The organism is Mesorhizobium sp. PUT5, assembly GCF_052216645.1.
GTDB lineage: Bacteria > Pseudomonadota > Alphaproteobacteria > Rhizobiales > Rhizobiaceae > Mesorhizobium.
Genome location: NZ_JBQOSO010000003.1, coordinates 1 through 110,954, shown reverse-complemented (window position 1 = coordinate 110,954; position 110,954 = coordinate 1). Strand labels below are relative to the sequence as shown.

The window sequence follows — 110,954 nt, the reverse complement described above, 5'->3', positions numbered from 1 at the left end:
ATCGAGGCGCACGGCACGCAGAACTACTTCATCAGTTGAGCCGGACGGGGCGCCGCGAACGGCGGCGCCCCGTTCCGTAACCTGCGGGGCGCCACGGCATGCTGTCCTTCGTTCCCGATATCACCACGCTGGCGCAATTCGCCGTCGCAACCCTCATCCTCGCCATCACGCCCGGGCCGGACATGACGCTGTTCGTCGGCCGCGCGCTGGCGGAGGGGCGGTCGGCGGGCTTCGCCTGCATGGCGGGGGCGATGAGCGGAATCGTGCTCCACACCGCGCTGGTGGCGCTCGGCCTTTCGGCGCTGATCGTCGCCTCGCCGCAGGCCTTCATGGTGCTGAAGATGGCGGGCGCGGCCTATCTGGTGTGGCTGGCCTGGCAGGCGATCCGCAACGGTTCGGCCTTCTCGCCGGACACAGCCCAGCGCGCGCCGCGCTCGCTCGTCCAGAACTGGGCGACCGGGCTGGGCATCAACCTGCTCAACCCGAAGATCATCCTGTTCTTCATGACCTTCCTGCCGCAGTTCGTCTCCGCGCACGACCCGCATGCGCCGGGCAAGCTGTTCTTCCTCGGCGTGATGTTCATCGTGCTGTCGCTGCCGCTCACCTCGGCCATGGTGATCGCGGCCGACCGATTCGCGGCGCTTTTGAAGCGCAATCCCAGGGTGACGCGGGTGACGGACTATCTGTTTGCGGGCGTGTTCTCGGCCTTCGCGCTGAAGATCCTGACGGCGCAGGCCAAGTAGGACGCCTGCGGCCGATCCCGAATGCGGCGGGCTCAGGCCTCGCCGTGGCCGGCGATCATCATCGCCTCGAGCGCCAGCCGGTCCACCTTGCGCATGCGCTCCGATTCCGACTTCAACTGGCCGCAGGCGGCGAGGATGTCGCGCCCGCGCGGCGTGCGGATCGGCGAGGCGTAGCCGGCGTTGTTGATGAAGTCGGCGAAGCGCTCGATCGCCTCCCAGTCCGAGCACTGGTAGTTGGTGCCGGGCCAGGGATTGAACGGGATCAGGTTGATCTTGGCCGGAATGCCCTTCAGCAGCTTCACCAGCGCGCGGGCATCGTCAAGCGAATCGTTGACGTCCTTCAGCATCACATATTCGAAGGTGATGCGGCGGGCGTTGGAAAGGCCCGGATATTTGCGGCAGGCCTCCATCAGTTCCTTCAGCGGGAACTTCTTGTTGATCGGCACCAGGAGGTCGCGCAGATCGTCGTTGGTGGCGTGCAGCGAGATGGCCAGCATGACGCCGATCTCCTCGCCGGTGCGGTAGATCTCCGGCACCACGCCGGAGGTGGAGAGCGTGATGCGGCGCTTCGACAGCGCCAGCCCGTCGCCGTCGGAGGCGATCAGCAGCGCCTTCTTCACCGCCTCGAAATTGTAGAGCGGCTCGCCCATGCCCATCATGACGATGTTGGACACCTTGCGGCCTTCGGCGGGCACGATGGCGCCGGCCGGCGTGTCGCGGTCGGGGAAATCGCCCAGCCGATCCCGCGCGGAAAGAAGCTGCGCCAGGATCTCCTCGGCGGTGAGGTTGCGCACCAGCTTCTGCGTGCCGGTGTGGCAGAACGAGCAGGTCAGCGTGCAGCCGACCTGGCTGGAGATGCACAGCGTTCCGCGCCCCTCTTCCGGAATATAGACCGTTTCGATCTCCACCGGGCGCCCGGCGCCGCGCGGCGGAAAGCGGAACAGCCATTTGCGGGTGCCGTCGGACGAGATCTGCTCTTCGACGATCTCGGGCCGGGCGATGGAAAAATGCCGTTCCAGTCCGGCGCGCAGGTCCTTGGAGATGTTGAACATATGCGCGAAGTCGGAGACGCCGCGCACATAGAGCCAGTGCCACAGTTGCTGCACCCGCATCCTGGCCTGTTTTTCCGGCACGAGGCCGGCGGCAACCAGCGCCTGCGCCATCTCCTCGCGGGCAAGGCCGATCAGCGACGGTTTTTCAGGGGCCGGTGCAGGGCGCAGCGCCTCGCGTGCGCCTGCGGCGGTGAGATCGAGAGAAAGGCTCATGGCAGGCCCAATATAGTCGGTTTGCGGCCGATTTCAGCGTCATGCGTGCGGCAAAGCGAGGCGCATAGCACAGGATGGCCCCCGAGTCATGCCATCGGGTCATGCCCCGCGCGGGCCCCGGTCCGCATGGCCTTGCCCGTCCCAAGCCGGCGCCTGCCGGAGCGCGAGCCTCTACTTGCAGCTCGCTATGGACGACAGCGCCGCCGAAATCCCCTTCAGCGAGAAGACATAGCTGGTGGTGTTGCCGCGGCCCGACTTGGCCTGCACCTTCATGTCGGCGCCGCCCTTCATGGCGGCGATCAGCACCGGCTCCTCGGCGGCGTTCTCGACCCAGGCCGACTTGCCGCGCGTGAACATGGTGAAGCTCTTGTCGCCGATGGAGACGGTGACCTTGGAATTCTCCTGGAAACTATAGCCGGCGATGAACTGCGGCTCGTAGGAAACCTGCTGGCCGGGCCGCTGGCTGACGAAGAAGAACATGTCGCCGTGATCGAGCGACGGCGGCTGCTTGTCCGTGGGCACTGTCAGCACATAGCATACCTTGCCGTTTCCCGCCTGGTAGCTGTAGGTGCCCCAGGCATTGTGCTGGCCGATCTTGGTGGCCTGCTGGGCGAGTGCCGGTCCCGCCGCGGCGAGGAGGACCAAGCTTGAAATCGTGGCAATCAGTCCGCGCATCGTTCTTCCTGTATTCCGAATGGGGGCAAAGGCAGGCCGCCCGCGACCCGCCCGTTCGCTTCATTTTGATTTAATCTGGGTTACCAAAGGATGAAGCCTCGCCGCAAAAGGAGACTTCCCTCGGGAAACCGCCGTCGTCTCCGCGGTGGCCGGGCTGCGGCCGCCACGATGTCCCTGCGCGGACTTGGATGACAGGAAAACGGCAAGAGTTTGACTTTTCACGCTCCGTGACGGCCTGTTTCCGGCCGTTACGGGCAGTTTGCGCGGCGAAAGGCGGATGGAAGGATCAGTCGGCCGCAGCCAGCGCCTCGCGCGCGGCGAGCCGGTGCGCAGGGGTGATGTGGGCGCGCACGGCCGCGATCGCAGCCGTCAGCACGGCGATGTCGTCGGTGAAGCCGATGCCGAACAGCACGTCGGGAATGGCGTCGGCCGGCAGGATGAAGTAGCCGAGCGCGGCAAGCAGGATGCCCTTGGCGCGCAACGGCGTGTCCTTGTCCAGCGCGCAATAATAGGCCGCCACCAGGTCCTCCATGAAGGGGATGTGGCGGGCCGCCTTCCTGGCCGTGCGCCAGAATTTCGCGCGCACCTCGCCTTCGTCGCCCGGCCTGCCGCCGAAGCCGCTGAAGTCGAAACCGGATTTTCGCGCCATCGCCTGCTCCTGGTTCGCCCTGCCGTTTCGAAGAATGCCGAAAACCGGCCGCGAACGCACATGTGGGGAAAGCCGGCGCCCCCTGCAAGCCCGGCGGCCTCGCGCCGCCGCCGATGGAGAAGATCAGGCGCCGAAGATCCGGTCGATCTTGCGCGCCAGCTCGAAGTCGAGCGCCGTCAGGCCGCCGGCGTCATGGGTGTTCAGCCGGATCTCGACCGTCCTGTAGACATTGGACCAGTCGGGATGGTGGTCCATCTTCTCCGCCGCCAGCGCCACGCGGCTCATGAAGCCGAAGGCTTCGGAGAAATTGCGGAACTCGAAGGTGCGGGCAATCGCGCTCTTGTCGGCGGCCAGCGTCCAGCCCGCCGCGCCGGCCAGGGCCGTCGTGATCGCCGCGTCGTCCAGCCTGTTCCTTGCCATGGCTTCTACCTCATGAACCGGGCGCTCTCGGCCGCGTCGGCGAAGCGGCCGACCCCTGGCCCCGCCAGCGGCCACGCCTCCTCCACGATATAGGGCCCGCCGCCGACCGAATCACGCGAGGACATCAGCACGAAGCGGCCGACCCGGAACGGCAGGGCGGAGAAGTTTCCGCGCGCCGACAGATATCGCGCCACGTCCAGCGGGCTGGAATTGCGCAGCCGCGCCAGCGTGACATGCGGCATGAACTTGCGCGGGTCGGAGGCCACGCCGAGCCGCTGGCAGATGCGGTCGATCTCCGCCTGCAGCGCATTGAGGTCCGGGGACGGGGACACGCCCGCCCACACCGCATGGGGCTTCTTCTGGCCGAAGGCGCCGACACCCGACAGGGTGAGCATGAAGGAAGGCCGGCGCACCCGGTCGAGCGCGTTGGCGATCTCGTCGGCCACATGGCCTTCGACGTCGCCGATGAAGCGCAGCGTCAGGTGGTAGTTCTCCACGTCGATCCAGCGCGCGCCGGGCAGGCCCCCGCGGAGCAGGGACAGCGACAACGCAGCTTCGCGCGGAATTTCGAGGGCGGTGAAAAGACGCGGCATGGAAAGCCTCCCTTCCTCGAATCGAACCCCTGATGCATAGCGAATCATCGATGGACGGCGGGGGCAAGGGGTATTGTCGGAACCTGCCAACCAAAAGGCGCGAGCGGCCGAAACGGTTCCGGCCGCCGCCGCCGGCCGAGGGGAGAATCGGCGGCGCCGGATAAAATTTTTGTCATGAGGCGGCCAAAAGGCCCCGTGCTGCGGCTTCGCCGCGCGAATCACGAGACGTTGCGGATGGTTACGTCTTGTTCTTGCCGGGGAAAGACATCATATTTCGCGCAGGCATGCTGGAGCCCCGCCAGCGGCGCCTGGACCCATCGAGGGGTCCGACACCCGACGGGGCAGAAGCAACAGAGGAACCTATGTCCGACTTCCGCAACTATCAAACGCGATCCGTGCCCGTCGGGGCCCGCACGGACGCGGCCATCGACGAGGGCCTGCGCGCCTACATGATCCGCGTCTACAACCTGATGGGACTTGGCCTCCTCATAACCGGCCTTGCCGCCATCGCCACGGTCATGTTCGCCACGACCAACAACCCGGCCGCCGCGGTCGCGACGCTGCCGAATGGCGACATGCTGACTTCCTTCGGCTATGCCATCTTCGCCTCGCCGCTGCGCTGGGTGGTGATCCTGGCGCCGCTGGCCGCCGTGTTCTTCCTGTCGTTCCGCGTGCAGTCGATGAGCGTGTCGGCCGCGCAGACGACCTTCTGGGTCTATGCCGGCCTGGTCGGCCTGTCGCTGTCGTCGATCTTCCTGGTCTACACCACGGCATCGATCTCGCAGACATTCTTCGCCACCGCGGCCGCCTTCGGCGCACTGTCGCTCTACGGCTACACCACCAAGCGCGACCTGACCGCCATGGGCTCGTTCCTGATCATGGGCGTGTTCGGCCTGATCATCGCCATGGTCATCAACATCTTCCTGCAGTCCTCGGCGCTGTCCTTCGCCGTGTCGGCGATCGGCGTGCTGGTGTTCGCCGGCCTCACCGCCTACGACACCCAGAAGATCAAGGAGATGTATTTCGAGGGCGACGACCAGCTCGTGGCCGGCCGCAAGTCCATCATGGGCGCGCTGACGCTGTATCTCGACTTCATCAACCTGTTCATGTTCCTGCTGCAGTTCATGGGCGACCGCCGCTGACCGGCAGCATGAGACTGATCTGAACGGGGCGGCCGATCGGCCGCCCTTTTCTTTCGCCGCGACATTTGCTGTAGTCGCACATGCCGTGGTTGCCGGCGGAGGCGGCGCGGAATCGCACGGATCGCCAGATGTTGAACATACGCCAGGCAGAACCGGCCGATCTCGACCGCATCACCGAAATCTACGCCGACGCCGTGGCCCGCGGCACCGCGAGCTACGAGCTGGAGCCGCCGGGCCGCGCCGAGATGGCGGCACGCTTCGCGGCGCTGAGGGAGGAGGGCTTTCCCTATCTCGTGGCCGAAGCCGACGCCAGCGTTGCAGGCTATGCCTATGCGGGCGCCTTCCGCACGCGCCCGGCCTATCGCTTCATCGTCGAGGATTCGGTCTATGTCGCGCCGGAAGCCAGGGGGCGCGGCGTCGGCGAGGCGCTCCTGCGGGCGCTGATCGCAGCGGTGCGCACGCTCGGTTTCCGGCAGATCGTCGCCGTGATCGGCGACGGCGGACCCGGCAGCGCTTCCGTGCGCCTGCACGAAAAGCTAGGCTTTTGCCATTGCGGCCAGCTTTCCGGGTCCGGCTACAAGCACGGCCGCTGGCTGGACACCATTTTCATGCAGCTCGAGCTGAACGGCGGCACGGCCTCGCCGCCCGACCCCGGCTCCCTGCCCGAGCGGCGGTTCAGGGGCGGCTGAGCGGCCGGGCAATCCCCGCCGGTTCGGCTCGCCTATGCCTGCACCAGCCGCAGCTTGCTGTCGAACACGCCGAGCACGCGGCCCAGTTCGTGGCCGCGCTTCAGCACGCGGCCCCCGGTGGCGATGACGGCGAAGGCGCCCTGGCGGCGTGCCATCCTGGGATCCTTGACGATCTGGTAGAGCGGCACCTCGCTGGTGCGGCGGAACACCGAGAAGATGGCGCGATCGCTCAGATGATCGATGGCGTAGTCGCGCCATTCGTTGGCCGCCACCATGCGTCCATAGACCCGCAATATCTCGTCAAGCTCGCGCCGCTCGAAACGCACCGGCATGCCGGCGCGCTCGCGCCGGGCCTCGTGCAGGGGGATCAATATTGCGGATGCCTCCCCATCCTCCGCTCCCCCGCTATGATCGGTCATGCCGCGATCCTCGGAAAAATCTGTTGCCGGTCGAGGTTCGCGCTTTCGTCCGGCAATTGCAAGCCGGATAAGCGGCGCCGTAAAAAGGAGCCCTGTGGCGGGCGGCACCCTCACATTTGAGAACGCCCTGTTGGAATTGGTGATGCGGCGCCACATTGCTGCCGTCTTTTATCCGCGCTCGCGCCCCAATGTCCGACGAACTTAGCCCCGTTGCCTGAGACGGTTCGGTCCGGCACCGGCTCGTAAACCCCAAGCCCCCCGCCCACGGGTCAGCGTCGGATCGAACCAACCTCGGCTCCCATCGGAAGACCGAGTGCGACGATCCCAAAATCCTGAGTGGCCGGTGCCGGGGAAAAGCCGATGCCGGCCTTTTTCTTATGCGGGGCTACTCTACCGCGACGGCTTGTGGATGAAGGCCGCGCCGAGGATGGGACCGGGCAGCCCGTCGCGCCCGACCGCCTGCAGGAGCACGGCGCAGCCGCCTTTCTTCGACACTTCGGTCGCCGGCAGTTCGTATCGCTGCGCCCGGCCGTGCCACATGCCCGCTGTCTGGATGCCGGAGACCGCGTTCCAGTAGGTGAGCTTGCGGCCGTCGTTCTCGCCCTTGGCGATCGCGACCGTCTGCGGCGGGTCGAAATAGACGATCACGACATGCGCGTTCTGCGTGGCCGGGGCGCCGTCCGGCCCGGTGACGGCATCGCCCGTGTCGATCATCACGTCGTCGTCGCCGTCCCGGCTGACGGTCACGTTGACGCGCATGCCGTCGCCGGCCTTGTTCATCGACGCCAGCGCATCGGAAACGGCCTCGCGGTTGGCGCCGTTGACATGGACGCGGCCGTTCAGCACCGCCTGGGGCGTGTAGACGGAGCGGCTGCCGAAGGCGCGCATGTAGTCGTACTGCCGCTCGGTGTTCTCCCTGCGGCCCAGCGTGTCCTGCCAGCCGAGATAGTCCCAGTAGTCGACGTGATAGGCGAGTGCGACGAGGTCGTCGCGGGCGGCCAGTTCGCCGAAAAGCGCGTCGGCGGGCGGACAGGAACTGCAGCCCTGGCTGGTGAACAGCTCCACCACGCCCAGGGGCTTCTTCGCTTCGTCCGCCAGGCACGGACCGGCCAGTACCGATGTGGCCAGCGCCAGCGCCAGCCACGAAAATCTGCAAAGGGTCATGACCGTCCGAATCCCGCCGGTACGCCGGCTTCTTTCCCGGTTTGCTCGAATAATTGGCAGAAGCGGCCGTCAACGTGAAGTCACGTTGCGGTGAAATTTTCGGGCGGGCAAAAGACGAGGCCGCCGGGGACAAAGCCCCGGCGGCCGCAATTTCGGCGAAGCCTGCGGACCTATGCCGCCAGGTCGCGCAGCACGTATTGCAGGATGCCGCCGTTCTTGAAGTAGTCCAGCTCGTCCAGCGTATCGATGCGGCACAGGATCGGCACGCTCTTCACCGTGCCGTCGGCATAGGTGATCCTGGCCGCCATCTTCTGGCGCGGCTTGATGGTCTCCAGCCCGTCGATCTCGACCGTCTCGTCGCCCTTGAGGTTGAGCGTGGCCCAGGAGGTGCCTTCCTCGAAGACGAAGGGGATGACGCCCATGCCGACCAGGTTCGAGCGGTGGATGCGCTCGAAGGACTGGGCGATGACGGCGCGCACGCCGAGCAGGTTGGTGCCCTTGGCCGCCCAGTCGCGTGAGGAGCCGTTGCCGTATTCGACGCCGGCGAAGATGACCAGCGGCACGCCCTCCTTCTTGTACTCCATGGCAGCGTCGTAGATCGACATCTGCTCCTTCGAAGGATAGTGGATCGTGTAGCCGCCCTCCTTGCCGTTCTCGCCCAGCATGTGGTTGCGGATGCGGATATTGGCGAAGGTGCCGCGCATCATCACCTCATGGTTGCCGCGGCGCGTGCCGTACTGGTTGAAGTCGGCGACGGCCACGCCATTGTCGGTAAGATACTTTCCTGCCGGCGAAGCCGCCTTGATCGAGCCGGCCGGCGAGATGTGGTCGGTGGTGATCTTGTCGCCGAACAGGCCGAGCACGCGCGCGCCCTTGATGTCGGAGATCTTGCCCAGGCCCTGGCGCATGCCCGCGAAATAGGGCGGGTTCTGCACATAGGTCGACTTGTCGTCCCACGCATAGGTCTGGCCTCCGGGCGCCTGCACCTTCTGCCAGTTCTCGTCGCCCTTGAAGACGTCGGCATATTTGCGGGCGAACAGCTCGCGGGTGACGTTCTTCTCGATGAACTCCTGGATCTCGGCGGTGGTCGGCCAGATGTCCTTCAGCATCACCGGATTGCCGTCGCGGTCCTCGCCGATCGGCTCCTTGGTGAGGTCCTTGGTCACCGTGCCGGCCAGGGCATGCGCCACCACCAGCGGCGGCGAGGCCAGGTAGTTGGCCTGCACGTCCGGCGAGACGCGGCCCTCGAAGTTGCGGTTGCCCGAAAGCACGGCCGCTCCGATCAGGCCCTTTTCGTTGATGGTCCTGGAGATCGGGCCCGGCAGCGGGCCGGAATTGCCGATGCAGGTGGTGCAGCCGAAGCCGACCAGGTTGAAGCCGATCTGGTCCAGCTCCTTCTGCAGGCCGGATTTCTCCAGATATTCGGCCACGACCTGCGAGCCGGGCGCCAGCGACGTCTTCACCCACGGCTTCTGCTTAAGGCCGAGGCGGTTGGCGTTGCGCGCCAGCAGGCCGGCGCCGATCAGCACCGAGGGGTTGGAGGTGTTGGTGCAGGAGGTGATCGCCGCGATCACCACGTCGCCATGGCCCAGGTCGAAGTCCGCGCCTTCGACGGCGTAGCGCTTGGAAATCTCGGCGGCCTTCTTGTACTCGGTGTCCATCGCCTTGGCGAAGCCGGCCGGAATGTCCTCCAGCGCCTGGCGGCCTTCGGGGCGCTTCGGCCCGGCCATGGACGGCACCACCGCGCCGAGGTCGAGCTCCAGCATGTCGGTGAACACCGGATCGGCCGAGCCGTCGTCGCGCCACATGCCCTGGGCCTTGGAATAGGCCTCGACCAGAGCGATGCGATCCTCGTGGCGGCCGGACATGGTGAGATAGCGCAGCGTTTCGTCGTCGACGGGGAAGAAGCCGCAGGTCGCGCCATATTCCGGCGCCATGTTGCCGATGGTGGCGCGGTCGGCCAGCGTCATGTTGGACAGGCCGGGGCCGAAGAACTCGACGAATTTGCCCACCACGCCCTTCTTGCGCAGCATCTGGGTGACGGTCAGCACCAGGTCGGTGGCGGTGACGCCTTCCTTCAGCTTGCCGGTGAGGCGGAAGCCGATCACCTCGGGCAGAAGCATGGAGACCGGCTGGCCGAGCATGGCGGCCTCGGCCTCGATGCCGCCCACGCCCCAGCCGAGCACGCCCAGGCCGTTGATCATGGTGGTGTGCGAATCGGTGCCGACGCAGGTATCGGGATAGGCGACGGTCTCGCCGCTCTCGCTGTTGGTCCAGACCACCTGGCCGAGATATTCGAGGTTGACCTGATGGCAGATGCCGGTGCCGGGCGGCACCACGCGGAAGTTGCGGAACGCCTGCTGGCCCCATTTCAGGAACTTGTAGCGCTCTTCGTTGCGCTGATATTCCAATTCGACATTGCGGGCAAAGGCGCGCGGGGTTCCGAATTCGTCGACGATGACGGAATGGTCGATGACCAGGTTGACCGGCACCAGCGGGTTGATCTTTTCCGGATCGCCGCCCAGCGAGGCGAGGCCGTCGCGCATGGCGGCGAGGTCCACCACGGCCGGGACGCCGGTGAAATCCTGCATCAGCACGCGGGCCGGGCGGTAGGCGATCTCCACGCCGGCGGTGCCCTTGTCGGTGAGCCAGCCGGCCACGGCCTGGATGCTCTCCTTGGTGACGGAGCGGCCGTCCTCGTTGCGCAGCAGGTTCTCCAGCAGCACCTTCATGGAATAGGGAAGCTGGGAAATGCCGGTCAGGCCGTTCTTTTCGGCCTCGACCAGATCGTAATAGACATAGTCGGAACCGCCTGCGGTCAGAGTGCGGCGGCAATTGAAACTGTCGAGTGATTTGGACACGTTGGACCCCATCTAGTCTGTTGCCTTCTCAAGGGAACGGACTCCGATGGCATGCTCATCACGCGCAAAGGTGCGGGTACGGCCATTTCCGCTGTCCGCTCCCCACGCCCGGCCGCCTTTTCGGCGGCGCGTGCGCTGGTCCGGCGCAATAAAGGTTGCCTTCCCCGACCGCTGGGGTTGGTAACCCGCATATAGAGAAATTTCTGGAATAGTTCTAGAGGCTGTAGGCAACTTGGTGCATGCGCTCCGGCCGTAGCGGGGCGAGCCGGAAAGGTCGGGGAAAAGGGAGTGCGATGCGGCTGATCGCCGAAAATCTCGGGGGCGAGCGCGGCGGCGAGCCGGTGTTCGCAAGCGTCGATTTCGCGCTCGGCGGCGGCGAGGCCATGGTCGTCACCGGCCCCAACGGCTCGGGCAAATCGACGCTGCTGCGGGTGCTGTGCGCGCTGCTGCCGGCCGCGCAGGGCAGGGCGATTTTCGAAGGCGGCGGCGAGGAGTTTCCGACGGTTGCCGCCGCCTGCCACTATCTCGGCCACCAGAACGCAATGAAGGCGGGGCTGACGGCGACGGAAAACCTCGTCTTCTGGCGCAGCTTCCTCGGGCCCGGCGCGCGCGGCCTCGAGGTGGCCGAGGCGCTGGACGAGGTCGGGCTCGGCGATATCGGCCATTTGCCGTTCGGCTATCTGTCCACCGGCCAGCGCCGGCGCGCGGCCATCGCCAGGCTTCTGGTCAGCCATCGTCCCGTCTGGCTGCTCGACGAGCCGACCTCGGGGCTGGACAAGGCCTCCGAGGCGCGGCTGACGGAGCTGATGACGGCCCATCGCGCGGCGGGCGGCATCATCGTGGCGGCGACGCATCTGCCGCTCGGCATCGAGGCGGGGGAACTGAGGATGGGGAAGCCGGCATATGGGTGAAGTGTCCGCCTCCCGGCGCCATGAAACGACCCCCGCCCCTCACCGCTCCCCGCAAGGGGAAAAGGGCAAGGGGCGGACGGCGGGGGACGGCCGATGCTAGCCCTCTACATCCGCGACGTCAGGCTTTCCGTCCGCGCCGGAGGCGGGGCGCTGACCGGCGTCATCTTCTTCCTGGCGGTGATCGCCACCATCCCCTTCGGCGTCGGGCCCGACCTCAACCTGCTTTCGCGCATCGGCCCGGCCATATTGTGGATCGGCGCGCTGCTGTCCTGCCTGCTCGGGCTCGACCGGCTGTTCCAGGCCGACCGCGAGGACGGCTCGCTCGACTTGCTGCTGCTGGCCGGCGACCGCCACATGACGCCGCTGACGGTGCTGACCAAATGCCTGGCGCACTGGACCGGCAGCGTGCTGCCGCTGGTGGTGGCCGCGCCCCTGCTCGGCCTGTTCATGAACATGGAGCCTGCCGGCATCGGCGCAGCCACGCTCACCCTTTTCGTGGGCACGCCGGCCATCACCTTCATCGGCGCGGCGGGCGCGGCCGTGGCGGTGTCGCTGCCGCGCGGCGGCCTGCTGATCTCGGTTCTGGTGCTGCCGCTCACCATTCCGGTGCTGATCTTCGGCGTGTCGGCCTGCTATGGCGCCGTCCACGATCCGGAGCCTTTCCTGCAGCCCTTCCTCATTCTCGCCGCGCTGACGCTGTTTCTTGCCGTGATCGGCCCGGCTGCGGCGGCGCTGGCGCTGCGCCACGGCGGCGACTGACGCGGCTTCGAGAAGAGAAGGGGTGCGGCGTGGCGGCTGATTGCGGAGGCGCCTGCACGGGGTTAAGGAAGGCGATGATCGACGAGGCAAGCACATCAGGCACCGCAACGGGGCGCTGCGCATGAGCCCGCACACGCTCTATGTCGCGGCCGCCTACGCCATCACCGCCGTGGCGCTGGCCGGGCTGATCGGCTGGGTGCTGCTCGACCAGCGCGCACGCGTGAAGGAACTGGCGGAGCTGGAAGCCTCAGGCGTGCGCCGCCGCTCCGACAAGGCCGGAAGACTGGGGGCAGGCAAGCCATGAGCGGAGAGGTTGCCGCTCCGCGCCGTCGCCGCGTGCTGATCCTGCTGCCGCTGATGGTGTTTCTGGGCCTTGCCGGGATATTCCTGGCCCAGCTCATGTCCGGACGGGACCTGTCGGCCGTGCCGTCGGCGCTGATCGGCCAGCCGGCGCCGGCGACCGAACTTCCGCCGGTCGACGGCATGAACCTGCCGGGACTGGATTCGAAGGATTTCGCCGGCCGGGTGACGCTGCTCAACGTCTTTGCGTCATGGTGCGTGCCCTGCCGGCAGGAGCACCCGGTGCTGATGGCGCTGGCGCAGGACAAGCGCTATACGCTGGCCGCCCTGAACTACAAGGACAAGCCCGAGAACGCACGGCGCTTCCTCGGCGACCTCGGCAACCCCTTCCAGGCCGTCGGCGCCGACGAGGCGGGCCGCACGGCGATCGACTGGGGGGTCTACGGCGTGCCGGAAACCTTTCTCATCGGCAAGGACGGCAGGATCGCCTACAAGCATGTCGGGCCGCTGACGCCGGACTCGGTCAGGACCCTGTTGCTGCCGGAAGTGGAGAAGGCGCTGGCCGCGCCGCAGCCGTAGCGGCGGCTCAGCCGTAGATCTGCTTGCGCACCTGGTAGAGCATCTCGGAGCGGCTGGCGCGGATGTCGGCCAGGTCGCGATCGCTCATGTTCTGGATTTCGGCGACGAGCCGGTTGTAGCGGCGGCGCTTGTCGAGGCTGTTGCGGGCGCGCGAGACGAGATTGTCGAACAACATGGCGTTTCCCTTCGAGGTTCGTGGGCCGCGTCATCGGCGCGGCGATTGTTCCTCCCTGGGCGTACGCAGCATGACATAGGAAGTGTGCATTGCAAAATAAATGTGTGCAATGCAGCATTGCGCCCCGCGCATGCCGGGTCCACTCGCCGGGCCTACTTGCCGAGCTTCCCATCGAGCGAGTGGCGCATGATGAGCGGCATCTGGCTGGCCGTGAACAGGATGGTGATGGGGATCGTCGCCCACACCTTGAAGGCCACCCAGAAATCGGTCGAGAAATTGCGCCAGACCACTTCGTTGAGCACGGCCAGGAACAGGAAGAACAGGCCCCAGCGCAGGGTCAGCTTCCTCCAGCCCTCGGCGTCGAGGCGGAAGGCGGAATCGAAGACATAGCCCAGCAGCGACTTGCCGAAGGCGAGCCCGCCGAGCAGCACGACGCCGAACAGCGTGTTGACGATGGTGGGCTTCATCTTGATGAAGACGTCGTCCTGCAGGTAGAGCGTCAGCGCGCCGAAGACCAGCACGACGACGCCCGACACCAGCGGCATGATCGGCAGGCTGCGCACCAGCGCCCACGACACGGCAAGGGCGATGACGGTCGCCGCCATGAACAGGCCGGTGGCGATGAAGATGGGGCCGCCGAAATCCGCCAGGACGGGAAATTTCTGCGCCAGCCACTCGCCGCGCGTGTTGGCGAAGAAGAACACCATCAGCGGCCCGAGTTCGAGCACCAGCTTCAGCGCCGGGTTGATCGCTTCCTTCTTCGCCTTCTGCGGGTCGGAGGGATCACGTTCGATGATGGGTGGTGTCATGCTGGCTCGCTCGGTGGCTCGCTGGGTTTGAAGGGATGCGCGGAACGCCGGCCATGATCGCTACGCCACACCGGCGATCGCCTTGGCGAATTCACCGGCGGAAAACGGCTCCAGGTCGTCCACCTGCTCGCCGACGCCGATGAAATAGACCGGCAGCCGGTGTTTGGCGGCGATCGCCACGAGGATGCCGCCGCGCGCCGTGCCGTCCAGCTTGGTCATCACCAGCCCGTTGACCCCGGCCACGTTGCGGAAGATCTCGACCTGGTTCAGCGCGTTCTGCCCGGTGGTGGCGTCTACGGTCTGCAGCACGGTGTGCGGCGCCTCCGGATCGAGCTTGCCCAGCACGCGCACGATCTTCTCCAGCTCGTCCATCAGCTCGGCCTTGTTCTGCAGCCGGCCGGCGGTGTCGATGATGAGCACGTCGGAGCCGGCCGCCTTCGCCTTTTCGAAGGCGTCGTAGGCGAGGCCGGCGGCATCGGCGCCCAGCTTGGTGGCGACGACCGGCGAGCCGGTGCGCTCGCCCCAGATCTTGAGCTGCTCGATCGCCGCCGCGCGGAAGGTGTCGCCCGCCGCCAGCATCACGGAAAGCCCGCCCGCGGTCAGCTTGGCGGCAAGCTTGCCGATGGTGGTGGTCTTGCCGGTGCCGTTGACGCCGACCACCAGCACGACATGCGGCTTGTGCGAGAGGTCCAGCTCCAGCGGCAGCGCCACCGGCTTCAGCACCTTCTCCACCTCGGCCGCCATCACCTCGCGCACTTCCGCGTCGGAGACGTCCTTGCCGTAGCGGCTGGCGGACAGCGCGTCGGTGACGCGCAGGGCGGTCTCCACGCCGAGATCGGCGCGGATCAGCACGTCCTCCAGGTCCTGCAGCGTGTCCTCGTCCAGCTTGCGCTTGGTGAAGACGCCGGCGATGTTGCCGGAAAGCTCGCGCGAGGAGCGCGACAGGCCCTCGCGCATGCGCTGGAACCAGGAGCGCTTCGGCGCGGCAGGCGCGGGCGCTTCCTTGGGCTCGGCCCTCTGCTCGACCTTTTTCGCCACCGTCACCTTGCCGGCGGCTGGCTTTGGCGCCGGCGCAACCGCCTCTCCCCCCTTGAGGGGGCGATGGTCCGCAGGGCTTGAGGGGGTCATTTCCGCCGCCGCCGGCGCCTCCGCGACGACCGGCGCTTCCGGAGCAAGCGGCGCGTCGGCGACCGTGATCGCTTCAGTCGCGTCAGGCGATCCGGAGACCCCACCCCGGTCGACTGCGTCGGCCGACCCTCCCCTCGAGGGGGAGGGGAAAGGCGGCGCAACCTGCTCCGCTTCCGGCAGCGGTTCGGGAACATCCTGCGGTTCGGTCGGCACTTCCTGCGGCGTGGATGGGGCGGGGACCTCGGCAGGTGCGGGCGCCGGAACCTCCTCCGGTTCGGCCGGGACTTCAGGCGTTGCCGGAACCTCCGGCACGGAGGGAACGGGTTCCGCCGGCTCGGGCTCGGCCGGCGTCGGGGCCGGCGCAGGTTCTTCCGGAAGAGGTTGCGGCGCCGGCGCCAGAGCCAGAGCCTCGGGAGCGATGTCCGTGCCGGTTTCCGGCGCCGGCAGCGGCGCCTTCTGGTCGGGCCGCTCCTCCACCACTTCCTTCCTGCCGAAGGAAAAGACCTTTTTGATGAAGCCGAATGCCATTTTCGTCCGCTCGCCCTCAGGCCGCCTGCGCGGCAAGCGCCGCCGCGATCAGCTTGCCGCCGTCGTGACCGGTGACGGCGGCCGCGACGATGTCGCCGGGCCTGCCGGCATCGATGGCGGCCATGGTGAAACCTTCGGTGCGGGCGATGCCCTCGCGCTCGACCAGCAGGCGCTGGGTGCTCCCCACCAGCGAATCGAGATGGCGGGCATAGGCGGCCTCGCCGGCGGCACGCAGGCGCGCGGCGCGTTCCTTAACCATCTGGCGCTGCACCTGCGGCATGCGCGCGGCGGGCGTGCCCTCGCGCGGGCTGAAGGGGAAGACATGCAGGTGGGTGAGGCCGCATTCCTCGACGATCCGCAACGAATTCTCGAACATCGCGTCCGTCTCGGTCGGGAAGCCGGCGATGATGTCGGCGCCGAAGACGATGTCGGGGCGAAGCCTGCGCACCTCTGCGCAGAAGCGGATGGAATCGCCGCGCAGATGCCGGCGCTTCATGCGCTTGAGGATCATGTCGTCGCCCGATTGCAGCGAAAGATGCAGATGCGGCATCAGCCGCTCCTCTGTGGCGATGGCGTCGAGCAGGTCGTCGTCGGCCTCGATGGAATCGATGGAGGACAGGCGCAGCCGCCGCACCTCCGGCACCTGGCGCAGGATGGTCTTCACCAGCCGCCCGAGCTTCGGCGCGCCGGGCAGGTCGCCACCGTAGCTGGTCATGTCGACGCCCGAGAGCACCACCTCGGCATAGCCGTTTTCGGCCAGCCGCCTGATCTGCTCCACCACCGCGCCCATCGGCACGGAGCGGGAATTGCCGCGCCCGTAGGGGATGATGCAGAAGGTGCAGCGATGGTCGCAGCCATTCTGCACCTGCACGAAGGCGCGCGCCCGGCCCTCGATGGCGTCGACCATGTGGCCGGCCGTCTCGCGCACCGAAAATATGTCGTTGACGCGGGCCTTCTCGAAGTCGTTGACGCCGAAATCCGGCAGCGCGCGGTAATTGTGCGCCTTCAATTTCTCCTCGTTGCCGAGCACGAGGTCGACCTCGTCCATGGCGACGAAATCCTGCGGCGCGGTCTGGGCGGCGCAGCCGGTGACGATGATGCGCGCGCCCGGGTTCTCGCGGCGCGCCTTGCGGATCGACTGCTTGGCCTGCCGCACCGCCTCGCCGGTGACGGCGCAGGTGTTGATGATGATGGCGCCGTCCTTCAGCTCGCCGAGGCCGGCGGCCTCGGCCTCGCGGCGCATCACCTCCGACTCGTAGGTGTTGAGCCGGCAGCCGAAGGTGACGACCTCGATGCCCATCAGGCGAGGCTTTCCGTGTCGCGCGCCCAGGCGCCGGTGGCCGGGTCGAACGTGCCGGAAAACTCCCATTCGGCCGCGCCCGTCAGCACGACGTGGTCGTCGTCGCGCCACTCGACATGCAGCGGGCCACCCGGCGCGGTCAGGTTGACGCTGCGGCCCGTGCGCTTCGTGCGCGCGCCGGCGACCGCCGCCGCGCATGCCGCCGAGCCGCAGGCCCTGGTCAGGCCGGCGCCGCGCTCCCAGGTGCGGATCGTCATGCCGGTCGGCGACGTCACCTGGGCGATGGTGATGTTGGCGCGCTCGGGAAAGATCGGATGGTTTTCGAGCAGCGGCCCGAAGCGCTCCAGCTCGTAGGACCAGACGTCGCGATCCACCCAGAAGATCGCATGGGGGTTGCCCATGGAGACGACCGAGGGCGAATGCAGCACCGGCGCGTCGATGGGTCCGATCTGCAGTTCGATCATGCGCGTGTCGCGGAATTCCTCCGCCAGCGGGATGTCCTGCCAGCCGAAGCGCGGCTTGCCCATGTCGACCGAGATCAGCCCGTCTTCATGCACCTGGGCATTCAGGATGCCGGCCAGGGTTTCGAAGGTGAAGCTGCTGCGGCCGGTTTCCGCGCTGAGCGCCTGCACCACGCAGCGTGTGCCGTTGCCGCAGGCCTGTGCGGGCGTGCCGTCGGAATTCAGGATGGAGATGTAGTAGTCGGTGCCGTGGGTCCTGGCGTCGTGGATCGCCATGATCTGGTCGAAGCGGGTCGCCGGATCGGCGTCGAGCGCGAGGGCCGCCGCCGGCGTCACCCGGTCGGCACGGCCGCGCATGTCGGCAACGATGATCTCGTTGCCGACGCCGTTCATCCGGGCGAAGGGGGCCGCACGCGACGTTTGCATGTCCATGCGGCGCTATATGGCGGAAACGGCCGGAAATTACCAGTGCGACGGCGGCCCGCAACGCGTCACGTCACCGCGAACACGCCCAGCACGATCAGCAGGAACAGGATCAGCACGATGCCGATGAGGATGCGTGCGCCGGTGGCGGCGGCTCCTGCGAGCGCCGGCATGCCGAGCAGGCTCGCCGCGGCGGCGACGATCAGGAGAATGACGATCCACTTGATCATGAAGGCTCCCTCGGGGTGGCGGGGCTGGGACCCGGTAAACGCCTGCCGCCGGGCTGCGGTTCCGCGCCGTCCCGGCCGGCCGCCGCTTCCGGCACGTCCCAGACCTCGCCCGGGCGAAGCGCACGGAACCGCCCGGCCGCGATGCCGGCGGCGCGCAGCGCCTGGCCGAGCCGCAGCGCGGGCTCCTCCAGCGGCTCGTCGGTGAGGCGGAACGTGCCCCAGTGGCAGCCGGCGGCGAAGGCCGCCCGGCACAGCGCCATGCCCGCCACCGCTTCTTCCGGGTTCTGGTGGTGCGGCTCCATGAACCAGCGCGGCTCATAGGCGCCGATGGGCAGGATGGCCAGGCGGAAGCCGCCGTGCCTGGCGGCCAGCAGCCGGTAGTGGAGGCCGCCGTGGAAGCCGGTGTCGCCGCCGAAATAGAGCTTGCCGGCCGCCGTCTCCACCACGAAGCTGCCCCACAGCGCCATGCAGCGGTCGCGCGCGCCGCGCGCCGACCAGTGATGCGCGGGCTCGACATGGACGACCGCTTGCGTGCCCACCTTCTTGCGGCCGCCCCAGTCGTGCGCCGACACGCGCATGTCCGGCACGGCGGCATGGATGACCGCGTCGTTGCCGAGCGGCGTCACCACCAGCGGGTCGTGCTGCTTCTTCAGGAGCGCGAGCGTGGCGAGATCGAGATGATCGTAGTGGTTGTGGCTGAGCAGAACGAGATCGATCGGCGGCAGGTCGGCGAATGCGATGCCGGGGGCGTTGACCCGCCTGGGCCCGGCAAAGGCCAGAGGCGAGACGCGCGGCGACCAGACCGGATCGGTGAGGATGTTGAGCCCCGCCATCTGCACCAGAAGCGAGGAGTGGCCGACCATGGTCAGCCGCAGCCCGCTGCCGTCGACGCGCGGATCGGGCCTTGCCTGCGGGAACGGGCTCGGCGCGGCCGGCGGCCATTTCGGCCGGCGGTTGGCCAGTTTCCACTTCAGCAGGTCGACGAGGCGAGCGGGCGAGAGGCCCTGGGGATTGAAGAAAAGCCTGCCGTCGAAATGATCGCTTGCAGGGCCGTCATAATAGCGGTTGGCGGCTTTCTTCCTGGCGGGCACGTCGGTCTCCGGGCTGCGGCGGCCTCAGGATAGGCGGGACGGAAGCAGGCGCCAAGCACCCGGCGGGATACCGGCAGCGGCAAAAATACAACATTCCCGTCCGAAAACCCTATTTTAACCATATCCGGTTGAAATTCTGCCGTCTTCGCCGATTTGGTGGGGAAACGCGTTTGTGGTACGGCGCCCGTTGCGGGCCCGCGGAGGTTGCAATGACGTTTTCGAGAGCCGGCCTGGCGGCCGTATCCCTGGCTGCCCTGCTGGCAAGCGGCTGTTCCAGCACGCGCTTCTCCAACATGGACTCCGCCCGGCCGGAGCCGCTGCCGGCGGCGCCTTCGGGCACCATCTCGTCGAGCCAGCTTCCGCCGCCTGCCGCCCCCGGCACGGCCGATTCCTCCGCCTTCCCCGCCGCGCCGCAGAACTCGCAGGTCGCGTCGCTGCCGCCGGACGGCAGCGCTCCGGCCGGCGCGGCCGACCTCACCGCCGCAAGCGTCGCCGGCGTGTGGAACGTCAACGTCTCGGGCCAGAGCTGCAAGGTGGCGACGCCGCAGACCAAGTTCGGCCAGGGCTTCCGCGCCGGGCCGCTGCGCTGCCCCGCGCCGATCGACGGCGTGAAGTCGTGGAACGTGGCGGGCAAGCAGCTCACCCTCTACGATCAGGACGGCGGCACGCTGGCCCGGCTCTATTCCTCGGGCGAGGGCAGGTTCGACGGCCAGACCTCCAATGGCCAGCCGATCGCGCTGACGCGCTGAGCAGCCAGGTAGCCGCACCATCATCATGCATCTGCGCGACGGCCTCCAGACCCGTGTCAGCGTCCGCCAGCGTTACGACCATCTGGTGGACAGCGGCGCGATCGAACGCGACCCGGCGCAGGAGCGCATCGCCGACCGCCTCGACCGGCTGATCGACGAGATCTCCGCCAAGCGGCTGGCGCGCAAGTCGAGCGCGCTGGGCTGGCTGCTGGCCCGCAGGCGCGAGACCCGCGCGCCGGTGAAGGGCCTCTACATCCATGGCAGCGTCGGCCGCGGCAAGACCATGCTGATGGACCTGTTCTTCGAGCTGGTCCCGGCGCGCGCCAAGCGCCGCGTCCACTTCAACGATTTCATGGCCGAGGTGCAGGACCGCATCCAGAAGCACCGGCAGGCGCGCAAGGAGGGCACGGTCAAGGAGGACGACCCGATCCCGCCGGTGGCGCGCGCGCTGGCCGAGCAGGCCTGGGTGCTGTGCTTCGACGAATTCACCGTCACCGACATCGCCGACGCCATGATCCTGTCGCGGCTGTTCTCGGCACTGTTCGACGCCGGCGTGGTGCTGGTGGCCACCTCCAACGTGGCGCCGCAAGACCTTTACCGCGACGGGCTCAACCGCCAGCTCTTCCTGCCCTTCATCGGCATATTGGAGCGCCATGCCGATGTGGTCACGCTCGATGCCGAGCGCGACTACCGGCTCGACAGGCTGAACGGCACGCCGGTCTATGTCACGCCCGCCGACGCCACCGCCGACCGGGCGCTCGATGCGGCCTGGGCGGCAGTCACCAGGGGCAGGCCGGAAGCCGCGGCGACGATCACGGTCAAGGGCCGGCAGGTTGCGGTGCCGCGCGCCGCGGGCGATGCGGCGCGCTTCTCGTTTTCGGACCTGTGCGTAAAGCCGCTCGGCGCGCGCGACTTCCTGGCGATCGCCGGCCGCTTCTCCACCGTCTTCATCGACCACGTGCCGGTGCTGGGCGAGGCCCACCGCAACGAGGTCAAGCGCTTCATCCTGCTGATCGACACGCTCTACGACCACCACGCGCGGCTGGTGGTCAGCGCCGCCGCGCCGCCCGCCACGCTCTATGCCGGCGGACGCGGCACCGAGGCGTTCGAGTTCGACCGCACCGTCTCGCGGCTGATGGAGATGCAGAGCCGCGATTGGCTGGAGGCATGGGCCGAACGGCACAAGCCGGAGGCGGAAGCGGCGCCGGCATAGAGCAGGGCGACTTCGTGAACCGTCATCCTGCTCCGTTCGCCTGTGGGGGCACGATCCCTTCGAAAAATCGCCACGCGCTTTCCGCCGTCATGCTTTCGCCGGCCTATGCCAGCCTGGCGTCCAGCGACACCTTGATGGCGCCGAGCGCCTTCGACACCGGGCAGCCGGCCTTGGCCTGCTCGGCCAGTTCCTTGAACTTGGCCTGATCGATGCCCGGCACCTTGCCGGTGAGCTTCAGCGCGCTTTCGGTGATCTCGAAACCGCCGCCGGCCGCCGGCCCGTAGGTGACGACAGCCTCGGCGTTCAATTCGGCCGCGGGCGTGCCGTTCTCGGCCAGGAAGTGCGAAAGCTGCATGGCGAAGCATCCGGCATGGGCGGCCGCGATCAACTCCTCCGGATTGGTGCCGGACTTGCCGCTCTCGTCCTGGAAACGGCCCTTGAAGGAATAGGGCTGCTTGGAAAACGCGCCGCTCTGCGTGTCGAGCGTGCCGCTTCCCTCGGTCAGCGAGCCTTTCCAGACGGCGGTGGCATGGCGATTCATGACGATCTCCCTTCGGCGGTTGGGCCGGCACGGTGCCGGACCTTCGCCCGACTATAGCGCTCATGGCCGCCAACGCCACATGATCGTCGCGCCGGCGACCTCATCCCTTCGTCAGAGAAACAGCGCCCGCTCGCGCTCGACGGCGCGGGTGATGAAGTTCGCCACCGCCTGGACGCGGCGCAGCGGCCGCACCGATTCATGATAGACCAGCCAGTAGGCCCTGCGGATGGGCGCCACGATGTCCACCGGCACCAGTTCCGGCATGGCGCGGCCGACGAAGGTGTGCAGGATGCCGATGCCGGCGCCGGCCCGCACCGCCTCCGCCTGGCCGAGGGCGGAAGAGATGGCGAAGCTGGAGCGCCAGCCGGGACTGAACTCGGCGGCATAGTCCAGCGAGGGGCTGACGATCAGGTCGGGCACGTAGCCGATCAGCGTGTGGGCGCAAAGCTCCGCCGGCGTTTGCGGCAGGCCGCGCGCCTCGGCATAGGCGCGCGAGGCGAACAGGCCGAGCGTGTAGTCCACCAGCTTGCCGGCCACCAGGCGGCCCTCCGTCGGCCGGTCCACGGTGATGGCGATGTCGGCCTCGCGCCGCGACAGGGAGAATGAGCGCGGAACCGGCACGAGCTGGATGGTCAGCTCCCGGTGCTGCGCCGTCAGCGCGCCCAGGCGCTTGGCCAGGAAGGCCACGCCGAAGCCGTCCGGCGCGCCGATGCGGACCGTGCCAGACACCTCGTCGCCCTCGCCCGACACGGCAGCGCGGGCGGCGATCATGTCGGCCTCCATGCGCTCGGCGATCTCCAGGAAGCGCTCGCCCGCCGCCGTCAGCTCGCTGCCGGTGGTCAGCCGCCGGAACAGCTTGGTCCGCATCGCCTCCTCCAGGGCGGCGACGCGGCGCGAAACCGTGGCGTGGTTCAGCTCCAGCCGCCGCGCCGCGCCCAGGATCTGGCCGGCGCGGGCGACCGCCAGAAAGATGCGCACGTCGTCCCAGTTCATGGGCAAGTCCTCGTCAGCCCCGCATCGCCGCCATCTATGCAGAAAAACACATCGCCAGCAACATGGACTCTATTTCATGCACAACGGTTGCGTTCACGCTCGCGTTGCCTTCCGGTCGGCGAAGGCGGACAATGCGGCATCGGATTATCAAGGGAGCAGACCATGGTCGAATACGGTCATTTCATCGGCGGCAAGCACGTCAAGAGCACCTCGGGACGCGACGCCGACGTCTTCCAGCCGCTCGACGGCAGCGTGCGCGCCAAGGTGGCGCTGGGCTCCAAGGCCGATCTCGACGCGGCCGTGGCCAACGCCAAGGCGGCCCAGCCGGAATGGGCCGCCACCAACCCGCAGCGCCGCGCCCGCGTGCTGATGAAGTTCCTCGAACTGGTGGCGCGCGACAACGACGCGCTGGCCGAGCTGCTCGCCCGCGAGCACGGCAAGACCATTCCCGACGCCAAAGGCGACATCCAGCGCGGCGTCGAGGTCGTGGAATTCATGCTGGGCGTGCCGCATCTGATGAAGGGCGAGTACACCGAGGGCGCCGGCCCCGGCATCGACCTCTACTCGATCCGCCAGCCGCTCGGCGTGGTGGCCGGCATCACGCCGTTCAACTTTCCCGCCATGATCCCGATGTGGAAGTTCGCCCCGGCCATCGCCTGCGGCAACGCCTTCATCCTGAAACCCTCCGAGCGCGACCCGGGCGTGCCGATGAAGCTCGCCGAACTGATGATCGAGGCCGGGCTGCCGGCCGGCATCCTCAACGTCGTCAACGGCGACAAGGAGGTGGTCGACGCCATCCTCGACCATCACGACATCTCGGCCGTCGGCTTCGTCGGCTCGTCCTCGATCGCCCAGTACATCTATGCGCGCGGCTGTGCCAACGGCAAGCGCGTGCAGTGCTTCGGCGGCGCCAAGAACCACATGATCATCATGCCCGACGCCGACATGGACCAGGCCGTGGACGCGCTGATCGGCGCCGGCTACGGCGCGGCGGGCGAGCGCTGCATGGCGGTCTCGGTCGCCGTTCCGGTCGGCAAGGCGACCGCCGACGCTCTGGTGGAAAAGCTGATCCCGCGCGTGGAGAGCCTGAAGATCGGCCCCTCGACCGATCCCTCCGCCGATTTCGGCCCGCTGGTGACGAAACAGGCGCTGGAGCGCGTGCGCGGCTATGTCGACCTCGGCATCGAAGAGGGCGCCAAGCTCGTCGTCGACGGCCGCGGCTTCAAGATGCAGGGCTATGAGAACGGTTTCTACATGGGCGGCTGCCTGTTCGACGAGGTGACGCCGGACATGCGCATCTACAAGGAGGAAATCTTCGGCCCGGTGCTGTCGGTGGTGCGCGCGCATGACTTCGAGGAGGCGGTGCGCCTGCCTTCCGACCACGAATACGGCAATGGCGTGGCCATCTTCACCCGCGACGGCGACGCCGCGCGCGAATTCGCCGCCCGCGTCAATGTCGGCATGGTCGGCATCAATGTGCCGATCCCGGTGCCGGTCTCCTACTACACCTTCGGCGGCTGGAAGAAATCCGGCTTCGGCGACCTCAACCAGTACGGGCCCGACGCCGTGCGCTTCTACACCAAGACCAAGACGGTCACCTCGCGCTGGCCGTCCGGCGTCAAGGAAGGCGCCGAATTCGCCATGCCGACGATGAAATAATCTATCCCTTTCCCTGCGCGCCCGCCGGTCCCGGTGGGTGCCGCAGGAGTTCCAGCAGCAAAGGGTGCGGCGAAAGCCGCGCCCTTTGCTTTTGCGCGCCGCGCCGGGCGCCTGCTTGAGCATTGCGATCCCGTCGCCCCCGCCTTTGTTGATTCCGCTCCCCATCGCAGCTAGCGTCCGCGCATGCATTCGGACATCGTCGATCTTCGATCCTTCTATGCCAGCCCGCTCGGCAAGCTGGCGGAGCGTTCGATCGCCATGGCGCTGTCGTCGATCTGGGCCAGCGTGCCCAACGAGCGGCTGGTGGGGCTGGGCTACACACTGCCCTGGCTGGAACGGTTCGGGGCCGACGCGGAGCGGGTCTTCGCCTTCATGCCGGCCACGCAGGGCGCGGTGGTGTGGCCGGCGACCGGACCTGCGGCGACGGCCCTGGTCTTCGACGAGGAACTGCCTCTCGTCGATTCCTCCATCGACCGCATCCTCCTGGTGCATTCGCTCGAGCATGCCGAAAACCCGCGCGAGACGCTGAACGAGATCTGGCGGGTGCTGTCGCCGGCCGGCCGCGTCATCGTCGTGGTGCCGAACCGGCGCGGCGTGTGGGCCCGTTTCGAGAACACGCCCTTCGGCACCGGGCGGCCCTATTCGCGCGCGCAGCTCGCCGAACTGCTGCGCGAGGCCAACTTCACGCCGGCCGCCTGGTCCGACGCGCTGCATTTTCCGCCCACCGACAGCCGCCTGCTCATGCGCTTCCACTCCGTGCTGGAGCGTGCGGGCCGGCGCCTGTGGCCGATCTTCTCGGGCGTCGTGGCGGTGGAGGCGCAGAAGCGGCTCTACCAGGGCATACCGGCCGTGCAGCGTGCCTCGCGCCGCGTCTTCGTGCCGGTGCTGGCGCCGCAGGGCGCGGCCGGGCTGCGCCGCACCACGCGCGCGGAGCCGGAGACGCAAGGGCGATGAACGAGCCACCCGCTGCCGCCGAGATCCAGGCCAGCAGCCTTCGCGACCAGCTTGCCACCATGCGCGAGGCGCTGGCGGGCTCGCCGCTGCGCCGGGTGCTTTTGTGGCTTACGGCCGGCATCTGCGCCGTCGTGGTGGCCACGGCGGCGGGCCAGCTCATGCTCAACCGCTGGAACCAGCCCTTCTACGACGCGCTGCAGCGGCGCGACCTGCCGGAATTCCTGCACCAGCTCGTGGTCTTTTCTGGCATCGCCGGCGGGCTGCTGGCCCTCAACATCGGCCAGCAATGGCTGAACCAGCGCTTCCGGCTGCGCCTGCGCGAGGCGCTGACGCTCGACCTGATCGACCAGTGGATGCAGCCGGGCCGTGCCTTCCGGGTGGCGCATGCGGGCGCCATCGGGGTCAACCCCGACCAGCGCATGCAGCAGGACGCGGCACACCTGTCGGACCTGTGCACCGACCTCGGCGTCGGCCTGCTGCAATCCTTCATCCTGCTGGTGTCCTTCGTCGGGGTGCTGTGGCAGCTCTCCTCGGGCTTCGTGTTCCATGTCGGCGGCCATTCGATCGCCATTCCCGGCTACATGGTGTGGGCGGCGATCCTCTATGCCGGCACCGCCTCCTGGCTGAGCTGGCTGGTGGGGCGGCCGCTGATCGGGCTCAACAGCGAACGCTACGCGCGCGAGGCGGAGCTGCGCTTTTCCATGGTGCGGGTCAACGAGCATGTCGACGCCATCGCCCTCGCCCGCGGCGAGACGGGCGAAAGGCGCCGGCTGGAAGCCGACCTCGGCTCGCTGCTTTCGGCGATGCTGCGCATCTATACCGCCCAGATCAACCTGGCCTGGGTGACCGACACCTATGGCTGGATCACCGTCGTGGCGCCCATCCTGGTCGCGTCCCCGGTCTATTTCGCCGGCGACATCTCCTTCGGCGGGCTGATGATGGCGGTCGGCGCCTTCAACCAGGTGCACACGTCGCTGCGCTGGTTCATCGACAATATCGGCTCGATCGCCGACTGGCGCGCCACGCTGATGCGGGTCGCCGATTTCCGCCTGGCGCTGGACGAGGCCGACAGGCTGCACGGCCAGGAGCAGCGCATCGCCTTCGTCGAGAACGCCGACGGGCGCATGACCTTCGACGCGCTGGAGATCGTCTCGCCGGCGGGGTGCACCACGCTGTCCGAGCCGCATGCCGCCATCGCGCCAGGCGAGCACGTGCTGATCACCGGCGATCCCGGCACGGGCAAGACCCTGTTCTTCCGCGCCGTCGCCGGCCTGTGGCCCTGGGGCAGCGGGCGCATCGGCCTGCCTGCCGGCACGGCGCCCGTCTTCGTGCCGCGCACGCCCTATTTCGCGCCGGGCACCCTGCGCGAGGTGCTGGGCGACCCCGACGGCGACGGCAGGAAGCCGGACGACGACGTGCTGAAGGGCGTGCTTGCAGAGGTCGGGCTGGACCATCTTTCCTCCTCGCTCGACCGCAACGCGCGCTGGGAGCACGAACTGAGCGATGACGAGCAGCGCCTGCTGGCCTTCGCCGCCGTGGTGCTTGCCAAGCCGCGCTGGGTGGTCATCGACGAGGCGCTGGACACGTTCGACGGCGCCACCGCCAAGCGCGTGCTGGCGCTGTTGGGCAAGCACCTGCCCGAGGCGGCGGTCGTCAATATCGGGCGCGGCCAGCACAATTACGAGTTCTTCCCGCGCGCCCTGTGCATCGAGAAGGGCACGCCCGGCAAGGCGCTCAGGCCGCCGCGCATCCGCGCCGGCGCCATCGAGCCGCCGCCGCGGGCGCAACGCCGGGCCTGATCCGCCGCCCGCGCAGCCGGCCCGGTTTTTCCGGAGCGTGGTCTTGCCCGAAAAGTCCGCAACCTTTCGGGACCATGCTCTACGAAGCCAGCCGGAGGTCCCTGCCGACCTCTTCCAGATCGTAGGGCGTGGTCTGGTAGACCTGGTTGATCCAGTTGCCGAAGAGCAGATGGGCGTGCGAGCGCCAGCGGTTCAGCGGCTTTCGCGACGGATCGTCGTCGGGATAATAGCCGTGCGGCACCTCGATCGCCGTTCCGGCGGCCACGTCGCGGTCGTATTCCTCCTTGAGCGAGGTGGAATCATATTCGATGTGGTTGAACATATAGAGCCGGTTGCCGGTCGCTTCGGCCAGCAGGCAGGGGCCGGTCACGTCCGATTCCATGAGCAGGTCGAGGCCGGCGTCGCCGGGAATGTCGGCTTTGCGCACCTCCGTCCAGCGCGAGACGGGAATGGCGAAATCGTCGGAAAAGCCGGCGAGATAGGGCGAGGCGGGCGCATTGTTGCGGTGGCGGAACACGCCGAAGGCCTTCTTGTCCAGCGTGTATTTCGGGACCTGGTGGAAATGCCGGGCGGCCGCCATCGCTCCCCAGCAGATGTAGAACGAGGAGTGGACGTTGGTGGCCGTCCAGTCGAGGATGCGCGTCAGCTCCTCCCAGTAGGTCACCTCCTCATACGGCAGCAGTTCGATGGGCGCCCCGGTGACGATGAAGCCGTCGAACCTGCGATCCTTCACCTCCTCCCATGTCTGGTAGAAGGTGATGAGATGCTCTTCCGGCGTGTTCTTGGCCTTGTGGTTGCCGATGCGCACCAGCGTCAGCTCGACCTGCAGCGGCGTGGCGCCGATCAGCCGCGCGAACTGGGTTTCGGTGCGAATCTTGTTCGGCATGAGGTTGAGGAGCCCGATCTGCAGCGGACGGATGTCCTGCCGCCGCGCCGTCCGCTCGTCCATCACGGACACGCCCTCGCGCACCAGCACTTCATGGGCGGGGAGTTGATCGGGGATCTTGATCGGCATGGTACAAGCTCCAAAAACAAAAAGACCGGCGGCGAAATCGCGGCCGGTCCCAACGGGCTCATCTCAATCGGCCTTTTTAGCGACTTCTTTTACGTGGCTGCAAGCCGACCGGCAAATCACCACGAACAGGTCCGTATCTATGCCTGCCGGGTGGCGGCGTCAATGGAAAGTCGCAAACGCCGCGCCCGGACGCCCTCGCCCCTCGACATCGCCGCCCGTGGCCTGTATTTCCCCAGCGGCTCCAGGCTCCAAGCTTCTCGACGGACCCTTCGACATGGAAAACACGACAGACCAGGCACGTCCTCGCCCGCGCGCGGGCATCATGGATATCGAGGCCTATGTGCCCGGCAAGAGCGCGGCGCCCGCCGGCGTCCGGCTCCACAAGCTGTCGTCCAACGAGAACCCGCTCGGCCCCTCGCCCAAGGCGGTCGAGGCCGCGCGCGAGGCGGCCGCGACGCTTGCGCTCTATCCGGACGGCACGGCCATGCGCCTGCGGCAGGCGATCGCCGACGCGCACGGGCTGAACGCGGCCAACATCGTCTGCTTCAACGGCTCGGACGAGGCGCTGGCGCTGCTGTCGCGCATCTATCTGGAGCCGGGCGACGAGGCCATCCACACCGAGCACGGCTTCCTCGCCTATCCGATCTACACGAAGGCGGCGGGCGCGACGCCCGTCGTGGCCAAAGAGCGGGACGAGCGCGTCGATGTCGACGCCATCCTGGCCGCCGTCACCGCGCGCACGAAGCTGGTCTTCCTCGCCAATCCGAACAACCCGACCGGCACCTACATCCCCTTCGAGGAGGTGCGGCGCCTGCATGCCGGCCTGCCGAGGAACGTGCTCCTGGTGCTGGACGCGGCCTATGCCGAATTCGTGCGCCGCAACGACTACGAGGCCGGCGTCGAACTGGTCGCGGCGAACCAGAACGTGGTGATGACCCGCACCTTCTCCAAGGTGCACGGCCTCGGCGGCGCACGCATCGGCTGGTGCTATGCGCCTGCCCATGTGGTGGAAGCGCTGGAGCGCGTGCGCGACCCCTTCAACGTCACGGCGACCGCAATCGAGGCCGGCGTGGCGGCGATGCGCGACCGCGCCCATGTCGAGGCGAGCCTCGCCCACAACGACACCTGGCTGCCCTGGCTGACCGAGGAGCTCGCCGCGCTCGGCCTCAGGGTCACGCCCAGCGTCTGCAATTTCATCCTCATTCACTTTCCGGACGACGGCAGGCATTCGGCGTCTGCGGCCGACGACTATCTCACCGCGCGGGGGTATATCCTGCGGCGCGTTGCAGGCTACGGTTTTCCCAACGCGCTGCGGATGACGGTCGGAACCGAAGAAGCCAATCGCGGCGTGGTCGCCGCACTCACCGAATTCCTGAAAAGCTGAAGAAATGTCCGAACCCATGTTTGAGAAAATCGCGCTGATCGGCATCGGCCTGATCGGCTCGTCGCTGGCGCGCGTCATCCGCCGCGAAACCCTTGCCCGCCATGTCGCCATCGCCACGCGCAGCGCCTCCACGCTGAAGCGCGCCGAGGAGCTGGGCCTGGGCGACAGCTACACGACCGATCTGAAGGAAGCCGTCAAGGACGCCGACCTCGTCGTCGTCTCGGTGCCGGTGGGCGCCTCGGGCGAGGTGGCCAGGGAGATCGCGCCAGCGCTGAAGACGGGCGCCATCCTCACCGATGTCGGCTCCACCAAGGCGTCGGTGATCGCGCAGATGTCGCCGCACGTGCCGCAGGGCGTGCACTTCATCCCCGGCCATCCCCTGGCCGGCACCGAGAAGTCCGGACCCGATTCCGGCTTCGCGGAGCTGTTCGAGAACCGCTGGTGCATCTTCACCCCGCTGGAGGAAACCGACCCGGCGGCGCTGGAGCGGCTCGCCGAATTCTGGCGGCGCTGCGGCGCCAATATCGACACGATGGACCCGGCCCACCACGACATGACGCTGGCGATCGTCTCCCACCTGCCGCACATCATCGCCTACAACATCGTCGGCACGGCCGACGACCTGCAGACGGTGACCAAGTCCGAGGTCATCAAATACTCGGCCTCCGGTTTTCGCGACTTCACGCGCCTGGCGGCGTCCGACCCCACCATGTGGCGCGATGTCTGCCTGCACAACAAGGACGCGATCCTGGAGATGCTGGCGCGCTTCTCGGAAGACCTCGCCTCGCTGCAGCGGGCGATCCGCTGGGGCGACGGCGACAAGCTGTTCGACCTGTTCACCCGCACGCGCGCGGTGCGCCGCTCGATCATCGAGGCCGGCCAGGACATCGACGCGCCCGACTTCGGCCGCCAGGCGGTGGAGCATCCGCAAAAGCCGCGTTGAGGCCGGTCCCGCCCGGTACTGGGCTCGATCCGAAAGATAAAACCCTGCCGGTTCTTGGTTAACCGGCAGGGTTAAACGCCCTTTAACCTTTGCAATTCATTATCCACCCCGAAAACGGGTGAAATCCGGCGCCCGCGCGTGGAGGCCGGCCCCGCAAACCAGGGGTAGAAGCATGCTCAGTCTTGCAAGGAACGTGGCACTTGCCGGCATGGTCGCGGGGCTCGCGTTCCCGGCGCTGGCGGCCGATATGTACGAGCCGCCGGTCGAAATGGCTCCGGCCGCGCCGGTCTATCAAGAAGCCGAGTTCGGCGGCTGGTACATCCGCGGCGACGTCGATTACCACAAGTCCAACTGGCGCGGGGCCGACTACATCACCTACGGCCCGCCGCCCGGCAGCAACAGCTTCAGTTCGGGCAAGCTGCGCGGCGCCTTCTCGCTCGGCGCCGGCGTCGGCTATCAGGTCACCCGGCACTTCCGCACCGACGTGACGGGCGACTACTGGTTCAAGTCGAAATTCGAGGGCCACACCACCGGCACCTGCGGTTCGGGCGAGCCGTGCACGTCCAACGACGCGTCCAACTTCTCCGCCTTCCTGCTGCTGGCCAACGCCTATGCGGATCTCGGCACCTGGCACGGCATCACGCCTTATGTCGGCGCCGGCATCGGCGGGGCGCATGTCAAGTGGGACAAGCTGGTCAACGACGACGGCGACGGCAGCTTCGAACATGACGGCGCCAAGGGCTGGCGCTTCGCCTACGCGCTGATGGCGGGCGCCTCCTATTGCCTGACCGACCGCGCCAAGCTGGACCTCGGCTACCGCTTCAGCCACATCAAGGGCGGGCGCATGTTCGAATACACCAATGGCGGCGGGCCGGGCTTCGACAAGGGCTTCAACAACCACGAGGTGCGCGCCGGCCTGCGCTACCAGTTCGGCAATTCCGACTGCACGCCGGCGCAGGCCGTGGCCTACGAGCCGCCGCCGGAGCCGCTCTACACCAAGTAGGACCTTCGCCACCAAGTAGGACCTTCGCCGGACCGAAAGGGTTCCGGCCCGACATCGAAACCGCCCGCCGATTTCCGGCCGGGCGGTTTTTTCGCTTCGCGCGGGCGGCGCGCCGTTTGCGCCGGCGCGGCCGCTGCCCTACATCGGGGTGGTTTGCCCCTCACAGCCGAAGCGAAAGTCCCCCAATGTCCTCGTCCAAGCCCGTCGACCTCCCCGCCCATCCGCTCACCGCCTGGACCGGGCGGCTCGGCCTGCCCGACTTCACCCGCATCGGCGACGGCGATTTCGGACCGGTCTTCGATGCCGCGCTCGAGGCGCATGAGCGCGAGATCGCCGCGATCGCGGACGATGCGGCGGCGCCGACGATCGAAAACACCCTGGCCGCGCTGGAGCTTTCGGGCGATGCGCTGGACCGGGTCTCCTCCATCTTCTGGTGCCGGGCCGGCGCCCACACCAACGAGGCGATCCAGGCGATGGAGCGCGAGGTGTCGCCGAAGATGTCCCGCCATTTCTCCGCGATCTCGATGAACGAGAAGCTGTTTTCCCGCATCGACGACCTCTACCGGCGGCGCGACGCGCTCGGGCTCGACCCCGAGACGCTGCGCGTGCTGGAAAGGACCTGGAAGCGTTTCGTCCGCTCCGGCGCGAAGCTGGACGCGGCGGGCAAGGAGCGGCTCGCCGCCATCAACGAGGAACTTTCGTCGCTGGGCACGAAATTCGGCCAGAACGTGCTGGCCGACGAAGCGGAATGGGCGCTGTTCCTGGATGCGGCCGATCTTGCCGGCCTGCCGGATTTCCTGAAGAGCGCAATGGCCGAGGCGGCCGAGATGCGCGGCCAGAAGGGTCGCTATGCGGTGACGCTGTCGCGCTCCATCTACGAGCCCTTCGCCACCTTTTCGGAGCGGCGCGACCTGCGCGAGACGGCTTTCCGCGCCTTCACCATGCGCGGCCAGAACGGCGGCGCCCACGACAACGGCGCCGTGGTGCGCGACCTGCTGAAGCTGCGCGCGGAAAAGGCCGGGTTGCTGGGCTACGGCTCCTATGCCGCGCTGAAGCTGGACGACACCATGGCCAAGACGCCGGAGGCGGTGCACGGCCTGCTCGATCCCGTCTGGGCGAAGGCGCTGGAAAAGGCGTCCGCCGACCAGGCCGAGCTGGAGCAACTGGCGGCGCGGGCCGGCAGCAACGACAAGTTCGCCGCCTGGGACTGGCGCTTCTACCAGGAGAAGCTGCGCGCCGAAAAATTCGCCTTCGACGAGGCCGAACTGAAGCCCTATCTCCAGCTCGACCGCGTCATCGAGGCCTGCTTCGACGTGGCCACGCGCCTGTTCGGCATCACGCTGGAGGAGAAGAAGGGCATTGCCGCCTGGCATCCGGACGTGCGCGCCTTCGTGGTGAAGAATGCCGACGGCTCCGAGCGCGGCCTGTTCCTGGCCGATTATTTCGCGCGGCCTTCTAAGCGCTCGGGCGCGTGGATGAGCGCGCTGCGCTCCGGCTACCGCCTGGGCGGGGGCTCGCGGCCGGTCATCTACAACGTTATGAATTTCGCCAAGCCGCCGGCCGGGGAGGCAGCGCTTCTGTCGGTGGACGAGGCCAGGACCCTGTTCCACGAATTCGGCCATGCGCTGCACGGCATGCTCACCGAGGTCACCTGGCCCTCCGTTTCGGGAACCTCGGTCAGCCGCGATTTCGTAGAGCTGCCCTCGCAGCTCTACGAGCATTGGCTGACGGTGCCGCAGGTGCTGGAAAAGCACGCCCTGCACCATGAAAGCGGCCGGCCCATGCCGAAGGCGCTGCTGGACAAGATGCTGGCCGCGCGCAATTTCGACGCCGGCTTTGCCACGGTCGAGTTCACCGCCTCGGCGCTGGTCGACATGGCCTATCATGCCCGGCCGGACGCACCGGACGAACCTCTTCGTTTCGAGGCCGAAACGCTGGGCAGGCTGCATATGCCGGATACGATCGCCATGCGGCACCGCACCCCGCATTTCGGCCACATCTTCGCCGGCGACGGCTATTCCGCCGGCTATTATTCCTACATGTGGTCGGAGGTGCTGGACGCCGACGCCTTCTCCGCCTTCGAGGAGACGAGTGATCCCTTCGACCCGGCGCTGGCCCGGCGGCTGAGGGACAATATCTATGCGGCCGGCGGATCGAGGGACCCGGAAGAGCTCTACAAGGCCTTCCGCGGCAAGATGCCGTCGCCGGAGGCGATGATGGTCAAGCGCGGGCTGGCGTAGGAATCTCTGCCCGCATCTGCATGGCTTCACATCCCCATGGGCGAAAGGCAGGCTGGCTATTTCGCCAGGCTGGCCTGGATCAGCAGGTCGGCGTTGCGGGCCACCGATTGCGCCGGACCGCCGGCGCCGAAGAGCTGGCCGGAAATATAGGCGCCCTCGATCAGCAGTAGCAGCCCGTCGCCCAGCGTGTCGGGGTCGGCCGCTCCCATCCCGGCCGCCATGGCGCGCAGGCGCCGGCGCAGCTCGCGCTTGTTGTCCTCGCTCACCACCCGCGCCGGATGGCCTTCTTGCGGATATTCCACCACCGCGTTGGTCATGCCGCAGCCGCGATAGCCCGGCATCTGGGTGCGCTTGCCCACACGGGTCAGGAAGGCGATGATCTGCGCGCGCGGATCGTCCGGATGGGCGGCGACAGCCTCGTCGAAGCGGCCCCAGAACTCGCGGTCGTAGTGGCGAAGGTAGGACGCCGCCAATTCGTCCTTCGACGGGAAGGACCGGTAGAGGCTGGGCTTGGTCACGCCGGCGCGCCGGACGATCTCGTCCACGCCGATGGCGCGGATACCCTGCCGGTAGAACAGTTCGCGCGCCACGCCGAGGATCTTTTCGGCCGCGCGCGGCCGGGTCGCATCATCATGCGTGATCCTGGCATCAATATTTTTGGCGCTCGGCATTCCGGCACTCGCTTGACAATGTTACCGATCGGTACCTAATAGGCGCACGACAACGTACCGGTCAGTAACATGATAGTCCAATCCCGCCCGTTTGGCCAGCGCTACGCCTTCGTCGTGGTCGCCGTCATCTTCCTTGCGCTGCTTGCGGCGGCCGGCCTGCGGTCCGCGCCCTCGGTGATGATGGTGCCGCTGGAGGAAAGCTTCGGCTGGCGCCGCGACGTCATCTCGCTGGCGGCGGCCATCGGCATCTTCCTCTACGGGCTGGCCGGGCCGTTCGCGGCGGCGCTGATGGAGCGCATCGGTTTGCGGCGCACGCTGCTCGCTGCCCTTGCCCTGATGTCGGGCTCGACGCTGGCCAGCCTCGCCATGACCGCCCCATGGCAATTGATCGCCACCTGGGGCGTCTTGTCCGGCATCGGGTCGGGCGCGGTGGCGACGGTGCTGGGCGCGACGATCGTCAACCGCTGGTTCAAGACCAATCGCGGGCTGGTGATGGGACTGATGTCGGCCTCCAGCGCCACCGGCATGCTGATCTTCCTGCCGGTGATGGCCTCGCTGGCCCAGTCCGGCGGCTGGCGCCCGGTGGCCATGGCGGTGGCCGTCGCCATCGCCTTGCTGATACCGCTGGTGTGGCTGCTGGTGCCGGAGCGGCCGGCCTCCATCGGCCAGTTGCGCTACGGGGCCGAACCGGGCGACGTGCCGCCTTCGTCGCCGGCTTCGCAGGGCAATTTCATCGCCCACACGCTGGGCACGCTGCGCCGCGCCGCCGGCACGCGCACCTTCTGGTACCTGTTCGCCACCTTCTTCGTCTGCGGCTTCACCACCAACGGGCTGGTCGGCACGCATCTGATCGCCTTCTGCGGCGACATGGGCATTCCAGAAGTGCAGGCCGCCGGCCTGCTGGCCATGATGGGCGTTTTCGACCTGATCGGCACCACGCTTTCGGGCTGGCTGACCGACCGCTTCGACCCGCGCAAGCTGCTCGGCTTCTACTATGCGGTGCGCGGCCTGTCGCTGATGTACCTGCCCTATTCCGGCTTCTCCGCCACCAGCCTGACCATCTTCGCCGTGCTCTACGGGCTGGACTGGATCGCCACGGTGCCGCCGACGCTGCGGCTGACCAACGAGGCCTTCGGCGACCGCAGCGGGCCGATCGTGTTCGGCTGGATCGTGGCCGGCCATCAGGTGGGCGCCGCGGCGGCGGCCTTCTTCGGCGGCGTGCTGCGCCAGATGCAGGGCGACTATGCCACCGCCTTCCTCATCGCCGGCATGACCGGCATCATCGCGGCCTGCATCTCGCTGCTGATCGACACCAGCCGCCCGGCCCTGGAGCCGGAGGCCCAGGCCGCCTGAGCCATCGGTTTTCAGGCAAGCTCGCCGATCGACGACAGCAGCCTGTCGATCTGCTCTGGCGTGTGCTGCGAAAACACCGCCAGCCGCAGCGTCGGCACGTCCGGCGCGTCGGAATAGCCGGAGGCGGCCGTGACCTTGACGACGATGTCGCGCGCATCGAGTTCCGCCCGCAGCCGGTCGAAATCGACATCGCCGCGCACGGAGACGATCGGAACCGGCGTTTCCACGATGTCGAAGCCCAGCCTGCGCAGGCCGGCGCGCATGTGGCTGACGTTGCGCCGAAGGTCGGCGAACATCTGCGGCGTCGTTTCCAGGATGCGCATGGCCGCGATCGCCGCGGCGGCGGCGGCCGGCGGCGGCGGCGAGGCGCCGCGCAGGATCATGGCGTTGTCGTTGATCTTCTGCGCAAGGGCGGCGCTGCCGGGAACGATGCCCCCAAGCGCCCCCAGCGCCTTGCTGAGCGTGCCGGCCATGTAGTTTCCCGCGCGCTCCAGCCCGGCATGCTGCAGCGAGCCGCGCCCGCTTTCGCCCAGCACGCCGACGCCGTGCGAATCGTCGATGCACAGGATCGCCCCCTCATAGGGCTCCATGGCCTTGCGGTATTCGGCGAGCGGCGCCAGGCCCCCGGTGGACGGGAAGACGCCGTCGCTCACCACCGCCGCCCGCTTGCCCGGCGCGACATGGCGCGCCAGTTCCTCGGCGAGGCTGGCCGGGTCGAGGTGGCGGAAGCGATGGACCGGCTTTTCCAGCGTGGCGATCGCGTCGCGGGCGGCATAGTGGGTGGCGGCGTCGACGACGATCAGGTCGAAATCGTCCTGCAGGCCCTGCAGCATCGCCATCGGGCTGGTGTAGCCCGAGATCATCGTCACCACCTGCTCGGCGTCGAACCAGCGGCAGAGCCGCTCCTGCAGCTCGTCATAGACCCGCATGCGGGCCAGCGTGCCGGAGCCGAGCCCGAATTCGCGCGTGGCCGCGCAGGCGGCCTCGATCACTTCCGGATGGCCGTGCAGGCAGAAGTAGCTGGTGCCGCAGAAATAGTCGACCTCGCGGCCGTCGATCCGCATGCGCGCGCCGAGCGGCGTTTCCATGGAGACAAGTGTCGTCATCTTGAGGTTGCTCCGTCAGCCCTTGGTCGCCGCTGGCCCATATCCGTCCACGCCGGAAGCGCGCCCGCGCGGTGGCAGCGCACCAGATGGCCGCCGCCCTCATCCTGCCATGTGGCCAGCGCCTGCGGCCTTTCGCAGCCCTCGGCGCGATAGGCGCAGCGCTCGCGGAAGAAGCAGCCTTGCGGCAGGTGGATGTTGCTGGGCAGGTCGGCCGCCGCGGGGGCGGCGATCGGCGCTTCGGCGTTCAGCTTCGGCACCGCCCCGATCAGGGTGCGCGTATAGGGATGGCGGGGATGGTCGAGCACCTGCGCGGCCGTTCCAAGCTCGACGATCTGGCCCAGATACATCACCGCCACGCGGTCGGCGATGTGCCGCACCACGGCGACGTTGTGCGAGATGAAGAGATAGGTGAGGCCGAGCCGCTGCTGCAGCTCCATGAGGATGTTGAGCACCTGCGCCTGCACCGACACGTCGAGCGCCGAGGTCGGCTCGTCCAGCACCACCAGCTTGGGATGCAGCGCCAGGGCGCGGGCGATGGCGATGCGCTGGCGCTGGCCGCCGGAGAATTCGTGCGGATAGCGCCCGATCTGCTCGGCCCTGAGCCCCACCTGCCGCATCAGCTCCTCGGCGCGCGCCTTGAGCTTGCGCGTGGAGCGCTCGCCGGCGACATAGAGCGGCTCGGAGATCAGGCGCCAGACCGTCATGCGCGGATCGAGCGAGGATTGCGGGTCCTGGAAGACGACCTGGAAGTTGCGCCGCACGGTGCGCAGCCCGGCCGCGTCGAGCGAGGCGAGATCGACGCCGTCGAAGCTGATGCGCCCGGCGCTCGGCTGTTGCAGCGCCATGACCACCTCGGCCAGCGTCGATTTCCCGCAGCCCGATTCGCCGACGATGCCGAGCGTCTCGCCGGCGCGGATGTCCAGGTCGACGCCGTTGAGGGCGTGGACGACAGCCTTGGGCCGGCCGAGCCAGGAGCGGCCGAGCGGAAAGCCGACCTCGACATTTTCCAGCCGCACCAGCGCCTCGCCGGCGGCCGGGCCGGCCGGTGCGCGAGCCGGCGGGACAGGCGCTTGCGCACCGGCCCGCGGCAGCGCCGCGATCTCTCCGGCAAACCAGCAAGCGGCGCGGTGGCCGCCCGCTCCGGCCTCGACGAAGGGCGGGGTCTCGACGCAGCGCTCCTGCGCGTGCGCGCAACGCCAGCGGAACGCGCAGCCGCTGATGGCGCCCAGAAGCGTCGGCACCGTGCCGGGAATGGCGGCCAGCGGCTGCTTCGGCTCGGCGAGTTCGGGCAGCGAGCGCAGCAGCGCCTGCGTGTAGGGGTGCAGCGGCCCGGCCAGAAGGTCGGCGGTGCGCCCCTCCTCCACCACGCGCCCGGCATACATGACATAGACGCGGTCGCAGAGCTGCCGCACCACCGCCAGGTCGTGGGTGATGAACAGCACCGCAGTGCCGCGCGCCCGCGCCCGCTCGCGGATCAGCGCCAGCACCTGCGCCTGCACGGTCACGTCGAGCGCCGTCGTCGGCTCGTCGCAGATCAGCACGGACGGGTTGCAGGAGAAGGCCATGGCGATCAGCACGCGCTGGCGCATGCCGCCAGACAGCTCGAACGGGTAGTTGCGCATCACCCGCGCGGCGTCGGGAACCTGCATTTCGGCAAGCAGCGCCTGGGCGCGCCTTCGCGCCTCCTCGCGGCCGACCCCTTCGTGCCGGCGGATGACCTCGGTGATCTGCCGGCCGATGCGGATCGTCGGGTTGAGGGCCGACATCGGCTCCTGGAAGATCATCGAGGCTTCCTTGCCGCGCACGTCTTCGAGCGCGCGCTCGCCGATGGCCAGCATGTCGTGGCCGAGCAGGGTCAGCCTGCCGCCGGTGAAGCGCGCCACGCCCTTCGGCAGCAGCCGGATCACGGACATGGCGGTCACCGACTTGCCCGAGCCGGACTCGCCCACCAGCCCGACGATCTCTCCGGGGCGGACATCGAGCGTGACGCCGGAGAGCGCGCGCACGTCGCCGTGAAAGGTCGGGAAGACCAGGCTGAGGTCGTCGATCGAGACGACGCTGCGGTTTTCGGCCTGCATCAGCGTCCCCTCAATCGCGGGTCGAACATGTCGCGCAGGCCGTCGCCGAGCAGGTTGAAGCCCACCGCCGTCACCAGGATCGCGAGGCCGGGGAAGGTCGGATACCACCACTGGTCCAGCAGATAGTCGCGGCCGGTGGCGACCATGGCGCCCCATTCGGCGGTCGGCTGCTGGGCGCCGAGGCCGATGAAGCTCAGCGCGGAAGCCGTCAGGATGGCCAGGCCGATGTCCAGCGTCGCCTGCACGATGATGGGCGCCATGGCGTTGGGCATGATGTGGCGGCGCACGATCTGCACGCGGGGCGCGCCGAAGCTCATGGCCGCCTTCACATAGGGCCGCGAGCGCAGGCTGAGCGCCTGGCCGCGCGCCAGCCGCACGTAGAAGGGAATGCGCACCACGGCGATCGCCAGCATGGCGTTGATGAGGTTGGGGCCGAGCGCCGCCGCCAGCGCCATGGCCATGACGAAGGACGGGAACGAAAGCACCACGTCCATGATGCGCATGATCGCCGTGTTGACGCGGCCGCCCACCAGGCCCGAGAAGGCGCCGATGACGGTGCCGAAGCCCATGGATATGGCCACGATCGCCAGGCCGACGGTGACGGAGGTGCGCGCGCCCCACAGGACGCGCGAGAAGATGTCGCGCCCGACCTCGTCGGTGCCGAAGAAATGCGCGAGGCTCGGCGGCGCCAGGCGGTGGAGCAGGTCGAGCCGGTCCGGATCGTAGGGCGCGATCCAGGGCGCCGTGGCCATGACGAAGGCGACGATCACGATGATGGCCAGGCCCGCCAGGGTGAGCGGGCTGCGGCGGAGCTGGTACCAGAGATGGCTGCCGCCGAAATCGCCCTGCGGCGGCGCCTCTTCGGCCTCGACGCGCCCGAGGCTCATCAGTTGACCTCCCTGATCTGCGGATCGAGCCACATATAGACGAGGTCGACCGCCAGGTTGAGAAGGACATAGGCGGTCGAGGCCACGACGGTGAAGCCCATGATGGCCGGGAAATCCAGCGCGGTGATAGACTGGACGACGTAGTTGCCCATGCCCGGCCAGGCAAAGACCGTTTCGGTGAGCACGGCGCCGTAGAGCAGGTCGCCGAAGGCCAGGCCGATCATGGTCACCGACGGGATCAGCGCATTCCGCAGCGCGTGGCCGAACAGCACCGACCGCCGCGAAAGGCCGCTTGCCCGGGCGGTGCGCACATAGTCCTCCTGCAGCACCTCCAGCATGGCCGACCTTATCTGCCTTGTGACGATGCCGAGATGGACGAAGCCCAGCGTCAACGCCGGAAGGAGCAGATGCTGCAGAGCGCTGCGCAGGGCCGTCCAGTCGAGGGCGAGCAGCGCATCGACCGTGTAGAGCCCGGTGATCGTGGGCGGCGGGGCGATCCCGCTGGCGAGGCGCCCCGAGCCGGGCAGGATGCCGAGGCGGCCGTAGAAGATATAGATGAGCAGCAGGCCGAGCCAGAAGGCGGGCGTGGAGATGCCGGTGACCGAGATGGTGCGCGAGATCTGGTCGATCCACCTGTCCTTGGCGACGGCCGAGACGACGCCCAGCGGAATGCCGGCGGCGACGGCGAAGAGGAGGGCCGCGAGCGCCAGCTCGATGGTCGCCGGGAAGAAGCGCTTGATGTCGTCGATGACCGGCCGCTGGGTGCGGATCGAGATGCCGAAATCGCCCTGGGCGATCTGGCCGATATAGGTGAGATATTGCCTCCACAGCGGCTGGTCGAGGCCGAGCTGGCGGCGCATGTTCTCCACGATCTCGTTCGTGGCCCGGTCGCCCGCCATCATGCGCGCGGGGTCGCCGGGGATCATGTGCGAGATGACGAAGGTGACGACCGTCACCCCGAACACCACGAAAACGAGGAAGATCAGGCGCCGCCTGACGATGCTGACGAAGGACACCTGTCGCTTACCTTGCAACTGCCGCCGCCCGCCGCTGCCGCGGCGAAGCGGGGCTCATGGACGGCGGGACCCCCTCCGTCGCGCCGGGTCACGGCGCTTTCGACATGTCGGCGAAGTTGAAGATCTGCACCAGCATGGGGTTGTAGACGTAGCCCTTCACGTCGTCGCGCATGGCGAACTGGTAGTTGCGCTGGAACAGGAGGATATAGGGCGCCTCCTCCACGACGATCTTCTGCGCTTCCTGGTAGAGCGTCTCGCGCTGTTTCTGGTCGGTTTCGCTCGCCGCCTTGCGGATCAGTTCGTCGACCTTGGGGTTGGAGTAGAACGCCCTGTCGCCCGGCAGGCCCTTCAGGTTGGAGTCGAACCAGAAATTCATGAACATGTAGGGATCGCCGTAGTCGGGCGACCAGTTGCCGGCGGCGATGTCGAAGTCGCCCGTGTTGAGCTTGTCGCGCATCGTCGGATAGGCGAAGTCCTGCAGCTTCACCTTGACGCCGATATCGGCGAGGTTCTGCTGCAGCACCAGGCCGATCTGCTCCCAGGCCGGGTCGGTCTTGGCATAGAGATAGTTCAGCGACAGGTCCGAGACGCCGGCTTCCTTGAGCAGGTCCTTGGCCTTTGCCGGGTCGTAGGAATACTGCATGGCATTGTCGTCATGCCCCCACAGGCCCTTCGGGATGGGTCCGCGCATCTGTTCGGCCTGGCCGAGCATGATGCCGTCGATGATGCCCTTGTAGTCGATGGCGTAGGACAGCGCCTGCCGCACCTTGACGTTGTCGAGCGGCGGCTTCTCGTTGTTCAGATAGAGATAGGTGACATAGAGGCTGGGCTCGTCGACGACCTTGATGCCCTCCTTGCCCTTCAGCGCGTTGAGCTGGTCGATCGGAATGTCCTCGGCGATGTTGACGTCGCCGCGCTCGAGCTGCAGCCGGCGGGCCGAAGCCTCCTTGATGATCTTGATGTCGATTTCCTTGAGCGCCAGCTTGCTGCCGGTCCAGTGCGGATTGGGCTCCATGACAAGGCGCTGGCCCTTTTCCCAGCTCTTCACCTGGTAGGGGCCCGAGCCCATCGTGTGGTCGGCGAGATAGCCCTGCGCCAGGTCGTCGCCGGAGGCCTTGTCCATGACGGCCGGGTTCACGATGCTGCCGCCGCTGGTGGCCAGCGTCGACAGGAAGGGCGCGAACGGCTCCTTCAGCGTGAACTTCACGGTCTTCGGATCGACGACGTCCACCGCCTCGATCGCCTCGAACGAGCCGAACGGCCCCTTGGCGATCTTGATCATGCGGTCGAAGCTGAACTTCACGGCTTCGGCATCGACCGGCTTGCCGTCGGCGAAGGTGTGGCCGTCGCCGAGCGTGAAGGTCCAGGTCTTCATGTCGGGGCTGTTGGTCCAGGAGGTCGCGACTTCCGGGGCGATGTCGGTCGAGCCGCCGTCGAAGCGCACCAGCCGCTCATAGGCCGGATAGCTGGCGGTCCAACTGTTGTTGGTGACGGTGACGGCCGGGTCGATATTGTCCGGATCGCCGGATTTGCCGATCACCAGCACCGCGTCGTCGGCCGCGGCGGCCGGCAACGGAACCGCCATCGCGAAGACGGCCGACATAAGCAGGCCGCCCAATACGGCCGCCCGGTTCCAACGTGTTTCCATTGTCCGTTCCCCGATTTCCGCTTGTGGTTGGCCGCGCGCCCGGCGGCGGCCCCATAGTTTCCCGGGAAGGCAACGCGTGTCAATCCTGCCGGCCCATCGGAAGCGCGCTCGACAAGCGGCTTGCCCCGCGCCGGGGAATCTGATTGATTGCACCCATCCACAGGGGTGCTCCGTATTGCCGGGGCTGAGACCAAGGCGCCAAGCCTTCAAACCCTAGAAGCTGATCTGGGTAATACCAGCGGAGCGAGGCGGGCGATGTTTTCAGGCGCACAGGTTTCCCTTTATCCCATGACCGACGATTTCGTCGGCGTCATCACCGGCGCGCTCGCCGCGCTCGATCCCTATCGCGAGCGGCTGCGCATCGAGACCGACGATATCTCCACGCTGATCGTGGGGCCGCCGGAAGTGCTGTTTCCCGCCTTGCGCGACCTCTTTTCGGCGGCGGCGGCTACCGGCCGGCACTGCGTGCTGTCGGCCGCCATCTCGCGCGGATGCCCCGGCGAGCCGGACGACGAGATCTGCGCCACGCCGCTGCTGGGCGGCCCGCGCGAGCCGCTGGAAACGCGCAAGGACGCGGCCCTGGCCGAGGTGGCGCGCGCGCCCGACAAGGCCACGCCGACCGCCGCGCAGTTCTCGCTCTACGTGATGGGCACCGGCGACCATATGGACGAGATCTATGGCTGCATCGATTTTCTGAAGCGCTCGGGCGTGTTCGGCCGCTCCAAGAATTTCTGCACGAGGCTCGACGGCGACGCCGGCGCCGTCTTCGCCGCGATCGAAGCCGCATTCTGCCGGTTCGGCCCGCCCGAAGGCCATGTCACCATCGACCTGACGGCATCCGCCAACAGCCCGACGCCGCGCTGAAGCGCATTTGCGTCACAGGTTCGACATGTCCAGACCCGTCGTCTTCGCGCGTTCGCTCGCGGCCCTTTCGGCCAGGGCCGGCCCGGCCCTTCTTTCGGTCGGCGCGCTGCTGGTCGCCTGGGAGCTTTACGCCCGCCTGTCGGGCGTCTCGCCCACCACCTTGCCGGCGCCTTCGCGCGTGCTCGTCCAGGCTGTGCAGAACCGGCAGGCGCTGCTGGACAACACCCTGCCCACCCTGCGCGCCACGCTTTTCGGCTTCGCCTGCTCGCTGACGGCGGCCTTCGTCTTCTCGGTGCTGGTGGATTTCTTCCGGCCGCTGCGGCGGGCGCTGTTTCCGGTCTTCATCATCAGCCAGACCCTGCCGCTGGTGGCGATCGCGCCGCTCGTCGTGCTGTGGTTCGGCTTCGGCCTGGCGCCGAAGATCGTGCTGGTGGCGCTCGTCACCTTCTTCCCGATGATGGTGGCGCTGGCGCGCGGCTACGAGGCCACCGATCCCGACATCGAGGCGCTGCTGGCCTCCATGGGGGCCTCGCGGCTCAGCATGTTCATGCTCGGCCGCCTGCCCTCGGCGCTGCCCTTTTTCTTCGCCGGCCTGCGCATCTCCATCACCTATGCCGTGGTGGGGGCGATCTTCGCCGAATATGCCGGCGCCGCGAAGGGGCTCGGCATCTACATCCTCAACGCCAAGAACAATTTCCGCCCCGACCTGGTGCTCGCCGCCGTGCTGGTCAGCGCCACGCTCACGCTTGTCCTGTTCGGCGCGGTGGTGCTGATCGAACGCCTGGCCCTGCCCTGGGAGCGGCTCGGCGAAAGGCGCCGGCCATGAGCGCGCCGCGGCTGGAATTGCGCGGCCTGCGCAAGCGCTTCGACGGCCTGGATGTGCTGGCCGACATCTCGCTTTTCGTGCGCCCGGGCGAGTTTGTCTCGATCCTCGGGCCCTCCGGCGCCGGCAAGTCCACGATCTTCAAGCTGCTGACCGGCGGCCTGCGCGCCGACGGCGGCGACATCCTGTTCGACGGGGCCGCGCTCGCCCCCGGCCGGCGGCCCTTCGCCTTCATGCCGCAGCGCGATGCGCTGATGCCCTGGCGGCGCATCGTCGACAACACCACGCTGGGCCTCGAAGTGCAGGGCGTGCCGCGCAAGGCCGCGCGCCAGCGCGTGGCGCCGCTGTTCGCCGAATTCGGGCTCGACGGGTTCGAGCGCCACTATCCGGCGCAGCTTTCCGGCGGCATGCGCCAGCGAGCCGCGCTGCTGCGCACCGTGGTGCAGCAGCGCGACATGCTGCTGCTGGACGAACCCTTCGGCGCGCTGGACGCGCTGACCCGCGCGGCCATGCAGCGCTGGCTGCTGGGGATATGGGAGCGGCACCGCTGGACGGCGCTGCTGATCACCCATGACGTGCGCGAGGCGGTGTTCCTCTCCGACCGCATCTATGTGCTGAGCGCCCGCCCGGCGCGCGTGCTGGCCGAGATCGCGGTGCCGCTCGGCCATCCCCGCCCCGATTTCGGCACGCCCGAGGCGGCGGCCGTCGAATCCCGCCTGCTCCAGGCCCTCCTCAACCCGCAATCCCAAGACAGGACATGACCATGCTTACCCGCCGCCAGCTTCTGCTTGCCGCCGCCATCGGCGCCGCCTTCTCCGCCCGCGCCGCTTCGGCCGCGGCGCGCCCGGTGAGCATCGCGCTCGACTGGACGCCCAACACCAACCATGTCGGCCTCTTCGTCGCCCAGGCCAAGGGCTTCTACGCCGAGGCCGGCCTTGCCGTGCAGATCCTGCCCTACACCGACAGCTCGGCCTCGACGCTGGTGGCCAACCGGGTCGCCGATTTCGGCATCACCGGCTCCATCGCGCTGTTCACCCAGCGCACGGCCGGCGCCGATCTGGTGGCCACCTATGCCGTGACCCAGACCGAGACCGGGCGGCTGGTGGTCAACGCCGACCGCGCCGACATCACCCGCCCGCGCGACCTCGACGGCCTGACCTATGGCGGCTTCGGCAGCGCCTGGGAAAACGCGCTGATCGGCACGATCATCCGCCATGACGGCGGCAAGGGCGAGTTCAAGACTGTGACGCTCGGCACCTCCGCCTACCAGGCGCTGGCCGATGGCACGGTGGACTTCACGCTGGAGGTCTACACCTGGGAGGGCGTCGCTGCCAAACTGCAAGGCCGGGAGCAGCGCGCCTTCCGCTATGCCGACTACGGCGTGCCGGACGAGCACACCAGCCTCATCGCCTCCAGCGGCGCCTATCTGGAGGGCAATGGCGGCATCGCCTCCGACTTCACGGCCGCCACCCGGCGCGGCTACGCCTATGCGGTCGCCCACCCGGAAGAGGCGGCCGACCTGCTCGTCGCCGCAAACAGCGACGCCCTGACCGACCGCGCGCTGGTGCGCGCGTCGATGCGGGAACTGGTCGACGGGCATTACCTGCAAACCGCCGCCGGCGTCGTCGGCACGATCGACCCTGCCAAGATGCAGGCGATCGGCGATTTCCTGTTCGAGGCGGGCATCCTGCGCGATGCCGGCGGCAACCCGGTCGGGCAGCGGCCGGATTTCTCGCGCTATTACACCAATACCTATATGGGCGGCTGACAGCGGCCGCCTCAGGCGCGCAGCAGGGCCTCCGCCAGCGGCTGGTTGACGCACAGATGCGTGGCCAGCCCGCCGCGGATCGCCGCAAGCGTGGCCTGCGCGCGGTCGGCGCCGCGCACGATCAGCAGGCGCTTGCGGGCGCGGCGCAGCATCTCGATCTCGACCGCGATCAGCCGGTCGTCGGGGGGCATGCGGCAGGCCTTGCCTTCGGCCGTTATGTAGCGGCAGCACATGATGCCGCGCGCGCCGGTGGCCGCGGCCGCGGCCAGGTCGTCTGCCGTGGCCATGCCGGCGGCGACGAGATGGGTGTCGGCCGAAAGGTTGCCGATGGAGGTGACGACCATGTCGAGCTGCGAGAGGCGCTCGAGCTGGGCGCGGATGGTCGGCTCGGACAGGAAGGTCGCGGCCAGCTCGGGATTGGCGACCAGCGCCGGGGCATGCAGCGTGTAGCAGCGCGCCGACAGGCTGTTGGCGATGAGGATGGCGCAGCTTTCGGAGGCCGGCAGATGGCTCGACACCATCGACCCGACCATCTGGCACACCTCCACGCCGTCGACGGCCAGGCGCGGCAACTGCATCGCCATCTCGTGGACGGTGCGGCTCCACTCGACGCCGATCCGGTCGCCCGGCTCGATGATGTCGCAGAAGGCGGTCGCGGCGACGCGCGCCAGTTGGGCGAGTTCGAGCGCCGGGTCGGCGGGCCCGCCCTCGCCGGTGCGCGACACGTAGACATCGGCAAGGTCGAAGCGCTCGCGCAATTCGCGCGCCATGCCCGAGGTGGCGAGCGAGCGCCCGTCCACGCGGATGTTGACGATGCCGCGCTCTCGCGCCTCGCGCAGCATGTTGACGATGGTGGCGCGCGAAACCTTCATGCGCCGGGCGATGTCGCTCTGGGTCAGCCCCTCGCCGTAGTAGAGCAACGCCACATTGGCCAGGAAGGCATCCTTGTCGGCTTGCGTCTTGGCCAGCCCGGAGTGCAGGTTCATGTTCAGGCGTTCACCTTCTTGCCGCCGGACTGCCCGTAGTTCTTGCGGAACCAGTTGTAGCAGCGGTCGATCTCTTCCTGCGACAGCTCTTCCACAGGTCCGCGCAGCATTGCAAGATGCGTGGTGAAGGCGGCTTCCTCCAGATACATGGCGATGTTCGTCGCCTCGGTCGCGGATTTGCCCATGGTGAAGACGCCGTGGGCCTTGACCAGGACCGCCCAGCCGCCTTGTGCCGCCTCGATTATGGCCTGCCCGGTGTCGACCTCGCCCGGCGTGGCATAGCGAGAGCAGGGCACGTCGCGGCCGAGCATGTGGGTGATCGGCGTCAGCACGGCGGGAATGCGCTCGCCGCGCGCCGCGAAGCTGGTGGCATAGGGCGAATGCGTGTGGGCGATGCCGAGCACGTCTTCGCGGTGCCGGTAGATGTAGAGATGGATGCCGGTGTCGACCGAGGGCTTCATCTCGCCCTCGACGATGTTGCCGTCGAGATCGACGACGACCATCGTCTCCGGCGTCAGCTTCGAGAACTTCACGCCCGAAGGCTTGATGACCACCAGCCCGGTCTCGGGATCGCGCCCCGAGACGTTGCCGCCGGAGCCGACGACGAGGCCGGCCCTGGGCAGTTCCAGATTCTGGTCGCAGACTTCCTGCTTGAGCCGTTCCAGCATCACCGCGCCCCCCTGGCCTTGTCGGCGGGAACGCCGTGCGGATAGACGACGATCTTGAGCGACTTTTCCGCCTCGACCAGAAGCCGGAAGGCTTCCGCTGCATCCTCGATGCCGAAGCGGTGCGAGATGGCCTGGTCGGCCTTGATGCGGCCGGCTTCCAGCAGGCGGATGTAGCTGTAGGTGTCGGTGTGGTCGGAACTGTAGCGGGAAGTCACCGTGATCTGGTCGAAATAGGCCTTGTTGCCGTCCTGCACCCAGTCGGCACCGGGCGGCAGCGGCGCGCCGAGATGCAGGCAGCCGCCGACTTCCACGAGGTCCATGGCCTGCTTCCAGGCCGAGGGGAAGGGCGCGATCACGACCACGGTATCGGCAAGGCGGCCGTTGTTGAGGGCGCGCATGGCCTCCACCGCGTCCTGCTTCTTCGGGTTGATGGTATGGGTGGCGCCGAACTCGCGAGCCTTCTCCAGCCGCCAGTCGGAGAAGTCGAGGGCCACGACCTTGCCCGCGCCGAACAGCGGCGCCAGATGGACGAAGCCCTGGCCCATGAAGCCGGCCCCCACCACCGCGACGGTGTCGCCGGGCTGGATGTTGCAGACCTTGAGGCCGGAAAGCACGCAGGACCACGGCTCGATGGTGACGGCGGCTTCCGTCGAGATCGAATCGGGCAGGACATGGGCGTCCATGGCCAGATGCTGGGCGGTGACCCGGTAATATTCGCACACGCCGCCGGGATCGAGCTTCATCTTCGAATAGAACGGGTCGCGCGTGAAGTGGCCGCGCCGCGACCAGTGCGAATTGACGCGCCCGACATGGTGATTGATGAAGAGGCGGTCGCCGCGCTTGAAGTCGGTGACGCCGGCGCCCACCTCGACCACCTCGCCGATCGGCTCGTGGCCGAGCACCTTCGGCTCGGCCTTCTTGTACCAGGCCATGGTCTCGCCGCCGCACAGGCCGCAGGCCAGCGTCTTGAGCAGCAGCTCGCCGGGGCCGATCTCCGGCACCGGCCGGTCCTCAAGGCGGATGTCGTCGAGCGCGTGGTAGACGGCCGCCCTCATGGTGTTTCTCATCAGTCCTTCTCCGAAAGGGATTTCAACTGCTCGTGCAGCGCACGCATGCCGCGCGACAGCATTTCGTAGCGGCGCCAGACCAGGTCGTAGCGGCGGCGGCGGTCCAGGTCCGGCTCGTAGAGCCGCGTGGTCTCCTCGCGCCGCGCCAGCTCGACCGGACCGCCGAGGCCGGTAGCCGCGGCGCCGAAGCATGCCGCGCCCCAGAGCCCCTGGTCGAAGGCGGAATTGGTGACGACCGGACGGCCGACCACGTCGGCGATGATCTGGCACCAGACGTCGCTGCGCGAACCGCCGCCGGTGAGCTGGATAGGCGCATCGGCAAGCCCGCCCTCTGCCTCGCAGCAATGGCGCAGGCTCAGCGCGGTGCCTTCCATCACGGCGCGGGCCAGGTCGGCCTTGGTGGTGGCGGAGGACATGCCGTGGAAGGCTGCCCGCAGATCCGCCGAGACGAAAGGCGCGCGCTCGCCGTTGAGGTAGGGCATGAAGGTCGCGCCGTTCGCCCCCGGCGGCACGGCGCCGGCCAGCGCGCTCAGCTCGGCGACCGCTTCCTTGTCGCCCGTCGTGGACAGGAGCGAGGCGAACCAGTCGAAGGCGGCCGCACCGGTGGTGGGGGCGAAGACGCGGATGATGGCCTCGGAGGTCGGGTGGAGCACGCTGGCGCCGACCGGCATGTCCTGCGGGGCGACGCGGTCGGTGAGGATGTTCACCACCGCCGTCGTGCCCATGATCATCATCGCCTGGCCGGGCCGGTCGAGGCCCATGCCGACGATCATCGCGGCAAGGTCGAGGGTCGCCACCGAGACCGGCAGGCCCTGCGGCAGACCGGTCGCCCGCGCCGCCTCGGCGGTGATTTCGCCGAGCACCTCGCCGGCGCGGCGCGGCGGCACCAGCCGGTGCGCGAGGTCGTCGCAGCCGAGCGCCCGGACGGCCGCGCCATAGGCTCTGGTCGAAAAGTCGGTGAACGGGATGGTGCCGTTGGAGCGGTCCGTCGCCAGCGACCCGGTGAGGCAGAGGCCGATCCAGTCGGCGCAGGTGACGACATGGGCGGTGCGCGCCGCCGCCTCGGGCGCGGCATCGCGCAGCCATCGCCACAGCACCGCCGAGGTGCCGGCCCACAGCGAGGTGTGGCAGCCATGGCCGACCGACGCGGCCGCGCCGCTGGCCACCAGCGCTTCCAGGTCGGCGCTGGCGCGCGTGTCGTTCCACAGCATGGCCGCATGCGCCGGCCTGCCGTCCTTGTCGACCGCCCAGAAGCCGTCGCCCTGGCCGCACAGGCCGAGCGAGCGGAAGCGCCGACCGGCGCAGCGGCCCGTCAGTTCCTTCAGGCAGTCCGCGACGGCGCGCCACACTGCGCCCATGTCCTGTTCGCTGTAACCCGGGGCCGGCCGCGACACCTCGGTGGCGCGCTCCGCGACCGAGACGATCCGGCCGTTCGATTCATAGGCGGCAGCCTTGATGGCCGTCGTGCCCACGTCGACGCCAAGCCAGAGATCAGTCACACACACCTCCTGCGTTGCAAAACACAATTGACTTCATTTTTGACAAATGTAAAGAATTCTATGCCTAAAACGGCTCAAAGAACGATAATCGTCAACCTCGCCCTCGGGCGGGTTGCCGAACGATAATCATTCGTGCGGGGCGCCTGCTGGTTCAGGCCGATCGTGGATGCAACGGGCAACAGGGAGGCCTGACATGACATTTAAAAGCAAACTGGCGGTGGCGCTTGCATGCGCCGGATCCATCCTGGCGTTCTCGGCCCATGCCGAGGAGAAGCTGTCGCTGGAAGGCAAGAAGATCGGCGTGGCCGTCGTCGGCACGCAGCATTTCTGGGACCGCGAGGCCTTCAACGGCGCGACCAAGACGGTCGAGGAACTCGGCGGCACCGTGGTGCCGGTCGACGGCGGCCGCGACAATCAGGTCCATGCCGACAACCACGACATCCTCCTCAACAGCAATGTCGACGCGGTCATCTCGATCCTCGGCGACGATGCGGTCGAGCCGAAGTTCAAGGCGCTGCGCGACAAGGGCATCCCCGTCTTCACGGTCAACCATCCCTCGGTCAACTCCGTCAACAACTCCACCTCCGACAACTATTACATGGGCTCGACCATCGGCCGGCTGATGGCCGACGCGGTCGGCGGCAAGGGCAAGGTCGCGGTCTTCAACGCCTTCGAGGGCGCGCTGCGCATCTGCGGCATCCGCGCCGGCCTGTGGAAATTCGTGATGCAGGACTATCCGGGCATCGAGATCGTCCAGCCGGAGCTGGCCGAGGAATTCGCCAACGCGCCGGAAGACGCGCGCCGCAAGACGCTCGACCTGCTCAGCCAGCACCCCAAGGGCACGCTGGACGCCATCCATGTCGCCTGCTGGGACCAGCCCGCCATCGGCGTGGTGCAGGCGCTGGAGGAAGCCGGCCGCACCGAAATCAAGGTGACGGCGCTCGACGCCGGCCCCGACACGCTGGAAATCATGGCCGAGGAGGGCTCGCCCTTCGTCGCCAACGTCGCCCAGCAGCCGTTCAAGATCGGCAAGACCTCCGCCACCAACGTCGCCCGCTACTTCGCCGGCGAGACCCTGCTGCCGCAGACCTATGTCGACGTCGTTCCGGTCTCGGGCCGGGAAGAGGCCAAGAAGACCTACAAGGACCTTGGCTACGGCTCGCTCGACTAGGCGGCATTCATCGACCTGGGCGCCCGTGACGCCGGCCGGCATCACGGGCGCGCCGGTTCGAATGAGGTAGGACAGGCGCACCATGGCCGAGAACGCATTCAGCCTGCGCGACATCGTCAAGACCTTCCCGGGCGTGCGCGCCCTCGACGGCGCCAGCCTCGACGTGCGGGCCGGCGAGGTGCACGGCCTGGTGGGCGAGAACGGCGCCGGCAAATCCACCGTCATCAAGGTCCTGGCCGGCATCTACCAGCCCGATTCCGGCACGGTCTCGATCGGCGGGCGTGCGCTCGATGCCGTCACGCCGAAGGCGGTGCATGCGGCGGGCGTGCGCTTCATCCACCAGGAACTGCACCTGGTGCCGCATTTCACGGTGGCGGAATCGGTCTTCATGGGCCAGGAGGCCGGCGGCCTGCCGGGGCTGGACCGCAAGGGCATGCGGCGGCGTGCCGAAACGTTCCTGCGCGAGCGGCTGAAGGCCGAGATTCCCGGCAGCCGGCTGATCCGCGACCTCGGCACGGCCGAGCGCAAGCTGGTGCAGATCGCCCGCGCGCTCATCGACGGGCAGGCGCGCGTGGTGGTGTTCGACGAGCCGACCGCGCCGCTGGCCAGCGAGGACACCGACACGGTGCTGCGCGCCATCGAGGCCCTGAAGACGCAGGGCATCGCCATCCTCTACGTGTCCCACTACCTCAACGAGATCACCGACATCTGCGACCGCGCCACCGTGTTCCGGCTGGGCCGCGACGTCGCCGTCTTCGACGAGATCCATGAAGGCAGCGGGCCGGAACTGGTCGCCGCCATGGTGGGGCGCGAGCTTTCCGACCTCTATCCCCCCAGGGAGGGGCGCGGCGCGGCCGGTCCCGGGCTCGACATTTCCGCCCTGTCCGACGGGCGCGGCTTTTCGCCGGTTTCCTTCAAGGTGGGGCGGGGCGAGATCGTCGGCCTCGCCGGCCTGCTCGGCTCGGGTCGCGAGGAGCTGATCGACACGCTCTACGGCCTGCGGCGCGCGCGCCAGGGCGAAGTGCGGCTCGAAGGCCAGCCCGTGCGCATCCGCTCCGCCGCCGACGCGGTCAGGGCGGGCATCGTGCTGGTCCCGCGCGACCGCCGCAACGACGGCCTGGTGCTACCGATGACGGTGGCCGAGAACGTCACGCTCGCCACGCTCGGCGACACGGCGGTGGCGGGCCTCGTGCATGGCGGCCGGCAGCGCCGAAGCGCCGAGGCCCAGATCGGCAATCTCGACATCCGCCCGCCCAATGCCGGCGCGGTGACGCGCTATCTCAGCGGCGGCAACCAGCAGAAGGTGGTGCTCGGCCGCTGGCTGGCGAAGAAGGCGCGCGCCTATCTGTTCGACGAACCGACCGTGGGCGTGGACGTGGGCGCCAAATCCGAGATCTACGCGCTGATCGACGGCCTCGCCCGCGAGGGCGCGCCGGTGCTGGTCTCGTCGGGCGACCCGGCGGAGCTGATCGGCCTGTGCGACCGCATCCTGGTGATGATGCGCGGCCGCATCCTCGCCGAGATCGCCACGGACGGGCTCAGCGTCGATCGCCTCGTGGCCATCACCACCGGCGCGGTGAAGATCGGGGAGGACGGCCATGCGGGTTGAGCCTGTGCGCCGCAATGTCGCTTCGGACGTCATCGGGCTGCTGCCGGTGATCGTGTTCGTCGGCGTGCTGGCCTATATCAGCCTCTACGCGCCGAACTTCCTCACCCGCACCAATCTGGAGCTGGTGCTCGCGCAATCCCTGCCCACGGTGCTGCTGTGCATCGGCCTGTCAGCTGTGGTCATGGCCGGCGGCGACGACGTCGTGTCCGGCGGCATCGACCTGTCGATCCCGGCGACGGCGGTGCTGGCCGGCGGCATCATCGCGCAGATGCTGGGCATGGGCTATCCGCTCCTTCTGTGCGCGGGCGCCGCGCTCGCGGCGGCGCTGGCGGTGGGCGCGATCAACGCGCTGCTGGTCACGCGCGTGCGCATGACCCCGCTTCTGGCCACGCTGACGATGATGGTCGCCGTCATCGGCATCAACAACGTCGTCACGCAAAGCCGGCGCATCAACGTGCGCGATCCGTGGATCATGGACCTCGCCTCCGGCCGCATCCTCGGCGTGCCGACCGGCATCGTCATCGTGCTGGCGGTCGCGCTCGTCTGCTTCCACCTGCTGCATCGCACGAAATGGGGGCTGAACCTGCAGGCGGTCGGCGGCAGCCGCGACGCCGCCGAGGTTTCGGGGCTGAAGGCCGACCGGCTCGTGGCGCAGTCCTTCCTGCTGGCGTCGGTCATGGGCTTCGTGTGCGCCTTCTTCGTGCTGGCGCGCGGCTCCGGCTCCTCGCCGGGGGTGGAGGACAACCTGCTGCTGGAAATGGTGCTGGCCACCTTCCTCGGCGCCGCCTTCTCGCCGCGGCGCGTGGTGACCATGTGGGGCGCGGTCATCGGCGCGCTGTTCGTCACCGCCATCTCGGTCGGCTTCAAGACGATGGGGGTCAACGTCTTCTGGACCGGCCTCATCAAGGGCACGCTCATCGTCGTGGTCGTCACCATGTCCACCGTGCATCAGAGGGTGCGCCGATGAGCATCTCGTCCGCCGCTCCCGGCCTGCCGCTGCGCGCCCTTGTGCTGCGCTTCGGCTTCCTCGTCGTCTTCGCGCTGTTCTTCGCCTTCTTCGCGACCTGGAACCCGGTCTTCGTCCAGGGCCAGAACCTGCTGAACATCGTGCAGAACTCCTCGGTGCTGCTGATCCTGGCGCTCGGCATGACGCTGATCGTCGCCACCGGCGGCATCGACCTTTCCATCGGCATCGCGCTCGACTTCGGCGCGGCGTTCGCGGTGGTGGCGATGAAGGACTTCGGCGCCGGCTGGTTCATGGCCTGCCTGGCCGGCCTCGCCGGCGGCGGCCTGGTGGGGCTGTTCAACGCCGCACTGGTGGTGGGCCTGCGCGTCAGCCCGTTCATGGCCACGCTGTGCACCTTCTTCATCGGCTCGTCGGTGCAGCGCATCTTCACCAATGGCGGCGGGCCGATCTCCTTCCGCCAGATGCCGGAGGGTTTTCGCGCGCTGGCGATGGGCAAGGATCTCGGCATCCCCACCATGGTGCTGATCGCGCTCGCGCTGCTGGCGATCTACTACGTGCTTCTGGAGCGCTCCACGCTGGGCCGCCGCATCCATGCCATCGGCATGCAGCGCTCCGCCGCGGTCGTGGCCGGCATCCGGGTCAACGCCATCTTGGTCTTCTGCTTCGTCGCGGCCGCGGTCACCTGCGCCGCGGCCGGCCTGATCTCGGCCGCCAGCATCCGCATGTTCACCCCGCTTTCGGGCTTTTCCTACCTGATGGACGCCATCGCCGCCGTCTTCATCGGCGCGGCGCTGCATCCGCGCGGCCGGCCCAATATTCCCGGCACCCTGGTGGGCGTGCTCTTCCTCGGCATGGTCCAGAACGGGCTGAACCTGATGGGGCTGGACTTCAACACCAAGGACGCGCTTTCGGGCATCATCCTCGTGCTGGCGCTCACCCTGGCGGTCCTGCAGCGCCGCCTGCAGGGCTGAACGCGAACCGTCTACGCCTCGCCGTTGTCGATGCCTGCCGGCGGGCGGTCCACTGAAAGCGCCGGCAGCGGGCCGGTCCAGCGCTCGATGCGCACGAGCGTGGTGTGCGCGATGTTGCCCTGCGCCATGCCCGAGGTGCCCTTGTCCAGCGTCAGCGCGTTCGGGTTGCCGTGCACCTCGAGCCAGGCGCCGTCGACGAGCTGCGGGTCGTACCAGGCGCCCGTGGGCAGCACCACGCAATCCGGCCGCAGCCCGGCATCGAGCCGCACGCCGGCGAGGCAGGCGCCGCGCGCGTTCCACAGCCGCGCCACGCAGCCCTCCTCCAGCCCGAAGCGCCGGGCCGTGTCCGGGTGCAGATAGGCGGCCTCGCACTGCGCCACCTTGTCGGCGCGCGCTTCGGATCCCCGGTCGTTCTGGGCGTGCAGGCGCGTGTCGGGCTGGTTGGAGACGAGGTGCAATTCGTCGGGCGCGGCATCGAGCAGGCTTTCGGCCGGGGCAAGCCATGCCGGGTGGTGCGGGCAGTCGGGCATGGCGAAGGCCGCGATGCGCGCGCTGGCGAGCGTGATCTTCCCCGATTCCGTGGCCAGCGGGCTGGCCAGCGGGTCGCCGACGAAATCCGCCAGCGCGTTCTTCGGCTCGGCCGCCAGCGGCACGTCGAAGCGGCCTTCGCGGCGGAAGGTCTCGAAATCGGGCAGCGCGAAGCCTTCCCGCTGCGCCACCCCTTGCGAGCGCGCCCACAGATATCGCAGCCAGCCTTCCGCGTCGCGCCCTTCCGTGAAGGCGTCGCGGAAGCCGAGCCGTTGCGCCAGGCCGCGGAAGATGTCGAAATCGTCGCGCGCCTCGCCCATCGGCGCGCGGATCCTCGACATCCACAACAGCACCGGATCGCGGCGGTTGACCATGATGTCCTCGCGCTCGAAGGGCGTGGTCGCCGGCAGCACGATGTCGGCGCGCCGTGCGGTCGCCGTCCAGCTGTGCTCGTTGACGATCACCGTCTCGGGGCGCTTCCAGGCCTCGTCCAGCCGCCTCAGGTCCTGATGGTGGTGGAACGGATTGCCGCCCACCCACCACACCAGCCTGATGTCGGGATAGGTGCGGTTCTGGAGATCGTAGGTATAGGCCCGGCCGGGATGCAGCAGCATGTCGGCGATGCGCGCCACGGGAATGTAGTCTTCCACCTCGTTGCGCCCCTGCGGCAGCGAGGGCCAGTCGACCAGCGGCGCGTCGCGGCCGACCGGCGTGGTGCTGCCGTAGCCGAAGGCGAAGCCGCCGCCCGGCCTGCCGATCTGGCCGATGACGCAGGCCAGCGCCAGCCCGGCCCACAGCGGCTGCTCGCCATGGTCGGCGCGCTGCATGCCCCAGGCCAGCGACACCATGGAGCGCTTTTCGGTCAGCGCCCGCGCAAGTTCCCTGATCGTTGCGGCGTCGATGTCGCAGATCGCCGCCGCCCATTCTGCCGATTTGGGCTGGCCGTCGGCCTGGCCCATCAGATAGGCGCGCAGAGTCTCCCAGCCCGCGGTGCAGCGGGCAAGGAAATCGCGGTCCTCGCGGCCCGCCGCCACGATCTCATGCGCCAGCGCCAGCATCAGCGCCACGTCGGTGCCGGGGCGCACGGGCAGCCATTCGGCGCCCTTCAGGTCGCCGCGGCGCGGCGACACGTTGACCAGGCGCATGCGCCCGGCGGCAAGCTCGTCGAGCCAGGCGCCGACCTCGTGCCGCGAGGTCCCGGACGAGGCCACCTGCGCGGTGCGCGGCGAGATGCCGCCGAAGGCGAGCACCAGTTCGCAATGCTCGCGCACCTGCGAGAAGCTCGTCACCGCGTCCTGGAACTGCCGGTTGGTCAGGCCGAGCAGGTGCGGGAACATCACTTCGGCCGCGGCATGCGAATAGGTGTCGCGCGCGGCGACATAGCCGCCGGCGAGGTTGAGGAAGCGGCGAAGCTGGCTCTGGGCATGGTGGAAGCGGCCGGCGCTCGCCCAGCCATAGGAGCCGGCGAAGATCGCGCCGTTGCCGAATGCGCTGCGCACGCGGTCGAGTTCCGAGGCGGCAAGGTCGAGCACCTCGTCCCAGCCCATCTCGACATAGGCGTCGCCCGAGCGTCCGACGCCGCGGTCGCCCGCCAGCCAGCCCTTGCGCACGGCCGGGCGCAGGATGCGGCTGTGCCGGTCGGTGGCCGCCGACAGCCAGCCGCGCCCGATGCGCGAGGGTTGCGGGTCGCCCTCCAGCGGCGCCAGCACCGCGCCGCCGTCCACCACGCGGTATGCGCCCCAATGTGCCGCCGTATAGGTCATCGCAGCCTCTCAGAGCCGGGGATCGAGGATCACCTTGATCTGCACCTCGCCGTCGGCCGGCTTGCGGTCGAGCGCCTCGGCGAAATCCTCCAGCGGATAGACATGGGTGACGCAGGCGTCGCCGTCGATCAGTCCGCGCGCCATCAGGTCGAGCGCGACCGCGTAGGTGAAGGGCGCGAGATGCCCGCCGAGGATATTCAGTTCCTTGAACTCGCCGAAAACGTTGAGATCGACCTCGGCCTTCTTCTTGTAGACGCCGAAGACGACCAGCGTGCCGCGCTTGCGCACAAGCTCCAGCCCGGCCTGGAACGCCTGCGTCTGGCCCGATGCCTCGAGGAAGACGTCGGCGCCGCGCCCGCCGGTCAGGTCGGCGATGGCGGTGCGCAACTGCGGATCGTCGGGATGGAAGGCGAGGTCCGCGCCCAGCTTGAGGCCGAGCGCGCGCTTTTCGGCGCCGGGATTGACGAGGACGAGCTTGCGCGGCGTCTTCAGCCTGGCGGCCTGCAGCATGCCCATGCCGATCGGCCCGGCGCCGGAGACGACGACGACGTCCTCGAACTGGATGTCGGCGCGCTGCACGCCGTGGATGGCGTTGGCCAGCGGCTCGGCATAGCAGGCGGCCCTGTCCGAAACGGCGTCGGGCACCTTGTGCACCACCGCGTCGGCCGGGTAGATCATGTATTGCGCCCAGCCGCCGTCGCGGGTGGCGCCGATCACCTCCATGCGGTCGGCCAGATGATAGAGGCCGCGCTGGCGGAAGAAGTCGTTGCCGAGCGTGACGTTGAGTTCCGCCACGGCGCGGTCGCCGAGCTTGACCCCGTGCCGCTCGCCGGCGCCCTCGCCAAGCTCGATCACCGTGCCGGTGAATTCATGCCCCGGTGTGAAGGGGAAATTCAGTTGCCACGGGCCGGTGGCGTCCCACATCGCCCGGTCGGCGGCGCAGATGCCGCTGGCGTCGACGCGGACCAGCACTTCGCCGGGGCCGGGCGCCGGCATCTTCATGTCGTCCACCAGACGATGCTGCCTTCCGAAGCCGAAGCAGCGCACAGCCTTCATCATGCTTTCTCCCTGTCGGCCCCCTGTCGGCCCCCCTGCCGGCGGGTTCCGTTTCCACCCTGTCCTACAGCGGCAACCCGCATCGGGTCCAGCATTGCGGATGCACGCTTGTCTTTTACATTTGCCTATTATAGTTACTTTTGTAAAGTGGACGGAGCACGCAATGCGCAATGTGAAAAGCACCGAGGACGTGGCTCTGGGCATCCGCAAGCGGGTGTTCGAGCACACGATCCGCAACAATGGCGGTTATCTTTCCCAGGCCTGTTCCGCGGCCGAGCAGCTTGCCTGGCTCTACCACGAGGAACTCAACCTCGGCGCGCCGACCCTGCCGATGATCCCGAAGCCGTTCGGCGGCGTCCCCTCTGCGTCGAACCCCGACTACCACACCGGGGCGGGCTATAACGGGCCGGCGACGTCCGAGCACGACCGCCTGTTCATCGCGCCTGCCCATTATGCGCTGGTGGCCTATGCCACGCTGGTCGAGGTCGGCCGCATGGCGCCCGAGGGGCTGGAGATGTTCAACCAGGACGGCTCCTCGGTCGAGATGATCGGCGCGGAGCATTCGCCCGGCATGGAGGTGCACAACGGCACGCTCGGCATCGGCCTTTCCACCGCCGCCGGCCTTGCCTATGGCCGCCGCCGCCGGGGCGACACCGGCCGCACCTGGGTGTTCATGTCGGACGGCGAGGTGCAGGAAGGCCAGACCTGGGAGGCCGTGCAGGCCGCCGCCTTCCATCGCATCGACAATCTGTGCGCGATCATGGACGTCAACGACCAGCAGTGCGACGGCGCCATGGACTCCGTCATGGAAGTCGGCGACATCCGCCGCAAGTTCATCGAGTTCGGCGCCCATTGCGTGGAGATCGACGGCCACGACCTAGACGCCATGCGCGCCGCCGTCCAGGAGCCGCACGAGGGCAAGCCGCTGATCATCCTGGCGCGCACCAGCCCGTTCCACGCCATGCCGATCTTGCAGGAGCGCTTCCCGCGCCTGCACTATGTGCGCTTCAAGTCGGAAGAAGAGCGCGCACGCATGAACGTCTCGATCGCCGGCGCCCTCGGCGTCGACCCCGTCGACTACGCCCACTGAAGGAGGCCCGCAGATGGTCGAGATGGTGAACCGCCCCTATGCCGCCGCCTTCGAGAAGTTCGCGGCCGGCAACCCCGATATCCTTTGTCTGTCGGCGGACCTGACCTCGTCCTGCGAGGTCGACGGCTTCCGCGACCGGCACCCGGACCAGTTCCTGTCGATGGGCATGGCCGAGCAGAACATGATGAGCTTTGCGGGCGGTCTGGCGCTGGCCGGGTTCCGGCCGTTCATCCACACGTTCGGCGTCTTCATGTATCGCCGCCCCTACGACCAGCTCATGGCCTCCGTCGCCTATCCGCGCCGCAAGGTGCGGCTGATGGGCTTCCTGCCGGGCATCACCACGCCCGGCGGCATGACGCACCAGTCGATCGAGGACATTGCGGTGATGCGCTCCATCCCCAACATGACCATTCTCGAGACCGGCGACGCCACCGAGGTGGAGAGCATCTGCGAGGCGGCCGACGGCATCGACGGCCCGGTCTGGTGCCGCGTGCTGCGCGGTTCGGTGCCGCGCCTGTTCGACACGCCGATCAAGGTGGGCCAGATGCGCGTGCTTTCCGAAGGCACCGACGTGCTGGTCGTCACCTGCGGCATCACCACCGAGGAGGCGCTGCGCGCGCGCTCGGCGCTGGCCGGTGCCGGCGTCTCGATCCGCCACCTGCATCTGCACACGATCAAGCCGTTCGACCACAAGCAGTTGCTCGACCATATCGGCTCGGTGAAGCACGGCGTCGTCACGCTGGAAAACCACGTCACGGAGGGCGGCGTCGGCTCGCTGGTGGCCGAGACGATGGCCGATGCCGGCGTCGGCAAGCGGCTGGTGCGGCTGGGCCTGAAGGACACCTACGCCCACGGCGGCTCGCGCGCCTACCTGATGCGCTATTACGGGCTCGACGCCATGGCGCTGGTCGGCGGCATCGAGACGCTGATGGGGCAGGGCTTCGGCCTGACCGAGGCCGACCTCGACGCCGCCCGCGTCGATGCCGTCCACAGCCTGGCCAAGGCCGAGGCGCTCTAGGATCAGACCGAGCGGGTGAGGCCGCCGTCGACGCGGATGTTCTGGCCGGTGATGTAGCCGGCACCCTCGGAGGCCAGGAAGGCCGCGGTGGCCGCGACCTCCTCGCTGCGGCCGTAGCGCTTCATCGGCACGCTGTCGCGGCGCTCCTCCACCGCCGGCAGGCTGTCGATCCAGCCGGGAAGCACGTTGTTGATGCGGATGTTGTCCGCCGCATAGGTGTCGGCGAAGATCTTGGTGTAGGCGGCAAGGCCCGCCCTGAACACGGCCGAGGTTGGGAACATCTCCGACGGCTCGAACGCCCAGGCGGTGGAGATGTTGACGATCGCGCCGGAACGCTGCTTCTGCATGACCGGCGTGACCAGCCGCACCGCGCGGATCACATTCATCAGGTAGGTGTCGAGCCCGGCGTGCCACTGCTCGTCGGTGATCTCCACGATCTGCGCGCGCGGGCCGTGGCCGGCGCTGTTGACCAGCACGTCGATGCGCCCCCAGGCCGAGACGGTGCGGTCGACCAGCGTCTTGAGGTCGTCGTTCGACTGGTTGGAGCCGGTGACGCCGATGCCGCCGAGTTGCCCGGCAAGGGCCTCGCCCTTCCCCGAGGAGGACAGGATCGCCACCTTGTAGCCGTCGGCCGCCAGCCTGCGCGCCGCCGCCGCGCCCATGCCGCTGCCGCCGGCCGTCACCATCGCCACTCTTGTCCCGGCCATGTCGTCTTCCTTTCTCGCATATCGTCCGAATCCGGGCGAGTTTGGCACAATGCGGGCCGCGTCTTAAACGGAAATCTGCTGCCGGCCGGAACCCCGCGCCAAGACGGGTCGCAAAAAGCGCATGGCGCATGTAAAATCGGCGTATCCATTTTGTCCCGCCCGCCCGCCGGCGGCCGCCTCAGGATCCGCGATGAACATCGACGACCAGGAACTCAGCCTGATTACGCTCGTGGCCAAGCAGTATTATTACGAGGGCAAGACCCAGGACGAGATCTCGCAGTCGCAGAACCTGTCGCGCACCAAGATCGGCCGCATGCTGCGGCAGGCGCGCGACCTCGGCCTCGTCACCATCCGCATCAATCTCAGCCCGGTCGAGTTCTTCAATCTGGAGCAGGAGCTGAAGTCGCGCTTCGGCATCCGGCGGGCGCTGATCGCCGTCGACCATGAGGACGAGGACCTGCAGCGGGCGGCCGTGGCGCAGCTCGTTTCGGACAATCTCACCGACATCCTCGCCGACGGCATGGCGGTGGCGGTCGGCATGGGCCGCAACCTCGGCGCCGTCACCGCCCATCTCGGCTCGCAAAAGCCGCGCAACTGCACCTTCGTCAGTTCCATCGGCGGCTCGCTGCGCGCCGGCGAGGGGCTGAATTCCGATCACATCGCGCGCCGTTTCGCCGCCGCCTTCAACGGCCGCAGCGAAACCCTCTACGCGCCGGCGCATGTCGACGATCCGAAGCTGCGCGAGCTTCTGCTGAAGGACGAGACGGTCCAGCAGACCTTGAACAGGGCCAGGCGCGCGGATGTCGCGCTGATCGGCATCGGCGACTTCAGCGAGACGAGCTATCTCGTCAAGATGGGCTGGTACACGGCGCTGGAAGTGGCGCGCGCCCGCATGAACGGCACGGTGGCCGACGTTTCCGGCTATGATTTCCTCGACATCGACGGGCGGCCTTCGGCGCCCGAACTGCAGCACCGGGTCATCGGGCTCTCGCACGACGATTTCCGGCGCATCCCCAACGTCATCGCGGTGGCGAGCGAGCGCAACAAGGCGCTTTCGCTGCTGGGCTCGCTGCGCTCCGGCATCATCGGCACGCTGGCGACCAGCGCCGCCAATGTCCGCTCCATCATCGAGATCGACGAGCAGACGAAGGCCGGCGAGGCCGGGCTGAAAAGCCGCGCTTCCTGAGCCGCGGGCAGGCGGAGAACACGTTCGGGATGAACATCTGCGCATAAGGCGCGCGGATGGACTCCCTTTTGCCGCCGCTTTATCCGTGGCCCAACGGATTTCCGGCCCGTCTTCGGCGTGGATGCGGCATTCTCGCTCTTGACCGCAGGATTTTCGCTGCGCAAAAATGCAGACGATGCGCAAATGACTGAGACCCGCGCAAATGTGCCGGGAATCCGCATTCTGCCGGATGACCGGGCCGGTGATCCAAGGGAGGGATGATGAAAAAGGTCATGAACAAGCCCGTCGACTATGTCGATGAGATGCTCGATGGCCTGTGCGCGGCGCATCCGCGCCATTTCAGCCAGCCGCAGAAGCGGGTGATCGTGCGCACCGGCGGGGCGGTGCCCGGAAAGGTGGGCATCGTGACGGGCGGCGGTTCCGGCCACCTGCCGATCTTCACCGGCTATATCGGGCCCGGACTGCTGGACGCGGCGGCCATCGGCGACGTGTTCGCCTCGCCCTCCGCCGAGCAGATGGCGAGCGCCATGCGCCATGCCAATGGCGGGGCGGGCGTGCTCAGGCTCTATGGCAACTATGGCGGCGACGTCATGAACTTCGACATGGCCGGCGAGATGCTGGAGATGGAGGATGTCGTCTCCACCACCGTTGTGCTGGCCGACGACGTCGCCTCGGCGCCGCCGGCCGAAGCCGCCAAGCGGCGCGGGGTGGCCGGCATGGTCTTCGCCTTCAAGGCGGCCGGTGCGCGCGCCGAGGAGCGCGGCGACCTCGCGGAGGTGACGGCGGCGGCCCAGAAGACCGCCGACGCCTGCCGCTCGATCGGCTTCGCGCTGACCCCCTGCATCGTGCCGCAGGCGGGCAAGCCCACCTTCACCCTCGCCGAAGACGAGATGGAGATGGGCATGGGCATCCATGGCGAGCCCGGCATCTGGCGCGACAAGGTCAAGCCGGCCGACGCCATCGCCGACGAGATGCTCGACCGGCTGCTGGAGGACAGCGGCGCCGGCAGGGGCGAGCGGGTTTCCCTGCTGGTCAATTCGCTGGGCGCGACGCCGCTGGAGGAGCTCTATATCGTCTACCGGCGGGTCCATGCCCGGCTCGGCGAGCGCGGCATCGATGTCGTGTCGCCGCTGGTCGGGCGCTATGCCACCTCGATGGAGATGGCCGGCGTCACGCTCACCATGTGCCGGCTGGACAGCGAGATCGAGCGCCTGCTCGGCGCGCCGTGCGACTGCCCGTTCTGGAGGAACTGATGCCGCAGGAACCTGGCCGTGCGGCAAGCGCGGCCCCGGCCGACATCACCGCGAAGGACATCCACGAAGCGCTGGCGCGCGTCGCCGCCGCCATGGAGACGGGCGCGGCCGAGCTGAACGCGGCCGACGGCGCGCTGGGCGACGGCGATCTCGGCATCACCGTCTCGCGCGGCTTCGCCGAGGCGGCCGCGGCCGAGCTGCCGGACGATCTCGGCCTCGCCTTCATGGAATGCGCCAAGGCCATGCAGCGCGTGTCCTCCTCCTCCTACGGCACGCTGCTGGCCACGGCCGCCATGGCGGCGGCCAAGGCGACGAAGGGGCAGGCGCGGCTGGACGCCGTCCAGATACCGGGGCTGATCGAAGCGGCGCTCGCCGCCATGATGGCGCGCGGCAAGGGCTCGCTCGGCGACAAGACCGTATTGGACATATTCGACGCCATGGCCAGGGCCATGCAGGGCGCGCCGGCGGACGCGCTCTACGGGCGCGGCCTCGCCGCCGCCCGGGCGACGCTGGAAGACTTCAAGGGCAAGCCGAACAAGCTCGGCCGCGCGCGCATGTTCGGCGAAGGCAGCATCGGCCTCTACGATCCCGGCCAGCTCGCGCTGGTGCGGATCCTGGAGGCGATGGGCGACTGAACGGCGGCCTCTTCGGCCGCCGAGTGAAGGGATGGAGCGTGTGATGAGCGAAATCGGCTTTCTGGGGCTCGGCATCATGGGCAGCGGCATGGTCCGCAACCTGCTCAAGGCCGGGCACGGCGTGACGGCGTGGAACCGCACGGCGCGCGACCTGCCGGCGGACCTTTCCGGGGCCCGCATCGTCTCCACCATCGCCGAAGCGGCGAAGGGCCGGAAGACCGTCGTCGTCTCGCTGACCGGCCCGGACGCCCAGCGCGACGTGCTCCTGGGCGATGACGGCCTCTTCGCCGTGGCCGAGGCCGGCGCCGCCGTCGTCGACACCACGACCACCGATCCGGTCCTGGCCGCGGAACTGGCCGGCCAGGCGCAGGGGCGCGGCCTGCGCTATCTGGACGCGCCGGTGTTCGGCTCGCGCAACGAGGCCTGGGAAGGCCGGCTCGATTTCGTCTGCGGCGGCGAGCGCGCCACCTTCGATGCGGTGAAACCCGTTCTCGACTGCATGGCGGCCACGGTCCATCATCTCGGCTCCAGCGGCAAGGGCGCGGCGGCCAAGCTGGTCGGCAACCTGCTGGTGGCGGCGCAGATGGTCTCGCTCGGCGAGGCGCTGTGCATGGCCAGGAAGGCCGGGCTCGAGGCGGATACGCTGATGAGCTATCTCGACGTCACGGATTTTTCCTCCGGCCTGATACGCGGCGTCGGCCGGGCCACGCTTTCGGGCGATTTCGAGCCCAACTTCTATCTCAGGCACATGCTCAAGGACGCGCGCCTGATCGGGACCTATGCCCGCGGCCTCGGCGTTGCCGCGCCCGCCTCGGGCATGGCGGCGGAGCTGTACCAGGCCGCGCTCAACAAGGGCTATGGCGAATTGAACGCCTCGGCCCTGCACAAATTGCAGTTCGAGCTTTCCGGAGTCGAGGTGAAATAGGCGCCGGGAAGAGAGCCAGCCCATCCCTCCTCTCCGGCGCGGGGCGGAGGAAGGACGACCAACCCAAGGGAGGAATGAATGTCGCTCAAGTCCAGATATGTCGCGGGCGCTGCAGCCGCCGCCCTGCTGATGGGTGCCTTCGCCGGCGCCCATGCGCAGGACAAGAAATACAACATCGTCACCGTGGTTAAGATCAGCGGTATCCAGTGGTTCAACCGCATGGAGGAAGGCGTCAAGAAATTCGCAGCCGACACCGGCAACAACGCCTACCAGGTCGGCCCCGCCAAGGCCGACGCGCAGTTGCAGGTGCAGCTCATCGAGGACGCGATCGCGCAGAAGGTCGACGCCATCACGGTGGTGCCCTTCGCCCCGGAGGCGCTGGAGCCGGTGCTGAAGAAGGCGATGGACGCAGGCATCAAGGTCGTCTCCCACGAGGCCTCGACCATCCAGAACGTCGACTGGGACATCGAGGCCTTCAAGAACGCGGCCTATGGCGAGCACTTCATGAAGAAGCTGGGCGAGTGCATGGGCGGCAAGGGCGAATATGCGGTCTTCGTCGGCTCGCTGACCTCCAAGTCGCACAACGAATGGGTGGACGCCGCGATCGCCTACCAGAAGGCCAACTTCCCCGACATGAAGATGGTCGGCTCCAAGAACGAGACCAACGACGACCAGCAGCAGGCCTACGCCAAGACCCAGGAACTGCTCAGGGCATTCCCCAACGTGCGCGGCTTCGAAGGCAGCGCCTCCACCGACGTCGCCGGCATCGGGCTGGCGCTGGAGGAACGCGGCATGGGCGCCGACACCTGCGTGGTGGGCACCAGCCTGCCGTCGATCGCGGCCCAGTATCTCGACACCGGTTCCGTCGACATGATCTCGTTCTGGGATCCTTCGCTGGCCGGCTATGCGATGAACAAGGTCGCGGTCATGCTGCTCGACGGCAAGGAGCCGACCGACGGCATGGACCTCGGCATTCCAGGCTACGAGAAGGTCTCCTTCGACGGCAAGGTCATCTACGGCCAGGCCTGGGTCGACGTGACCAAGGACAACGCGAAGGACTATCCCTTCTGACCGCCGGGCCTTGCGGCGCACGGCCGATGCGATACGGTTCTCCTCCGGCGGCCTGCCACCGGAGGAGCCCATTGGGTTGCTGATCGTTCGATGACCGAAACTCCGCTCATCCGGCTCGACGCCGTCTCCAAGTCATTTGCCGGCGTTCAGGCGTTGAGCGGGGTCTCCTTCTCCATCGAGGCCGGCGAGGCGGTGTGCCTGGCGGGCGAGAACGGCAGCGGCAAATCCACGCTCATCAAGATCCTGGCCGGCGTGGAAAAGCCCGACCGCGGCCAGGTGGTTGTGGACGGCGAAAGCTTCGCCGCGCTCGATCCGCGCAATTCCGTGGCGCGGGGCATCCAGGTCATCTTCCAGGACTTCTCGCTGTTTCCGAACCTGACGGTGGCCGAGAACATCGCCTTCAGCGCCGAGCTGACCTCCGGGCACAGGCTGGTGAACCGCAGGCGCGTCCGGGCGCTGGCGCAGGACGTGCTGAAGCGCATCGCGGTGGAGATCCCGCTCGACGCCCGCGTCGAGACGCTCGCCGTGGCCGACAAGCAGCTCGTGGCGATCGCGCGGGCCCTGGCGCTCGACGCGCGCCTGGTCATCATGGACGAGCCGACCACGGCGCTGACCGAAAGGGAGGTGCAGTCGCTGCTCGCCATCATCCGCCGGCTGAAGGCGGCGGGCGTGGCCGTGCTGTTCGTCAGCCACAAGCTGGCCGAGGTGTTCGAGGTCTGCGAGAAGATCGTGGTCATCCGCAACGGCGAGGTGGTGTCGGACAAGCCGGCCTCCGAATTCGACCTCGATTCGCTCGCCTACCACATGACCGGGCGGCATTTCTCCGCAAGCGTCGCCCGCCCCTTCGATCCCGAGGCGCCGGCGCTGCTGGAGGTGGAAGGGCTCGGCCGCGACGGCGCGCTGGACGACATCGGCTTCGCGCTGCGGCCGGGAGAGGTGCTGGGCATCGCCGGCCTGCTCGGCTCGGGCCGCACGGCGCTCGCCAAGGCCCTGTTCGGCCTGTTGCCGGTGGACCGCGGCGAAATCCGGCTGGACGGAGCGGCGGTGGCTCTGGCGAGCCCGCTGGACGCGATCGCCGCCGGCATCGGCTACGTGCCCGAGGACCGGCTGACGGAGGGGTTGTTCCTGTCGCAGTCCATCGCCCGCAACATCGCGATCGGCCGGCTCGACGCCTTTTCCGGGCCGCTCGGCTGGCTCGACCGGGCGGGCCTGGCGGCCGAGGCGGACGACTGGCTGGAGCGGCTCAGCGTCGCCGCGCCGAATGCGGAGGTGCCGGTGAAATCGCTCTCCGGCGGCAACCAGCAGCGCGTGGTGCTGGCGCGCTGGCTGGCCGGCGGCCCGCGCATCCTGGTGCTCAACGGTCCCACTGTCGGCGTGGACATCGGCTCCAAGGCCGACATCCACGACATCATCGCCGACCTTGCGGCGCGCCGGCTCGGCGTCATCGTCATTTCCGACGACCTGCCCGAACTCATCGCCTGCTGCCATCGCATCCTGGTCATGAAGGGCGGCCGGATCGTGGAGGAGATCGCCGGCGGCAGCATCGACGCCGGCGAACTCGCGGCCAGGCTGGCATCCTAGGAGAAAAGGGGCGTCATGAAGATCGACTGGACGCGCAACGAGACGCTGGTCTTCCTGGTGGTGGTGGCCTTCTGCGCGCTGACGACGGCGGTCGATCCGTCGTTCCTGTCGCTGCCCACGCTGTTCGACCTGCTGCGCAATTCCATCGTCACCGGCATCTTCGCCATCGGCGTGCTCCTGGTGCTGATCTCGGGCGGCATCGACGTCTCCTTCACGGCGATCGCCGCATTCGCCATGTATTCCACCACCCTGACCCTGGTGAAGCTCGGCATCGACGTGCCCTGGTACGGCGCCTTCGCGCTCTCCGTCCTGATCGGCACCGGCCTCGGCCTCGTCAATGCCGTCTTCATCGCCGGCTTCCGGCTGCCGACGCTGATCGTCACGCTGGGCACGCTCTCGGCGATCCGCGGCTTCCTGCTCACCTTCGTCGGCAGCCAGCTCATCTCCAACGTGCCGCCGGGCATGCGCGACTTCTCGCGCCTCGTCATGCTGCGCGGCACCACCGGCGAGGGATATTTCTACTCGCTGCCCTGGGCGTTCGCCGCCCTGGTGCTGGTCGTGGCGGGAACCTGGTTCCTGCTCTACAAGACGCTGCTCGGCCGCAAGATCTTCGCCATCGGCGGCTCGGCCGAAAGCGCGCGCCGCATCGGGGTGGGCGTGCGCGGCGTGCAGGTCTTCGTCTATGCCTATGTGGGCGCGCTGTCGGGGCTGGCGGGCATCATCCATGCCTCGCTGGCGCGCGTGGCCAATCCCTTCGACCTGGTCGGGCTGGAGCTTTCGGTGATCGCGGCCGTGGTGCTGGGCGGCGCGCGGCTCACCGGCGGCTACGGCACCATCACCGGCACGCTGCTCGGCGTGGCGCTGATCGTGCTGGTCTCCAACAGCCTGATCCTGCTCGGCATCCCCTCCACATGGCAGAGCGTGGTCATCGGCGCGCTGATCCTGCTCGGCACCGGCCTGCCGGCCTTCCAGGCCAAGCGTGCGGCGATGCGGGCGGGCTGACCGGATATGGACACCGACATGCACAAGCCCGCCGCCCCGCGCCCCGCCAGCCGGCCGCGTCCCCCGCGTTCGCTGCTGTCGTCTCAGATCGGCCAGCTTTCGGCGCTCACCCTGATCATCTTCGTGGTGATGGCGGTGCTCGACCCGTCGCGCTTCCTCACGCTGGGCAATTTCAGCTCGATGGCGTTCCAGTTCCCCGAATTCGCCATCCTGTCGCTGGCCATGATGCTGTCGATGATGACCGGCGGCATCGACCTGTCCATCGTCGGCGTGTCCAACCTGGCGGCCATCGTGGCGGCGCTCATCCTGTCGGCGCTGGCCGGTCCGCAGGCGGCGGGGCTGGCCGCCGGCGGCACCATCGCGCTCGCGGTGGCGGCCGCCCTTCTGGTCGGCGCCGCCTGCGGGCTCTTCAACGGCATCGCCATCGGCATCTTCGGCCTGCCGCCCATTCTGGCCACGCTGGGCTCGGGCCTGGTCTTCACCGGCCTTGCCGTGGCGGTCACCGGCGGCAGCGCGGTGCTCGGCTTTCCCGCCGCATTCGCCTTCCTCGGCAACGGCGCCGTTTTCGGCGTGCCCATGCCGCTCGTCATCTTCGTGGCCATCGCCGCGATCGTGTGGCTGGTGCTGGAACGCACGGCGCTCGGGCTCAGGATCCAGATGCTCGGCACCAACCCGCTCGCCGCCCGCTTCGCCGGCATCGACGACCTTGCCGTGACGCTGCGCACCTATGTGCTGTCGGGCCTGTTCGCCGCCTGCGCCGGGCTGGTCATCATGAGCCGGGCCAATTCGGCCAAGGCCGACTACGGCTCCAGCTACCTGCTCCTGTCCATCCTGATCTGCGTATTGGGGGGCATCAATCCCTATGGCGGCTTCGGCCGCGTCGCCGGCCTGGTGCTGGCGGTGTTGTCGCTGCAGTTCCTGTCCAGCGGGCTCAACATGCTGCAGGTGTCGAACTTCGCCAAGGAGCTGATCTGGGGCGCCCTGCTGCTGCTGGTCATGGTGGCCAACGGCATCCAGTTCCGGCGCAAGAGCCGGTAGGCGGTGCCCGGAAGGCGGGCGCGGAATCCGGCGCCGATGCTGCGGATTTGACTTTTGTCAGCGCTCGTGAACAATGTCGAAAACGAGATTTTCGGCACATGGCGCTCGCGGTTTCCGACCAGCTCATCCACAAGGCGGCCTGGCTATACTACACGCACGGGCTGCGCCAGGACGAAGTGGCCAGGCGGCTCGACATTTCGCGCGCCTCCGTGGCCATGTATCTGCGCAAGGCGCGCGAGACCGGCATCGTCAACATCTCGATCTCGACCCAGCTCTTTTCGCAGGACGTCCTGGCGCGCGAGCTGGAGGACGCGTTCGGGCTGACGGGCGTGTGGGTGGTGCCGCAGCCGGCCGAAGTCGCCGCGCTTGCGGCCAGCGTCTTTCTGGGCCTGGTGCGCCGCGGCGACCGGGTCGGCGTCGCCTGGGGGCGCACCGTCTACGCCATGGCCGACGAGATGGCCTTCGCCGACCTGCAGGACGTCGCCGTGGTGCAGCTCTGCGGCAATCTCGGCGCGCCCTACAGCTACCGGCCGGACCAGTGCACGACGGAGATCGCCCGCCGCCTCAACGCCAAGGGCCTGAATTTCTATGCGCCGCTGGTGCTGACCAGCGAGGGGCTGGCCGAGCAGTTGCGGCGCGAGCCGGTGATCGGCGAGCAGCTTGCCAGCGTCGAGGCCTGCAGCCTGGCGCTGTTTTCCGTCGGCACGGTCGACCAGGAAAGCCACATCGTCACCTGCGGCGCGCTGAGCCCGGCGGAAATGGAAGCGCTGCGCGGAGAGGGCGCGGCCGGCGTCGTCGCCGGGCAGGTCATCGACGGCGGCGGCAGGCTGCTCGACTGCGGCTACAACCGCCGCGTCATCTCCGCCGATCTCGGCTCGATCCGCGGCATTCCCCGGCGCATGGTGGTGGTGCAGGAGGACAGCAAGCTGAAGCCGCTGCAAGCGGCGCTCGCCGGCGGCTTCTGCTCGCATCTGGTGGTGACGTCGGCGATGGCGCGCCGCCTGCTCGGCGAGCATCGCGGCGCAACCCCGTAGAGCCTTTCGGACCCTGCGCTCCTCACACCCTCACTTGGCGTTCGGATTGGGCATCCAGGCCGGCATGGCGACATCGGCATGGGCGAATTGCGGAAGCTTCGCCGACAGCTCCTCCATGTTCTTGATGTCCTTTTCGACGAGGTCCTTCTGGGTGATGAGGGTGGGCGGCACGATGACGCTGTGGCCCGGGTCCTCGCCGGCCAGAAGCTGCGCCAGCGCCCGCACCGACACCTGGCCGACGACGGCCGGGTTGGTGGCGGCGGTGGCGGCCCAGGCGCTGTCGGCCTCGCGCATGGCCGAGATGTCGGCGGTGGAGATGTCGGCCGAATAGATCTTGATGTCCTTGTTCTTGCCGGCCTCGTCGACGGCGATCTTCACGCCCTTGGCGAACTCGTCATAGGGCGCGAACATCACCTTGATGTCGGGATTGGCCGACAGCACCGAGCGCGCCTGGTTGGCGACGGAGTTGGCGATCGGGTTGTCCAGCGTGCCGAACTGGGCGACCTCGTCTATGCCCGGATATTTCTTCTTGAAGTCCAGCCAGGTCTCGTTGCGGCGATCCAGCGGGGCGATGCCGGCGACATAGACATAGCCGGCCTTCCAGCTCTCGCCATTGTCCTCGACCGCCTGCTCCAGCGCCAGCCGGGCGAGGTCGCGGTCCGACTGCTCGATCTGGGGGATCTTGTCGTTCTCGACATTGACGTCGAAGGCCACGACCTTGATGCCGGCATCCACGGCGCGCTGGGCCGCGTCCTTCATCGATTCCGTCAGCCCGTGCTGGATGATGATGCCCTGCACGCCGAGCGCGATGGCCTGGTCGACCATGTCGGACTGGAGGGCCGCGTCCTGCTGGCTGTCGAAGACGCGCAAATCCACGCCGAGCGCCTTCGCCTGCGCCTGCACGCCGGCGAGATAGGCCTGGAAGAAGTCGCCCGTCGAAAGATAGCGCACGAGCGCGATCTTGACGTCGCCCGGCTTGTCGAAGGGGGCGGGCCGGTCCTGCGCGAAGCCGGATGCCGGTGCCAATGCGATGGCGCCCGCAAGTGCGAGCGTCAGCTTGCCGAATGTCCTGCGATCGAAGTTCATTTCTGCTCCTCCACGGTTTTGGCCGATGACGTTGCCGGTCCTATCGCCTGCCCTTGGCCGACAGGGCGAAGGTGAAGACAAGGGCCACGACGAGCACGCCGCCCTTGACGAAATCCTGCGTGTAGTAAGGCGCGTTCATCATCGTCAGGCCCTGCAGCAGCACGCCCACGAACAGCGCGCCCACCGCCGTGCCGAAGCCGTTGGGCTTGGAGGCGCCGAGCACGGCAAAGCCGATCAGCGCCGCGGCCACCGCGTCCAGAAGCAGGTTGTTGCCCGAGGCGATGTCGCCGCGGCCCAGCCGCGCGGCCAGCAGGATGCCGCCGATCGAGGCGAAGACGCCGGAGATCACATAGGCCCAGATCTTGTAGGCCCTGACCGGCGCGCCCGCCAGTTCCGCCGCCCTTTCGTTGGAGCCGACGGCATACATCATGCGGCCGAAGCGGGTGTATTCCAGGAAGAACCAGATCAGCACCGCCAGCACGATCAGAACCACCACCGAGACCGGCACCAGGTTGGGGATGAAGAAGTCGAAGCGGTAGCGGCCGAGCGCCAGGAAGGCGTCGCTGAACTTGCCGGGGGCGACGGAGCCGTCCGGCATGGTCATGCCGGCCGCGATCGAGCGGCCTTCGGTGGGAATGCGCTGCAGGCCCACCAAAAGGAACATCATGCCGAGCGTGGCGAGCAGGTCGGGCACGCGCATGTAGACGATGAGGAAGCCGTTGATGAGGCCCACCGCCACGCCGATGGCCAGGCACGCCAGCACCGCAACGAGGGCGTTCTGGTCCAGCACCACCATGACGTAGGCGGCGGCCATCATGGCGCTGGTGGCGACCGAGCCGATCGACAGGTCGAAGCCGCCGACGACCAGCGTGGCGGTGACGCCGAGCGCCAGCACGCCGGTGATGGCCACCGACTGGAAGATGAAGACCGCGCTCTGCGGCGACACGAAGCCGTCGGCGGCGACGGCGAAATAGACCACGAGGGCGGCGAACAGCACGAGGAACCCGTAGCGGACGGCGAAATTGCGCAGGGCTGCGCCGGGCATGGCTGCCGCTGCCGCACGGTTGCGCTGCCGATCCATCGTCGCCTCCCCCCTTCGCGCGCCTCAGCTCATGCCGGCCTGCGGCGGAACCGCGCCGTGCAGGGCCCGGCCGGCGACCTGGGCCAGCAGCCTGTCCATGTCGATTTCGCCGTTGCGGTGCTCGCCGGCGATGGTGTGCTCCGACATCACCAGGATACGGTCCGCCGTCTCCAGCGCCTCGTCCAGCTCGGTCACGAAAATCAGCGTCGCGCGGCCGGCGGCACTGGCGCGCAGCTTGGCGGCGATGTCGCGGCGGGCGGCGATGTCGACGCCCTGGAACGGCTCGTCCAGCATGAACAGCGCCGCCGGCTGGGTCATCCAGCGCGCCACCATCACCTTCTGCTGGTTGCCGCCCGACAGCGTCGGCATCTCGTCCCTTTCGCTGCGGCACACGATGCCGAGTTCCCGGATCTGGCCGCGCGCCACGGCGCGCTCGGCGCCCCGCCGCGACACGGAAAGGGCCGAGAGGCGCTTCAGGAACGGCAGGCTCATGTTCTCGTAGACGTTGAAGGTGCCGACGATGCCGCTGGCGGCGCGATCCTTGGCGACGAGGAAGACGCCGGCTTCGATGGCCTGGCGCGGCGACTGCGGCGCGTAAGGGCGGCCGCCGAGCCGCATGGCGCCCGCCACCGGCCGGCGCAGGCCGAACAGGGTCTCGGCCAGCGCCGTCTTGCCCGCGCCCACCAGGCCGGTGACGGCCACGATCTCGCCGTCGCCGAGGGCGAGCGAAAGCGGCAGGGCGCCGTCGGCGACGACGAGGCCCTCGGCGCGGAAAAGGGTGGCGCCGCCGTCGCGGGCTTCGACGGCGCCCCCGGCGATCGCCTGCCCCAGCATGGCGTTGACGGCGCCTTCGTAGTCGAGCGGCCGGTCCTCGAAGACGCCGGCGACGGCGCCGTCGCGCAGCGACACGATGCGGTCGGCCAGCCGGCGGATGTCGGACATTCGGTGGGAGATGTAGAGGATGGCGACGCCGCGCGCCTTCAGCCGCTCGATCAGCGCGAACAGCCGCGCCGCCTCGGCGATGGACAGCGACGAGGTCGGCTCGTCCAGGATCAGCACCTTGGGCTCGTGCGCCATGGCGCGGGCGATCGCCACCATCTGCCGGTCGGCCAGCGCAAGGTCGGTGACGGCGGCGTTGAGGTCGATGTCGAGGCCCATGCGCTCGGCCACGGCGCGCGCCTCGCGCTGCATGCGCCTGGGATTGAGCACGATCGGCGCGCCCCTGCCGCTCAGCCGGTCGAGCGTCAGGTTGGTGGCGACATTGAGGGCGGCCACAACCCCGTCGTCGATGTTCTGGTGCACGGTGACGACGCCGGCCCGGATCGCCTCCGCCGGCGACTTCGGCGCATAGGCCGCGTCCGCAAGGATCATGGCGCCGGCATCGTGGGAATGGACACCGCTGACGATCTTCACCAGCGTCGACTTGCCGGCGCCGTTGGCGCCCATCAGCACGGTCACCTCGCCGGCGCGAAGCTCGAGATCGACGCCGCCGAGCACCTGGTTCGGTCCGAAGGATTTCCTCACATCCGCGATGCGGAACACGGCCGGTGCAGCCATTTCATCCTCCCATGAAGCCGACGCTATGGGCAACTCCAGCAATTGTCAACACGATTGACAATTGACAGAGGCGCCTCTAGCCTTCCCGGACAACGACTGTCCGTGCAAGGTGCGCTTCAACGCCGATGGGGAGGCCCAATTGACAGCCGATGCGACCAAGCCCGCGTCCTTCGAGGCCCTGGCCATAGACACGCTGCCGGCCAGGCTCGGCCATCTGGAGGCGCTCGCCGGGCGGGTGGGGCCCAACGCCCTTGCCTGGCAGGTGCGCGAGGTCGGCGACGGCAACCTCAACCTCGTCTTCATCGTGGAGGGGCCGCAAGGGGCGGTGGTGGTCAAGCAGGCGCTGCCCTATGTCAGGCTGGTCGGCGAAAGCTGGCCGCTGCCGCTGAAGCGCTCCTTCTTCGAATATCACGCCCTGACCCGGCAGCAGGCGCGGGCGCCCGGCGCGGTGCCGCAGGTGCTGCATTTCGACGAGGCGCAGGCGCTGATCGTCATGGAATATCTGTCGCCGCACGTCATCCTCAGGAAGGCGCTGATCGACGGCCGCGAATTGCCGCGCGTGGCGCAGGACCTCGGCCTGTTCCTGGCGCGCACCCTGTTCCGCGGCTCGGATCTGGCCATGCCGGCCCGCGCGCGCAAGGCGGACCTGGCGCTGTTCGCCGACAATGTCGAACTGTGCGACATCACCGAGAACCTGGTCTTCACCGATCCCTATTTCGAGGCGGAGCTGAACCGCCACACCCCGCGGCTCTCCCCTCTGGTGGCCGAACTGCGCGCCGACCGCGACCTCAAGGTGGAGGCGCAGCGGCTCAAGCACCTGTTCGCGGCCAATGCCGAGACGCTGCTGCATGGCGACCTGCACACCGGCTCCGTGATGGTGACGGAGCAGGAAACCCGCGTCATCGACCCCGAATTCGCCTTCTACGGGCCGATGGCCTTCGACGTGGGCATGTTGATCGCCAATTTCTGGATGTCCTTCTTCTCGCAGGCCGGGCACGAGGAAAACGGCTCGCGCGATGCGATGCGCGCCTATCTGCTGCGCGTGGCGGCCGGAACCTGGGCGACGTTTTGCGCCGAATTCCGGCGCCTGTGGCGCACGGAGCGCACGGGCATGCTCTATGCCGGGAGCCTGTTCGAGAACCGCGGCGATCCGCTCGGCGCCGAGCAGGCGCTCGACGCCGTGCTGCATTCGCTGTGGCAGGACATGCTGGGCTTTGCCGGCGTTGAGATCCACCGGCGCATCCTCGGCCTTGCCCACAATGCCGATTTCGAAACCATCGGCGACGAGGCGCTGCGGGCCCGCTGCGAGGCGCCGGCGCTGCGCTTCGGCCGCCATCTCGTCGTCAACCGGCATCGCATCCAGGGCATGGAGGAGGTGAACGGCCTCGCCTTGCTGATCGAAAAGGAGACGCGCGCGTGAATGTCGGCGACCGTCACTACCGCACCATCTGGCTCAACGAGGACGAAAGGTCCGTCGACATCATCGACCAGCGCTGGCTGCCGCACGAATTCCGCGTCGTGACGCTGCGCACGGTCGAGGACGTCGCGGTCGCCATAAGCGACATGTGGGTGCGCGGCGCGCCGCTGATCGGCGTCAGCGCCGCCTACGGCATGGCGATCGCCATGGCGGCGGATGCCTCCGACGCGGCGCTCGATGCGACGTGGGATCGGCTTCATGCCACGCGCCCCACCGCCATCAACCTGCGCTGGGCGCTGGACGACATGCGCCGGCTGCTGGCGCCCCTGCCGCCGGAAACGCGCGCGCGGGCCGCCTACGAGCGCGCCGCCGCCATCGCCGACGAGGACGTGGAACTGAACCGCGCCATCGGCGAGAACGGCCTGGCCGTCATCCGCCGCATCGCGGCCGGCAAGAAGCCCGGCGAGCCGGTCAACATCCTCACCCATTGCAACGCCGGCTGGCTGGCCACCGTCGACTACGGCACCGCCACCGCGCCGATCTACCTTGCCGTGGAAGCCGGCATTCCCGTGCATGTCTTCGTCGACGAGACGCGCCCGCGCAACCAGGGCGCCTACCTCACCGCCTGGGAGATGGCGGGGCACGGCGTGCCGCACACGCTGGTGGTGGACAATGCCGGCGGCCACCTGATGCAGCATGGCGACGTCGACATCGTCATCGTCGGCACCGACCGCACCACGGCCAATGGCGATGTCTGCAACAAGATCGGCACCTATCTCAAGGCGCTGGCCGCCAGGGACAACGGCGTGCCCTTCTATGTCGCCCTGCCGTCGCCGACCATCGACTGGACCGTGGCCGACGGGCTGGCGGAAATCCCGATCGAGGAGCGTTCCGGCGACGAGGTGTCGCTGGTGTGGGGGCGCGCGCCCTCGGGCGAGATCGTGCAGGTGCGGGTTTCGCCCGATGCCACGCCGGCCGCCAACCCGGCCTTCGACGTCACCCCGGCGCGGCTGGTCACCGGTCTCATCACCGAGCGCGGCGTCGCCGAGGCGTCGCGGCGGGGGCTGGCGGTGCTGTTTCCCGAGCACGCGCCCGCCTGACGGGAAGGCGGCTGCGGCTCAGCCTTTCCCCTGCCGTCAGGCGCCGGCGTCCAGCGCATGGATGATGCCGCGCAGCTCGGCCAGGCCGCGCAGGCGCCCGATCGCCGGATAGCCGGGGTGCACCTTCTTGGTCAGGTCGTCGAGCATGCGGTGGCCATGGTCGGGGCGGAAGACGATGGTGTCGTGCGGGGCGCGCCGGCGGTCCTCGGCCAGCAGCTCGCGCAGCACCGCCACCATGTTGACGTCGCCCTCGAGATGGGCGGCCTCGTGGAAGCTGCGGCCGTCGCCTTCGCGCCGCGTGGCCCGCAGATGCACGAAGGGAATGCGCGCGGCGAAGCGGCGCGCGATCGCCGGGAGGTCGTTGTCGGCGCGCACGCCCAGGCTGCCGGTGCAGAAGCACATGCCGACCGCGGGCGACGGCACGGCGTCGAACAGGGCGGCGTAGTCGCCGGCCGTGGAGGCCACGCGCGGCAGGCCGAAAAGCGGGCGCGGCGGATCGTCGGGATGCAGCGCAAGCCGCACGCCGCGCGCCTCGGCCGCCGGCGCGACGGCCGCCAGGAACTCGGCCAGATGGCGTTGCACCATGCCCGCATCGATGCCGTCATAGAGTTCGAGGCGGTCGCGGAACTGCGGGATCGTCAGCGGCTCGGTGGTGGAGCCGGGCAGGGCGCTGGCGATGTTGGTGACGAGGGCCGCGACGTCGCCGTCGTCCATCGCCTCGAACGTCGCCCTGGCGCGGGCGCGGTCTTCCTGCGAATAGTCCGCCTCCGCGCCCTTGCGTTCGAGGATGTGCAGATCGAAGGCGGCGAACCTGTCCTGGTCGAAGCGCATGGCGGTCGCGCCGGTGGGCAGCTCGTAGTCGAGGTCGGTGCGGGTCCAGTCCACCACCGGCATGAAGTTGAAGCAGATGATGCGGATGCCGTTTTCGGCGACCGCTTCAAGGCTGGCGATCCAGGCCTCGATGTCGGCCTTCGCCGCCTTGCCCTGCCGCTTCACCGCGTCGGGGACGGGGATGCTTTCCACCACCGACCAGACCAGCGGCGTGCGGCCGGCCGGGGTGTCCTCGATCAGCGCCTTGCGCGCGGCCACCTGTTGCGTCGTCCATGCCTGGCCGATCGGCACTTCGTGCAGGGCCGATACGATGTCCGTCGCCCCGGCCTGCCGCACCGCGTCGAGCGGCACGCCCGCGTTGGGTCCGAACCATCTCCATGCCTGGCGCATCTTTTGTCCTACTCCGCTGGATGCTCCGGAAGCCGTTCGTCTCAGACGAAGCAGTCCGGATAGGTTTCGCGCAATTCCTCGACGTCGGGGATGACGGCGCCGAGGTGGATCTTCATGCCGGCGCAGGCGGCGGCCACGTCATGGGCGGCGATGGCGTCGCGGATGGTCTGGTGCTCGCCGATGACGTGCTGCATGCGCCCCAGCGCCGGCAGCGTCATGCGCCGGGCGCGGTCGATCTGCACCTTGACGGGCCGCAGATAGTCCCAGATGCCGGGATAGCCGGCGATGCCGGCGATCGCCTCGTGGAAGGCCTCGTCCGCCTCGTGGAAGCCGTTGGTGTCCTGGCGCTCGGCCAGGAAGCGCTGGCGGGCCAGGATGTCGTCCAGCCGGCCCACGTCCTGCGCCGTCGCGCATTCGGCCGCCTTCTCCACGGTGGCGCCTTCCAGCGCCTTGCGGATGACCACGGCCTCGGGGATGCGCGAGGTGGGGATCGGCGCCACGAAGGTGCCCGATTGCGGATAGATGTTGACGAGCCCGTCCTCGACGAGGCGGATAAGGGCCTCGCGCACCGGGGTGCGGCTGACCCCGAAGCGCTCCGTCAGCGCCTTCTCGTTCAGCGAGGTGCCGGGCTTGAGCTGCATGGAGACGATCGCCCCGTGCAGGTCGCGGTAGATCGCGTCCGCCGCGGTGGTGCGCACGATGCCCGCCGCCGGAGCCTTGCGGGCCGTCGGACGGGCGCCGGCCGCGCCGTCGCCTTCCAGGGCTCGTCTGGCCCTTGTCGTGCCCATGTGCCGAATTCCTGCATCCAACCCAGTTGACATACTAATATATTATTCCTTACCCTTAGCCAACACCGGATGCGCTCAGTCGACAAAAATATGACGGCGCGCCGGCCTTCCAGCCGGTCGAACCGCTCCGGCCGCGCCTCCATTGTCCCGACCGAAGGACGCCGATCATGCCGCTTCATCCCGACAGGCTGTTTTCGCCCGAACCCACGCGGCGTTCCATCGCCAGGCGGCTTTACGAGGGCGTGCGCGGCCTGCCGATCCTGTCGCCGCACGGCCACACCGACCCGCAATGGTATGCCGGGGACATGCCGTTTCCCGATCCGGCGACGCTGTTCGTGAAGCCCGACCATTATATCTTCCGCATGCTCTATTCCCAGGGCGTCAGGCTGGAAGCGCTCGGCGTGGCGCGGCTCGACGGCGCGCCGGTGGAGACGGACGGGCGCCGCATCTGGCGGCTGTTCGCCGAGAACTACCATCTCTTCCGCGGCACGCCCTCGCGCCTGTGGTTCGAGCATTCGCTGGAGATGGTGTTCGGCATCGACGAGCGGCTCGGCGCCGGCAATGCCGACCGCCTCTACGACCTCATATCGGAACGGCTCGGCGAACCGGACATGCGGCCGCGCGCGCTCTACGAGCGTTTCAACATCGAGGCCATCTCCACCACCGACGCCGCGACCGACCAGCTTGCCGCGCATGACGAGATCCGCGCCTCCGGCTGGCAGGGCAGGGTGCTGCCGACCTACCGGCCCGACGCCGCGGTCGATCCCGAGCGCAAGGGGTTTCGCGCCGAGGTGGACAAGCTGCTCGGCCTTGCCGGCGCGCCCACCACCTTCGCCGGCTATCTGGACGCCCACCGGCAGCGGCGCGCCTATTTCAAGGCGCGCGGCGCCACCGCCACCGACCACGGCCACGCATCCGCGCGCACCGCGAACCTCGCGCCGGCCGAGGCCGAGGCGCTGTTCCGGCGCGTGCTGGAGCCGGACGTCGCGGCGGCGGATGCCGAGCTGTTCCGCGCCCAGATGCTGACCGAGATGGCGCGTATGAGCGTGGAGGACGGGCTGGTCATGCAGATCCATCCCGGCTCGTTCCGCAACCACAATCCGGAGGTCTTCGCCGCGTTCGGCCCCGACATGGGCGCCGACATCCCCGCCCGCACCGACTATGTGCACGACCTCAAGCCGCTGCTCGACGCCTTCGGCAACGATCCGCGGCTCACCCTCATCCTGTTCACGCTGGACGAGACCAGCTACGGGCGCGAGCTCGCGCCGCTGGCCGGCCATTATCCGGCGCTGCGGCTCGGGCCGCCCTGGTGGTTCTTCGACAGCCCGGAGGGCATGCGCCGGTTCCGCGAGCTGACCACGGAGACGGCCGGCTTCTACAACACCGTCGGCTTCAACGACGACACCCGCGCCTTCTGCTCGATTCCGGCCCGCCACGACATGGCCCGCCGCGTCGACTGCGCCTATCTGGCCGAACTGGTCGCCGACCACCGGCTCGACGAGGACGAGGCGCATGAGGTCGCCCACGACCTCGCCTACGGGCTGGCCAAGCGGGCCTACCGGCTGTGAGCGCGCCGCGCCGTCTTTCCAACGCCGTGCTGGGCGGCCTGCCTGCGGCCGTCGCCAGGCCGGCCTACGACCGCGGGCTCGTGCGCCCCGGCATCGTGCATCTCGGCGTCGGCGCCTTCCATCGCGCGCACCAGGCTGTCTATACGGATGACGTTCTGGGCGCCGGCGATCTCGGCTGGGGCATTGTCGGGGCCTCGCTGCGCAGTCCCGACACGCGCGACGCGCTGGCGCCCCAGGACGGGCTGTACACGCTGGCCTCGCGGGACGGCGCGGGCGAGCGCCTGCGCGTGATCGGCAGCGGCGCCGGCCTGCTGGTGGCGCCGGAAGACCCGCAGGCCCTGCTTGCCGCCATGGCCGATCCGCAGGTCAGGATCGTGTCGCTGACGGTGACCGAAAAGGGCTATTGCCATTCGCCGGCAAGCGGCGAGCTGGACGAGGCGCATCCCGACATCGTCCACGATCTCGGCGCGCCGAATGCGCCGCGCAGCGCCGTCGGCTTCATCGTCGAGGCCATCGCCCGCCGGCGCGCGGCCGGGGCGCGGCCCTTCACGCTTCTGTCATGCGACAACCTGCCGGCCAACGGCCGCACGCTGAAGCGGGTCGTCAGCCGTTTCGCGCGGCTGCGCGACGCCGATCTCGGCCGTTTCGTGGCCGACGAGATCGCCTGCCCGTCCACCATGGTCGACCGGATCGTGCCGGCCACCACCGATGCCGACCACACGGCGATCGCCGGGGCGCTGGGCGTGGAAGACGCGTGGCCGGTGGTGACGGAACCCTTCTCGCAATGGGTGGTCGAGGACGATTTCGGCGCCGGCCGCCCCGAATGGGAGCGGTCGGGCGTCACCTTCGTGAAGGATGTCGATCCCTACGAGCTGATGAAGCTGCGGCTTCTCAACGGCAGCCATTCGACGCTGGCCTATCTCGGCTATCTGGCCGGCCACGAGACGGTCGCCGCGGCGATGGCCGCGCCTGGCTTCGCGAAGCTGGTGCGGGATATGATGGACGAGGAGGCCACGCCGACGCTCGCCGGCCTCGAAGGCGTCGATCTCGGCGCCTACAAGGACGATCTCGTTGCCCGCTTCCGCAACCCGGCGCTGCGCCACCGCACCTGGCAGATCGCCATGGACGGCTCGCAGAAGCTGCCGCAGCGGCTGCTCGGAACGATCCGCGACCGGATCGCCTCCGGCGCGCCGTTCGCGCGGCTGGCGCTGGGGGTGGCGGCATGGATCCGCTACGCCTCCGGAACCGACGAGAAGGGCGCGCCGATCGACGTGCGCGACCCGCTCGCCGCCACCATGCGCGAGCGGGCACGGGATGCCGACACCGCGGGCGGCCTCGTAGCCGCCTTCCTGCGCCTGGAACAGGTTTTCGGCACCGACCTTGCGGCGGAGCCCGTCTTCGCCCGAACCGTCGAGACGGCGCTGGCCGGCCTGTTGCGCGACGGCGCCGCCGCGACCGTGGTGCGCGTGGCGGCGTCCTGACCGGTTTTCGGGCGGCAGAAAAGGGTTGTGCTTGAAAACTGGTAGACTAATATATTACAATTGAACTCCCGCCCCCCGAGGGGGAGAGGCGGGACACCACTCCAGGGAGGAGATGACATGCACAAGATCACGCGCAGACAGGCGCTGGGGGGCATGGCCGGCATCGCGGTTCTGCCCGCGTTCGGCGCTTTCGCCCAGTCCGCCAAGCTTCCCACGTCGCCGGTGGCGCTCAACATCGTCGACGTCGCCGGCAATCTGGCGCTGACGCAGAAGGCGATCGAGAACTACAAGCAGGCCAAGCCCGAGTTGGTGTCCAGCATCACCTTCACCAAGGCGCCGGCGCCGGAGCTTCCCGGCAAGATCAAGGCCCAGCAGGACGCCGGCCGCATCGACATCGACATGGTGCTGACCGGCACCGACGCGCTTTCGGCGGGTCTGGAAATGGGGCTGTGGGTCAAGCTGGTGCCCGACTCCACCGGCACGCTGCCCAAGCTGGAAGACGTCTATCTGGAACCGGCGGCGCGCATGCAGTCGCTGGCGCAGGACCACGGCGTCGTCGTCACCTACTACCCTTCCGGGCCGCTGCTGGAATACATGCCCGACAATGTGAAGTCCGTGCCCGGCTCGGCCGAAGATCTGCTGGCCTGGGCCAAGGAGAACCCCAACCGGTTCCTCTACGCCCGCCCGGCCAATTCAGGTCCCGGCCGCACCTTCCTGATGGGCCTGCCCTATCTGCTCGGCGACGCCGACCCCAAGGACCCGGTCAAGGGCTGGGACAAGACCTGGGCCTATCTGAAGGAACTGCACAAATACATCGAATATTACCCGACCGGCACCGGCGCGCTGATGAAGGAGCTCGGCGAGGGCACCCGCGACATGACGGTGACCACCACCGGCTGGGACATCAATCCGCGCGTGCTCGGCGTCGTGCCCAAGGAGGCCAAGGTCGCGCCGCTGAAAGGCTTCCACTGGGTCGCCGACGCCCACTACATGTGCGTACCGAAGGGCGTCAGCGACGAGAAGCTGGCCGTGCTGATGGACCTGATGGCGTTCCTGCTGACGCCGCAGCAGCAGGCCTACACCTATGACGAGGGCTATTTCTATCCCGGCCCCGCCGTGAAGGGCGTGACGCTCGACATGGCGCCGCAGGAAAGCCAGGATGCGATCGCCGAATTCGGCCGCGAGGAATATGCCAAGCTGATCGAGGACAATCCGATCGAGCTGCCGCTGGAGCCCTCGGCCATGGTCACCGCGTTCAGGATCTGGGACGAACAGGTCGCCGCCACGCCGAAGTGACGGCCGCCCGCTGAAGTCTTTTCCCCCGCGCCCCGGCTGCATTGCGGCCGGGGCGCCAGCCAAATGGAGCCCACGACGGATGCTGCTTGCCTCGTCGAAATTCGACGAACTCCGTCTCGATCACATGAGCCGTTCGTTCGGAAACGTGAACGCGCTCCGGGATGTTTCGTTGACCATCCGCAAGGGCGAATTCATCGCGCTGCTGGGGCCTTCCGGCTGCGGCAAGTTGACGGCGCTCAACTGCATCGCCGGCCTGCTGACGACGACCGGCGGCAGCATCTATCTCGACGACCGGCGGCTCGACCAGTTGAAGCCGGAGGATCGCGGCTTCGGCATGGTCTTCCAGAACTATGCGCTGTTCCCGCACATGACGGTGCGGGCCAATATCGGCTTCGGGCTCAAGATGCGCGGCATGGCCAAGGCCGAGGCGGCCCGGCGGGTCGACGAGGCGCTGGGGCTGGTGCGCCTGGAAGGGCAGGGCCACAAGCTGCCGGGGCAATTGTCCGGCGGCCAGCAGCAGCGCGTGGCGATCGCGCGCGCCATCGTCATCGAGCCGCCGCTGGTGCTGATGGACGAGCCGCTTTCCAACCTTGACGCCAAGCTGCGGCTGGAAATGCGCGCCGAGATCCGGCGCATCCACAACCAGCTCGGCGCCACCACGATCTACGTCACCCACGACCAGGACGAGGCGCTGTCGCTGGCCGACCGCATCGTGGTGCTGCGCGACGGCGTCATCCGGCAGGTGGGCACGCCGCGCGACCTTTATGAAAGCCCCGACCATCTCGACGTCGCCGAGTTCATGGGCTACCGCAACCGGCTCGCCGGCAGGCTCGTGCGGCGCGACGGCGCGCGCGGCACCGTCGAGGTGGGCGGCGTTGCCCTGTCCGGCGCCCTGCGCGGCGACATCGCGGATGGCAAGGCCGTCCTGGTGGCGCGGCCCGACGACGTCACCGTGATCGAAAACGGCGCGAATGCGCTGACGGCGACGGTGGAGACGATCGAGTACCGGGGCCGCGAGTTCGTCGGCACGGCGCGGACCGTCGAGGGGCTGGAGGTGGTGTTCCATACGGTCCGGCCGGTGTCGGCCGGAAGCACGGTCTCGCTGTCGGTCGATGCCGCCCGCGCGCTGATCTATGGCGCGTGAGGCCGCAATGGAGACGATCCGGCCCACCACCTCGCTGCGCCAGCGCCTGGCGCTGAAGGGGTTCGACGGCGTCACGCTCTTGGTGCTGCCCGCGGTGCTGTTCGTGCTTGCCGTCTTCATCTATCCCTTCGCCTATGGGCTGCTGCTTTCCTTCGAGCCGAAGGAAGGGGGCATGCTGGCCAACTACAGCCGCTTCTTCTCCGATCCGTTCCTGTACAACACCATCGCCACGACGCTGTGGCTGGCCGTGCCCGTCACCATCATCAGCCTGGTGCTGTCGGTGCCGATCGCGTTGCGCGTGCGCCTCATGACCCGCCAGCGCCTGCTCACCACCATCCTGGTTCTGCCGGTGACGCTGGGCACCGTGCTGGTGGCCGAGGGCCTGCTCAACTATCTGGGGCCGCAGGGCTGGTTCAGCCGCACGCTGATCCTGTTCGGCCTGATCGAGAAGCCGCTGAAGCTCACCAACAATTATTGGGGCGTGTTCGCCTCCCTCATCATCACCGGCTTCCCGTTCACCTTCCTGCTGACGCTGTCCTACGTGACCGGCATCGACCCCGCGCTGGAACACGCGGCCGCCACCCATGGCGCGCGCGCCTGGCAGCGCTTCCGCCACGTGTTCCTGCCGCTGCTGGCGCCGGGCCTGGCCATTGCGGCCGCCCTGTCCTTCGTGCAGGCCTTCGCGGTGTTTCCGTCCGCGGTGCTGCTCGGCGCGCCGGCCGGGCCCACGCGCGTCATCTCGATCGCCGCCTACCAGGCCGCCTTCGAGCAGTACGACTATTCGATGGCCTCGGCCATCGCCATGATCATGGCCGCCGTGCAGATGGTCATCGTGGTGGCGATCCTGATGTTCCGCAACCTGTTCTATCGCGGTTCGACGACCGGAGGGAAAGGCTGAGATGATCCGCGACACCAGCGTCGGCGCCAAGCTGTGGGTCACCGCCGTGTGGGCGGTGGTGGCCTTCTTCGTGCTCAATCTGGCGGCCATGATCGCCACCGTGATCCTGTCCTCCTTCGGCACGCGCTGGCTCGGCACCTGGCTTCCCGCCGGCTTCACCACGCGCTGGTATTTCGCCGCCTGGTCGGAATTCCAGCTCTACGACGTGCTGATCGTCACCTTCCAGATCGCCTTCCTGGTCGTGGCCCTGTCCGGCCTGCTCGGCGTCACCGCCGCCTATGCGCTGGCCCGGCGCGACTTCCCCGGCAAGAAGCTGGTGATGCTTCTGTTCCTGCTGCCGCTGCTGGTGCCGCCCATCACCTTCGGCATTCCGCTGGCCACCGTGCTCTACCAGGCCGGCGTGGGCGGAACCTTCTGGGGCGTGGTGATCGCCAATCTCGTGCCGACCGTGCCCTTCGTCATCCTGGTGATGATCCCCTTCATCGAGCAGATCGACCCCAAGATCGAGGCGGCGGCGCGCGTCTTCGGCGCTGGCACCTTCCGGCTCTTCCTCCATGTGCTGCTGCCCATGCTGGTGCCGGGCATCCTGGCGGCGCTGCTTTTGGTGCTGGTGCGCACGGTGGGCATGTTCGAGCTGACCTTCCTGACCGCCGGGCCGACGAGCCAGACGCTGGTGGTGGCGCTCTATTATTCGGTGTTCGCCTCCGGCGTGCGCGCCGTGCAGTCGATCGACGCCATGGCGGTCATCTACATGATCACCACGCTGGTCTGGCTGCTGATCGCGCTGCGCTTCGTCAATCCCACGCAGATCGTCGCCCGCGCCAAGCAGCAGCCCGCGTCGCCCTGAGCGGCAGGGCGGGGCTGCTTAGCCGTCGGCGGCGGCCTGCGGCGGGCGCCACCAATCGCGAACCAGACGCGCATCCTCGTCGCCGAACAGATGGCCGCCGGCCGCCATGCGCGCCTCGACACGGGCGCCGCGCCGCCGCAGCTGGCGCACCAGCCTGCCGGCGAACGGCCCGTAGGTCTGGTTGACGTCGCCGGAAACGACCAGTATCTCGGCGCCAGAGAGGTCCGGCCGCGGCGCGCGGGCCAGCACCGGCATGCAGCGCAGCAGCGCGGCCCTGAAGATCAGGCCGGGATGCAGCGTCATGGTGGCGTGCACGAGGTTGCCGCCGTTGGAATAGCCCAGGAACAGGGCGGTGCGCAGGTCCGCGCCGCCGGTCTGCTCCAGTTCGCGCAGGAATGCCGCGAAGGCGGCGGCCTCCCGGCTTATGTCCGCCTGGTCGAACCGCGTCGGCGTCAGTTTGCGGAACCAGCGCCGCTCGCCGTCCTGGTCGATGCGCCCGCGCGGCGCGATCACCGGGGCGTGCGGCGCGATCGCCCTGGCCAGCGGCAGCATCGTCGTCTCGTCCGCGCCCGAACCGTGCAGGGCGATGATCGCCGGGCCCCGGCCGACCAGCCGCCGGCAGGCGAATCCGCCGATGGCCATGACCGCGCTGTCGTTGCTGTCGGACATGTTGCCTCCCATGGTGCAATTGTGAATTGCAAGCCACGATTCGATCCTGCAATGGGGAACGAATGCAATTTCGCCCTTATCATCCTCCAAGAAGCTTGGCGGAGCGAAACGACGCTTTTTCCCTCGCCATCTTGCAACACAAGGAAGCGCCGGCTCAAGCGGCAGACATGACGCAGCATAGAGATACACGCATCGACGTCCTGCGGGCGCTGGCCCTGCTGACGATCTTCATCGATCACATTCCCGGGACGGTCTACGAGCGGTTCACCGTCCGCAACTGGGGGTTTGCCGACGCGGCCGAAGTGTTCGTGCTGATCTCGGGGGCGTCCGTCGGCCTGGCCTATGCGCCGAAATTCGCGGCGGGCCAGCGGCTGCTTTCGACGGTGAAGATGTGGAAGCGCGCCGGCGTGCTCTATTGCGCCCATATCATGACCACGGTGGCCACGCTGACCATTTTCTGCGGGGCGGCCGTGCTCACCGGCAACACGCTGTTTCTGGAGCAGAACAACATTCCCGCCCTGATCCAGAACGCGCCGGAGGCGTTCGTCGGCGTGGGGCTGCTGGGCCACCAGCTCGGCTACAACAACATCCTGTCGCTCTATGCGGTGCTGCTGCTGTTTGCCCCGCTCATGCTGTGGTGCCTCGGCCGCAGCCTGCGCTGGACGCTGGCCGGCTCGGCCGCCCTCTGGCTGGCGGCGGGCATCTGGCAGATCGCGCCGCCGAACTACCCCACGCAAGGCTTCTGGTTCCTGAACCCGCTGTCGTGGCAGTTGCTTTTCGTCATCGGCATCGCCGGCATGATGCATGTGCGGGCCGGCGGCAGCCTTCCGTCGAGCCCCCGCCTCGCCTGGCTGGCGGCGATCTATCTGGCCGCCGCCTTCCTGTGGATCCGCTCGCCGCTGTGGGGCCATGTGACCTGGCTCGGCCTGCCGCCGGTGGTCGGCGGCTTCGACAAGACGTTCATGTCGCTGTCGCGGCTGCTGGACGTGCTGGCCATGGGCTATCTGGTCGCCACGGTTCCGGCCGTCTCGCGCCTGCTGCGCGTCGCGCCCGGCAACGGGCTGGCGATCCTCGGCCGGCATTCGCTGCCGGTGTTCGTCGCCGGCACCATTTTCGCCATGCTGGCCCAGGCATTGAAGCTGCAGGGCGGGCCGAGCCGGATGCAGGATTTCCTGCTGGTGGCGACCGGTATCGGCCTGCAGTTCGCCGTCGCCTATTTTTTGGAATGGCTGGCCATGATGAAAAAGCGCCAGCGCGATGTGCCGCACGGTCTCGCCTCGGCCCGCACCGCGTGAGGGTTGGGGCGCACTCCCGCCCGACCCAGCCCCGAAACGCGAAAAAGCCGCGGAATTCCGCGGCCTTTCGGCTCATTGAAGCGACGGACCTTGCGCTGGCGCTTGTGTTATCGACATTGCGGAATTTGCCGCTGCTGGCAGAGAACGACCTCTTTTCAGACATTCGGTGGTCTTTCGAGAGAGCCTAAAACCAGACGTTTGCTTACCAGAACGGGCAGTACGCGTTGATAAAAACTACATTTTTACTACGGCACCAACCAGTCCCTGTCAGGGCGCGCCAGCTGACGCGCATTATTGTAGGCCATATCTAAAGTTAGGCAGGTGGCAGCGCGATAAAAGTCCGAATATCGCTCAACGACCAACGCTAAGTCTGCTCGACTAGGGTCAGTCAGTGCAAGGGGCACTAACAACTGGACCTGCGCTTGGTAGTATTGAGGGATGGCCGTCTTGTAGTTTCTCCGAACCCGCTGCCAAGCAGCGTCCCGCGCTCCACTTACCAAATTCTGCAAGCCGAACGGGCTCATCGATTGGAGTGCCTCAGGAAATCGCTCCACGTTGTCAGCAACGACATGCTCAACATTCATTCGCAATTCCTTGCGTGGGTCGAGCACAAGGACTGACGGGTCCTCAAAATAATGGGCCATGTCGGGTAGAGAGGCAAATCTATTCAGATCCCATTCGCCGCGACGAACCCATTTCGAAAAATGCCAGTACGGGTCGAGGCTGTCGATCTTGTTTCGGCTCAACAACATGTAGATCGGCTCTTGTGTCGGAGTGATCAAGCCCGTGTTCCAGCAGCAGAAATTTTCGTCGGCGCTAACCGCGACCTTCTTCTCTTCGGCGATTCGCGAATACGTATGAAATATGTAGTTACGAAGAATAGGTTTAGCCTGCGGCGAGGCCGTGAACCTGTACTCCCAGTCCTCATTTTCGGCTAAGTTGGACAACGCATCTATGTCGTCGTTAAACTTCGGCATCATTGCGAAGTCGTAGAATTTTTCCGGCAAATCGTAGGGTTGATTCTTTGCCATGTCGTCTCCTTAAATGAAATGGCATAACCATATTTGACTTCTTAAGAGAAGGCCCACTTCGCTTGTAGCATTATGTGGCGGGCTGTCACCTAACGTCCGATTTTCTCAAGTCGCGCCCTAAGCTGCCCGTCCGCAATCCACCCCCTTGCAGACGTTCGGCAACGAGTTGAGGGCGTCTCTCGGCTGACCTCCGCGAAACCTTCGCGACGCTGCGACTTCACGTCCCGTCGAGTCTGCGAACTGGCAACCGCGACCATTTTGGAGGTTTCGGCCGATTGCGATTCCAACCGGCCCCCAAAACGCGAAAAAGCCGCGGAAAACCGCGGCTTTTCGATGCTTGATCTCCCGAAGGAAACTGGAGCGGGTGAAGCGATTCGAACGCTCGACCCCAACCTTGGCAACCCGTCAGGGCGGTTTCCGCTCCAGCAAGTATTAACGCGCAAAACTACGAAAAATCCCTATACGTCAATAACTTACGTTGACACCCCCTTCCGCGTCCATACGCTGGAAACGCCGTGGATTTCCGTTCTGCTGCTTCCCCCCTGCTTCCCCGGCCATGCTGCACCTGCGCGGGGAAGCAGATCTGGCGGATCTCGCGCACCCCCTCCCTAGCCCGGTCGAAGGAAAAGGGAGGCGAGATCCGAAGGAGTTATATGATGCCGAAGTTGACAAAGAGAACCGTTGAAGCCCTGGAGCGCAATCCCAACCGCGACGTGTTCGTTTGGGATGCGGACGTGCGCGGGTTTGGCGTGCGGGTGAAGCCTTCGGGGACGAAGACGTTCATCATTCAGTATCGGAATGTGGAGCGTCGCACGCGCCGGTTCGTGATCGGGCAGTATGGCGGTCTCACGGTCGAGGTCGCGCGCGACCTCGCCAAGAAGAAGCTGGCGTCGGTCATTGACGGTGCCGATCCCTCGCAGGAGCGGCGGTCGGCCCGCAAGGGGATGACGGTTGCGGAAGTCTGCGACTGGTATCTGGAAGAAGCGGAAGCCGGTCGCCTGCTCGGCAGGAACCGGCGCCCTATCAAGGCATCGTCGGTTTCCGGCGATCGTAGTCGCATTGAGCAGCACATCAAGCCGTTGATCGGCACGCGTGTCGTGGCGCATTTGAGGTTGGCCGATATTGAGAGCCTCCAGGCCGACATCGCCGCCGGAAGGTCGGCGCGGGTGCGCCGGGTCGGACGTGGCGGGCAGACCTCGGGCGGGGCCGGCGTCGCGGGCCGTGCAATCAGCACGTTGCGCAGCCTGCTCAATCACGCGCGCAGGCTCGGGATCATCGAGCAGAGCCCGGCGAACGGAGTGCGGGTCATCGCCTCAAACAAGCTGAAGCGGCGTCTCAGCGCCGGCGAAGTCAGGCATCTCGGCAAGATCATGAAGCAGATGGAGCGCGAGGGCGAGCATCCGACAGGGCTTGTGGCCATCCGCGTCATGCTGCTGACTGGCTTCCGGCGCATGGAAGTGCTGTCAATGCGGAAGGAGTGGGTTGAGCCTGACGACAATTGCGTGGCGTTTCCCGATACCAAGTCCGGTGCGCAGATCAGGGCGGTCGGCGATGCTGCGATCATGGAATTGATGAGCCAGGGGCAGCGCAGCGCGTCCCCCTACGTTTTTCCGGCCGATTGGGGCGACGGCCATTTCATCGGCGTCGTGCGCGTGCTTGATCGGGTGTGTGGCCGCGCCGGTCTGGAAAATGTGACGCCTCACGTCATGCGCCACACCTTCGCCAGCATTGCGGCATCGCTCGGGTTTAGCGAGCTCACGATATCGGGGCTACTCGGACATGGACCAAGGGGTGTGACACAACGTTACGTCCACCTCGATGCCGCATTGGTGATCGCTGCCGATCAAGTCTCGGCCGAAATTGCCCGACTGCTTGATGGGGGCGAACTTCATTCCATGAAACACGCGAAGCGTTTGTACTATGCGGAGAATGTCAGAGGACTCGCCGAAAGGTGAGCGGTCACGCTCCTCATTGACCAGGATCAAGGATGGAAATCCAGGCGTCTGTATCCTTACCTTGCAATGACCATAGGAGATGTTTGTGTCAAATACACCTCATACCCTCGAAGAAGAATTCCCCGGTCAGATGGAGCAGATTCACGCGCTGAAGATCTCTGATCCGATCTTTGCGGACCTGTTGCGAGAGCACGATGTGGTGAACGATAAGATTCACCTTGCCGAGACGAATGTCGCTCCGGTCTCGTAGGACCACGAGACGACGCTACGTAAGCAGCGCCTGGCAATCAAGGATCGGATCGCGCTAACTCTCCGCGGCGCCTGATGGCAGCGCAACGGCGGACAGTCTCCCGGCTGGCAGGCTTTGACAGGGAAGTGGCTATAGCTCGGGGCTGGTCAACGAGTTCTGGCATATTGTGAACTACGCTAATGAGGCAAGCCGACAATGACGATATCAGTACCGCGCAAGATCATGCTCGCAACCGACCTTACTCCAGCGGGGGACCGAGCCTTCGACCGCGCTGTCGAACTTGCTTCGGAGTGGAATGCCGAACTCGTTGTCTTGCATGTCGCTGAATCGAATTCTGCACGGCCATGGGGAATGGATCGTCGTATCCGCAATGCCGAGACAGAGATGGAAGCACTTGTGCGCTCTGCCAAACAAACATGTAAAATCGTACGCCACACAGTTATCGGCGACCCAGCGGACCGCACACTTGCGCATGCACATGAATTTGGATGCGATTTCCTGATCACCGGACCGGCGCATGGCAAGATTATAGGCGAGAAGTATCTGGGAAGTACGGCCGCCCGCATAGTGCGTCGGGCGAATGTACCCGTGCTAGCCGTGCGGCGTCGCCCTGAAGGCCCGTATGGCAGCATCGTCGTAGCGGTCGATTTCTCGGGGCCATCAAGGTGTGCTCTTCTTGGCGGACATGCACTGTTTCCCTCCGCGCGCTTGACCGCGTTGCATGCCTACCAGATCAAGCCAAACTGGAGTGGCCCCAACGCTGAGCGCACTCTTGATATTATAGAATCCGAAGAGCGCGAAAGGGCCATAAAGGAAGCTGAGCACCATATGGAGGACCTCATCACCGCAGCCGGGGCGCCTGCTATCGGGTCGACTATCTTGGAAGGTGAACCCGAGGCCGTACTGAGCGACTATGTCGCCAGGAACTGGCCTGATCTGGTTGTTGCCGGCACGCACGGTCGCAGCGAGATCGAGTACGACACCATCGGTAGCGTCGCCGAACGTTTCCTTATGACGCTTCCATGCGATGTTCTTGCCATTCCGACGCGGAAATAGGCAAATGGTGTCTGATCGGTAGGGAACGATCCGTAACAACCTCAATGAACGCCGCTGGTGACGACGCAAGTAAAGATTTTGGCGCTATGCTCCGATCTCGTCACCACGACCTAATGCGACATGACGATGGGGACTGGGCAGTCTGCGAGCAGAGAATGCGTTATTCCTCCCAGGATTGCCTGGCGCAGTCGCGAATGGACGAACGCGCCCATGACCAGCAAATCCACCTGCTGACTGGCGGCAAACTGACGAAGCGGCAGGCCTTCATCATCTCCAGGGCTGTTCGTTAGGACCGCGATGTCCGACCTGATCCCGTAAAGAGCCAAGTACTTCATCAATTCGTCGGCGGACTGGAGCCCCTCGGACCCCTTCATGCCGACAACGGTGGCGATGGCGACGTGATCGGCCTTGCCAAGCAGGTCCAGCCCGTCGCGAATCGCACGCGCTGCTCGCGCGCTTCCGTCCCATGCAATTGCTACCTTTTTGGTAAGCACCCGAGCGGGCACGCGGCTGAGAGACGCGCGCGTGATGTTGACCTGAGCTATGATGCAGGGATTGGGTTTCAGGCGGCCTGCTGATGAGGCGCTGTCTCGGGCTGGCAACGGCGCTTCCATTCCCACGGCAGTAGCTCTGGGAGGCGGGAAGCAGGCAGCTCTGCGATACGGGCCAGGACATCGGCGAGCCAGACCTTGGGGTCCACGTCGTTCAGCCGTGCGGTCATGATGAGGGTAAGCATGACGGCGGCCCGATCAGCGCCTCGGTCGGAACCAGCGAAGAGCCAGGATTTTCTGCCGCAGGCCACGCCGCGTAGCGCTCTTTCCGCCGCATTGTTCGTCATGCAGATCCTCCCGTCGCCGGCATAGCCGGCGAAGTAAACCCAGCGCGACAGCATGTAGTCGATCGGCCCAGCCACCGGCGATGAGCGCGAGAGGCTGGCCCGCTCGGTGCGCAGCCATTCCTCCATCTCGACCAGTAGCGGCCTGCTCTTCTCCTGCCGGACAGCTAGCCGCTCGGCCGCGCTCAGGCCGTTGATCTCCCGCTCGATGACGAACAGGGCATCGATGCGCTTCACAGCTTCCAGGGCCACCGGCGAGACCGGTTTGGCGCCTTTGCCGCGCCGCGCATTGCGAGCCACATCGGCCAGCTCGAAGAACTTTCGACGTGCATGGGCAAAACAGAATGCAGGCGTCGCCGGCATCTGTTTCTTCGTCCGGTCGAACAGCGGATTGAAGCCGTTGTAGCAGTCCGCCTGAAGGATACCGCTGAACTCGGCCAGATGCCTTTGCGGGTGCTCACCACGCCGATCACTGGAGGCGTAGAAGACCGCCGCCGGCGGCGCAGGGCCAGCGAACGGCTGATCGTCGCGCACGTAAACCCATATTCGCCCGGTCGTGCATTGGCCCTTGGCCAGGATCGGGATCGTCGTATCATCGCCGTGAAGCCGCTCGGCCTGGAACACATGCGCCTCGATCAGATCGAAGAGCGGCTTGACGGCGAAGGTGACGTGGCCGACCTGATCGGCCAGCGTCTGGGTCGACAGGTCTATGCCCTCGCATTTGAACCGCGTGCTCTGGCGGTTGAGCGGCATGTGCTGCCCGAACTTATCGAAGACGATCGTTGCTAGAAGGTTCGGGCCGATGAAGCCGCGCGGCGTGGCATGGAATGGAGCGGGAGCTTGGCTGATCGCCTCACAATCGCGACATGTGAACTTTTCTCGTACCGTCTCGATCACCTTGAAGCGGCGCGGGATTTCCTCCAGCGTTTCCGTCACGTCCTCGCCCAGCTTCGACAGCCGCGAGCCACCGCAGCAGGCGCATGCCGACGGCGCTTCGATGACGATCCGTTCGCGCTCGACGTCTTCGGACCACGGCTTGCGCACCAGCCGTTTGCGGGCGAAGGCGCGCACGGACTGTGTTTTGGCCGCAGCCTCTTGCGCCGCAAGTTCGTCCTCGGCGGCCGATGCCACGAGCTCTTCGAACTGCAATTCCAACTGGTCGATCAGCCGCTGTGTGCGTTCACGGCTTGGCCCGTGCTTCTCGCGCTCCAGCTTGCCGATCAGCAATTGCAAATGCGCATTCAGCGCCTCGATGCTCGACAGCCGTGCCTCAGCCTGGAGCCGCGCCGCGCGTTCGGCCAGCAGCGCATCATGGGCGCTGGCAAGGTCCGATGGCAGGGAAAGCGGCGGCAACGTCATGACGACATTGAATCAGATTTCCCAGCAATCTCAATGCCTAAATGCCGTCAAACCCGTGTCGGACGCCAAGTTTCCTGCGGCGCGCGCCAGTCGATTCCGGACAACAAATAAGAAAGCTGCGCCGACGAGATCGCTACCGCGCCACCTTCCGCGGTGGGCCAGATGAACTTTCCTCGTTCCAATTTTTTCGTGAACAGGCAGGCCCCCTGGCCATCGTGCCAAACGACCTTGATCAGATCGCCCCTTTTACCCCTGAAGCAAAACAGATGGCCGCCCAGCGGGTCATGCTTCAGCACCTCCTGCACCCGCAGCGCAAGCGACGGGAACCCGCACCGCATATCCGTATAGCCCGTCGCCAGCCACACCCGAACGCCTGTCGGGATAGGCATCATCGCAGCGTCTCCAGTCCGCGCACGATCCGCAGCAGGACATCGACGTCGACTTCGCGATCAACGATCACGCGCCGGCCGTTCGCGCTCAGCACCTCCATGCGACCGCTACTGACCACCGAATTCGATGGAGCCGGCGCGGGCGCAAGGGTTTCCGGCGCAATCAAAGCCGGCACGAAGCCCTCGATCCGAATGCTGCCAAGCTTGCCGGCCTGCGCCAACTGACGCCAGCGATAGAGCTGGGAACGGGAAACCCCGTGCCGCGCCGTCGTCGCGGAGACCTGGCGACCGTCCCCGGAAAAGGCTTCTTCGAGAAGCCGAAGCTTCGCCTCATCGGTAAAACGGCGACGGCGTCCCGTGTCGACGATCTCCAACCGGCTCACCGGTGTCCGGAAACTGTCCTTATGCCTATCCATAAGGACAAAACGACAGATTCACATCACGCCCTCAAGGCGGCCGCCGTCGGATGCGTACCCTTTTTGGGCACCTTAAACTTTCCGTGTGAGACAATCAGCACCGGGCGGCCGGTATCGAACAGCGCATGTTCGATTGCCGAGCGGCGCGCGCCGGCGTCGTGCGTGCCGGCCGTCTCCAGGATCGTCATGTCATGCAGCCGCGCCAGGGCAATGAAGCGGGCGTATCGGCCTTCGAACGGCGACCGCGCGTATTCGATGTCGACGGGCATACCCAGTTCATCCGCACGCTGCCGGATCGCCTTGGCAACTCGTCCGGACAGGGTCTCGATACGATCTTTTTCCTGCGCGATCCACACAGACGACGAACCGAGCGTCAACGGAAAAGGCTGTAACAAAGCAGGCGCAAACACATAGACTGTCAATCTGGACTGGTTCTCTTGAGCCAGACCGAACGCATAATCCAGCGTCGGGTCATGTGTGTGCTCCTCGTCAGCGGAAACCGCGACCAAAAGGCTTGTCAGCCGATTGCCGTGTGCCATGAATTTCTTGCTCCCTCTCACTACCTTCTCGATACCATGCGCTTCGTGTTTCCAGAAAATTCCCGAGAACCCGGAAGCCACCCACTAGGCTCAGGACTCGTTGATCAGAGCCAGAAGATTACGGCTGCTGCGATACAGATGGCGGACATGAAGGTGTGGGCGCAGCGGTCATAGCGGGTGTGGATGCGGCGCCAGTCCTTGAGCCTGCCGAACATGTTCTCGATCTTGTGGCGACGGCGGTAGAGGACGGTGTCGTGCGGGATCGGCACGTTGCGGTTGGCTCTGGACGGGATGCAGGCGGCGATGCCTCGATCGGCCAGGGCCGTGCGGAACCAGTCGGCGTCGTAGCCCTTGTCGCCGAGCAAGGCTGCGGCTTTCGGGAAAGCATCGATCATCAGCGCCGCGCCTTTGTAGTCGCTCATCTGCCCTTCGCTGAGCAGCATGATGAGCGGTCGACCAAGACCATCGCACACAGCATGCAGCTTGGAGTTCAGGCCGCCCCTGGTTCGCCCGATGCGTCGGGGAACAGCCCCTTTTTAAGCAGGCTTGCGGCCGTTCGATGCGCCTTCAAATGGGTGGCGTCGATCATCAGTTGATCGGGCTTGCCGCCTTTTGCCGCCAATTCGGCAAATATCCGGTTGAAGACGCCGAGCCGGCTCCAGCGGATGAAGCGGTTGTAGATCGTCTTGTGGGGACCGTATTCCCGGGGCGCGTCACGCCACCGCAGCCCGTTCCTGATCACGAAGATGATGCCACTGACGATCCGACGATCATCGACCCTCGGCACACCGTGAGACCGTGGAAAATGTCGCTCGATCCGTCGCATCTGCGCGTCCGACAGCCAGATCAAATCACTCATTGCAGCGCCTCCTCGCGCCACAATGAATCAACTGATCGTCACATCCGCAACCATTTTAATAGGTCCTGAACCTAACCTGCATGCTCCGGGATCTCGTGGTCGGTGGCCGGTTTCGCAGGCGCCGAAGACTGCACGACTGTCGACAATTGGCCGGCAGCTGACCCGGCCGTGGCACGGCGGATCGGATCCGACAGCAACCGCAGGCCATTCAGCACGACAAGGACGGTTCCACCTTCATGGCCGACGACCGCCAGCGGCAGGGGCAGGTTGAAGAACAAGCCGCCGGTGACCAGAACCACCATCGCTCCGATGGCGACGACGAGGTTCTGCCGGATGATGGCGGCCGAGCGGCGGGCCAGCCGGTGTGCGTGGGCAAGCGTTTCCAAGTCTTCCGAAAGCAGGGCCACGTCGGCGGCCTGGAGCGCGACCTCCGAGCCGGCCGCTCCCATGGCGATGCCGACGTCGGCGCGGGCAAGGGCGGCGGCGTCGTTGACGCCATCACCGACGAAGGCGATCTTGCCGCTTGCCGCCAGTTCTCCGACTTCGCGCACCTTGTCATGAGGCAGCATCCCGGCATGGATCTCCTCGGGCTTCAGCCCAAGCTCGGCGCCGATGCGCAGCGCTACAGGCTTACGGTCTCCCGTCATCATGACGATCCTGTGCACGCCACTGTCGCGCAGGGCGGCCAACGCCGCAGCGGAGCTGGCCCTGGCCTCGTCCGCCACGCTGACGGCGCCCAGCACAGTGGCGCCGCGCCCGAGATAAATCACCGTTTGGGCGTTGCCGGCAATCTTTTGCAACTCGGGGCGATCGATACGCGCGCCCATTTCCTCAACCAGATACGAGTTGCCCGCCCACACTGGGCCGAGCGCATCGAATCCTTCTATTCCGACACCTGGTCGCGCGTTCACGTCAACGACATCTGCTATGTTGAGATCACGGGTCGCCACCTCCCTGCGGATCGCGGCGGCGATATGGTGCTCCGAATGCGCTTCGAGGCCGCCGAGCAGCGATAGGAAGCGCTCCTCGTCGCCATCCAGCGCGACCACCTGCGTCACCGCGGCGCGGCCGGTCGTCAGGGTTCCCGTCTTGTCGAACGCAAACGTGTCGACGGCCGCGAGCGTTTCGAGAGCGGCGCCCCCCTTGAACAGCACGCCGCCTCGCGCGGCGGCCGACAGCGCCGACAGGATGGCGGCCGGAACGGATATGACGATGGCGCAGGGGCTGGCCGCGACCAGCAGCGTGGCGGCCTTGTAGAGCGCCTGCTCCCAGTCTCGCCCCAGCCAGTAGAAGGCGGCGAAGGCGAGCATCGCGCCCGCCAGGACCGCAACGGTGTAGCGCTGCCCGAACCAGGAGCTGAACCGCTCGGAGGGAGCCTTTGCGGCCTGCGCCTCGGTCACCAGCAGGATCATGCGCGCAATGGTGCTGTCGCCGACCGTCCTGGTGACCGACACCTCCAGCACGCCGTCGAGATTGACGGTGGCCTCGAACACCTGCTCGCCGGGCTCCTTGGAGACGGGCATGGATTCGCCGGTGATGTTGGCCTCGTCGATGCCGCCGCGCCCGCTCAGGATCACGCCGTCGGTAGGTACCCGTGCGCCGGGGCGCAGCACCACCACATCGCCGACGGCAAGTTCGGCCGCCGGAACCTCCTCGACCCTTCCGTCCGTGCCCTTGCGCAGCGCCGTTTCCGGCCGAAGCGCCATCAGCGCCTCGATCGCGCGGCGCGCGCGCCCCAGAGCCCGATGCTCCAGCGTGGTGGAAATGCTGAAGAGCGTCAAAAGCACGGCGCCCTCGAAAGGCGCGCCGACCACGGCGGCGGCGATCGCCGCGACGACCATCAGCAGGTCGATGTCGAGGATGCGTTCGCGCCAGAGCGCGGCCAGGGCCCGCCATGCGGCCGGCATCCCGCCGGCAAGATAGACGAGTGTCAGGCCCGGCGGGCCGAGGAAAGCCAGCTCCCCGCCGAAAAGCCACCTGCCGGCGATGGCCAGAACCATCCCCAGAACGGTTGCCAGGGACAAGGCCATCGGAAAATCCAACGATACAGATCGCTTCACGTCGTCCTCTCGATCGTTTCGGTCGCGCAGCGGGCGGCCACCGACATCATCTTCGCACATTTGCCGCCTCCAGGCGGATCACACCGTCATCCGCCGATGAAGAACCGGGCTTCGAAACCGTCCTGCCGCCCCTCCCGCGGCGACCGCAGCTCGATCCTGCCGCCGGTGCCGGCGGCGATGGTCTTGGCGATAGCCAAGCCGAGACCGGCGCCATCCGCCTGCGCCTGTCCCCGTTCGAACGGCTCGGACAGGCGGGCAAGCAGATCCGGCGCTACGGCCGGTCCGGCATTGGCGACGCACAGCACGCCGTCCGCCGACAGCGCCACACGCACCGGCTCCTGCCGACAACCGTGCTTCAGCGCGTTCTCGATCAGATTGCGCGCCAGGATCGCGAAGGCATCGGGATCGATCCGCGACAGCATGGGGCCATCGGGCAGCGTCAGTTTGATACGGTCGGTGCCGTCGGCGGTTTCCGCCATTTCGCCCACGAGCATCTTCAGGATGGCGGCGAGGTCGGTCGGCTCGGTTGTCCGAAGCCGCGCCCCTTCGGCTCTCGCCAGTTGCATCAGCTTTTCCGACAGCCTGGAAAGCCGGTGCAAGGCCGCCTCGATTTCGCGGGCGCGGTCGCGCGCGGCCTTGTCCGATGTTTCGATGATCAGCCTTTGCGTTTGCGCAAGCGCCGCCGCGACCGGTGTACGCAGTTCATGCGCGGAATTGGCGGTAAAGCTGCGCTCGGCCTCCAGCGTGCGGCTGAGACGCTCAAGCAAGCGGTTCACTGCCAGCGCATTCGGCTGGATCTCCGAAGGCAGGCCTTCCGCGGAAATGGGTGTCAGATCGCCTGCACCCCGGACCTCGATGTCCGAGCGGAAGCGCCGGAGCGGCCCCATCGACAGGCGCACGACCGCCCATACCCCGATCAGGCTGACAGGAACGAGCAGGCCGAGCGGAAGCGCCAGTCCGAGCAACGTCTGCCATGCCACCGCGCGCCGCCGCGCCAGCGGCTCGGCGACGGAAATGGTGACTGTGCCCTGAAGTGCTGCGTCGGAATAGATGCGGTGGGTGGGAGTATTCGCAAATCCCATGCCGATGAACGGCGGAAAGACCGACAAATCGGCCTTGTGCGAGCGCAGCAGTACCCGACCTTCCGCGTCTCGCACCACATAGGTGAAGTATTCATTGTGCTCGCGCATCGTCGCGACGCTCTGGTCGGGTTCGTCGTCGCTGTCCCGGCCGATGACGTCGCGAACGGCCAGCGGCAGAAGGCGCTGGCCGGTTTCCTCGAGGGCGCTGTCGAAGACCTCGTCCATCTCGTGGCGAAGTTTTTGGGCGGTCACCGCGGCCGTCGCCACCCAGAGCAGGGTCATGCCCAGCCCCAGCCAGAGCGACAGACGCCATTGCAGGCTTCGAGGCGCAATCACCGAGCACCACCCAGCCGATAGCCGATCCCGCGCACCGTATCGATCACCGAATGCCCGAGTTTCTTGCGCAGACGGCTGACATGGACCTCGATCGTGTTGCTCTCCACCTCGGCGCCGAAGGTATAGAGCCGCTCTTCCAGTTGCGTCTTTGAAACCACCTGGCCGGGGCGCTGGACGAAAGCCTCGAACAGCGCCCACTCGCGCGCCGTCAGATCGATGGAGCGGCCATTGCGCATGACGGTCCTGGCGGCGAGGTCGACCTGGAGATCCCCGAGCCTGACGAGCGGGTTGGGGTTGCCACTGTAACGACGTGCCACCGCATTCAGCCGCGCCGACAGCTCGGACAGATCGAAGGGCTTGGTCATGTAGTCATCCGCACCCGCATTGAGCCCATTGATGCGGTCCGAAATCTGATCCAGCGCCGTCAGGATGATGACCGGCGTTACGCTGCCTTTGCGGCGCAGATCGCGCAGGAAGGCGATGCCCTGCCCATCGGGAAGCATGAGGTCGAGAAGGACAAGGTCGTAGGCGGCGCTGTCCAGATGGTCGATCGCTGCGTCGAGGCGGGTGACCCAATCGACCGAATGACTGTCGGCCGCGATGTGATCACGCACCGCTGCGCCGAGGATCGTGTCGTCTTCCACCAGAAGGACTCTCATGAAGGTATCACCGCGCCTGTTCCTGATCTCTGGCCGCCGAACCTGTCAGCCGCCTGACGCAAAAGTCGATTCGGCTTCAGCTACCCGTCAGGAATGGGTGCCAGCATTTCTTCATGTAAACGCTGATGCAGGACAAATGACATGATGAAACATATCGTGGCAGCCTCGCTTTTCCTCATCATGGTTGGAGCCGGTACGGCGATGGCCGACGATGATTGTCACGTGCCGATGGATCAGTGGCAGTCTCGCGAAGCGGTTGAGGCAATGGCCAAAGCGCGCGGCTGGCAGGTGAGCAGGCTCAAGATCGATGACGGCTGTTACCAGATCAGGGGCATCGACGGGGCCGGACAGTCGTTCAAGGCCAAGATCGACCCGGCAACGCTTTCGGTCGTGAAGATGAAGTACAAAGACCGGGACGATGACGAGACCATGCGCGAACGGCGGCGATCTTCCGAATCCGGCGCGAGCGATACTTCCGGCGCAGCCCCGGCGAACAAGCTTTTCGAGACGGGCAAGCTGCCGAAAAGCGTCGTCAAGTAAGGTGACATGACCGGCAGGCCACGCCGGCGTCGGTCCGGCACACCCAACCCTTTCCATCGCAGGAAAAGCCACCATGCCGAGCACCTCCTTCCGCTATTCGAAAACCATGATCATCATTCACTGGCTGACCGCCCTTCTGGTGCTCGGCGCCTGGCTGACGGCAGAGGGCGGCCGCGAAATAGTCGACAACCCGCCCCTGCTGCATTTCACGCTGGGCCTGGCGGTGTTGGCCCTCATTGTGCCCCGCCTGATCCTGCGGCTGGCCGGCGCCGCACCTGAGGCGAATGGCGGGAGCAGCTGGCTCGCAACCGCCGCAAAAACCGGCCACGGCCTGCTTTATCTACTCATGGTCGGCCTGCCGATCACCGGCTGGTACGCTGCATCGCGCATGGGAGTGCCGGTGTCTTTTCTCGGCATCGAGCTTCCGGCGCTCACCGCAGCGGTCCAGGGACGCCCCGGCCTGATCGCCAATCTGCACGAGAATGCCGGCACATTCATCCTGATCCTTGCTGGCTTGCACGCGCTGATGGCTATCTGGCACCAGTTCGTGCTGCGTGACGGAACGCTCCAGCGCATGAGTCTGCGCTGAACAGAGGGGCTTCAGCTCGCCGGTGCGGCCAGCCATAGTCGGCCCGCGGGATACCACGGCGGCGGGAATGGGTCCGGGCAAGGCAGGGCAAAACCGCAGGGAGGCTTTGGTGCACGCGCATCTGCATCCGGAAACCCATCTGGTCGCGCGCATCGGCTGGCTGCGCGCGGCGGTTCTCGGCGCGAATGACGGAATCGTCTCGACTGCCAGCCTGATCGTGGGCGTCGCGGCGGCCTCTGCCTCAACATCCGAAGTGCTCGTTGCCGGCATTGCCGGCCTGGTTGCCGGCGCCATGTCCATGGCCGCCGGCGAATATGTCTCAGTCAGTTCCCAGTCCGACACAGAACAGGCCGACCTCGCACGCGAAAGGCAGGAGCTTGCAAGCCAGCCGGACTTTGAACGCGAGGAGTTAGCGCAGATCTACATGCAGCGCGGCCTTGACCGAGCGCTCGCATTCCAGGTCGCGGATCAACTCATGGCCAAGGATGCGCTCGGCGCGCACGCGCGCGACGAATTTGGCATGTCCGAGGTGACGGCGGCGCGACCGATCCAGGCGGCATTCACCTCGGCAGCTACCTTCGCAGCCGGCGCCGCGATGCCGTTGCTGGCTGCTGTCCTGATGCCGTATTCCATGATTGTCGCCGGTGTATCCGTCGCATCTCTCCTGTTCCTCGCATTGCTCGGCGCAATTGGCGCACGCGCCGGCGGCGCGAAAATTGGCAAGGCCGTGGTGCGCGTGACCTTCTGGGGCGCGATGGCCATGGCGATCACAGCGGGAATCGGCAGCCTGTTCGGCACGGTGGTTTGAGGGAGCGTGCCCCTGAGAGCTCGCCTTATGACCATGTACGGCGCTCACAGATTGTATTGTTCGCGCGCATAATCACCCAAACCTGCGGCGTCGAGCTGGTTCATCGACGCGAGGAAGGTCACCTGGATGACGCCCGGTGCGCGACCGATCTCGATCGCGCCGTTTATCGTGGCTCGATTGCGCACCTCCGGAACCGTCATGCCGAGAAGCTTTGCCGCCCGCGCAAGCCCGTTGTCGATAGCCGCATTCATGTTGGCGGCAGTTCCGATAATCGAGATGGGCGCCAACTCTTCAAGACGATCCATGCCCCACGAATGAGCCAGCCGCTCAGCCCTGGCGCGTTCATCGGCGCTGAACGGACGCGCCAACGGTGGAAGGTCTTCGAGCAGGGGGAACAGGACCGGACCGTCTATGGGAAAGTTCTTTACCACTTCAACCTGCAGGGTGACGCTGCCCGCAACATCCATCGTGTGGCCGGCGATCTCGCCGTCGCCCTGGGCGGCGTGCATGTCGCCCATGTAGACGCCTGCTCCCTTCACCTTGACCGGCGCGATCAGTATGGCGCCCGGCCGTACGGCGTCGATGTCCATGTGGCCGTCGGTCTTGTGTTCGGCGAGTTGTTCGGCGGTCAGGGCGTAGGGGTGCGGGGCGCCGACAAGGAAAGAGCCGAAATCACCGGCATTATGCGAATCCGGCATCGGGCATGACGGTGTCGTGCCGAGTTGCCCGAGGAAGGGGCGCATGCGCACCATGACGCCGGGCATATCCGATGGCGCGAAGGCCAGAATCGGATGCTGCACCGACTCGTCCGGCAAGGCTGCATAATGATGGGCGTTGCGGGCGATGTTCTCCGCCACCTCCTTCGACACGGTCACTCCGACCTGACGTGTCTCGTCGAAGACGACGGTGTAGCCATGAACAATCTCGAACGGCTTGACCGCATTCCCGCACTTGTCGCATCTGACGGCATCCTGGCCTATTCCTTCCAGATGCGTCTCCGGCCAAATCTCGTCGCAGGTCGGACAGCGGGCAGCAACGTAAGGGTCGCCGAGACAGAATCCTTCCGGAGACGAATCGTGGCCGGAGGCGGTGGCGATGGAAGTGACAGTGATGTCGCGGATGCGGATTGCGATACCGTCGCCCGGCTCGGCACCGTCGACATAGACGGGCTGGGTGACCTCGTGGCCGCCGCGCAGGCGCGGTGTGATCATCGGCCCCCAGCAGCCCGGCGCCGTGTTGGCGATGATGGTGCCGCCGTTCTCGACCGGCCCGAGCATCGGTGCATTCGGATCGAGGACACTATTGGTGAAGCCATTTACGATAACGCTGCGTCGAGGTGTTGTGGAAATTGCGGTTTCCTCGTCCATGCCACTCCTCCGAATATGCGTTTCCTTTGGTCTACCCGGCGGTTAGCCTGCCAAGTACAGCCCATGTTAGAATACCATATCAGGATATCATATCGAGCTTCAGTTGAGGGAGGCTACGCTCGGTCAGATAATCGTAGGCGCCGGCATCGATGCCAACTGCAAGCTACCGGAAGTGGCGGACGGAGAGCTTCATATCGTCCCGTGGGCGGAAGCACCCATCCACCCTATTGAATTTCATTCGTCGTGCCGCATCCAAAGCGGCTCACTGTAGGAGGAATATCGCATGAAGGCCTGTCTTTACGCTGCCATGATGTCCGTGGCGACGGTATTTTTCGCAACGGCGACAGCTTCGGCAGACGACGCCGAGGCCGGCAAGAAGGTGTTTGCCGCATGCAGGGCTTGTCACCAGATTGGGGAAAAGGCCAAGAACGGTGTCGGGCCGGAGCTCAATGGCCTGATCGGCCGGCACTCAGGTTCGGTCGAAGGGTATAAGTATTCACCGGCAAACAAGGATTCCGGGATCGTCTGGGACGAGGAGACGTTCCGCGAATATATCAAGAATCCGAAGGCCACCATCCCCGGCACGAAGATGATCTATGCAGGCTTGAAGGACGAGCAAAAAATCTCAGACCTGATCGCCTATCTGAAGCAATTCGATGCGGGCGGAAAGACGCATGATTGACCGCTCCTGACCTTCAACAGGCAAGCTGAAAAGAGATATCGAGCCCGGGGCGGGTCGTGGCTTTTCAGATCTGCACGACCCGTTCCGGGTTTTCTCGTACGGGCGTCGTCCAGCTTTTGGAACGCGACCCGACGAAAGCCGCGCACGATGGCGACACGCCAATGGATTTCTGACGATAAGCTGAAGCAAAAATCGCGAGGCCGTCAGCAAGCGCTCAGGCACCTTCTCCAGATTGAACGCACCGGCGAGCACAAGGCACCACTGGCTCGCGGCTTCGGAGAAGGTACCATCGACATGAAATCCCTTCTTGCAATCCTTGCCATCACGACGGCGCTTACGCTTCCCGGCCTCGCCATGGCCCGGCCCGTCACCCTGACCACGACGCTGAGCAACTACGGCGGCGACGGCGCCTATCTGGCGCTCTATGTCACCGACGCGCAGGGCGCCTATGTCGGAAGCCTGTGGATGGCCGGGGCCAAGTCCAAATATTACGAGCACCTGTCCGGCTGGTATCGCGCCACCGGCGGCAATGTCGCGGAGATCGACGGCATCACCGGCGCCAGCGTCGGGGCGGGCCGCACACTGGAAATCACGCTCGATCTTGCCGACGCGCTGTTCGACGCCGGCTATACGCTGCATGTCGATGCCGCTGTCGAGGATATGCGCGACAGCCCCAACGAAGTGGCCGTGCCGCTGACGGCGGCTGGCGCTGGCACCACGCTGCCCGGCCGGCGCTACATCGCCGATTTCTCCTACGCCATGTAGCCGGAGGCGGCCATGATGCGCGCCCTTCACCGCTGGCCGGGCCTTCTGGCCGCGTTTCTGCTGGTGGTACTCAGCCTGAGCGGAGCGGCCCTGTCGCTGTTTCCTGCCGCCGAGCGGCTGACTTCGCCGCAGGCGGCGGCGATGCTGTCCGTCGCCGATCTGGCGGCACGCATCGAGGCCGCTCACCCGCAAGTAGAGCAGATCCGACGGGCTCCTTCGGGCCGGATCACCGCCTACTGGTTCGAGGATGGTGCGCCGCAGGCGGCGATAGTCGATCCCGCCACCGGCCAAGACATCGCTGCCGCTGACCCCAACCCGTCCCAACGGTGGCTGACCAACCTGCATCGCTCGATGCTTCTCGGTGACGGCGGCCGCCTGGCGATGGCTGTCGGCGCTGCCGCCATGCTGGTATTGACCCTGTCCGGCGCGGGGCTGGTGGCGCGCCGGGCCGGCGGCTGGCGGCGCTGGTTCGCGCCGCTGCGTGGGCCGCTTGCCGGCCGCCTGCATGTCGAGATTGCGCGCGTCGCGGTCGCCGGCCTCCTGTTGTCCTCGGCCACGGCCCTCTGGATGACGGCCTCGACCTTCGATCTTTTGCCCGACAGGCCGACATCGCCAGCCTTCCTCAACGAGGCCAGCGGCCAGACCGGGGCGTCCGTCGCGGTGATCGACAGGCTGAAGAAAACGCCCGTTGCGGAGCTGCGCAGCCTGTCATTCCCCGACCCCGGCGACGCGGTAGACGTCTTCACCCTCAAGACCGATCGCGGCACCGGCTATCTTGATCAGGGCACCGGCGCGGTCTTGGCGTGGAGCGACCTGGGCGTGTGGCAGCGTATCTCGGAAACCATCTACATGCTCCACACCGGACAGGGAGCAGCCACGCTCGGGCTGGTCCTCGGGCTCATGGCGCTTGGCGTGCCGGCCATGGCGGGCACGGGCCTTGTCCTGTGGCTCGCGGGCCGGCGCGGGCGGCCGCGCATCCGCGGCAATGTCGCCGCAGGGCATGCCGAGACGATCATTCTAGTCGGCAGCGAAGGCGGCAGCAGCTGGGGTTTCGCCGCGACCTTGCATGGCGCGCTGACACGTGCGGGCCAGACGGTGCATGCCGCGCCGATGTCGGCCTTTGACCCGGCGCGCTACCGGCAGGCGCGGCGCATCCTGATTCTCGCCGCCACCTATGGTGACGGCGATGCGCCGGCCTCGGCGAGGGCTTTCCTCGACCGGCTGCAGACCCTGCCCACGGCCCCTTCCGCACCGCTGGCGGTGCTTGGCTTCGGCGACCGCGGCTTTGCCGCCTATTGCGCCTTCGCACACGCGGTGGCGGAGACGGCAGCAGCCAAAGGTTGGCACCTGCTCATCCCCTTCGACACGGTAGACCGCCAGTCGCCGCAGGATTTTGCCCGCTGGGGCCGCGCGCTGGGCAGGGCGATGGGCATCGACCTGGTGCTCGAACACCAGTCAGTCCCGCCGGCCGCCCTGTCGCTGACGCTGCTTTCGCGCCGCGATTACGGTGCCGATGTTCAGGCCCCGACGACCATCCTGCGCTTTGCCCTGCCTGAAATTGCGCTTTGGCGGCGGCTGGCCGGCCATGGCTTTGGCCGCTTCCGCGCGGGCGACCTCATCGGCATCGTGCCGGAAGGCTCGGCCGCTCCCCGGTTCTATTCGCTCGCCTCCGGGCTTCGCGACAGCTTCATTGAAATCGTCGTGAAGAAGCACCCCGGCGGCCTGTGCTCGAGCCAGCTTTTCGGACTGGAGCCCGGCGATACCGTCAGCGCCTTCCTGCGCCACAACCTCGGCTTCTACCCTGGGCGCGGCCACACACCGCTGATCCTGATCGGTGCCGGCACAGGAATCGGGCCGCTGGCCGGCTTCGTGCGCGCCAATACGCGGCGGCGCCCGATCCACCTGTTCTTCGGCATGCGCCACCCCACCAGCGACTTCCTCTACGACGCGGAACTGGCAGACTGGCAGCGGCAAGGCCATCTGCGCCATCTTGCCACCGCCTGCTCGCGCGGGCGCATGCCCCGCTACGTGCAAGATGCGTTGCGCGAGGAAGCTGCCGAGATCACGCGCCTGATCACCAGGGGCGCGCGGATCATGGTCTGCGGCGGACGCGACATGGCGGCCGGCGTCTCTGCCGCGCTCACCGATATCCTCGCACCTGCGGGGCTGACGCCGGCCCTGCTCAAGGCTCAGGGACGCTATGTCGAAGATGTCTATTGAAGCGAAGCGCCATGCACTGAACGGCCCCACCATGGGCACGCGCTGGACGGCGCTGTTTTATGCGGCTGAAGCGTTCGATCCTGGGCCGGTCCGTGACGCACTTCAGGCGGCGGTGGACGAGGTGGATGCGCAGATGTCCACCTGGAAGCCCGACAGCGACCTGATGCGTCTCAACGCGGCGCCGCCCGGCGCCTGGGTGGAGGTGCCGAAGCGTTTGATGGAGGTGCTCACCCTTGCGCTCGATATCGGCCGCGCCTCGGGCGGCGCGTTCGACATCGGCATGGGCGATGCAGTGGCAGCCTGGGGCTTCGGCCCAGCAGCGGCCGACCAGCACCTTATCCGCAACGCCCTCGATGCGCCGCGCCGGCCCGCCCACGCGATGCTGGAACTGGATTCGACAAGCGCAAGGGTACGCAAGGCGGCGCCGATCACCCTCGACCTCAACGGCATCGCGAAGGGTTACGGTGTGGATCGGCTGGCCGAGACGCTGCATGACTTTGGCATTTCATCCGGGCTGGTGGGTGTCGACGGCGAGATGCGGGCGTGCGGCCTGCGCTCCGATGGTCAGCCTTGGACCATTGCCATCGAAGCGCCCGACCCTGATCGCCGCGCGCCGCATTCGCTGCTGGCCTTGCAGGACGCCGCTGTCGCCACGTCGGGCGATTACCGACACAGGCTTGTCGCCAGCGGCCGCCATCTGTCGCACACGATGGACCCGCGGCGCGGCGCCCCTCTGATAGAGCCGCCTGCCTCCGTTACCGTGGTCGCCCGCACCTGTGCCGAGGCTGATGCCTGGGCAACGGCGCTGATGGTGCTGGGTGTCGAGGCAGGTCGTGAGCTGGCGATGCGATGTGGCCTTGATGCGCTCTTCCTCATGCGTGACGCCGATGGTGTCCAGACCCGCGCCGTCGGCTCGCTGTTCGTCTGCGGGGCGTCGTCGGGGGCAGGCGGGGAGGGTTTGGTTGCCACCTGACGCCTGTCTATTGATGCAAGGACTTCTTGCACGCTTCGCCAATACCTATTCGAAAACGGACAGTCTATCTTCATCTCAACCCCAACGGCATTGCCTTGACCGCCCGTCGCGGCCGGAAGCAACGTATCAACCACAGGAGACGACTATGCAGACTGCAAGACCTTTTACCGCTTTCGCCCTGGCGCTTGCCCTGGCGCTGGGCGCGCCGGGGATCGCCGCCGCGCAAACCCATGCCCATGACGGCGCCGGCGAAGCGGCAATCGAGATCACGCTGAACAATGGCGCCAAATGGCAGGGCGATCAGAACATGATCACCGGCATGACCGCGATCCACGGCACGATGGCCGCCAATCTGGAGGCGATTCATGCCGGCACGCTGCCGGCCGATGCCGGCAAGGTGATGGCCGCCGACATTCAAAAGCAGCTCGATTTCATGGTCGAGAACTGCGTGCTCGAACCCAAGGTCGACGAACAGTTCCACGTCGTCCTGGGTGAAGTCATGAACGGCATCTCGGCGCTGGAGGAAGGCGAGGTGGAAACAGGCGCGGTGACGATCGTCCAGGCGCTCAACGCCTATGGCGAGCATTTCGAGCATCCCGGCTGGCAGGCGTTCAACTGATACAGGTCGGGTGTCAGCCCGAAGGATGGGTCCGGCGGGGGCGTCATGCCTCCGCCGGTTTCGTCTTGCAGGGGCAGCGCCCTTCCAGCAGATCGGCATCGGTGGTTAGCGCCGCAGCCATGAAATCCAGAAAGTTGCGGACACGCGCGGTATTGCGCAGATCCTCATGGGTCAGAAGCCACAGATCCAGCATGAACTCTTCGGGAAGCGACGTAGCGCGAACCAGCTCAGGATCGCAATCGGCAAGCACGCAGGGCAAGGCGGCAAGGCCGATCCCGGCTCGCGCCGCGGCATGAGCGGCGATGATCGAATTCGTCCGATAGACCTGCCGCATCTGCGGCCACCAGCGCGCCAGGCTGCGGCTCAGTGGGCCGTGGGCTGAGCCATAGCCGATCCAGTCACCGTGGGCTGGATCGCCCGGCCCCCGTAGGCCAGTGTGCACAGCTGCGTAGACGGCAAAGGCCAGTCGGCCAACTCGTCGCCCGACCAGCGTTTCCTGCACCGGATTGCCGATCCTCAGCGCCACGTCCGCCTCGCGCCGCGCCAGGTCCAGCATCGTGTCCGCCACCACCACCTCGATTTCGATTCCAGGCCATTCGGCCCGGAACGCGGCAATATGGCGGGGAAGCACCGCCACGGCCAGCAGGTCGGTCGCGGTGATGCGGATCGTCCCGCTCGGCCGCTGGTCCTGCCCGGTGACCTTCAGTGCCAGCGCTGCGATTTCCTCTTCGATGCGAAGAACGGAATCGCGCATTTCCTCGCCCGCTGCTGTCAGCGCGTAGCCGCTGGGCAACCGATTGAATAGCCTCGCCCCCAATCGCGCCTCAAAGGCGCCGATGCGCCGGAAAACAGTCGAATGGGTCACACCCAGCATGCGCGCTGCGCCCGCCAGCGATCCTGCCCGCGCCACGGCCAGGAATAGCCGAAGGTCGTCCCAATCCTGGCCCTGTCCATTCATGCAAGGACTCCTTCCGGGTTTCGCCAATCCCTGTGCGCAGATTGCTCACTTATCTCTACCTCGGAAACGACGCCGATCAACCGAAAGGATCGAACCATGACCACGACAACCATCCGCACCCTGCTGCGCAGCGATGAGCTGTCCTGTCCCTCTTGCGTGCCCAAGATCGAAAAGTCGCTGCTGGCGCTGCCCGGCGTAATGAAGGCCGAAGTAAAATTCTCCAGCGGCCGCATCGAGATTGAACACGACCCATCGCTCAGCGACGTCAATGCCCTGATCGATACGGTGGCCAAGGTCGGCTATGCCGCCAGGC

Annotated in this window: 106 protein-coding genes, 1 pseudogene and 2 riboswitches (1 of these 109 running past the window's edge); of the genes and pseudogenes, 58 read left to right on the top strand and 49 right to left on the bottom strand. The window is 67.3% G+C overall.

The genetic code is table 11. The features are described 5' to 3' along the window. A protein-coding gene (locus ACTDI4_RS02190; RefSeq protein WP_442839589.1) for a Glu/Leu/Phe/Val family dehydrogenase crosses the window boundary here: on the top strand, positions 1–39 show its 3' end. It extends 1,227 nt beyond the left edge of the window; 39 of the gene's 1,266 nt are visible here — the last part of the coding sequence; its start codon lies beyond the left edge, outside the window; it ends in the stop codon at positions 37–39. A 62-nt stretch (positions 40–101) separates the two neighbouring features. Beyond that, on the top strand, positions 102–743 hold the full coding sequence (locus tag ACTDI4_RS02185; RefSeq protein WP_442843239.1) for a LysE family translocator: 642 nt from the start codon (positions 102–104) through the stop codon (positions 741–743). Positions 744–775: 32 nt separating this feature from the next. Here ACTDI4_RS02185 and rlmN read toward each other — a convergent pair whose 3' ends face one another. From rlmN to thpR, 5 genes are all read right to left on the bottom strand, one after another. Next, positions 776–2,008, bottom strand: a complete 1,233-nt coding sequence (gene rlmN, locus ACTDI4_RS02180) for a 23S rRNA (adenine(2503)-C(2))-methyltransferase RlmN (RefSeq protein ID WP_442839588.1) — start codon at positions 2,006–2,008, stop codon at positions 776–778. A 171-nt stretch (positions 2,009–2,179) separates the two neighbouring features. Continuing rightward, a complete protein-coding gene (locus tag ACTDI4_RS02175) occupies positions 2,180–2,683 on the bottom strand; it encodes an invasion associated locus B family protein (protein WP_442839587.1) in 504 nt (167 codons plus the stop codon). 286 nt (positions 2,684–2,969) lie between these two features. Next, positions 2,970–3,332, bottom strand: coding sequence for a YkvA family protein (locus tag ACTDI4_RS02170; RefSeq protein WP_442839586.1), 363 nt, complete (start codon positions 3,330–3,332; stop codon positions 2,970–2,972). Positions 3,333–3,455: 123 nt separating this feature from the next. Then, entirely contained in the window at positions 3,456–3,752 is a 297-nt protein-coding gene (locus ACTDI4_RS02165; protein WP_442839585.1) for a 4a-hydroxytetrahydrobiopterin dehydratase, read from the bottom strand. Positions 3,753–3,757: 5 nt separating this feature from the next. Beyond that, positions 3,758–4,345 (bottom strand): RNA 2',3'-cyclic phosphodiesterase, encoded by a 588-nt coding sequence (gene thpR / locus ACTDI4_RS02160; protein WP_442839584.1) that lies wholly within the window; start codon positions 4,343–4,345, stop codon positions 3,758–3,760. A 362-nt stretch (positions 4,346–4,707) separates the two neighbouring features. Between thpR and ACTDI4_RS02155 the strand changes: the two genes are divergently transcribed. Both ACTDI4_RS02155 and ACTDI4_RS02150 read left to right on the top strand, forming a co-directional pair. Next, positions 4,708–5,487, top strand: a complete 780-nt coding sequence (locus tag ACTDI4_RS02155; protein WP_442839583.1) for a Bax inhibitor-1/YccA family protein — start codon at positions 4,708–4,710, stop codon at positions 5,485–5,487. 128 nt (positions 5,488–5,615) lie between these two features. Beyond that, positions 5,616–6,176 (top strand): GNAT family N-acetyltransferase, encoded by a 561-nt coding sequence (locus tag ACTDI4_RS02150; protein WP_442839582.1) that lies wholly within the window; start codon positions 5,616–5,618, stop codon positions 6,174–6,176. Between the two features lie 32 nt (positions 6,177–6,208). On the opposite strand, the gene ACTDI4_RS02145 is transcribed toward ACTDI4_RS02150, so the two are convergent. The 3 genes from ACTDI4_RS02145 to acnA form a co-directional block, all read right to left on the bottom strand. Beyond that, a complete protein-coding gene (locus ACTDI4_RS02145; protein WP_442839581.1) occupies positions 6,209–6,595 on the bottom strand; it encodes a DUF2794 domain-containing protein in 387 nt (128 codons plus the stop codon). 390 nt (positions 6,596–6,985) lie between these two features. Then, positions 6,986–7,759: a DUF1223 domain-containing protein gene (locus tag ACTDI4_RS02140; protein WP_442839580.1), complete on the bottom strand. Its 774-nt coding sequence runs from the start codon at positions 7,757–7,759 to the stop codon at positions 6,986–6,988. A 170-nt stretch (positions 7,760–7,929) separates the two neighbouring features. Beyond that, the gene (gene acnA, locus ACTDI4_RS02135; RefSeq protein WP_442839579.1) at positions 7,930–10,632 is read right to left on the bottom strand and encodes an aconitate hydratase AcnA; all 2,703 of its coding nucleotides are present in this window, start codon (positions 10,630–10,632) and stop codon (positions 7,930–7,932) included. Between the two features lie 281 nt (positions 10,633–10,913). Between acnA and ccmA the strand changes: the two genes are divergently transcribed. The 4 genes from ccmA to ACTDI4_RS02115 all read left to right on the top strand — a co-directional run bounded on the left by ccmA (position 10,914) and on the right by ACTDI4_RS02115 (position 13,169). Continuing rightward, positions 10,914–11,531 (top strand): heme ABC exporter ATP-binding protein CcmA, encoded by a 618-nt coding sequence (gene ccmA, locus ACTDI4_RS02130; protein ID WP_442839578.1) that lies wholly within the window; start codon positions 10,914–10,916, stop codon positions 11,529–11,531. Positions 11,532–11,624: 93 nt separating this feature from the next. After that, the gene (ccmB, locus tag ACTDI4_RS02125) at positions 11,625–12,290 is read left to right on the top strand and encodes a heme exporter protein CcmB (protein WP_442839577.1); all 666 of its coding nucleotides are present in this window, start codon (positions 11,625–11,627) and stop codon (positions 12,288–12,290) included. A 121-nt stretch (positions 12,291–12,411) separates the two neighbouring features. Beyond that, complete coding sequence (ccmD, locus tag ACTDI4_RS02120) at positions 12,412–12,594, top strand: heme exporter protein CcmD (protein ID WP_442839576.1); 183 nt, start codon at positions 12,412–12,414, stop codon at positions 12,592–12,594. Then, positions 12,591–13,169 (top strand): DsbE family thiol:disulfide interchange protein, encoded by a 579-nt coding sequence (locus tag ACTDI4_RS02115; protein WP_442839575.1) that lies wholly within the window; start codon positions 12,591–12,593, stop codon positions 13,167–13,169. The genes ccmD and ACTDI4_RS02115 overlap by 4 nt, the downstream gene beginning before the upstream one ends. 7 nt (positions 13,170–13,176) lie before the next feature. Here the strand turns inward: ACTDI4_RS02115 and ACTDI4_RS02110 are convergent, their stop codons facing one another. From ACTDI4_RS02110 to ACTDI4_RS02080, 7 genes are all read right to left on the bottom strand, one after another. Further along, positions 13,177–13,344: a hypothetical protein gene (locus ACTDI4_RS02110; protein ID WP_442839574.1), complete on the bottom strand. Its 168-nt coding sequence runs from the start codon at positions 13,342–13,344 to the stop codon at positions 13,177–13,179. A gap of 152 nt (positions 13,345–13,496) precedes the next feature. Next, positions 13,497–14,153: a septation protein A gene (locus ACTDI4_RS02105; protein ID WP_442839573.1), complete on the bottom strand. Its 657-nt coding sequence runs from the start codon at positions 14,151–14,153 to the stop codon at positions 13,497–13,499. Between the two features lie 60 nt (positions 14,154–14,213). After that, positions 14,214–15,809 (bottom strand): signal recognition particle-docking protein FtsY, encoded by a 1,596-nt coding sequence (gene ftsY, locus ACTDI4_RS02100; RefSeq protein WP_442839572.1) that lies wholly within the window; start codon positions 15,807–15,809, stop codon positions 14,214–14,216. Between the two features lie 16 nt (positions 15,810–15,825). Then, positions 15,826–17,109 (bottom strand): tRNA (N(6)-L-threonylcarbamoyladenosine(37)-C(2))-methylthiotransferase MtaB, encoded by a 1,284-nt coding sequence (gene mtaB / locus ACTDI4_RS02095; RefSeq protein WP_442839571.1) that lies wholly within the window; start codon positions 17,107–17,109, stop codon positions 15,826–15,828. After that, positions 17,109–17,996, bottom strand: coding sequence for a diaminopimelate epimerase (gene dapF, locus ACTDI4_RS02090; protein ID WP_442843238.1), 888 nt, complete (start codon positions 17,994–17,996; stop codon positions 17,109–17,111). Before dapF ends, mtaB begins: the two co-directional genes overlap by 1 nt. A 65-nt stretch (positions 17,997–18,061) precedes the next feature. Further along, a complete protein-coding gene (locus tag ACTDI4_RS02085; protein WP_442839570.1) occupies positions 18,062–18,223 on the bottom strand; it encodes a DUF1328 domain-containing protein in 162 nt (53 codons plus the stop codon). Continuing rightward, entirely contained in the window at positions 18,220–19,314 is a 1,095-nt protein-coding gene (locus ACTDI4_RS02080) for an MBL fold metallo-hydrolase (RefSeq protein ID WP_442839569.1), read from the bottom strand. The genes ACTDI4_RS02085 and ACTDI4_RS02080 overlap by 4 nt, the downstream gene beginning before the upstream one ends. Positions 19,315–19,523: 209 nt before the next feature. On the opposite strand from ACTDI4_RS02080, the gene ACTDI4_RS02075 reads away from it, so the two are divergent. After that, positions 19,524–20,063: a protease inhibitor Inh/omp19 family protein gene (locus ACTDI4_RS02075; protein ID WP_442839568.1), complete on the top strand. Its 540-nt coding sequence runs from the start codon at positions 19,524–19,526 to the stop codon at positions 20,061–20,063. A gap of 25 nt (positions 20,064–20,088) precedes the next feature. After that, a complete protein-coding gene (gene zapE / locus ACTDI4_RS02070) occupies positions 20,089–21,276 on the top strand; it encodes a cell division protein ZapE (RefSeq protein ID WP_442839567.1) in 1,188 nt (395 codons plus the stop codon). Positions 21,277–21,379: 103 nt separating this feature from the next. On the opposite strand, the gene ACTDI4_RS02065 is transcribed toward zapE, so the two are convergent. Together ACTDI4_RS02065 and ACTDI4_RS02060 are read right to left on the bottom strand one after the other, a co-directional pair. After that, on the bottom strand, positions 21,380–21,817 hold the full coding sequence (locus tag ACTDI4_RS02065; protein ID WP_442839566.1) for an OsmC family protein: 438 nt from the start codon (positions 21,815–21,817) through the stop codon (positions 21,380–21,382). Positions 21,818–21,928: 111 nt separating this feature from the next. Beyond that, complete coding sequence (locus ACTDI4_RS02060) at positions 21,929–22,810, bottom strand: LysR family transcriptional regulator (RefSeq protein WP_442839565.1); 882 nt, start codon at positions 22,808–22,810, stop codon at positions 21,929–21,931. A 162-nt stretch (positions 22,811–22,972) separates the two neighbouring features. On the opposite strand from ACTDI4_RS02060, the gene ACTDI4_RS02055 reads away from it, so the two are divergent. The 3 genes from ACTDI4_RS02055 to ACTDI4_RS02045 all read left to right on the top strand — a co-directional run bounded on the left by ACTDI4_RS02055 (position 22,973) and on the right by ACTDI4_RS02045 (position 27,222). Beyond that, on the top strand, positions 22,973–24,469 hold the full coding sequence (locus ACTDI4_RS02055; RefSeq protein ID WP_442839564.1) for a CoA-acylating methylmalonate-semialdehyde dehydrogenase: 1,497 nt from the start codon (positions 22,973–22,975) through the stop codon (positions 24,467–24,469). Between the two features lie 183 nt (positions 24,470–24,652). Further along, positions 24,653–25,423 (top strand): class I SAM-dependent methyltransferase, encoded by a 771-nt coding sequence (locus ACTDI4_RS02050; RefSeq protein ID WP_442839563.1) that lies wholly within the window; start codon positions 24,653–24,655, stop codon positions 25,421–25,423. After that, positions 25,420–27,222, top strand: coding sequence for an ABC transporter ATP-binding protein/permease (locus ACTDI4_RS02045; protein WP_442839562.1), 1,803 nt, complete (start codon positions 25,420–25,422; stop codon positions 27,220–27,222). The genes ACTDI4_RS02050 and ACTDI4_RS02045 overlap by 4 nt, the downstream gene beginning before the upstream one ends. Positions 27,223–27,301: 79 nt before the next feature. Here ACTDI4_RS02045 and metA read toward each other — a convergent pair whose 3' ends face one another. Then, the gene (gene metA, locus ACTDI4_RS02040; RefSeq protein WP_442839561.1) at positions 27,302–28,237 is read right to left on the bottom strand and encodes a homoserine O-acetyltransferase MetA; all 936 of its coding nucleotides are present in this window, start codon (positions 28,235–28,237) and stop codon (positions 27,302–27,304) included. A gap of 55 nt (positions 28,238–28,292) precedes the next feature. Continuing rightward, positions 28,293–28,370: riboswitch (SAM riboswitch) on the bottom strand. 141 nt (positions 28,371–28,511) lie between these two features. On the opposite strand from metA, the gene hisC reads away from it, so the two are divergent. The 4 genes from hisC to ACTDI4_RS02020 all read left to right on the top strand — a co-directional run bounded on the left by hisC (position 28,512) and on the right by ACTDI4_RS02020 (position 33,807). Then, positions 28,512–29,621: a histidinol-phosphate transaminase gene (hisC, locus tag ACTDI4_RS02035; RefSeq protein ID WP_442839560.1), complete on the top strand. Its 1,110-nt coding sequence runs from the start codon at positions 28,512–28,514 to the stop codon at positions 29,619–29,621. A 4-nt stretch (positions 29,622–29,625) separates the two neighbouring features. Beyond that, positions 29,626–30,564 (top strand): prephenate/arogenate dehydrogenase family protein, encoded by a 939-nt coding sequence (locus tag ACTDI4_RS02030; RefSeq protein WP_442839559.1) that lies wholly within the window; start codon positions 29,626–29,628, stop codon positions 30,562–30,564. A gap of 172 nt (positions 30,565–30,736) precedes the next feature. Beyond that, the gene (locus tag ACTDI4_RS02025) at positions 30,737–31,567 is read left to right on the top strand and encodes an outer membrane protein (RefSeq protein WP_442839558.1); all 831 of its coding nucleotides are present in this window, start codon (positions 30,737–30,739) and stop codon (positions 31,565–31,567) included. A gap of 185 nt (positions 31,568–31,752) precedes the next feature. Continuing rightward, entirely contained in the window at positions 31,753–33,807 is a 2,055-nt protein-coding gene (locus tag ACTDI4_RS02020) for a M3 family metallopeptidase (protein ID WP_442839557.1), read from the top strand. A gap of 56 nt (positions 33,808–33,863) precedes the next feature. Here the strand turns inward: ACTDI4_RS02020 and ACTDI4_RS02015 are convergent, their stop codons facing one another. Continuing rightward, on the bottom strand, positions 33,864–34,478 hold the full coding sequence (locus ACTDI4_RS02015; protein WP_442839556.1) for a TetR/AcrR family transcriptional regulator: 615 nt from the start codon (positions 34,476–34,478) through the stop codon (positions 33,864–33,866). 69 nt (positions 34,479–34,547) lie between these two features. Here ACTDI4_RS02015 and ACTDI4_RS02010 point away from each other — a divergent pair, with 69 nt between their 5' ends. Then, positions 34,548–35,831 (top strand): MFS transporter, encoded by a 1,284-nt coding sequence (locus ACTDI4_RS02010; protein WP_442839555.1) that lies wholly within the window; start codon positions 34,548–34,550, stop codon positions 35,829–35,831. Positions 35,832–35,842: 11 nt separating this feature from the next. Here ACTDI4_RS02010 and ACTDI4_RS02005 read toward each other — a convergent pair whose 3' ends face one another. From ACTDI4_RS02005 to ACTDI4_RS01985, 5 genes are all read right to left on the bottom strand, one after another. Further along, the gene (locus ACTDI4_RS02005) at positions 35,843–36,937 is read right to left on the bottom strand and encodes an aminotransferase class I/II-fold pyridoxal phosphate-dependent enzyme (protein WP_442839554.1); all 1,095 of its coding nucleotides are present in this window, start codon (positions 36,935–36,937) and stop codon (positions 35,843–35,845) included. Further along, entirely contained in the window at positions 36,934–39,015 is a 2,082-nt protein-coding gene (locus ACTDI4_RS02000) for a dipeptide ABC transporter ATP-binding protein (protein ID WP_442839553.1), read from the bottom strand. The genes ACTDI4_RS02005 and ACTDI4_RS02000 overlap by 4 nt, the downstream gene beginning before the upstream one ends. Further along, on the bottom strand, positions 39,015–39,902 hold the full coding sequence (gene ddpC, locus ACTDI4_RS01995) for a D,D-dipeptide ABC transporter permease (RefSeq protein WP_442839552.1): 888 nt from the start codon (positions 39,900–39,902) through the stop codon (positions 39,015–39,017). The genes ACTDI4_RS02000 and ddpC overlap by 1 nt, the downstream gene beginning before the upstream one ends. Further along, the gene (locus tag ACTDI4_RS01990) at positions 39,902–40,918 is read right to left on the bottom strand and encodes an ABC transporter permease (protein ID WP_442839551.1); all 1,017 of its coding nucleotides are present in this window, start codon (positions 40,916–40,918) and stop codon (positions 39,902–39,904) included. Before ACTDI4_RS01990 ends, ddpC begins: the two co-directional genes overlap by 1 nt. Positions 40,919–41,006: 88 nt before the next feature. Beyond that, a complete protein-coding gene (locus ACTDI4_RS01985) occupies positions 41,007–42,566 on the bottom strand; it encodes an ABC transporter substrate-binding protein (protein ID WP_442839550.1) in 1,560 nt (519 codons plus the stop codon). Between the two features lie 151 nt (positions 42,567–42,717). Then, positions 42,718–42,831: riboswitch (TPP riboswitch) on the top strand. On the opposite strand from ACTDI4_RS01985, the gene ACTDI4_RS01980 reads away from it, so the two are divergent. The 4 genes from ACTDI4_RS01980 to ACTDI4_RS01965 all read left to right on the top strand — a co-directional run bounded on the left by ACTDI4_RS01980 (position 42,822) and on the right by ACTDI4_RS01965 (position 46,021). Next, positions 42,822–43,430, top strand: coding sequence for a YkoF family thiamine/hydroxymethylpyrimidine-binding protein (locus tag ACTDI4_RS01980; protein WP_442839549.1), 609 nt, complete (start codon positions 42,822–42,824; stop codon positions 43,428–43,430). (Overlaps the previous riboswitch by 10 nt.) Before the next feature lie 25 nt (positions 43,431–43,455). Next, the gene (locus tag ACTDI4_RS01975) at positions 43,456–44,256 is read left to right on the top strand and encodes an ABC transporter permease (RefSeq protein ID WP_442839548.1); all 801 of its coding nucleotides are present in this window, start codon (positions 43,456–43,458) and stop codon (positions 44,254–44,256) included. Beyond that, entirely contained in the window at positions 44,253–45,014 is a 762-nt protein-coding gene (locus ACTDI4_RS01970; RefSeq protein WP_442839547.1) for an ABC transporter ATP-binding protein, read from the top strand. Before ACTDI4_RS01975 ends, ACTDI4_RS01970 begins: the two co-directional genes overlap by 4 nt. Next, positions 45,011–46,021 carry an ABC transporter substrate-binding protein gene (locus ACTDI4_RS01965; protein ID WP_442839546.1) on the top strand — a complete coding sequence of 337 codons (1,011 nt, stop codon included), beginning with the start codon at positions 45,011–45,013 and terminating at the stop codon, positions 46,019–46,021. Before ACTDI4_RS01970 ends, ACTDI4_RS01965 begins: the two co-directional genes overlap by 4 nt. An 11-nt stretch (positions 46,022–46,032) precedes the next feature. Here ACTDI4_RS01965 and ACTDI4_RS01960 read toward each other — a convergent pair whose 3' ends face one another. Genes ACTDI4_RS01960 through ACTDI4_RS01945 form a run of 4 tightly spaced genes read right to left on the bottom strand, consistent with a single transcriptional unit; the run spans position 46,033 to position 50,241 of the window. After that, positions 46,033–47,007, bottom strand: a complete 975-nt coding sequence (locus tag ACTDI4_RS01960; RefSeq protein WP_442839545.1) for a sugar-binding transcriptional regulator — start codon at positions 47,005–47,007, stop codon at positions 46,033–46,035. 2 nt (positions 47,008–47,009) lie between these two features. Continuing rightward, positions 47,010–47,675 carry an L-ribulose-5-phosphate 4-epimerase gene (locus tag ACTDI4_RS01955; protein ID WP_442839544.1) on the bottom strand — a complete coding sequence of 222 codons (666 nt, stop codon included), beginning with the start codon at positions 47,673–47,675 and terminating at the stop codon, positions 47,010–47,012. Beyond that, the gene (locus ACTDI4_RS01950; protein ID WP_442839543.1) at positions 47,675–48,742 is read right to left on the bottom strand and encodes a zinc-binding dehydrogenase; all 1,068 of its coding nucleotides are present in this window, start codon (positions 48,740–48,742) and stop codon (positions 47,675–47,677) included. The genes ACTDI4_RS01955 and ACTDI4_RS01950 overlap by 1 nt, the downstream gene beginning before the upstream one ends. Continuing rightward, positions 48,742–50,241: a xylulokinase gene (locus tag ACTDI4_RS01945; RefSeq protein WP_442839542.1), complete on the bottom strand. Its 1,500-nt coding sequence runs from the start codon at positions 50,239–50,241 to the stop codon at positions 48,742–48,744. Before ACTDI4_RS01945 ends, ACTDI4_RS01950 begins: the two co-directional genes overlap by 1 nt. Positions 50,242–50,434: 193 nt before the next feature. Between ACTDI4_RS01945 and ACTDI4_RS01940 the strand changes: the two genes are divergently transcribed. The 4 genes from ACTDI4_RS01940 (at position 50,435) to ACTDI4_RS01925 (ending at position 54,959) form a co-directional block, all read left to right on the top strand. Next, positions 50,435–51,412 (top strand): sugar ABC transporter substrate-binding protein, encoded by a 978-nt coding sequence (locus tag ACTDI4_RS01940; protein WP_442839541.1) that lies wholly within the window; start codon positions 50,435–50,437, stop codon positions 51,410–51,412. Positions 51,413–51,494: 82 nt separating this feature from the next. After that, on the top strand, positions 51,495–53,021 hold the full coding sequence (locus tag ACTDI4_RS01935) for a sugar ABC transporter ATP-binding protein (RefSeq protein ID WP_442839540.1): 1,527 nt from the start codon (positions 51,495–51,497) through the stop codon (positions 53,019–53,021). After that, positions 53,011–53,988 carry an ABC transporter permease gene (locus ACTDI4_RS01930; protein ID WP_442839539.1) on the top strand — a complete coding sequence of 326 codons (978 nt, stop codon included), beginning with the start codon at positions 53,011–53,013 and terminating at the stop codon, positions 53,986–53,988. Before ACTDI4_RS01935 ends, ACTDI4_RS01930 begins: the two co-directional genes overlap by 11 nt. Next, positions 53,985–54,959 carry an ABC transporter permease gene (locus ACTDI4_RS01925; RefSeq protein ID WP_442839538.1) on the top strand — a complete coding sequence of 325 codons (975 nt, stop codon included), beginning with the start codon at positions 53,985–53,987 and terminating at the stop codon, positions 54,957–54,959. Before ACTDI4_RS01930 ends, ACTDI4_RS01925 begins: the two co-directional genes overlap by 4 nt. An 11-nt stretch (positions 54,960–54,970) precedes the next feature. Here the strand turns inward: ACTDI4_RS01925 and ACTDI4_RS01920 are convergent, their stop codons facing one another. After that, complete coding sequence (locus ACTDI4_RS01920) at positions 54,971–57,250, bottom strand: molybdopterin-dependent oxidoreductase (RefSeq protein WP_442839537.1); 2,280 nt, start codon at positions 57,248–57,250, stop codon at positions 54,971–54,973. Positions 57,251–57,259: 9 nt separating this feature from the next. Beyond that, complete coding sequence (locus tag ACTDI4_RS01915; RefSeq protein ID WP_442839536.1) at positions 57,260–58,309, bottom strand: zinc-binding dehydrogenase; 1,050 nt, start codon at positions 58,307–58,309, stop codon at positions 57,260–57,262. 160 nt (positions 58,310–58,469) lie between these two features. Here ACTDI4_RS01915 and ACTDI4_RS01910 point away from each other — a divergent pair, with 160 nt between their 5' ends. Next, positions 58,470–59,396, top strand: a complete 927-nt coding sequence (locus tag ACTDI4_RS01910) for a transketolase (protein ID WP_442839535.1) — start codon at positions 58,470–58,472, stop codon at positions 59,394–59,396. A gap of 13 nt (positions 59,397–59,409) precedes the next feature. Then, a complete protein-coding gene (locus tag ACTDI4_RS01905) occupies positions 59,410–60,414 on the top strand; it encodes a transketolase family protein (protein WP_442839534.1) in 1,005 nt (334 codons plus the stop codon). Positions 60,415–60,416: 2 nt separating this feature from the next. Here the strand turns inward: ACTDI4_RS01905 and ACTDI4_RS01900 are convergent, their stop codons facing one another. Next, complete coding sequence (locus tag ACTDI4_RS01900) at positions 60,417–61,121, bottom strand: SDR family oxidoreductase (RefSeq protein ID WP_442839533.1); 705 nt, start codon at positions 61,119–61,121, stop codon at positions 60,417–60,419. Between the two features lie 190 nt (positions 61,122–61,311). Here ACTDI4_RS01900 and ACTDI4_RS01895 point away from each other — a divergent pair, with 190 nt between their 5' ends. The 9 genes from ACTDI4_RS01895 (at position 61,312) to ACTDI4_RS01855 (ending at position 70,846) form a co-directional block, all read left to right on the top strand. Further along, on the top strand, positions 61,312–62,307 hold the full coding sequence (locus ACTDI4_RS01895; RefSeq protein WP_442839532.1) for a sugar-binding transcriptional regulator: 996 nt from the start codon (positions 61,312–61,314) through the stop codon (positions 62,305–62,307). A gap of 260 nt (positions 62,308–62,567) precedes the next feature. After that, complete coding sequence (locus ACTDI4_RS01890; protein WP_442839531.1) at positions 62,568–63,560, top strand: dihydroxyacetone kinase subunit DhaK; 993 nt, start codon at positions 62,568–62,570, stop codon at positions 63,558–63,560. After that, complete coding sequence (locus ACTDI4_RS01885) at positions 63,560–64,195, top strand: DAK2 domain-containing protein (protein WP_442839530.1); 636 nt, start codon at positions 63,560–63,562, stop codon at positions 64,193–64,195. The genes ACTDI4_RS01890 and ACTDI4_RS01885 overlap by 1 nt, the downstream gene beginning before the upstream one ends. Before the next feature lie 43 nt (positions 64,196–64,238). Then, positions 64,239–65,120, top strand: coding sequence for an NAD(P)-dependent oxidoreductase (locus tag ACTDI4_RS01880; RefSeq protein WP_442839529.1), 882 nt, complete (start codon positions 64,239–64,241; stop codon positions 65,118–65,120). Between the two features lie 78 nt (positions 65,121–65,198). Continuing rightward, positions 65,199–66,191, top strand: coding sequence for an autoinducer 2 ABC transporter substrate-binding protein (locus tag ACTDI4_RS01875; RefSeq protein WP_442839528.1), 993 nt, complete (start codon positions 65,199–65,201; stop codon positions 66,189–66,191). 90 nt (positions 66,192–66,281) lie between these two features. Further along, on the top strand, positions 66,282–67,772 hold the full coding sequence (locus ACTDI4_RS01870; protein ID WP_442839527.1) for a sugar ABC transporter ATP-binding protein: 1,491 nt from the start codon (positions 66,282–66,284) through the stop codon (positions 67,770–67,772). Positions 67,773–67,787: 15 nt separating this feature from the next. Next, positions 67,788–68,774 carry an ABC transporter permease gene (locus ACTDI4_RS01865; RefSeq protein ID WP_442839526.1) on the top strand — a complete coding sequence of 329 codons (987 nt, stop codon included), beginning with the start codon at positions 67,788–67,790 and terminating at the stop codon, positions 68,772–68,774. Positions 68,775–68,792: 18 nt separating this feature from the next. Beyond that, positions 68,793–69,812, top strand: coding sequence for an ABC transporter permease (locus tag ACTDI4_RS01860; RefSeq protein ID WP_442839525.1), 1,020 nt, complete (start codon positions 68,793–68,795; stop codon positions 69,810–69,812). A 98-nt stretch (positions 69,813–69,910) separates the two neighbouring features. Beyond that, positions 69,911–70,846 (top strand): sugar-binding transcriptional regulator, encoded by a 936-nt coding sequence (locus ACTDI4_RS01855; protein WP_442839524.1) that lies wholly within the window; start codon positions 69,911–69,913, stop codon positions 70,844–70,846. 30 nt (positions 70,847–70,876) lie between these two features. On the opposite strand, the gene ACTDI4_RS01850 is transcribed toward ACTDI4_RS01855, so the two are convergent. From ACTDI4_RS01850 to ACTDI4_RS01840, 3 genes are read right to left on the bottom strand one after another with little or no spacing between them, the layout of a single operon-like run. Beyond that, positions 70,877–71,932, bottom strand: a complete 1,056-nt coding sequence (locus ACTDI4_RS01850; protein WP_442839523.1) for a substrate-binding domain-containing protein — start codon at positions 71,930–71,932, stop codon at positions 70,877–70,879. Positions 71,933–71,972: 40 nt separating this feature from the next. Further along, the gene (locus ACTDI4_RS01845; RefSeq protein ID WP_442839522.1) at positions 71,973–73,013 is read right to left on the bottom strand and encodes an ABC transporter permease; all 1,041 of its coding nucleotides are present in this window, start codon (positions 73,011–73,013) and stop codon (positions 71,973–71,975) included. A 24-nt stretch (positions 73,014–73,037) separates the two neighbouring features. After that, entirely contained in the window at positions 73,038–74,570 is a 1,533-nt protein-coding gene (locus ACTDI4_RS01840) for a sugar ABC transporter ATP-binding protein (RefSeq protein ID WP_442839521.1), read from the bottom strand. 139 nt (positions 74,571–74,709) lie between these two features. On the opposite strand from ACTDI4_RS01840, the gene mtnK reads away from it, so the two are divergent. Together mtnK and mtnA are read left to right on the top strand one after the other, a co-directional pair. Continuing rightward, positions 74,710–75,990 (top strand): S-methyl-5-thioribose kinase, encoded by a 1,281-nt coding sequence (gene mtnK, locus ACTDI4_RS01835; protein ID WP_442839520.1) that lies wholly within the window; start codon positions 74,710–74,712, stop codon positions 75,988–75,990. Beyond that, positions 75,987–77,087: an S-methyl-5-thioribose-1-phosphate isomerase gene (gene mtnA / locus ACTDI4_RS01830; protein ID WP_442839519.1), complete on the top strand. Its 1,101-nt coding sequence runs from the start codon at positions 75,987–75,989 to the stop codon at positions 77,085–77,087. The genes mtnK and mtnA overlap by 4 nt, the downstream gene beginning before the upstream one ends. A 36-nt stretch (positions 77,088–77,123) precedes the next feature. Here the strand turns inward: mtnA and uxuA are convergent, their stop codons facing one another. Both uxuA and ACTDI4_RS01820 read right to left on the bottom strand, forming a co-directional pair. Then, on the bottom strand, positions 77,124–78,308 hold the full coding sequence (uxuA, locus tag ACTDI4_RS01825; RefSeq protein ID WP_442839518.1) for a mannonate dehydratase: 1,185 nt from the start codon (positions 78,306–78,308) through the stop codon (positions 77,124–77,126). Positions 78,309–78,349: 41 nt separating this feature from the next. Next, positions 78,350–79,096: a GntR family transcriptional regulator gene (locus tag ACTDI4_RS01820; protein WP_442839517.1), complete on the bottom strand. Its 747-nt coding sequence runs from the start codon at positions 79,094–79,096 to the stop codon at positions 78,350–78,352. 167 nt (positions 79,097–79,263) lie between these two features. Here ACTDI4_RS01820 and uxaC point away from each other — a divergent pair, with 167 nt between their 5' ends. The 6 genes from uxaC to ACTDI4_RS01790 all read left to right on the top strand — a co-directional run bounded on the left by uxaC (position 79,264) and on the right by ACTDI4_RS01790 (position 86,330). Next, positions 79,264–80,664 (top strand): glucuronate isomerase, encoded by a 1,401-nt coding sequence (gene uxaC / locus ACTDI4_RS01815; protein ID WP_442839516.1) that lies wholly within the window; start codon positions 79,264–79,266, stop codon positions 80,662–80,664. Beyond that, on the top strand, positions 80,661–82,145 hold the full coding sequence (locus ACTDI4_RS01810) for a mannitol dehydrogenase family protein (protein WP_442839515.1): 1,485 nt from the start codon (positions 80,661–80,663) through the stop codon (positions 82,143–82,145). Before uxaC ends, ACTDI4_RS01810 begins: the two co-directional genes overlap by 4 nt. 117 nt (positions 82,146–82,262) lie before the next feature. Further along, positions 82,263–83,441 (top strand): extracellular solute-binding protein, encoded by a 1,179-nt coding sequence (locus tag ACTDI4_RS01805; protein WP_442839514.1) that lies wholly within the window; start codon positions 82,263–82,265, stop codon positions 83,439–83,441. Positions 83,442–83,520: 79 nt separating this feature from the next. Then, a complete protein-coding gene (locus ACTDI4_RS01800; protein ID WP_442839513.1) occupies positions 83,521–84,585 on the top strand; it encodes an ABC transporter ATP-binding protein in 1,065 nt (354 codons plus the stop codon). A gap of 7 nt (positions 84,586–84,592) precedes the next feature. After that, complete coding sequence (locus tag ACTDI4_RS01795) at positions 84,593–85,483, top strand: ABC transporter permease (RefSeq protein WP_442839512.1); 891 nt, start codon at positions 84,593–84,595, stop codon at positions 85,481–85,483. A gap of 1 nt (position 85,484) precedes the next feature. Continuing rightward, a complete protein-coding gene (locus ACTDI4_RS01790; protein ID WP_442839511.1) occupies positions 85,485–86,330 on the top strand; it encodes an ABC transporter permease in 846 nt (281 codons plus the stop codon). 18 nt (positions 86,331–86,348) lie between these two features. On the opposite strand, the gene ACTDI4_RS01785 is transcribed toward ACTDI4_RS01790, so the two are convergent. Continuing rightward, on the bottom strand, positions 86,349–86,999 hold the full coding sequence (locus ACTDI4_RS01785; protein ID WP_442839510.1) for an alpha/beta hydrolase: 651 nt from the start codon (positions 86,997–86,999) through the stop codon (positions 86,349–86,351). 167 nt (positions 87,000–87,166) lie between these two features. Here ACTDI4_RS01785 and ACTDI4_RS01780 point away from each other — a divergent pair, with 167 nt between their 5' ends. Further along, a complete protein-coding gene (locus tag ACTDI4_RS01780; protein ID WP_442839509.1) occupies positions 87,167–88,294 on the top strand; it encodes an OpgC family protein in 1,128 nt (375 codons plus the stop codon). A 245-nt stretch (positions 88,295–88,539) separates the two neighbouring features. On the opposite strand, the gene ACTDI4_RS01775 is transcribed toward ACTDI4_RS01780, so the two are convergent. After that, positions 88,540–89,325: a DUF3825 domain-containing protein gene (locus ACTDI4_RS01775; protein ID WP_442839508.1), complete on the bottom strand. Its 786-nt coding sequence runs from the start codon at positions 89,323–89,325 to the stop codon at positions 88,540–88,542. Positions 89,326–89,981: 656 nt separating this feature from the next. On the opposite strand from ACTDI4_RS01775, the gene ACTDI4_RS01770 reads away from it, so the two are divergent. The 3 genes and pseudogenes from ACTDI4_RS01770 to ACTDI4_RS01760 all read left to right on the top strand — a co-directional run bounded on the left by ACTDI4_RS01770 (position 89,982) and on the right by ACTDI4_RS01760 (position 92,586). After that, on the top strand, positions 89,982–91,280 hold the full coding sequence (locus ACTDI4_RS01770; RefSeq protein WP_442839507.1) for a tyrosine-type recombinase/integrase: 1,299 nt from the start codon (positions 89,982–89,984) through the stop codon (positions 91,278–91,280). 85 nt (positions 91,281–91,365) lie between these two features. Continuing rightward, positions 91,366–91,605 (top strand): annotated as a pseudogene (locus tag ACTDI4_RS01765) (YdcH family protein). Between the two features lie 120 nt (positions 91,606–91,725). Continuing rightward, on the top strand, positions 91,726–92,586 hold the full coding sequence (locus ACTDI4_RS01760; protein WP_442839506.1) for a universal stress protein: 861 nt from the start codon (positions 91,726–91,728) through the stop codon (positions 92,584–92,586). A gap of 110 nt (positions 92,587–92,696) precedes the next feature. On the opposite strand, the gene ACTDI4_RS01755 is transcribed toward ACTDI4_RS01760, so the two are convergent. From ACTDI4_RS01755 to ACTDI4_RS01715, 9 genes are all read right to left on the bottom strand, one after another. After that, entirely contained in the window at positions 92,697–93,188 is a 492-nt protein-coding gene (locus ACTDI4_RS01755; protein WP_442839505.1) for a universal stress protein, read from the bottom strand. Beyond that, complete coding sequence (tnpC, locus tag ACTDI4_RS01750) at positions 93,149–94,780, bottom strand: IS66 family transposase (protein WP_442839504.1); 1,632 nt, start codon at positions 94,778–94,780, stop codon at positions 93,149–93,151. Before tnpC ends, ACTDI4_RS01755 begins: the two co-directional genes overlap by 40 nt. Positions 94,781–94,827: 47 nt before the next feature. Continuing rightward, the gene (gene tnpB / locus ACTDI4_RS01745; protein WP_442839503.1) at positions 94,828–95,172 is read right to left on the bottom strand and encodes an IS66 family insertion sequence element accessory protein TnpB; all 345 of its coding nucleotides are present in this window, start codon (positions 95,170–95,172) and stop codon (positions 94,828–94,830) included. Further along, positions 95,169–95,585, bottom strand: a complete 417-nt coding sequence (gene tnpA / locus ACTDI4_RS01740) for an IS66-like element accessory protein TnpA (protein WP_442839502.1) — start codon at positions 95,583–95,585, stop codon at positions 95,169–95,171. Before tnpA ends, tnpB begins: the two co-directional genes overlap by 4 nt. A 23-nt stretch (positions 95,586–95,608) precedes the next feature. After that, entirely contained in the window at positions 95,609–96,124 is a 516-nt protein-coding gene (locus ACTDI4_RS01735) for a hypothetical protein (RefSeq protein WP_442839501.1), read from the bottom strand. Positions 96,125–96,228: 104 nt separating this feature from the next. Further along, positions 96,229–96,983 (bottom strand): IS5 family transposase gene (locus ACTDI4_RS01730; protein ID WP_442843237.1). Its coding sequence is split into 2 segments (ribosomal slippage): positions 96,229–96,650 and positions 96,650–96,983, totalling 756 coding nucleotides; the frame shifts between segments, so codons are not numbered across the junction. 71 nt (positions 96,984–97,054) lie between these two features. After that, on the bottom strand, positions 97,055–99,013 hold the full coding sequence (locus ACTDI4_RS01725) for a heavy metal translocating P-type ATPase (protein ID WP_442839500.1): 1,959 nt from the start codon (positions 99,011–99,013) through the stop codon (positions 97,055–97,057). A gap of 116 nt (positions 99,014–99,129) precedes the next feature. Next, positions 99,130–100,461 carry an ATP-binding protein gene (locus tag ACTDI4_RS01720; protein WP_442839499.1) on the bottom strand — a complete coding sequence of 444 codons (1,332 nt, stop codon included), beginning with the start codon at positions 100,459–100,461 and terminating at the stop codon, positions 99,130–99,132. Continuing rightward, on the bottom strand, positions 100,458–101,120 hold the full coding sequence (locus ACTDI4_RS01715; protein WP_442839498.1) for a response regulator transcription factor: 663 nt from the start codon (positions 101,118–101,120) through the stop codon (positions 100,458–100,460). The genes ACTDI4_RS01720 and ACTDI4_RS01715 overlap by 4 nt, the downstream gene beginning before the upstream one ends. A gap of 141 nt (positions 101,121–101,261) precedes the next feature. Here ACTDI4_RS01715 and ACTDI4_RS01710 point away from each other — a divergent pair, with 141 nt between their 5' ends. The 3 genes from ACTDI4_RS01710 (at position 101,262) to ACTDI4_RS01700 (ending at position 103,057) form a co-directional block, all read left to right on the top strand. Further along, complete coding sequence (locus ACTDI4_RS01710; RefSeq protein ID WP_442839497.1) at positions 101,262–101,660, top strand: PepSY domain-containing protein; 399 nt, start codon at positions 101,262–101,264, stop codon at positions 101,658–101,660. Between the two features lie 73 nt (positions 101,661–101,733). Next, a complete protein-coding gene (locus ACTDI4_RS01705) occupies positions 101,734–102,249 on the top strand; it encodes a cytochrome b (RefSeq protein ID WP_442839496.1) in 516 nt (171 codons plus the stop codon). Between the two features lie 109 nt (positions 102,250–102,358). After that, positions 102,359–103,057, top strand: a complete 699-nt coding sequence (locus ACTDI4_RS01700; RefSeq protein WP_442839495.1) for a VIT1/CCC1 transporter family protein — start codon at positions 102,359–102,361, stop codon at positions 103,055–103,057. A gap of 44 nt (positions 103,058–103,101) precedes the next feature. On the opposite strand, the gene ACTDI4_RS01695 is transcribed toward ACTDI4_RS01700, so the two are convergent. Next, positions 103,102–104,424, bottom strand: coding sequence for an acetamidase/formamidase family protein (locus ACTDI4_RS01695; RefSeq protein WP_442839494.1), 1,323 nt, complete (start codon positions 104,422–104,424; stop codon positions 103,102–103,104). Positions 104,425–104,731: 307 nt separating this feature from the next. Here ACTDI4_RS01695 and ACTDI4_RS01690 point away from each other — a divergent pair, with 307 nt between their 5' ends. From ACTDI4_RS01690 to ACTDI4_RS01670, 5 genes are all read left to right on the top strand, one after another. Continuing rightward, positions 104,732–105,106 carry a c-type cytochrome gene (locus ACTDI4_RS01690; protein ID WP_425352085.1) on the top strand — a complete coding sequence of 125 codons (375 nt, stop codon included), beginning with the start codon at positions 104,732–104,734 and terminating at the stop codon, positions 105,104–105,106. Between the two features lie 294 nt (positions 105,107–105,400). Continuing rightward, a complete protein-coding gene (locus ACTDI4_RS01685) occupies positions 105,401–105,871 on the top strand; it encodes a DUF2271 domain-containing protein (protein WP_442839493.1) in 471 nt (156 codons plus the stop codon). Between the two features lie 12 nt (positions 105,872–105,883). Beyond that, positions 105,884–108,091: a PepSY domain-containing protein gene (locus tag ACTDI4_RS01680; RefSeq protein ID WP_442839492.1), complete on the top strand. Its 2,208-nt coding sequence runs from the start codon at positions 105,884–105,886 to the stop codon at positions 108,089–108,091. Then, positions 108,072–109,064 carry an FAD:protein FMN transferase gene (locus ACTDI4_RS01675; protein ID WP_442839491.1) on the top strand — a complete coding sequence of 331 codons (993 nt, stop codon included), beginning with the start codon at positions 108,072–108,074 and terminating at the stop codon, positions 109,062–109,064. Before ACTDI4_RS01680 ends, ACTDI4_RS01675 begins: the two co-directional genes overlap by 20 nt. Before the next feature lie 145 nt (positions 109,065–109,209). Continuing rightward, positions 109,210–109,683, top strand: coding sequence for a hypothetical protein (locus tag ACTDI4_RS01670; protein WP_442839490.1), 474 nt, complete (start codon positions 109,210–109,212; stop codon positions 109,681–109,683). A 43-nt stretch (positions 109,684–109,726) separates the two neighbouring features. On the opposite strand, the gene ACTDI4_RS01665 is transcribed toward ACTDI4_RS01670, so the two are convergent. Beyond that, a complete protein-coding gene (locus ACTDI4_RS01665) occupies positions 109,727–110,641 on the bottom strand; it encodes a LysR family transcriptional regulator (protein WP_442839489.1) in 915 nt (304 codons plus the stop codon). 96 nt (positions 110,642–110,737) lie between these two features. On the opposite strand from ACTDI4_RS01665, the gene ACTDI4_RS01660 reads away from it, so the two are divergent. After that, the coding region (locus ACTDI4_RS01660) for a heavy-metal-associated domain-containing protein (protein WP_442839488.1) at positions 110,738–110,954 on the top strand (217 nt) is incomplete at its 3' end.

Bases quoted from the DNA above. Each gene is read 5' to 3' on its own strand.
- ACTDI4_RS01805 (WP_442839514.1), top strand. From the start codon at position 82,263: ATGCACAAGATCACGCGCAGACAGGCGCTGGGGGGCATGGCCGGCATC.
- dapF (WP_442843238.1), bottom strand. From the start codon at position 17,996: ATGCAAACGTCGCGTGCGGCCCCCTTCGCCCGGATGAACGGCGTCGGC.
- ACTDI4_RS01680 (WP_442839492.1), top strand. From the start codon at position 105,884: ATGATGCGCGCCCTTCACCGCTGGCCGGGCCTTCTGGCCGCGTTTCTG.
- ACTDI4_RS01900 (WP_442839533.1), bottom strand. From the start codon at position 61,121: ATGGCCGGGACAAGAGTGGCGATGGTGACGGCCGGCGGCAGCGGCATG.
- ACTDI4_RS01865 (WP_442839526.1), top strand. From the start codon at position 67,788: ATGAAGATCGACTGGACGCGCAACGAGACGCTGGTCTTCCTGGTGGTG.
- ACTDI4_RS01980 (WP_442839549.1), top strand. From the start codon at position 42,822: ATGTTTTCAGGCGCACAGGTTTCCCTTTATCCCATGACCGACGATTTC.
- ACTDI4_RS01855 (WP_442839524.1), top strand. From the start codon at position 69,911: ATGGCGCTCGCGGTTTCCGACCAGCTCATCCACAAGGCGGCCTGGCTA.
- uxuA (WP_442839518.1), bottom strand. From the start codon at position 78,308: ATGCGCCAGGCATGGAGATGGTTCGGACCCAACGCGGGCGTGCCGCTC.
- ACTDI4_RS01775 (WP_442839508.1), bottom strand. From the start codon at position 89,325: ATGGCAAAGAATCAACCCTACGATTTGCCGGAAAAATTCTACGACTTC.
- ACTDI4_RS02105 (WP_442839573.1), bottom strand. From the start codon at position 14,153: ATGACACCACCCATCATCGAACGTGATCCCTCCGACCCGCAGAAGGCG.
- ACTDI4_RS01820 (WP_442839517.1), bottom strand. From the start codon at position 79,096: ATGGGCACGACAAGGGCCAGACGAGCCCTGGAAGGCGACGGCGCGGCC.
- ddpC (WP_442839552.1), bottom strand. From the start codon at position 39,902: ATGAGCCTCGGGCGCGTCGAGGCCGAAGAGGCGCCGCCGCAGGGCGAT.
- ACTDI4_RS01935 (WP_442839540.1), top strand. From the start codon at position 51,495: ATGGCCGAGAACGCATTCAGCCTGCGCGACATCGTCAAGACCTTCCCG.
- ACTDI4_RS01670 (WP_442839490.1), top strand. From the start codon at position 109,210: ATGCAGACTGCAAGACCTTTTACCGCTTTCGCCCTGGCGCTTGCCCTG.
- ACTDI4_RS02010 (WP_442839555.1), top strand. From the start codon at position 34,548: ATGATAGTCCAATCCCGCCCGTTTGGCCAGCGCTACGCCTTCGTCGTG.
- ACTDI4_RS02045 (WP_442839562.1), top strand. From the start codon at position 25,420: ATGAACGAGCCACCCGCTGCCGCCGAGATCCAGGCCAGCAGCCTTCGC.
- ACTDI4_RS01930 (WP_442839539.1), top strand. From the start codon at position 53,011: ATGCGGGTTGAGCCTGTGCGCCGCAATGTCGCTTCGGACGTCATCGGG.
- ACTDI4_RS01715 (WP_442839498.1), bottom strand. From the start codon at position 101,120: ATGAGAGTCCTTCTGGTGGAAGACGACACGATCCTCGGCGCAGCGGTG.
- hisC (WP_442839560.1), top strand. From the start codon at position 28,512: ATGGAAAACACGACAGACCAGGCACGTCCTCGCCCGCGCGCGGGCATC.
- mtaB (WP_442839571.1), bottom strand. From the start codon at position 17,109: ATGGGCATCGAGGTCGTCACCTTCGGCTGCCGGCTCAACACCTACGAG.
- ACTDI4_RS01850 (WP_442839523.1), bottom strand. From the start codon at position 71,932: ATGAACTTCGATCGCAGGACATTCGGCAAGCTGACGCTCGCACTTGCG.
- ACTDI4_RS02150 (WP_442839582.1), top strand. From the start codon at position 5,616: ATGTTGAACATACGCCAGGCAGAACCGGCCGATCTCGACCGCATCACC.
- ACTDI4_RS01880 (WP_442839529.1), top strand. From the start codon at position 64,239: ATGAGCGAAATCGGCTTTCTGGGGCTCGGCATCATGGGCAGCGGCATG.
- ACTDI4_RS02000 (WP_442839553.1), bottom strand. From the start codon at position 39,015: ATGCAGGCCGAAAACCGCAGCGTCGTCTCGATCGACGACCTCAGCCTG.
- ACTDI4_RS01910 (WP_442839535.1), top strand. From the start codon at position 58,470: ATGCGCAATGTGAAAAGCACCGAGGACGTGGCTCTGGGCATCCGCAAG.
- ACTDI4_RS01890 (WP_442839531.1), top strand. From the start codon at position 62,568: ATGAAAAAGGTCATGAACAAGCCCGTCGACTATGTCGATGAGATGCTC.
- ACTDI4_RS01895 (WP_442839532.1), top strand. From the start codon at position 61,312: ATGAACATCGACGACCAGGAACTCAGCCTGATTACGCTCGTGGCCAAG.
- ACTDI4_RS02115 (WP_442839575.1), top strand. From the start codon at position 12,591: ATGAGCGGAGAGGTTGCCGCTCCGCGCCGTCGCCGCGTGCTGATCCTG.
- ACTDI4_RS02165 (WP_442839585.1), bottom strand. From the start codon at position 3,752: ATGGCAAGGAACAGGCTGGACGACGCGGCGATCACGACGGCCCTGGCC.
- ACTDI4_RS01760 (WP_442839506.1), top strand. From the start codon at position 91,726: ATGACGATATCAGTACCGCGCAAGATCATGCTCGCAACCGACCTTACT.
- ftsY (WP_442839572.1), bottom strand. From the start codon at position 15,809: ATGGCATTCGGCTTCATCAAAAAGGTCTTTTCCTTCGGCAGGAAGGAA.
- ACTDI4_RS01695 (WP_442839494.1), bottom strand. From the start codon at position 104,424: ATGGACGAGGAAACCGCAATTTCCACAACACCTCGACGCAGCGTTATC.
- ACTDI4_RS01780 (WP_442839509.1), top strand. From the start codon at position 87,167: ATGACGCAGCATAGAGATACACGCATCGACGTCCTGCGGGCGCTGGCC.
- ACTDI4_RS02140 (WP_442839580.1), bottom strand. From the start codon at position 7,759: ATGACCCTTTGCAGATTTTCGTGGCTGGCGCTGGCGCTGGCCACATCG.
- ACTDI4_RS01975 (WP_442839548.1), top strand. From the start codon at position 43,456: ATGTCCAGACCCGTCGTCTTCGCGCGTTCGCTCGCGGCCCTTTCGGCC.
- ACTDI4_RS02065 (WP_442839566.1), bottom strand. From the start codon at position 21,817: ATGAATCGCCATGCCACCGCCGTCTGGAAAGGCTCGCTGACCGAGGGA.
- ACTDI4_RS01795 (WP_442839512.1), top strand. From the start codon at position 84,593: ATGGAGACGATCCGGCCCACCACCTCGCTGCGCCAGCGCCTGGCGCTG.
- ACTDI4_RS02055 (WP_442839564.1), top strand. From the start codon at position 22,973: ATGGTCGAATACGGTCATTTCATCGGCGGCAAGCACGTCAAGAGCACC.
- ACTDI4_RS01940 (WP_442839541.1), top strand. From the start codon at position 50,435: ATGACATTTAAAAGCAAACTGGCGGTGGCGCTTGCATGCGCCGGATCC.
- rlmN (WP_442839588.1), bottom strand. From the start codon at position 2,008: ATGAGCCTTTCTCTCGATCTCACCGCCGCAGGCGCACGCGAGGCGCTG.
- zapE (WP_442839567.1), top strand. From the start codon at position 20,089: ATGCATCTGCGCGACGGCCTCCAGACCCGTGTCAGCGTCCGCCAGCGT.
- ACTDI4_RS02020 (WP_442839557.1), top strand. From the start codon at position 31,753: ATGTCCTCGTCCAAGCCCGTCGACCTCCCCGCCCATCCGCTCACCGCC.
- ACTDI4_RS01875 (WP_442839528.1), top strand. From the start codon at position 65,199: ATGTCGCTCAAGTCCAGATATGTCGCGGGCGCTGCAGCCGCCGCCCTG.
- ACTDI4_RS02110 (WP_442839574.1), bottom strand. From the start codon at position 13,344: ATGTTGTTCGACAATCTCGTCTCGCGCGCCCGCAACAGCCTCGACAAG.
- ACTDI4_RS02025 (WP_442839558.1), top strand. From the start codon at position 30,737: ATGCTCAGTCTTGCAAGGAACGTGGCACTTGCCGGCATGGTCGCGGGG.
- tnpB (WP_442839503.1), bottom strand. From the start codon at position 95,172: ATGATGCCTATCCCGACAGGCGTTCGGGTGTGGCTGGCGACGGGCTAT.
- ACTDI4_RS01685 (WP_442839493.1), top strand. From the start codon at position 105,401: ATGAAATCCCTTCTTGCAATCCTTGCCATCACGACGGCGCTTACGCTT.
- ACTDI4_RS01955 (WP_442839544.1), bottom strand. From the start codon at position 47,675: ATGCTGGAACGGCTCAAGCAGGAAGTCTGCGACCAGAATCTGGAACTG.
- ACTDI4_RS01840 (WP_442839521.1), bottom strand. From the start codon at position 74,570: ATGGCTGCACCGGCCGTGTTCCGCATCGCGGATGTGAGGAAATCCTTC.
- ACTDI4_RS01790 (WP_442839511.1), top strand. From the start codon at position 85,485: ATGATCCGCGACACCAGCGTCGGCGCCAAGCTGTGGGTCACCGCCGTG.
- ACTDI4_RS01785 (WP_442839510.1), bottom strand. From the start codon at position 86,999: ATGTCCGACAGCAACGACAGCGCGGTCATGGCCATCGGCGGATTCGCC.
- ACTDI4_RS02005 (WP_442839554.1), bottom strand. From the start codon at position 36,937: ATGACGACACTTGTCTCCATGGAAACGCCGCTCGGCGCGCGCATGCGG.
- ACTDI4_RS01965 (WP_442839546.1), top strand. From the start codon at position 45,011: ATGACCATGCTTACCCGCCGCCAGCTTCTGCTTGCCGCCGCCATCGGC.
- tnpC (WP_442839504.1), bottom strand. From the start codon at position 94,780: ATGACGTTGCCGCCGCTTTCCCTGCCATCGGACCTTGCCAGCGCCCAT.
- ACTDI4_RS01970 (WP_442839547.1), top strand. From the start codon at position 44,253: ATGAGCGCGCCGCGGCTGGAATTGCGCGGCCTGCGCAAGCGCTTCGAC.
- ACTDI4_RS01915 (WP_442839536.1), bottom strand. From the start codon at position 58,309: ATGATGAAGGCTGTGCGCTGCTTCGGCTTCGGAAGGCAGCATCGTCTG.
- ACTDI4_RS02155 (WP_442839583.1), top strand. From the start codon at position 4,708: ATGTCCGACTTCCGCAACTATCAAACGCGATCCGTGCCCGTCGGGGCC.
- ACTDI4_RS01920 (WP_442839537.1), bottom strand. From the start codon at position 57,250: ATGACCTATACGGCGGCACATTGGGGCGCATACCGCGTGGTGGACGGC.
- ACTDI4_RS02170 (WP_442839586.1), bottom strand. From the start codon at position 3,332: ATGGCGCGAAAATCCGGTTTCGACTTCAGCGGCTTCGGCGGCAGGCCG.
- ACTDI4_RS01690 (WP_425352085.1), top strand. From the start codon at position 104,732: ATGATGTCCGTGGCGACGGTATTTTTCGCAACGGCGACAGCTTCGGCA.
- ACTDI4_RS02015 (WP_442839556.1), bottom strand. From the start codon at position 34,478: ATGCCGAGCGCCAAAAATATTGATGCCAGGATCACGCATGATGATGCG.
- ACTDI4_RS01860 (WP_442839525.1), top strand. From the start codon at position 68,793: ATGCACAAGCCCGCCGCCCCGCGCCCCGCCAGCCGGCCGCGTCCCCCG.
- ACTDI4_RS01870 (WP_442839527.1), top strand. From the start codon at position 66,282: ATGACCGAAACTCCGCTCATCCGGCTCGACGCCGTCTCCAAGTCATTT.
- ccmD (WP_442839576.1), top strand. From the start codon at position 12,412: ATGAGCCCGCACACGCTCTATGTCGCGGCCGCCTACGCCATCACCGCC.
- ACTDI4_RS01905 (WP_442839534.1), top strand. From the start codon at position 59,410: ATGGTCGAGATGGTGAACCGCCCCTATGCCGCCGCCTTCGAGAAGTTC.
- ACTDI4_RS01985 (WP_442839550.1), bottom strand. From the start codon at position 42,566: ATGGAAACACGTTGGAACCGGGCGGCCGTATTGGGCGGCCTGCTTATG.
- ACTDI4_RS01735 (WP_442839501.1), bottom strand. From the start codon at position 96,124: ATGGCACACGGCAATCGGCTGACAAGCCTTTTGGTCGCGGTTTCCGCT.
- ACTDI4_RS02050 (WP_442839563.1), top strand. From the start codon at position 24,653: ATGCATTCGGACATCGTCGATCTTCGATCCTTCTATGCCAGCCCGCTC.
- uxaC (WP_442839516.1), top strand. From the start codon at position 79,264: ATGCCGCTTCATCCCGACAGGCTGTTTTCGCCCGAACCCACGCGGCGT.
- ACTDI4_RS02145 (WP_442839581.1), bottom strand. From the start codon at position 6,595: ATGACCGATCATAGCGGGGGAGCGGAGGATGGGGAGGCATCCGCAATA.
- metA (WP_442839561.1), bottom strand. From the start codon at position 28,237: ATGCCGATCAAGATCCCCGATCAACTCCCCGCCCATGAAGTGCTGGTG.
- ACTDI4_RS01950 (WP_442839543.1), bottom strand. From the start codon at position 48,742: ATGAGAAACACCATGAGGGCGGCCGTCTACCACGCGCTCGACGACATC.
- ACTDI4_RS02175 (WP_442839587.1), bottom strand. From the start codon at position 2,683: ATGCGCGGACTGATTGCCACGATTTCAAGCTTGGTCCTCCTCGCCGCG.
- ccmB (WP_442839577.1), top strand. From the start codon at position 11,625: ATGCTAGCCCTCTACATCCGCGACGTCAGGCTTTCCGTCCGCGCCGGA.
- ACTDI4_RS02030 (WP_442839559.1), top strand. From the start codon at position 29,626: ATGTCCGAACCCATGTTTGAGAAAATCGCGCTGATCGGCATCGGCCTG.
- ACTDI4_RS01925 (WP_442839538.1), top strand. From the start codon at position 53,985: ATGAGCATCTCGTCCGCCGCTCCCGGCCTGCCGCTGCGCGCCCTTGTG.
- ACTDI4_RS02075 (WP_442839568.1), top strand. From the start codon at position 19,524: ATGACGTTTTCGAGAGCCGGCCTGGCGGCCGTATCCCTGGCTGCCCTG.
- ACTDI4_RS01960 (WP_442839545.1), bottom strand. From the start codon at position 47,007: ATGAACCTGCACTCCGGGCTGGCCAAGACGCAAGCCGACAAGGATGCC.
- ACTDI4_RS01800 (WP_442839513.1), top strand. From the start codon at position 83,521: ATGCTGCTTGCCTCGTCGAAATTCGACGAACTCCGTCTCGATCACATG.
- ccmA (WP_442839578.1), top strand. From the start codon at position 10,914: ATGCGGCTGATCGCCGAAAATCTCGGGGGCGAGCGCGGCGGCGAGCCG.
- ACTDI4_RS01885 (WP_442839530.1), top strand. From the start codon at position 63,560: ATGCCGCAGGAACCTGGCCGTGCGGCAAGCGCGGCCCCGGCCGACATC.
- ACTDI4_RS01770 (WP_442839507.1), top strand. From the start codon at position 89,982: ATGCCGAAGTTGACAAAGAGAACCGTTGAAGCCCTGGAGCGCAATCCC.
- ACTDI4_RS02060 (WP_442839565.1), bottom strand. From the start codon at position 22,810: ATGAACTGGGACGACGTGCGCATCTTTCTGGCGGTCGCCCGCGCCGGC.
- tnpA (WP_442839502.1), bottom strand. From the start codon at position 95,585: ATGGATAGGCATAAGGACAGTTTCCGGACACCGGTGAGCCGGTTGGAG.
- acnA (WP_442839579.1), bottom strand. From the start codon at position 10,632: ATGGGGTCCAACGTGTCCAAATCACTCGACAGTTTCAATTGCCGCCGC.
- ACTDI4_RS01675 (WP_442839491.1), top strand. From the start codon at position 108,072: ATGTCGAAGATGTCTATTGAAGCGAAGCGCCATGCACTGAACGGCCCC.
- ACTDI4_RS01725 (WP_442839500.1), bottom strand. From the start codon at position 99,013: ATGGCCTTGTCCCTGGCAACCGTTCTGGGGATGGTTCTGGCCATCGCC.
- ACTDI4_RS02085 (WP_442839570.1), bottom strand. From the start codon at position 18,223: ATGATCAAGTGGATCGTCATTCTCCTGATCGTCGCCGCCGCGGCGAGC.
- ACTDI4_RS01705 (WP_442839496.1), top strand. From the start codon at position 101,734: ATGCCGAGCACCTCCTTCCGCTATTCGAAAACCATGATCATCATTCAC.
- ACTDI4_RS01665 (WP_442839489.1), bottom strand. From the start codon at position 110,641: ATGAATGGACAGGGCCAGGATTGGGACGACCTTCGGCTATTCCTGGCC.
- ACTDI4_RS01845 (WP_442839522.1), bottom strand. From the start codon at position 73,013: ATGGATCGGCAGCGCAACCGTGCGGCAGCGGCAGCCATGCCCGGCGCA.
- thpR (WP_442839584.1), bottom strand. From the start codon at position 4,345: ATGCCGCGTCTTTTCACCGCCCTCGAAATTCCGCGCGAAGCTGCGTTG.
- ACTDI4_RS01710 (WP_442839497.1), top strand. From the start codon at position 101,262: ATGATGAAACATATCGTGGCAGCCTCGCTTTTCCTCATCATGGTTGGA.